The sequence below is a fragment of the Flavobacterium sp. ASW18X genome, assembly GCF_005144745.1.
Lineage (GTDB): Bacteria > Bacteroidota > Bacteroidia > Flavobacteriales > Flavobacteriaceae > Croceivirga.
The window spans coordinates 1-114,896 of record NZ_SWKK01000016.1 but is presented as its reverse complement, the minus strand read 5'-3'; the positions used below and the strand labels follow the sequence as shown (position 1 = coordinate 114,896).

Annotated in this window: 101 protein-coding genes and 1 tRNA gene; 45 read left to right on the top strand and 57 right to left on the bottom strand. The window is 36.6% G+C overall.

Annotated features, from left to right (window positions below; translation table 11 throughout):
• Window positions 1–415: 415 nt before the first annotated feature.
• The 5 genes from FBT53_RS12205 (at window position 416) to FBT53_RS12185 (ending at window position 6,186) form a co-directional block, all read left to right on the top strand.
• Complete coding sequence (locus FBT53_RS12205) at window positions 416–622, top strand: hypothetical protein (protein ID WP_136951467.1); 207 nt, start codon at window positions 416–418, stop codon at window positions 620–622.
• Between the two features lie 91 nt (window positions 623–713).
• Window positions 714–1,523 (top strand): GLPGLI family protein, encoded by an 810-nt coding sequence (locus tag FBT53_RS12200; RefSeq protein ID WP_136951466.1) that lies wholly within the window; start codon window positions 714–716, stop codon window positions 1,521–1,523.
• Between the two features lie 22 nt (window positions 1,524–1,545).
• A complete protein-coding gene (locus FBT53_RS12195) occupies window positions 1,546–4,218 on the top strand; it encodes a carboxypeptidase-like regulatory domain-containing protein (protein ID WP_136951465.1) in 2,673 nt (890 codons plus the stop codon).
• 116 nt (window positions 4,219–4,334) lie between these two features.
• Window positions 4,335–5,177: a pseudouridine synthase gene (locus tag FBT53_RS12190; protein ID WP_136951464.1), complete on the top strand. Its 843-nt coding sequence runs from the start codon at window positions 4,335–4,337 to the stop codon at window positions 5,175–5,177.
• 100 nt (window positions 5,178–5,277) lie between these two features.
• Window positions 5,278–6,186, top strand: a complete 909-nt coding sequence (locus tag FBT53_RS12185) for a YihY/virulence factor BrkB family protein (RefSeq protein WP_240729828.1) — start codon at window positions 5,278–5,280, stop codon at window positions 6,184–6,186.
• On the opposite strand, the gene FBT53_RS12180 is transcribed toward FBT53_RS12185, so the two are convergent.
• The 5 genes from FBT53_RS12180 to FBT53_RS12160 all read right to left on the bottom strand — a co-directional run bounded on the left by FBT53_RS12180 (window position 6,183) and on the right by FBT53_RS12160 (window position 15,035).
• The gene (locus FBT53_RS12180) at window positions 6,183–7,106 is read right to left on the bottom strand and encodes a PorP/SprF family type IX secretion system membrane protein (protein WP_136951463.1); all 924 of its coding nucleotides are present in this window, start codon (window positions 7,104–7,106) and stop codon (window positions 6,183–6,185) included. The two genes, FBT53_RS12185 and FBT53_RS12180, sit on opposite strands and share 4 nt — an antisense overlap.
• A gap of 3 nt (window positions 7,107–7,109) precedes the next feature.
• On the bottom strand, window positions 7,110–12,119 hold the full coding sequence (locus FBT53_RS12175) for a gliding motility-associated C-terminal domain-containing protein (protein WP_136951462.1): 5,010 nt from the start codon (window positions 12,117–12,119) through the stop codon (window positions 7,110–7,112).
• 87 nt (window positions 12,120–12,206) lie between these two features.
• On the bottom strand, window positions 12,207–13,775 hold the full coding sequence (locus tag FBT53_RS12170; protein WP_136951461.1) for a helix-turn-helix domain-containing protein: 1,569 nt from the start codon (window positions 13,773–13,775) through the stop codon (window positions 12,207–12,209).
• Window positions 13,776–13,896: 121 nt separating this feature from the next.
• Complete coding sequence (locus FBT53_RS12165) at window positions 13,897–14,349, bottom strand: hypothetical protein (RefSeq protein WP_136951460.1); 453 nt, start codon at window positions 14,347–14,349, stop codon at window positions 13,897–13,899.
• A gap of 155 nt (window positions 14,350–14,504) precedes the next feature.
• Window positions 14,505–15,035: a hypothetical protein gene (locus tag FBT53_RS12160; RefSeq protein ID WP_136951459.1), complete on the bottom strand. Its 531-nt coding sequence runs from the start codon at window positions 15,033–15,035 to the stop codon at window positions 14,505–14,507.
• Window positions 15,036–15,189: 154 nt separating this feature from the next.
• Between FBT53_RS12160 and FBT53_RS16105 the strand changes: the two genes are divergently transcribed.
• Window positions 15,190–15,339 (top strand): hypothetical protein, encoded by a 150-nt coding sequence (locus tag FBT53_RS16105; RefSeq protein ID WP_010518190.1) that lies wholly within the window; start codon window positions 15,190–15,192, stop codon window positions 15,337–15,339.
• Between the two features lie 5 nt (window positions 15,340–15,344).
• A complete protein-coding gene (locus tag FBT53_RS12155; protein WP_240729827.1) occupies window positions 15,345–16,421 on the top strand; it encodes an endonuclease/exonuclease/phosphatase family protein in 1,077 nt (358 codons plus the stop codon).
• Here FBT53_RS12155 and argH read toward each other — a convergent pair.
• The 18 genes from argH to FBT53_RS12065 all read right to left on the bottom strand — a co-directional run bounded on the left by argH (window position 16,418) and on the right by FBT53_RS12065 (window position 33,901).
• The gene (gene argH / locus FBT53_RS12150) at window positions 16,418–17,698 is read right to left on the bottom strand and encodes an argininosuccinate lyase (RefSeq protein WP_136951458.1); all 1,281 of its coding nucleotides are present in this window, start codon (window positions 17,696–17,698) and stop codon (window positions 16,418–16,420) included. The two genes, FBT53_RS12155 and argH, sit on opposite strands and share 4 nt — an antisense overlap.
• 38 nt (window positions 17,699–17,736) lie before the next feature.
• Complete coding sequence (locus FBT53_RS12145) at window positions 17,737–18,093, bottom strand: four helix bundle protein (RefSeq protein WP_136951457.1); 357 nt, start codon at window positions 18,091–18,093, stop codon at window positions 17,737–17,739.
• A gap of 29 nt (window positions 18,094–18,122) precedes the next feature.
• Window positions 18,123–19,196, bottom strand: coding sequence for a M20 family metallo-hydrolase (locus tag FBT53_RS12140; protein WP_136951456.1), 1,074 nt, complete (start codon window positions 19,194–19,196; stop codon window positions 18,123–18,125).
• Window positions 19,193–19,969 carry an acetylglutamate kinase gene (gene argB, locus FBT53_RS12135; RefSeq protein ID WP_136951455.1) on the bottom strand — a complete coding sequence of 259 codons (777 nt, stop codon included), beginning with the start codon at window positions 19,967–19,969 and terminating at the stop codon, window positions 19,193–19,195. Before argB ends, FBT53_RS12140 begins: the two co-directional genes overlap by 4 nt.
• 19 nt (window positions 19,970–19,988) lie before the next feature.
• Window positions 19,989–20,927: an N-acetylornithine carbamoyltransferase gene (locus FBT53_RS12130; RefSeq protein ID WP_136951454.1), complete on the bottom strand. Its 939-nt coding sequence runs from the start codon at window positions 20,925–20,927 to the stop codon at window positions 19,989–19,991.
• Window positions 20,928–20,929: 2 nt separating this feature from the next.
• Complete coding sequence (gene proB, locus FBT53_RS12125; RefSeq protein ID WP_136951453.1) at window positions 20,930–21,694, bottom strand: glutamate 5-kinase; 765 nt, start codon at window positions 21,692–21,694, stop codon at window positions 20,930–20,932.
• A gap of 1 nt (window position 21,695) precedes the next feature.
• Window positions 21,696–22,820 carry an aspartate aminotransferase family protein gene (locus tag FBT53_RS12120; RefSeq protein ID WP_136951452.1) on the bottom strand — a complete coding sequence of 375 codons (1,125 nt, stop codon included), beginning with the start codon at window positions 22,818–22,820 and terminating at the stop codon, window positions 21,696–21,698.
• A 40-nt stretch (window positions 22,821–22,860) separates the two neighbouring features.
• Window positions 22,861–23,655 (bottom strand): pyrroline-5-carboxylate reductase, encoded by a 795-nt coding sequence (gene proC, locus FBT53_RS12115; protein ID WP_080319221.1) that lies wholly within the window; start codon window positions 23,653–23,655, stop codon window positions 22,861–22,863.
• A gap of 23 nt (window positions 23,656–23,678) precedes the next feature.
• Window positions 23,679–24,653, bottom strand: coding sequence for an N-acetyl-gamma-glutamyl-phosphate reductase (gene argC / locus FBT53_RS12110; RefSeq protein ID WP_136951451.1), 975 nt, complete (start codon window positions 24,651–24,653; stop codon window positions 23,679–23,681).
• Window positions 24,646–24,891 (bottom strand): hypothetical protein, encoded by a 246-nt coding sequence (locus FBT53_RS12105; RefSeq protein ID WP_136951450.1) that lies wholly within the window; start codon window positions 24,889–24,891, stop codon window positions 24,646–24,648. Before FBT53_RS12105 ends, argC begins: the two co-directional genes overlap by 8 nt.
• A 5-nt stretch (window positions 24,892–24,896) precedes the next feature.
• Window positions 24,897–26,078, bottom strand: a complete 1,182-nt coding sequence (argG, locus tag FBT53_RS12100; RefSeq protein ID WP_136951449.1) for an argininosuccinate synthase — start codon at window positions 26,076–26,078, stop codon at window positions 24,897–24,899.
• Window positions 26,075–26,692: a GNAT family N-acetyltransferase gene (locus FBT53_RS12095; protein WP_010518203.1), complete on the bottom strand. Its 618-nt coding sequence runs from the start codon at window positions 26,690–26,692 to the stop codon at window positions 26,075–26,077. The genes argG and FBT53_RS12095 overlap by 4 nt, the downstream gene beginning before the upstream one ends.
• Window positions 26,693–26,925: 233 nt before the next feature.
• Window positions 26,926–28,272, bottom strand: a complete 1,347-nt coding sequence (gene mptB / locus FBT53_RS12090) for a polyprenol phosphomannose-dependent alpha 1,6 mannosyltransferase MptB (RefSeq protein ID WP_240729825.1) — start codon at window positions 28,270–28,272, stop codon at window positions 26,926–26,928.
• 3 nt (window positions 28,273–28,275) lie between these two features.
• The gene (locus tag FBT53_RS12085) at window positions 28,276–29,760 is read right to left on the bottom strand and encodes a cellulose synthase family protein (RefSeq protein WP_010518208.1); all 1,485 of its coding nucleotides are present in this window, start codon (window positions 29,758–29,760) and stop codon (window positions 28,276–28,278) included.
• A 2-nt stretch (window positions 29,761–29,762) separates the two neighbouring features.
• Window positions 29,763–30,452: a glycosyltransferase family 2 protein gene (locus tag FBT53_RS12080; protein WP_136951448.1), complete on the bottom strand. Its 690-nt coding sequence runs from the start codon at window positions 30,450–30,452 to the stop codon at window positions 29,763–29,765.
• Complete coding sequence (locus FBT53_RS12075; protein ID WP_136951447.1) at window positions 30,452–30,925, bottom strand: toxin-antitoxin system YwqK family antitoxin; 474 nt, start codon at window positions 30,923–30,925, stop codon at window positions 30,452–30,454. The genes FBT53_RS12080 and FBT53_RS12075 overlap by 1 nt, the downstream gene beginning before the upstream one ends.
• 4 nt (window positions 30,926–30,929) lie before the next feature.
• Window positions 30,930–32,534, bottom strand: coding sequence for a 4Fe-4S dicluster domain-containing protein (locus tag FBT53_RS12070; protein ID WP_136951446.1), 1,605 nt, complete (start codon window positions 32,532–32,534; stop codon window positions 30,930–30,932).
• 20 nt (window positions 32,535–32,554) lie between these two features.
• On the bottom strand, window positions 32,555–33,901 hold the full coding sequence (locus FBT53_RS12065; RefSeq protein WP_136951445.1) for an NAD(P)/FAD-dependent oxidoreductase: 1,347 nt from the start codon (window positions 33,899–33,901) through the stop codon (window positions 32,555–32,557).
• A 233-nt stretch (window positions 33,902–34,134) separates the two neighbouring features.
• Between FBT53_RS12065 and FBT53_RS12060 the strand changes: the two genes are divergently transcribed.
• From FBT53_RS12060 to FBT53_RS12045, 4 genes are read left to right on the top strand one after another with little or no spacing between them, the layout of a single operon-like run.
• Window positions 34,135–34,854 carry a DUF547 domain-containing protein gene (locus tag FBT53_RS12060; RefSeq protein WP_136951444.1) on the top strand — a complete coding sequence of 240 codons (720 nt, stop codon included), beginning with the start codon at window positions 34,135–34,137 and terminating at the stop codon, window positions 34,852–34,854.
• Between the two features lie 25 nt (window positions 34,855–34,879).
• A complete protein-coding gene (locus FBT53_RS12055; RefSeq protein ID WP_136951443.1) occupies window positions 34,880–35,770 on the top strand; it encodes a hypothetical protein in 891 nt (296 codons plus the stop codon).
• 47 nt (window positions 35,771–35,817) lie between these two features.
• Entirely contained in the window at window positions 35,818–36,840 is a 1,023-nt protein-coding gene (locus FBT53_RS12050; RefSeq protein WP_136951442.1) for a glycoside hydrolase TIM-barrel-like domain-containing protein, read from the top strand.
• Complete coding sequence (locus FBT53_RS12045) at window positions 36,841–38,094, top strand: POTRA domain-containing protein (RefSeq protein WP_136951441.1); 1,254 nt, start codon at window positions 36,841–36,843, stop codon at window positions 38,092–38,094.
• 139 nt (window positions 38,095–38,233) lie between these two features.
• Here the strand turns inward: FBT53_RS12045 and FBT53_RS12040 are convergent, their stop codons facing one another.
• From FBT53_RS12040 to FBT53_RS12015, 6 genes are all read right to left on the bottom strand, one after another.
• Window positions 38,234–38,935: a TIGR04283 family arsenosugar biosynthesis glycosyltransferase gene (locus tag FBT53_RS12040; RefSeq protein WP_136951440.1), complete on the bottom strand. Its 702-nt coding sequence runs from the start codon at window positions 38,933–38,935 to the stop codon at window positions 38,234–38,236.
• Window positions 38,936–38,942: 7 nt separating this feature from the next.
• The gene (gene arsM, locus FBT53_RS12035; protein ID WP_136951439.1) at window positions 38,943–39,908 is read right to left on the bottom strand and encodes an arsenosugar biosynthesis arsenite methyltransferase ArsM; all 966 of its coding nucleotides are present in this window, start codon (window positions 39,906–39,908) and stop codon (window positions 38,943–38,945) included.
• Window positions 39,905–40,720, bottom strand: coding sequence for a purine-nucleoside phosphorylase (locus FBT53_RS12030; protein ID WP_136951438.1), 816 nt, complete (start codon window positions 40,718–40,720; stop codon window positions 39,905–39,907). Before FBT53_RS12030 ends, arsM begins: the two co-directional genes overlap by 4 nt.
• On the bottom strand, window positions 40,720–41,331 hold the full coding sequence (locus FBT53_RS12025; protein WP_136951437.1) for a TIGR04282 family arsenosugar biosynthesis glycosyltransferase: 612 nt from the start codon (window positions 41,329–41,331) through the stop codon (window positions 40,720–40,722). Before FBT53_RS12025 ends, FBT53_RS12030 begins: the two co-directional genes overlap by 1 nt.
• Window positions 41,332–41,349: 18 nt before the next feature.
• Window positions 41,350–41,856, bottom strand: coding sequence for a rhodanese-like domain-containing protein (locus FBT53_RS12020; protein WP_136951436.1), 507 nt, complete (start codon window positions 41,854–41,856; stop codon window positions 41,350–41,352).
• 383 nt (window positions 41,857–42,239) lie between these two features.
• A tRNA-Phe gene (locus FBT53_RS12015) sits at window positions 42,240–42,312 on the bottom strand.
• A gap of 137 nt (window positions 42,313–42,449) precedes the next feature.
• Between FBT53_RS12015 and FBT53_RS12010 the strand changes: the two genes are divergently transcribed.
• The 7 genes from FBT53_RS12010 (at window position 42,450) to FBT53_RS11980 (ending at window position 50,269) form a co-directional block, all read left to right on the top strand.
• Window positions 42,450–43,178, top strand: coding sequence for a type III pantothenate kinase (locus FBT53_RS12010; protein WP_136951435.1), 729 nt, complete (start codon window positions 42,450–42,452; stop codon window positions 43,176–43,178).
• Window positions 43,179–43,193: 15 nt separating this feature from the next.
• Window positions 43,194–44,444 carry a hypothetical protein gene (locus tag FBT53_RS12005; RefSeq protein WP_370323983.1) on the top strand — a complete coding sequence of 417 codons (1,251 nt, stop codon included), beginning with the start codon at window positions 43,194–43,196 and terminating at the stop codon, window positions 44,442–44,444.
• Window positions 44,445–44,543: 99 nt separating this feature from the next.
• The gene (locus FBT53_RS12000) at window positions 44,544–45,917 is read left to right on the top strand and encodes a tetratricopeptide repeat protein (protein WP_169630356.1); all 1,374 of its coding nucleotides are present in this window, start codon (window positions 44,544–44,546) and stop codon (window positions 45,915–45,917) included.
• A 3-nt stretch (window positions 45,918–45,920) separates the two neighbouring features.
• Window positions 45,921–46,529 (top strand): LPS export ABC transporter periplasmic protein LptC, encoded by a 609-nt coding sequence (lptC, locus tag FBT53_RS11995; RefSeq protein WP_317171140.1) that lies wholly within the window; start codon window positions 45,921–45,923, stop codon window positions 46,527–46,529.
• Entirely contained in the window at window positions 46,522–46,722 is a 201-nt protein-coding gene (locus FBT53_RS11990) for a hypothetical protein (protein ID WP_136951433.1), read from the top strand. The genes lptC and FBT53_RS11990 overlap by 8 nt, the downstream gene beginning before the upstream one ends.
• Before the next feature lie 6 nt (window positions 46,723–46,728).
• The gene (locus FBT53_RS11985; protein WP_136951432.1) at window positions 46,729–48,018 is read left to right on the top strand and encodes a hemolysin family protein; all 1,290 of its coding nucleotides are present in this window, start codon (window positions 46,729–46,731) and stop codon (window positions 48,016–48,018) included.
• Between the two features lie 130 nt (window positions 48,019–48,148).
• Window positions 48,149–50,269 carry a SurA N-terminal domain-containing protein gene (locus FBT53_RS11980; protein WP_136951431.1) on the top strand — a complete coding sequence of 707 codons (2,121 nt, stop codon included), beginning with the start codon at window positions 48,149–48,151 and terminating at the stop codon, window positions 50,267–50,269.
• Here the strand turns inward: FBT53_RS11980 and FBT53_RS11975 are convergent.
• Window positions 50,266–51,174 carry a GYDIA family GHMP kinase gene (locus tag FBT53_RS11975; RefSeq protein ID WP_136951430.1) on the bottom strand — a complete coding sequence of 303 codons (909 nt, stop codon included), beginning with the start codon at window positions 51,172–51,174 and terminating at the stop codon, window positions 50,266–50,268. The genes FBT53_RS11980 and FBT53_RS11975 overlap by 4 nt on opposite strands.
• Window position 51,175: 1 nt before the next feature.
• Window positions 51,176–52,483, bottom strand: a complete 1,308-nt coding sequence (locus FBT53_RS11970; RefSeq protein WP_136951429.1) for a hydroxymethylglutaryl-CoA reductase, degradative — start codon at window positions 52,481–52,483, stop codon at window positions 51,176–51,178.
• A 134-nt stretch (window positions 52,484–52,617) separates the two neighbouring features.
• Between FBT53_RS11970 and FBT53_RS11965 the strand changes: the two genes are divergently transcribed.
• Together FBT53_RS11965 and FBT53_RS11960 are read left to right on the top strand one after the other, a co-directional pair.
• Entirely contained in the window at window positions 52,618–54,774 is a 2,157-nt protein-coding gene (locus tag FBT53_RS11965; RefSeq protein ID WP_136951428.1) for a S9 family peptidase, read from the top strand.
• A gap of 25 nt (window positions 54,775–54,799) precedes the next feature.
• Window positions 54,800–56,335 carry a peptide MFS transporter gene (locus FBT53_RS11960; protein ID WP_136951427.1) on the top strand — a complete coding sequence of 512 codons (1,536 nt, stop codon included), beginning with the start codon at window positions 54,800–54,802 and terminating at the stop codon, window positions 56,333–56,335.
• On the opposite strand, the gene FBT53_RS11955 is transcribed toward FBT53_RS11960, so the two are convergent.
• From FBT53_RS11955 to surE, 5 genes are all read right to left on the bottom strand, one after another.
• Window positions 56,332–58,344 (bottom strand): ComEC/Rec2 family competence protein, encoded by a 2,013-nt coding sequence (locus tag FBT53_RS11955; protein ID WP_136951426.1) that lies wholly within the window; start codon window positions 58,342–58,344, stop codon window positions 56,332–56,334. The genes FBT53_RS11960 and FBT53_RS11955 overlap by 4 nt on opposite strands.
• A 3-nt stretch (window positions 58,345–58,347) precedes the next feature.
• Window positions 58,348–58,854, bottom strand: a complete 507-nt coding sequence (locus FBT53_RS11950; RefSeq protein WP_370323977.1) for a C40 family peptidase — start codon at window positions 58,852–58,854, stop codon at window positions 58,348–58,350.
• Between the two features lie 84 nt (window positions 58,855–58,938).
• Entirely contained in the window at window positions 58,939–60,048 is a 1,110-nt protein-coding gene (lpxB, locus tag FBT53_RS11945; protein WP_136951424.1) for a lipid-A-disaccharide synthase, read from the bottom strand.
• A gap of 1 nt (window position 60,049) precedes the next feature.
• Window positions 60,050–60,337 (bottom strand): hypothetical protein, encoded by a 288-nt coding sequence (locus tag FBT53_RS11940; protein ID WP_136951423.1) that lies wholly within the window; start codon window positions 60,335–60,337, stop codon window positions 60,050–60,052.
• Window positions 60,338–61,111, bottom strand: coding sequence for a 5'/3'-nucleotidase SurE (gene surE / locus FBT53_RS11935; protein WP_136951422.1), 774 nt, complete (start codon window positions 61,109–61,111; stop codon window positions 60,338–60,340).
• A 195-nt stretch (window positions 61,112–61,306) separates the two neighbouring features.
• Between surE and FBT53_RS11930 the strand changes: the two genes are divergently transcribed.
• Together FBT53_RS11930 and FBT53_RS11925 are read left to right on the top strand one after the other, a co-directional pair.
• Window positions 61,307–63,511, top strand: coding sequence for a carboxy terminal-processing peptidase (locus FBT53_RS11930; protein ID WP_136951421.1), 2,205 nt, complete (start codon window positions 61,307–61,309; stop codon window positions 63,509–63,511).
• A gap of 78 nt (window positions 63,512–63,589) precedes the next feature.
• A complete protein-coding gene (locus tag FBT53_RS11925; RefSeq protein ID WP_136951420.1) occupies window positions 63,590–64,390 on the top strand; it encodes a DNA/RNA non-specific endonuclease in 801 nt (266 codons plus the stop codon).
• On the opposite strand, the gene rodA is transcribed toward FBT53_RS11925, so the two are convergent.
• The 6 genes from rodA to FBT53_RS11890 all read right to left on the bottom strand — a co-directional run bounded on the left by rodA (window position 64,387) and on the right by FBT53_RS11890 (window position 72,055).
• Entirely contained in the window at window positions 64,387–65,667 is a 1,281-nt protein-coding gene (gene rodA / locus FBT53_RS11920) for a rod shape-determining protein RodA (protein WP_169630355.1), read from the bottom strand. The genes FBT53_RS11925 and rodA overlap by 4 nt on opposite strands.
• Window positions 65,657–67,525, bottom strand: a complete 1,869-nt coding sequence (locus FBT53_RS11915; protein WP_136951418.1) for a penicillin-binding protein 2 — start codon at window positions 67,523–67,525, stop codon at window positions 65,657–65,659. The genes rodA and FBT53_RS11915 overlap by 11 nt, the downstream gene beginning before the upstream one ends.
• A gap of 511 nt (window positions 67,526–68,036) precedes the next feature.
• Window positions 68,037–68,846, bottom strand: coding sequence for a rod shape-determining protein MreC (gene mreC, locus FBT53_RS11905; protein ID WP_136951416.1), 810 nt, complete (start codon window positions 68,844–68,846; stop codon window positions 68,037–68,039).
• Window positions 68,847–68,896: 50 nt separating this feature from the next.
• Window positions 68,897–69,925, bottom strand: coding sequence for a rod shape-determining protein (locus FBT53_RS11900; protein ID WP_136951415.1), 1,029 nt, complete (start codon window positions 69,923–69,925; stop codon window positions 68,897–68,899).
• A gap of 54 nt (window positions 69,926–69,979) precedes the next feature.
• Window positions 69,980–71,512, bottom strand: coding sequence for a bifunctional phosphoribosylaminoimidazolecarboxamide formyltransferase/IMP cyclohydrolase (gene purH / locus FBT53_RS11895; RefSeq protein ID WP_136951414.1), 1,533 nt, complete (start codon window positions 71,510–71,512; stop codon window positions 69,980–69,982).
• Between the two features lie 90 nt (window positions 71,513–71,602).
• The gene (locus tag FBT53_RS11890; RefSeq protein WP_136951413.1) at window positions 71,603–72,055 is read right to left on the bottom strand and encodes a GAF domain-containing protein; all 453 of its coding nucleotides are present in this window, start codon (window positions 72,053–72,055) and stop codon (window positions 71,603–71,605) included.
• A 125-nt stretch (window positions 72,056–72,180) separates the two neighbouring features.
• Here FBT53_RS11890 and FBT53_RS11885 point away from each other — a divergent pair, with 125 nt between their 5' ends.
• The 5 genes from FBT53_RS11885 to FBT53_RS11865 all read left to right on the top strand — a co-directional run bounded on the left by FBT53_RS11885 (window position 72,181) and on the right by FBT53_RS11865 (window position 77,156).
• On the top strand, window positions 72,181–72,594 hold the full coding sequence (locus tag FBT53_RS11885; protein ID WP_010518261.1) for a hypothetical protein: 414 nt from the start codon (window positions 72,181–72,183) through the stop codon (window positions 72,592–72,594).
• Window positions 72,595–72,667: 73 nt separating this feature from the next.
• The gene (locus tag FBT53_RS11880; RefSeq protein WP_136951412.1) at window positions 72,668–74,914 is read left to right on the top strand and encodes a TonB-dependent receptor domain-containing protein; all 2,247 of its coding nucleotides are present in this window, start codon (window positions 72,668–72,670) and stop codon (window positions 74,912–74,914) included.
• Between the two features lie 8 nt (window positions 74,915–74,922).
• Complete coding sequence (locus tag FBT53_RS11875; protein ID WP_136951411.1) at window positions 74,923–75,282, top strand: heavy-metal-associated domain-containing protein; 360 nt, start codon at window positions 74,923–74,925, stop codon at window positions 75,280–75,282.
• The gene (locus tag FBT53_RS11870) at window positions 75,282–75,998 is read left to right on the top strand and encodes a heavy-metal-associated domain-containing protein (protein ID WP_136951410.1); all 717 of its coding nucleotides are present in this window, start codon (window positions 75,282–75,284) and stop codon (window positions 75,996–75,998) included. The genes FBT53_RS11875 and FBT53_RS11870 overlap by 1 nt, the downstream gene beginning before the upstream one ends.
• A gap of 516 nt (window positions 75,999–76,514) precedes the next feature.
• Window positions 76,515–77,156, top strand: a complete 642-nt coding sequence (locus FBT53_RS11865; protein WP_136951409.1) for a hypothetical protein — start codon at window positions 76,515–76,517, stop codon at window positions 77,154–77,156.
• 69 nt (window positions 77,157–77,225) lie between these two features.
• Here the strand turns inward: FBT53_RS11865 and groL are convergent, their stop codons facing one another.
• The 7 genes from groL to miaB all read right to left on the bottom strand — a co-directional run bounded on the left by groL (window position 77,226) and on the right by miaB (window position 84,004).
• Complete coding sequence (gene groL / locus FBT53_RS11860) at window positions 77,226–78,857, bottom strand: chaperonin GroEL (protein WP_136951408.1); 1,632 nt, start codon at window positions 78,855–78,857, stop codon at window positions 77,226–77,228.
• Between the two features lie 100 nt (window positions 78,858–78,957).
• Window positions 78,958–79,236, bottom strand: coding sequence for a co-chaperone GroES (gene groES / locus FBT53_RS11855; RefSeq protein ID WP_136951407.1), 279 nt, complete (start codon window positions 79,234–79,236; stop codon window positions 78,958–78,960).
• Window positions 79,237–79,385: 149 nt separating this feature from the next.
• On the bottom strand, window positions 79,386–79,754 hold the full coding sequence (secG, locus tag FBT53_RS11850) for a preprotein translocase subunit SecG (RefSeq protein WP_136951406.1): 369 nt from the start codon (window positions 79,752–79,754) through the stop codon (window positions 79,386–79,388).
• Window positions 79,755–79,758: 4 nt separating this feature from the next.
• The gene (locus tag FBT53_RS11845; RefSeq protein ID WP_136951405.1) at window positions 79,759–80,736 is read right to left on the bottom strand and encodes a hypothetical protein; all 978 of its coding nucleotides are present in this window, start codon (window positions 80,734–80,736) and stop codon (window positions 79,759–79,761) included.
• A 3-nt stretch (window positions 80,737–80,739) separates the two neighbouring features.
• Window positions 80,740–81,264, bottom strand: coding sequence for an LptE family protein (locus FBT53_RS11840; RefSeq protein WP_136951404.1), 525 nt, complete (start codon window positions 81,262–81,264; stop codon window positions 80,740–80,742).
• Window positions 81,265–82,539 carry a sigma-54-dependent Fis family transcriptional regulator gene (locus FBT53_RS11835; protein ID WP_136951403.1) on the bottom strand — a complete coding sequence of 425 codons (1,275 nt, stop codon included), beginning with the start codon at window positions 82,537–82,539 and terminating at the stop codon, window positions 81,265–81,267.
• A gap of 4 nt (window positions 82,540–82,543) precedes the next feature.
• Window positions 82,544–84,004: a tRNA (N6-isopentenyl adenosine(37)-C2)-methylthiotransferase MiaB gene (gene miaB, locus FBT53_RS11830; RefSeq protein ID WP_136951402.1), complete on the bottom strand. Its 1,461-nt coding sequence runs from the start codon at window positions 84,002–84,004 to the stop codon at window positions 82,544–82,546.
• Between the two features lie 131 nt (window positions 84,005–84,135).
• Between miaB and FBT53_RS11825 the strand changes: the two genes are divergently transcribed.
• From FBT53_RS11825 to FBT53_RS11785, 9 genes are all read left to right on the top strand, one after another.
• Window positions 84,136–84,891 (top strand): hypothetical protein, encoded by a 756-nt coding sequence (locus tag FBT53_RS11825; protein WP_136951401.1) that lies wholly within the window; start codon window positions 84,136–84,138, stop codon window positions 84,889–84,891.
• Between the two features lie 125 nt (window positions 84,892–85,016).
• Window positions 85,017–86,246 carry an LVIVD repeat-containing protein gene (locus FBT53_RS11820; protein WP_136951400.1) on the top strand — a complete coding sequence of 410 codons (1,230 nt, stop codon included), beginning with the start codon at window positions 85,017–85,019 and terminating at the stop codon, window positions 86,244–86,246.
• A gap of 122 nt (window positions 86,247–86,368) precedes the next feature.
• Window positions 86,369–88,852, top strand: a complete 2,484-nt coding sequence (topA, locus tag FBT53_RS11815) for a type I DNA topoisomerase (protein WP_136951399.1) — start codon at window positions 86,369–86,371, stop codon at window positions 88,850–88,852.
• Window positions 88,853–88,885: 33 nt separating this feature from the next.
• A complete protein-coding gene (locus tag FBT53_RS11810; protein WP_136951398.1) occupies window positions 88,886–90,043 on the top strand; it encodes a formimidoylglutamase in 1,158 nt (385 codons plus the stop codon).
• Between the two features lie 122 nt (window positions 90,044–90,165).
• The gene (gldK, locus tag FBT53_RS11805; RefSeq protein WP_136951397.1) at window positions 90,166–91,539 is read left to right on the top strand and encodes a gliding motility lipoprotein GldK; all 1,374 of its coding nucleotides are present in this window, start codon (window positions 90,166–90,168) and stop codon (window positions 91,537–91,539) included.
• Between the two features lie 79 nt (window positions 91,540–91,618).
• Window positions 91,619–92,272 carry a gliding motility protein GldL gene (gldL, locus tag FBT53_RS11800; RefSeq protein WP_136951396.1) on the top strand — a complete coding sequence of 218 codons (654 nt, stop codon included), beginning with the start codon at window positions 91,619–91,621 and terminating at the stop codon, window positions 92,270–92,272.
• Window positions 92,273–92,328: 56 nt separating this feature from the next.
• Window positions 92,329–93,897: a gliding motility protein GldM gene (gene gldM, locus FBT53_RS11795; RefSeq protein ID WP_136951395.1), complete on the top strand. Its 1,569-nt coding sequence runs from the start codon at window positions 92,329–92,331 to the stop codon at window positions 93,895–93,897.
• A 13-nt stretch (window positions 93,898–93,910) separates the two neighbouring features.
• Window positions 93,911–94,816 (top strand): gliding motility protein GldN, encoded by a 906-nt coding sequence (gene gldN / locus FBT53_RS11790; RefSeq protein ID WP_136951394.1) that lies wholly within the window; start codon window positions 93,911–93,913, stop codon window positions 94,814–94,816.
• Window positions 94,817–94,917: 101 nt separating this feature from the next.
• A complete protein-coding gene (locus tag FBT53_RS11785) occupies window positions 94,918–95,976 on the top strand; it encodes an FAD-binding oxidoreductase (protein ID WP_136951393.1) in 1,059 nt (352 codons plus the stop codon).
• Here the strand turns inward: FBT53_RS11785 and FBT53_RS11780 are convergent.
• Complete coding sequence (locus FBT53_RS11780) at window positions 95,973–96,383, bottom strand: DUF983 domain-containing protein (protein ID WP_136951392.1); 411 nt, start codon at window positions 96,381–96,383, stop codon at window positions 95,973–95,975. The genes FBT53_RS11785 and FBT53_RS11780 overlap by 4 nt on opposite strands.
• 65 nt (window positions 96,384–96,448) lie before the next feature.
• Here FBT53_RS11780 and FBT53_RS11775 point away from each other — a divergent pair, with 65 nt between their 5' ends.
• From FBT53_RS11775 to FBT53_RS11750, 6 genes are all read left to right on the top strand, one after another.
• Window positions 96,449–98,353 (top strand): ABC-F family ATP-binding cassette domain-containing protein, encoded by a 1,905-nt coding sequence (locus FBT53_RS11775; RefSeq protein ID WP_136951391.1) that lies wholly within the window; start codon window positions 96,449–96,451, stop codon window positions 98,351–98,353.
• Between the two features lie 137 nt (window positions 98,354–98,490).
• On the top strand, window positions 98,491–99,378 hold the full coding sequence (locus FBT53_RS11770) for a hypothetical protein (RefSeq protein WP_136951390.1): 888 nt from the start codon (window positions 98,491–98,493) through the stop codon (window positions 99,376–99,378).
• 140 nt (window positions 99,379–99,518) lie between these two features.
• Window positions 99,519–100,649, top strand: coding sequence for an efflux RND transporter periplasmic adaptor subunit (locus FBT53_RS11765; protein WP_136951389.1), 1,131 nt, complete (start codon window positions 99,519–99,521; stop codon window positions 100,647–100,649).
• Window positions 100,649–103,849, top strand: a complete 3,201-nt coding sequence (locus FBT53_RS11760; RefSeq protein WP_136951388.1) for an efflux RND transporter permease subunit — start codon at window positions 100,649–100,651, stop codon at window positions 103,847–103,849. Before FBT53_RS11765 ends, FBT53_RS11760 begins: the two co-directional genes overlap by 1 nt.
• A gap of 19 nt (window positions 103,850–103,868) precedes the next feature.
• Window positions 103,869–105,263 carry a TolC family protein gene (locus FBT53_RS11755; protein WP_136951468.1) on the top strand — a complete coding sequence of 465 codons (1,395 nt, stop codon included), beginning with the start codon at window positions 103,869–103,871 and terminating at the stop codon, window positions 105,261–105,263.
• A 1-nt stretch (window position 105,264) separates the two neighbouring features.
• Window positions 105,265–105,447, top strand: coding sequence for a CPXCG motif-containing cysteine-rich protein (locus FBT53_RS11750; protein WP_136951387.1), 183 nt, complete (start codon window positions 105,265–105,267; stop codon window positions 105,445–105,447).
• A gap of 4 nt (window positions 105,448–105,451) precedes the next feature.
• On the opposite strand, the gene FBT53_RS11745 is transcribed toward FBT53_RS11750, so the two are convergent.
• From FBT53_RS11745 to FBT53_RS11735, 3 genes are all read right to left on the bottom strand, one after another.
• A complete protein-coding gene (locus FBT53_RS11745; RefSeq protein ID WP_136951386.1) occupies window positions 105,452–106,363 on the bottom strand; it encodes a sensor histidine kinase KdpD in 912 nt (303 codons plus the stop codon).
• Window positions 106,364–106,706: 343 nt separating this feature from the next.
• Window positions 106,707–107,147: a hemerythrin domain-containing protein gene (locus FBT53_RS11740; protein WP_136951385.1), complete on the bottom strand. Its 441-nt coding sequence runs from the start codon at window positions 107,145–107,147 to the stop codon at window positions 106,707–106,709.
• Window positions 107,148–107,156: 9 nt separating this feature from the next.
• Window positions 107,157–107,657 carry an arsenate reductase family protein gene (locus tag FBT53_RS11735; protein WP_136951384.1) on the bottom strand — a complete coding sequence of 167 codons (501 nt, stop codon included), beginning with the start codon at window positions 107,655–107,657 and terminating at the stop codon, window positions 107,157–107,159.
• A gap of 234 nt (window positions 107,658–107,891) precedes the next feature.
• Here FBT53_RS11735 and FBT53_RS11730 point away from each other — a divergent pair, with 234 nt between their 5' ends.
• Complete coding sequence (locus FBT53_RS11730) at window positions 107,892–109,001, top strand: DNA topoisomerase IB (RefSeq protein ID WP_136951383.1); 1,110 nt, start codon at window positions 107,892–107,894, stop codon at window positions 108,999–109,001.
• Window positions 109,002–109,740: 739 nt separating this feature from the next.
• Window positions 109,741–110,118 carry a hypothetical protein gene (locus FBT53_RS11725; protein ID WP_136951382.1) on the top strand — a complete coding sequence of 126 codons (378 nt, stop codon included), beginning with the start codon at window positions 109,741–109,743 and terminating at the stop codon, window positions 110,116–110,118.
• Here FBT53_RS11725 and FBT53_RS11720 read toward each other — a convergent pair.
• From FBT53_RS11720 to FBT53_RS11705, 4 genes are all read right to left on the bottom strand, one after another.
• On the bottom strand, window positions 110,115–111,098 hold the full coding sequence (locus FBT53_RS11720; protein ID WP_136951381.1) for a hypothetical protein: 984 nt from the start codon (window positions 111,096–111,098) through the stop codon (window positions 110,115–110,117). The two genes, FBT53_RS11725 and FBT53_RS11720, sit on opposite strands and share 4 nt — an antisense overlap.
• A 53-nt stretch (window positions 111,099–111,151) precedes the next feature.
• On the bottom strand, window positions 111,152–112,135 hold the full coding sequence (locus tag FBT53_RS11715; protein WP_136951380.1) for a hypothetical protein: 984 nt from the start codon (window positions 112,133–112,135) through the stop codon (window positions 111,152–111,154).
• 54 nt (window positions 112,136–112,189) lie between these two features.
• Entirely contained in the window at window positions 112,190–112,789 is a 600-nt protein-coding gene (locus FBT53_RS11710; protein ID WP_136951379.1) for a hypothetical protein, read from the bottom strand.
• A gap of 405 nt (window positions 112,790–113,194) precedes the next feature.
• The gene (locus FBT53_RS11705; RefSeq protein ID WP_136951378.1) at window positions 113,195–113,800 is read right to left on the bottom strand and encodes a hypothetical protein; all 606 of its coding nucleotides are present in this window, start codon (window positions 113,798–113,800) and stop codon (window positions 113,195–113,197) included.
• A gap of 202 nt (window positions 113,801–114,002) precedes the next feature.
• On the opposite strand from FBT53_RS11705, the gene FBT53_RS11700 reads away from it, so the two are divergent.
• Window positions 114,003–114,575, top strand: coding sequence for a nuclear transport factor 2 family protein (locus FBT53_RS11700; protein WP_136951377.1), 573 nt, complete (start codon window positions 114,003–114,005; stop codon window positions 114,573–114,575).
• Window positions 114,576–114,896 lie beyond the last annotated feature (321 nt).

Here is a 114,896-nt window from a genome sequence, read left to right as displayed (position 1 = left end):
TTTCGCCCTCCTTTTTACAAGCTTCGGTAGTTTGAAACTAATAAGCCAATTTTATATTAAAATCTGAAGGCGGTTTTGGGACAGACTGCCGTTAAATGATAGTAATATATCTATATGTTATTAATAATGATGGACGTGGTGGCTATAATCATAAATCTGATATTGCAAGAAAAGAATTATTAATAAAAAGTTAATTAATTAATGTTTTCTTAAAACCGTAAAAATCCTACGGTTTTTCTTTAATTTTTTTTGTTTTCATTATTCTAATTTTGCTTCAAGCTTACAGTTTTGCGCAAAATCTCGGAAAGTTTTTTATTTAGTATCAAAAAAATGAACGATTATTTCAGGGTTTTTTGCAAATAATTTTGAAAACAAAGAAAAGATTGATTCCAAAACGGAAATTAATTTAATTGACTTGAACGAACTAAGTGAGAAATCCGTTATCGATGATGGATATTTTGCAATTTGTTCCGTAACTATTAGCAATAGCCTAACTGGCGAAACAAGGGAAGTAAATGGTATTGGTCATGGTGCTACTCGGTCTGATGCCATAAATAATTGTGCCCGAAATGCAAGGGCTGCAGCTAATGCTTTGGTTGATAAATTAAACGGCCAAATGTAAATAGAGTTAAATTTTTAAAATTAAAGTTTTGGAGGCTATAAACCTTATTTAAGTGCATAGTCTCCATAATTCTTTTTTACTCTTAATAATTATGGTTAAAAAATTATATCCTTTATTAGTATTACTGGCTTGTGCATTAAATCTATATGCCCAACAAGACTCTATTAATATTTATCAAATACAATATGAAAGATTGTTAACTTTTGAAGACGATCCTACACCAATAAAAACAATTTATGACTACACAAAATTTATTGAATTGGATAAATCTATATGTAATATAAACAGTAAGAATAAAAATGGTAATTTATTAGAAGAAGATGATGCCGATGATAGTATCTTATATTTTACACCCTCTGGAAGTAAGTTGAGCATGGTTTATAAAGACTATAAAGAAAATGAACTCTATACAAAAGGTGAAGTTGCTTATAAATACTTTGTAATTAAAGACCGCTTAGACATTTTTAACTGGAAGATAGAAGAAGCCACAAAGGATATCCTTGGTTTTATTTGCCAAAAAGCCACCATGGATTTCAGAGGCAGAAAGTATGAAGCTTGGTTCTCATCTAAACTACCCGTAGGTGGTCCATGGAAATATGATGGACTACCAGGAATGATTATGGAGCTTAAATCACTGGACAATTTTATAGCTTTTAAGGCTATCGGTGTAAAGAGTGATGTTAAATTATTAACAAGCCTGGAAAACCCTTTTGATACAAGTAAAATACTTAATTGGGCGGAATACAAGGCACTGTACAAGAAAAAGGCAATAGAGCTTCTCAGCTATAGACCTAACGAAAATATTGGTGGAATAGTTTCATCTAGAGGCGGCATAGAAACCTATATTGAGGATGATGACCTTGAATATAACCAAGCCTTGAAGAACTACTATAAAAATTAGATATCACAATAACTTTTTTATATTGAGCGGAATTAACTTCAAGTTATATACTAGTATTTTTATTTTTTTTTGTTCAAGCTTTACTTTTTCCCAAAAAATTCACGGAACTGTTTTTAATGAAAACGAAAACCCTGTAACTGCAAAAATACTTATTAAAAATCCAAGCAATCTGGCCGTCATAAGTGAGTTTTTTTTGGCTCCTAATGGTAAATTTGAATATAATCTAAAAAAATCATATGCTTCCAATGGCTTTGTTTTAGAGGTGGCAGCAACTGGTTACACCACATTGGAGGCGGTGATTAAACCTTCTGGATTAAAACCTGAACTTAAATTTAAATTTGTTCTGAAAAAAGAAAAACTTCAGAAATTAGATGAAGTAGTGGTGGAGGGAAAAAGACCCTTTAGAATTAAGAAAGACACCTTAGTTTTTAATGTAGAGTCTTATTCTGACGGTACTGAGAAGAAAGTAGAAGACCTATTAAAAAAATTACCAGGGATTGAAATCAACGAAGCTAATGGCTTTATAAAGTTTAGAGGTAAATCTATTGAAACGGTAACTATAGAAGGAGATAATTTATTTAACTACAATTACAGTATTGGTACTAAAAATATCAACATTGATTTGATTACTGAAATTGAAGCCATTGAAAATTATTCAGAAAATAAGCTGCTTAAAGGGATTGAAAGCAGTGAAAAAGTTTCATTGAACTTAAAACTTAAAGAAAATAAAGTTGACATTACTGGGAATTCCGACATAGGTGTAGGAGATTTTCCAGATAACGGGGAAACGCCTTTGAATGTATCTCTTAATCTTTTGGGAATAAATAAATCATATAAATCATTTGCTGTTGGTTCATTCAACAATATTGGGGAAAATGCATCACCATTCGATTACTATGGCAATTCCATTAATCTGGAACAGATGAAGGATCAAAAATACTACAGTCACAAAGCAATATCAGAATTTACATTCCCTCAAGTCACTAGAACCAATTTGACTAATATCAACAACCAGTTTTTTGGGAATTTTAATGCCATTTTTAACATTTCTGATAAAGTAAAAATTAAGACCAACTTATATACTTTGTCAGATAAAATTGATGGTAATCAATTTTTGGAAAGCACCATTTTTTCTAAGAATAATAGATTTACCATATTCGATAACTATTTTATACAAAAAAAGCCACTGCAGCATAGAGGAGATTTAGCGTTGACAATCAATACATCAGCATCTTCTCTTATTGAATATGACGTAAGCTTAAGGGATGAGGTTATTAACACGTCCAATACAATTTTTTCAAATCAAGCCAATGATTTCGAGTCCGTACTAGACTCAAAGAGTCTATTGTTAAAACAAAATCTGCAATACACAAAAAAAATAACTGATAGTACTGCTGTACAGATGACCCTATTGAACGCAACCAACAATCTTGCTCAAGATTATGAGATTTCTCCTTCTACAATGGATAATTCGGAATTTGATAATGATGTTCAAAACAATGATAGTAGAAAATTAGTTACATCTTTTAAAACAGAATATCTAGGCAGAGGTAAACAAAACAATAAATACAATATTGCTTTTGGTTTTAACTTAGACAAGGAATCGTTCAATTCTAATTTGCAAAATCAGGATATTGACCAAGGCTTAAAGGTCAATAACAGCTCAAATAATCTAAGATTTCATAAAAATGAAATCTTTACGCAAGGAGGTTATAATTGGCGCCTAGGAAAATTTATTTTTTCTCCCAATTTTTCATTAAAATATTTGTATCAAAAATTAAATCAGGAAGATGTTCTCATGGATTCTAAAAACTTACTATTTGAGCCTTCCGTTAGCTTAATTTACAAATTAAACACGACATCAATTCTAAACTTTCGTAGCGGTTTTAATCAAAATACTCAGGATAACCTTAACTTATTCTCAAATGAAGTACTTATTAATAACAGGCTTGTAAGAAAAAATATTGCAAATATTTCACTACAAAAAAGTCAAAATTACAGTGTTTCATTTTCAAAAAACGATTTATTCAATCAATTAGAATTATCTTTTGGAGGAAGCTATATCAAGCAAAATGGCAACTATTTTAACGAGACTGAGATTGATGAAAATACAACAAAACTGACCAATTTCTTTTTACCTGAGAATACAGAAAATATTGATTTCTATTTAAATTTTTCCAAATTACTATCCAGAATCAAAACCAATTTTAAGATTACTTCTAGTTATTCCATATATAATTTTAAGAACATAATCAACAATTCTAATCTTACACTTAACAAGAGTAGTTTCTTTAATAACAGCCTTTCTCTGCGTACTGCGTTTAACTCTTCAATAAATTTTGAGAATAACACAACATTTTTATTCCAGCAAAACAAGGGGCAAAGTACGTTTGCCAATAATTCGCTCAACAACCACTTTAAAATAAAAATTAAGCCATCAAAACAGTTTATCGGGACTATTACCTATAACTACTTTATCCCCAACCTTTCGGATAATCGTAATACATACTCTTTTTTAAGTTCTAAAATACTTTTTAAGCCCAAAAATAAAGCATGGCAACTGGATTTTTCTGGGGTTAATTTGTTGAACGAGAACTTTTATAGTGAAGAGAGTATTAGTGAAATTTCAACTGATATTTTTCGTGTTAATCTATTGAATAGATACTATATGTTAAATTTTGCATATTCATTTTAGCATTGTCATTATTAAGGGGGTATTTCATTCTTGAGTAAAAGGAAAATCAAATTTTTTACAATGCAATAAGTTTATACATTACAATATAACTTAGCTTTGCAAAAAATTAAAGACTGATGAGAAAATCAGACAACGAACGCAATCGTAGACCTTCTAATAATAAAGGAGGCAGTTTTAAAAAGAAACCTTTTAATAAAGGAGGTTCAAAGCCATTTAAATCGGCTCCTAAAAAAACAAATAGCAATCCAGATTTAATTCGTTTAAACAAGTACATAGCCAACGCTGGCATTTGCTCGCGTAGAGAAGCAGATACCTTTATTGCAGCTGGTAACGTAACGGTAAACGGGAAACCGGTAACTGAACTTGGATATAAGGTAAAGAAGACAGATGATGTTCGTTTTGACGGTAGGAGATTAAATCCCGAGAAAAAAGAATATGTTCTTTTGAACAAGCCAAAGAATTTTATAACCACTACTAACGATGAGCGAGGTAGAAGAACGGTTATGGAATTAATATCTAGTGCCTCTAACAACAGATTGTATCCCGTTGGGCGTTTAGACCGTAATACTACAGGACTGCTGTTGTTTACTAATGATGGTGAGCTAGCTAAGAAGTTAACCCATCCAAAGCACAACGTACGCAAAATATACCATGTACACTTGGACAAGGCTCTTACTATGAGAGACCTTCAACAAATTATGGAAGGACTAACCTTAGAAGACGGACCTATTACTGTAGATGAGGTTAGTTATGTACAAGGAGCAACAAAAAATGAGGTGGGTATAGAGATACATTCTGGAAAAAATAGAATTGTTCGTCGCATATTTGAACATCTTGGATATACAGTGGTTAAGCTAGACCGTGTGGTATTTGCCGGACTTACCAAAAAAGATTTACCAAGAGGGCATTGGCGTTTTCTAACAGAACAAGAGGTAATTAATCTTGGAATGATACGATAAACATAAAGACCGACTTACACGTCGGTTTTTTTATGAATTGAAGTCGTAATTTGTGGTTTTACGTTCACCTAGATTAGGTTGATGCAGTATCTTTCTTTGAGTGAAAAAATGGTTAGACATACTGTTTAAATCTCCAGAAAAAAATACTCGTTTTAGCTGGAGACACATGCCGTATTTGCTGAAAGAAACCTATCTATCTTGGATAGATAAAGAACCTTTTAAGCTAAGTGCGGTGACTGCCTATTATGCCATTTTGTCCTTACCAGCATTTTTAATTATGGTGCTTAATTTGGTTGGTTCTGTTTGGGAGAAAGATGTTGTCCACGGTAAGCTATTCGGGGAAATTGCAAGTGCCCTGGGGCCAGAAACTGCCATGTCTATACAAGGTATGATAACAAATAAGGGTAGCGAGCCAACCTCTGTCACTACTACAATTCTGGGAGTAGTAGTATTGTTATACGGTTCAACGGGTGTCTTTTATCAATTACAAAATGCCTTAAATGAGATTTGGAATGCAAAAACCAATTTTGCCAATGGTATTGTGGCTATGTTCGTTGGTAGAATCAAAGGATTGGGCTTTATTGTAATCCTTGGATTTTTATTGTTAGTCAGTTTTATTCTCACTTCTTTATTATCATTATTTTCAGAGCAACTATCTAGTTTGTTTAGTATTGTAGATTTAAGGTGGGCTATGGTGGTAGATTTTCTCTTTTCTTTTGTGTTTATCTCAATGCTTTTTTCGGCCATGTTTAAATATCTACCTAGTACTGTAGTTCCATGGAAAGCAGTAAGTAGGGGAGCCACATTAACCGCAATTTTATTTCTGATAGGTAAATACGTGTTAGCATTTTATTTTAGCGAAGCAGAGCCCAGTTCTACCTACGGAACAGCAGGCTCTGTAATATTGGTGATGCTTTGGGTATCTTATTCTAGTTTAATTGTATTTTTTGGAGCCAATTTCACCAAGGTATTTCAAGATAAATACCTAACTGATTCTAGTTTAGATTAATCAAACGCAAAACCCCTGCCACCTCTATAATTTAATACGATACCATGAAAATTTCTTAAGGGTGAATTTGCGTTGGCGCTAGAGTAATTATACAATACCCTAAAGTTTTTAAAGGCATACAGACCGGCGAATAAATTTAAGCTACTGCTACTTCTAAAGCCCGCACCTACTTCTATTACATTTTTATAGCTTAAGGATATGTTCGCATCTACCTGAAAGGGAGCCCCAGCTTCGTGTTTAAGTAAAACACTTGGTTTCATTATGTAAGTTGGGTCGTATTTGTTCGTGATGAAATGATAACCCAAATAACCATAGAAAGGCCGTGTTAGGTTTAAGTTTTGAGAATTGGCAAAAGTATCTCCCAAAATATTTGGTGCGGATATACCTGCAAAAAAGTTTTCATGCCCAAATAGAAAACCTAATCCAGCCATGGGTAAAGTCTCGTTTATGTTTTCGGAGAAATTGGCATCGTTCTGAATTTGTAGGCTCAAAAGGTCTTCATTATAACTAAGTACACCTGCCGTTACCCCAAAAGAGAGCACGGTTCGTTCAAAGACCTGCCAATAAGGTCTGTTCTTCTTCCAATCAAAAAATAGTTTGTATGAAAATGCAGCAAAACCTTGAGTGGCTTCTGTAACGCCTATCTCGTCTGAAATTACGGCCGCACCCAGTCCCATTTTACCTTGTTGTAATGGCGCAGTAAAGCTAAAGCTTAGGTTTTTGGGCGTGTTTTGTATTTCACTTCCAAATCCAGAATTGCTTAAAACTGCCTCCGTTCCATTAAAGGAGCCAGAATACGCGGGGTTAATCAAAAACGGATTTGCATTATATTCTGCATACACGGGTGTTTGTTGGCAATAGGAAAATTGTGTTCCTGCTATTAAAAGACCTAGGTAAAGTAGTTTTTTTATTTGGTTCATAGCTTATCTTTTTAAGACCACAAAGCCTTTGGTTGTTTGTAGGTTATGATTTTCAGGTAAGATTATCGTGAAGAAATAGGTTCCTTCTGGTAGTTGGTCCGCGCCCAATCCCATAAGTTGGTTTACCTGCCCCTTGAATACGTTGTCCGCATTGTTGTAGCCCTCTATTTTAAAGACCAAGTCTCCCCATCTGTTATAGATGTATACGGTGTTTTCCGGATAGGCTTCTATACCGTTAATTTCCCAGAATTCGTTAACTCCGTCGCCATCTGGTGAAAAGCCATATTTAGATGCAACTTTTTCCTGCTCTGGCTCTTCTTCCGTTACGAATGATTCTATGCTGCAATTTTCAGCATCCCCTAAGGCATTATAAGGGGTTATAGTTACAAATAGCTCCTGCCCATATGGTAAGTCTTCCGTAAAGGAATAATTAGTCAAGATACCTAGGTCGGTTCTTGGTACTATTTCATCACCTCCGGCGGTGGTTCCTACGGTCAAATAGTACCCATCGGCATTGGCAACTGCGTTCCAATTTAAATCGGTTGAAATGGAAACGCTTGTAGCAGCATTAAGTGGTGCACTTAAACTAGTACAATTTGGAACAGTAGCCACGGTCTCGGTGGTAAACGATTCTTCTGTGCATCCTGTTGCGTTACCAACACCGTTGTACGGAACAACAGTTACAAAAATTTGCGTGTTTTCCGGTAGATCGGTAGGTAAATCAAATGTAGTACCGGTAACATTCTCGGCATCCAAGATATCGTTACCACCAGTAGTTGTACCTACAGTTAAGTAGTAGCCATCAGCGTTAGCAACTGCGTTCCAACTTAAATCGGTAGAAATAGAAACGCCCACAGAAGCATTAAGCGGTGCACTTAAACTAGTACAATTTGGAACAGTAGCCACGGTCTCGGTGGTAAATGATTCTTCGGTACATCCTGTAGCATCACCTACAGCATTATACGGAACTATTGTCACGAAAATTTGTGTATTCTCCGGTAAATCGGTAGGCAAATCAAAAGTAGTATCGGTAACATCCTCGGCATCCAAGATATCGTTACCACCAGTAGTTGTACCTACAGTTAAGTAGTACCCATTTGCATTGGCAATTGGGTTCCAACTTAAGTCGGTAGAAATGGAGACACCTGTTGCGGCATTTAGCGGTGCACTTAAACTGGTACAACTTGGAAGAGTAGCCACGGTCTCGGTGATAAAGGATTCTTCGGTACAACCTGTTGCGTTACCCACACCGTTGTACGGAACTAGAGTAACGAATATTTGTGTGTTCTCCGGTAAATCGGCAGGCAAATCAAATGTAGTACCGGTAACATCCTCGGCATCCAAGATATCGTTGCCACCAGTAGTTGTACCTACAGTTACGTAGTACCCATCGGCATTAGCAATAGCATTCCAACTTAAATCGGTAGAAATTGAAACATCAGTAGCCCCGTTCAAAGGTATGCTCAAATTGGTACAACTAGGTACAGTAGCCACGGTCTCGGTAGTAAAGGATTCTTCGGTACATCCTGTAGCATCACCTACAGCATTATACGGAATAATAGTTACGAATATTTGTGTGTTCTCCGGTAAATCGGCTGGTAGGTCAAATGTAGTTCCTGCAACATCTTCGGCATTCAATATATCGTTGCCACCAGTAGTTGTACCTACAGTTACGTAGTAGCCATCAGCGTTAGCAACTGCGTTCCAACTTAAATCGGTAGAAATAGAAACGCCCACAGAAGCATTAAGCGGTGCACTTAAACTAGTACAACTTGGAACAGTAGCCACGGTCTCGGTGGTAAACGATTCTTCTGTGCATCCTGTTGCGTTACCAACACCATTGTACGGAACTAGCGTTACGAAAATTTGTGTATTCTCCGGCAGATCGGCAGGTAAATCAAATGTAGTACCGGTAACATCCTCGGCATCCAAGATATCGTTACCACCAATAGTTGTACCTACAGTTAAGTAGTACCCATCTGCATTGGCAATTGGGTTCCAACTTAAGTCGGTAGCGATTGAAACGTCGGTAGCCCCGTTTAAGGGTATGCTCAAATTGGTGCAACTAGGTACAGTTGGTAGGGTCTCGGTAGTAAATGATTCTTCGGTACAGCCTGTTGCGTTACCAACACCGTTGTACGGAACTAGAGTAACGAATATTTGTGTGTTCTCCGGTAAATCGGCAGGCAAATCAAATGTAGTGCCGGTAACATCCTCGGCATCCAAGATATCATTACCACCAGCGGTGGTACCTACAGTTAAGTAGTAGCCATTTGCATTAGCAATAGCATTCCAACTTAAATCGGTAGAATTGGAGACACCTGTTGCCCCATTCAAAGGGGTATTCAAATTGGTGCAGGCAGGAGCAGTTGGTGCTGTGGTGGTAAAAAACGACTCTTCTACACACCCCATAGCCTGTCCTTCGTCATTATAAGGTATAATAATGACAAAAATTTCTGAACTCCCCGGTAAATCTAAGGGAAAATCGTACACCGTAACGTTACCTACGTCATAATTATCCCTAATATCTATACCTCCAGGGGTACTACCAACCGATATTAGATATCCATTGGCTCCACTAACTGCATTCCACGAAATGTCAGCATCAATTTCAACTTCAGTAGCGCCATCTACGGGAATGAGTAAATTAGAACAGTTTGGTAGTGTACCACCAGAAATGGTACTTGCAGTAGTAAAACTTGTTTCTATGCATCCAATTGTTTCTCCAGACTCATTGAAAGATGTTATGTTTACATATATGGTTTGTCCTTCCTCAAAGTCAAAAGGTACATTGTAATCACTGGAAAAAACAGTAACATTATCGATTAAATCATTCCCCCCAGAAGCTGTACCGGCAGAAATACGGTATCCGTCCGCTCTACTAGCATCTGGCCAATTAAAATTAGTACTTACGGCAACATTGTTCTGGCCATTACCAGGAAATGTTAAAGAAGCACAATCAGGTAATGCTGGAGTAGTACAAGTATTGTTTTTGTTGGCCTGCGCTTCATAAGCCCCCATATCTACAACAGATTGATATACCCTAGGACGTGCTCTTAAATCTAAAGTTTCAGTAGTGTATGCATTGTTGCCTGCGTTTACGGTTGGGGAACAACGCTGTTCCCTAAAATCTCCATTTTCTGGGTTAAGGAAGATAGGGGCATTGGTAATTAGATTCCCATTAAGATTTCCTGCTCCTGAAGGATTTTCACTTTTTATTAAAGAATGTCTTACTTGGAGATTGGAGGTGTTGCCGTGAAAACCGCTTTGCGATAGATCGCTACCAGACCAAATAATAGTGTTTCGCACTCTAGAGGGTAAATCAGCGCTAAAACCAACACTAACATTGGTATTATTAAAATCTATGGCAGAAAATGTAGAGTTGATTATATTTAACGATGTATCTCCGCTTGAATTTATTAAGCGGTGATTTCCGTTTTGCATAGCAGAAATCATTGCCAAATTGTTAATGGTCAGGTTGGTTTCGTCCAAAATCATAAAACGACTACCAGAGCTGTTACCTTCTATGAATTCATTGGTCATTGTTGCCATTGGTGTTCTGTCAAACGCCAATAGGACGTTTTCACCATAATAACGATTATTCGAAAGGGATATATTATCTACGCGGTCTACATTTATTTCCCTACCATTATTGTTCATAAATATGTTACCATCAACGATTGCTGGGGAAACTGACATTATTCCAATATCCAAAACAGGTTTGGTACTACTGTTATTGATAAAGGTATTGTTTGTGATAGTTGCACTATCTAGATTCCATAAATCCAAATCACTACTATTGGTACTCCCATTATTTTCAAAAACGCAGTTATTTACGGTTAAATCTGCATCGTACTCAATCTCTAAACATGTAGTTCCCTGAGAAATATTGTTTTTAAAGAGACAGGCATCAAACAAAATATTAGCTCCATTATCACCTCTTAAATCTACTATTGCATTAGACGAACCTGAACTAATATTGTCTAAAAATCTACAATTGGAAGTATTTACATCCGCACTGTCACCATGTAAAACTGAAGCAGTTCCTGAAATATCGTTAGCTATGAAATCCACGTTTTCCAGGAATAGGTCACAACCATTTGTGGTCTGTATACAAGCCCCAGTTCCAAAATTATTATTGAATAAAGAATTTCTGATAGAAGTAATACCGTCACCTTGATAAATAATTCTTGATTGACAACTATTTTCTTCTACAAGAATGTCATCAAATAATACATTTGAACCATTAATTGATAAAACTGCGGAGCTAGTATTTTTTTTGAAAATGGTACTATTTATTATTACGTTTGGACTATCAATAGAAACAATTGTTGAAGTGCTATTATACTCTTTAAATATACAATCAGTCAATAAAAAGTTTTCGGTATTATCATCAACATACAGACTCCTAGCACTTCCATTTTGAAAAATAGAATTTGAAATACTGATAGTATTGACCGTTTCTCCAATCGAATGGATTGCCGAACCTACATGATTAGAAAAAATGCTATTGTTAATAGTGCAGTTAGTAACGTCTCCATCTATTTTAACGCCATAGATAGCGAAGGCTTCAAATTCTACCTGGTCTACAATTAGATTAGATCTAGTGCTTATTGCATACCTGGAATTGTATATCCTAATTCCCTCAAAAGTGGAAGCTGCATTGATACCAATATCAAAAATTCGTAATAGTAAATTGTTAGGATCGAAATCTGCCTGTATTTGGGTTACGTGAGACGTTAAATCTCTTGCTCCTCCTCCTTCTACATATCCACCCCTTATAGTTAAGGGTACGGTGATGTCTATTTCGCTTTGAGGTTTGTATATCCCTTCAGCTATAAAAATGGTGTCACCACTAGCTGCAGAAGCAACAGCTTCTTCAATAGTTTGGAATGCCAATGCCCACGAAGAACCATCGCCGCCAATGGGAGCGGATTGGTCTACAAAAATATCTGCGGCATGGGCAAAATACGCAATAAAAAATAAAAAGTTAAATAGTAGTTTTTTAAACATTTGGTTGGGTGTTTGGGTTGGATATAACGCAATTTAATCCCACCAAATTGTACCAAAAGTCCCATCCGATCGGATGAAACCACTTTTTTAAATTAAACCATTTATTTTATTTTTATAGGCAGTGGGTGTGAGGCCAGTTAAAGCTTTAAAAACCCTGTTAAAAGAAGATTTACTCTTAAAGCCAACATCAAAAGCAACCGCTAAAATCTTTGCATTATTATATTTAGGAGAAACAATCAGCTTTTTTGCTTGCTCTATGCGTAACGCATTGATGTAAGAATTAAAGTTTTGATTTAACTCAAAGTACAATACTTCCGATAAATGATGTTTGCTTATATTTAACTCTTCGGTAACCATTTTTGGTGAAACTTCCGGATTTAGAAATGCTTTTTCTTTTTCCATGAAAAAAACAAGGCGCTGTTTAATTTCTTTTCTTGTAGCGTCATCAAGCGTAGAATTAGCATATTTTATTTTAAGGTTATCTTTTAATTCATTTTGTGTCTTATCAATCGTGATAATAGTGTTATTTTTTCTTTTTGATTTTTGAAAAATGAATACACCTAATACCAATAATAGGATTACAAAAGTGGCAATAATAAGTGTTTGATAATTTTGGGTTTTTAATCTTTTTAGAAGGGCTTGTTGCGTTTTTATAGTAGCTTCTTTTTTACCAATTTCTTTTTGCCCATCTAACAAAGTAGCCTCCTTTTGTCTTTCAAGAATTTTAGACTTTAATAAAAGATACTTCTCTTTATAATTTCTAGAAGAACTTACGTTGCCGAGCGTACTATCTATTTTATAGAGATATTTATAACTATTAATCTCAATTTCAGCAATACCCTTATCTAGACCCAAGGCAAGAGCATCAGAAAAATATTTTTTTGCAGTTTCGGGCTTTTCAGTTTTTGTAGATATAAGCCCTTTTCTAAATAACAACCAAGCTTTTTCTTTACTAGAATTTTCTGCCAATGGTAGGCTAAAAGCACTGTCTAAATATTCTTGGGCATCTTCATAGTTTTTTAGATGATAAGCATTCTCTGCTAAATTACCGTAGGTGGATAATAGCATGTGCTCATTCTTTATTTGTTTTGCCAGATTATTTGATTTTATATAATAAGGTAATGCCTTATTATGTTTATGGATGGCTTGGTAATTATTTGCAATACCTATTAATGCAGCACATTCTATTTTAGGATTCTCTCCGATTTCACGAAGAGTTTTTAAAACTTTCTTATAATAGGATATGGCTTTGTCTCTAGCTTTTATCTTGTTATATGAATTAGCTAAGTTTACAAGCACTACTACCCTTGTTTTTAAATCATCTGGAATACTGTCATTTAGCAATAAGGCTTGATGATACAGTATTATAGATTTATCTTGCCTGTTTTGATTATTGTAGTAGACGGCTTGGTTAACATTAGCCAAAATTTGATATTTATACAATTTATGTTCTCGCGAAAAGAGTAAAAGAGAGTCAGCTAATCTTTTATGATTTCTGTAGTCCCCGTCTTTGTAGGTTTGTTGTATGGACTTTACTAGACTTTCAGCTAGATTAATTTTATTTACTTTCGTATCATTAGATTCTTGGCAAATTAGAAATTGAAATGTTAAAAGAAGTACAAGTAAAGTTTGAAGTTTGAGGGAACTAATTTTCATTATACTAATATATATATTTAATGATTAATTAAAAATCTTAAAAGCGATTCAGCGTAAAACCATTAACCCAAGAATAAGGAGTATTGCTTTTAATTAAATCTTGGTATAACGACTTTATTTATTAACGTTTTTCTTGATCTAAATGAATCATCAAGTCTTGTATGGTAGTGGCACCTTCTCTATTGTCAATGAGCTGGGCAATGGCTATATAATCGTTTTTATAAGTTTCATGGGCAAAATTATAAAGGGCTAAAGAAGCATTGATCATGTCTTTGGTTTCTTCTGTTGGCTTTAAACTTTCAATTCCCATTATATAGCTTTCAATATTTGGGATTAAAAATGTCTCTATATGCTCTTGTATGCTTATGGTCTTAACCTTTCTGTTGTTTTGAATGGCTACCAAATTATTGGCATCTCTAAATTCTATAAAGCTCTTAAGGTCTTTGCTTCCAAACCCCCAAAATATATCTGTAGACTTGGTGGTTTTACTATAATATAAATCTGGCGATTGTGTTTTACAGCTGGCAAACGTAAATAATAATAGTACTAAAGTGGATGTGAAAAATCGTGTCATTGTTGTTGGTTTTTGAGGTTGTAAAATTACCTTGGAGCCAACATGGATCAATCCCTGTTTTCAGGAGTTTATACCTAACGGAATAGCGTGATTTTATCCCAAGATTAAACAAAAAAAACCGACCTTGCGTCGGTTTTTGAACTATTTGTTATTAATTAATGGGTAATTACCTCAATGTTATTGGCTTCTGCATAGGGCAGTGCCAAGGCCCATAATTCTGAATGTAATACATCAAATCTTGGAACTTTTAAACTATCTAGTTTAATAAGTTCCAGATTAATTGCATCTGCAGATTCATTGTTGTCTATCATTTTAGCAATAGCAATGTATTCTTTGGAATACGTGTTCTTGGCATATTCAAAAACCTCTAAACTTTTTACTATCATTTCTTTTGTTTCCTCAGTTGCTTTTAGCGTTCTGATTGTCTCAATGTTTGTTTCAATGTCTGGTATTATATACCCTTTAATGTATTCTTCTACCTTGGTTGTAGGTTCTACTTGATTTCCGTTGACTATAAACAAGTTATTGGTTTCTTTTAATTCTATAAATCGTATTAGATCATTACTTCCAAAGCCCACAAGCTTGTTGCTGTTTAATGCGGCCCGATCAAAATAATTTTCTGCAGATGTAAAATTGCAAGCGGTAACCAATACACCTATACATATTAAGGAAAAGAAGGTTTTCATGATGCGTTTTTGTTTGCCGTAAAATTAAGGCAGACCGGTAATGTTTTAACCCCTGTTTTCCGTTAAAAAAGACTATAGTTGATTAAAAGAGTTAATACTATTTTGATATACAGTAAATTATAAATTTATAGGCTGGTATATTGCAAATAAAAACATGAAAGCAGGCTCGTTATTAAGCATAGCAAAAGTTTTTGCTAAAAGTAAAAAGGTAAAGATTCTATTGGTTGGTGCCCAGTTGGGGTATCTGGGTTATACCTATCTAAAAAATAGAAATCAAAATAAGGCAGAAATTACTCAAGAGTAAATAACATGATGATAAAATGGATTTTACGGGTATTTGCTATTCTGGTTATTTTATTGACCTTATTTCCGTATTTATCTTTTAATCAATGGTACGTTCGTATTTGGGATTTTCCACACCTACAGATTGCACTTTTGACTTTATTTGCCCTAGCGTTTTATTTTATTAAGTTCGATTTAAAAAGTAAATCGGATTATGCGGTAGTCTTGGCCCTCACCGGGTGCTTCTTGTTTCAGAGCGTTAAAATTTATCCCTATACGGCTTTTGCAGATACGGAGATGGGCAATGCAAGCGCCAATGTCACCACCTCTTTGAGCGTTTATGCCGCAAATGTCTTGCAGAAAAACAAAAAAGTAGAAGCGGTAGTAAAAGACGTTTCAAAATACCAGTCTGATGTGGTTTTGCTTACCGAAACCAACGAGAGGTGGAAAAACGCTGTAGTGAATAAATTAGAAGCAGCATATAAGTATTCAATTTTAGTACCAAAAGATAACACCTATGGCATGTTGTTGTTTTCTAAACATCCATTGTATGAAGCTAAGGTAAAGTATCTTGTTGAAGACACCATACCGTCTATACATACCAAGGTAATAATAGATACAAAAGATACTATTCAGTTATTTGCTATTCATCCCGCACCGCCTACGCCACAACACAATCCTTCTTCCGTAGATCGGGATGCAGAGATGATGAAGATTACCAGGTTAACTCGAGAGACAGAATACCCTGTAATTGTTTTAGGAGACTTTAATGATGTAGCATGGTCAGAAACCACAGCATTATTTCAAAGGGTTAGTGGACTGTTGGATATGCGAAAAGGAAGAGGTTTTTTTAATACCTACAATGCCAATAGTTGGTTGATGCGGTGGCCGTTGGATCACGTATTCACTTCAGCAGATTTTAGGGTGATGCAAATAGAACGTGGTGCCGATATTGGCTCTGACCACTATCCATTTTATGCTAAACTTTCCTTGGAACCCAAATTGGCAGAAGAACAAAAGCTTCCGCCACCTTCAAAAGAAGAAGTAGCAAAAGCTTTTGAACAAATCTCTGAGAAAGAAACTAGCCAAACAGCTAGCCATTAGGCAATAGCTTCCATCTTCTTTTTTATTTCTTCTAAACACAGATTTCCCAAACTACCTTCATGAGTGTGCTTTATGTCTCTTTTGGGTTTAAAATTGCCATTTTCTATGGCCTTGCCCATGGTTTTGTAAGCATCCCTAAAGGGCATACCGCTTTTAACCATCTCATTTAACGTATCTACGCTAAACAGGTAATCGTATTTGGTGTCCGTTAGAATGTCCGCATTCACTTTTATTTCTTTTAAACTAAAATGGAGCATTTCCAAACAGGCTTTCATATCCTGAATAGCAGGTACAATTACTTCTTTTACCAACTGCAAATCCCTATGATATCCACTTGGTAAATTATTCATAATTAGGATTAACTGATTGGGCGTAGCTTGTACTTTATTGCATTTGGCACGTATCAGTTCAAATACATCCGGATTCTTCTTGTGTGGCATTATACTACTACCCGTAGTAAGCTCATTTGGAAAAGAGATAAAATTGAAATTTTGGCTCATATACAGCGTAATATCCATGGCCATTTTAGACAAGGTGGCTCCTAAACTAGAGATGCCAAAAGCCGTTGCTTTTTCTACTTTTCCACGTCCCATTTGAGCTGCCACCACGTTGTACTTTTGTGTAGCAAAATCCAATTCTGCCGTTGTAAAACTTCTATCTATAGGAAAAGAGCTTCCATAGCCGGCTGCGCTACCTAACGGATTTTGGTCTGCAATTTTATACGCAGCATCTACAAAGTACAAATCGTCTATTAAACTCTCCGCATAGGCCGAAAACCACAATCCAAAAGAAGATGGCATGGCAATCTGCAAGTGCGTATAACCAGGCAAAAGGGTTTTTTGATGTTTCTCGGCCAGTTTCATCAGTAAATCGAACAGCTGCTTGGTCTGATTTTTAATTTCTGAGAGTTCTGCCTTTAAATACAACTGCATGGCAACTAAAACTTGGTCATTTCTTGACCGTGCGGTATGTATTTTTTTACCTACATCTCCCAATTTTTCGGTAAGAATGTACTCTATCTTTGAGTGCATATCCTCAAAATCGTCTTCAATGGTAAAGTTTCCTTTTTCTATGGATTTACCAATAGCCGTCAATTCTTTTACCAAAAGCTTCGCTTCCTCATCAGATATCAATTCTACTTTGGCCAACATTTTTGCATGCGCTGTGGAGGCGATTACATCATACTTGGCCAATAGTAAATCGAGCTCCCTGTCGTTACCAACAGTGAATGTGTCTATTTTTTTATCGGTACTGAATCCTTTGTCCCAGAGTTTCATTTTCTAGTTATTAGATTTTAGTTAGTAGTTATGAGTGATTAACTAGTACTATATTTTTTTATTAGTGCTACGGTTATTTTTTGAACTTCATCACAGTTGTCAAATAATGTGGTTAGAACCTCATTGTCTAGATATCCTATTCTGTTAGAAATCTCTAATTGAGTTTTAAGTTCGTTTATAGAGCCATTTGTTATCTCTAAAAAACTTCGAAAAGATTTTTTTGAATTTCTACCAGCTCCTTCGGCAATATTACTAGGAATTGATACCGCACTTCTTCTTATTTGGCTTACGATTCCATACTTCTCTTCTGTTGGAAAATCGGATGTAATTCTATACGTTGTTTCAACTAAATTCATTGCTTTTTGCCAAACAATTAAATCCCTATAATTATACATTTCTATTAACTTCTAACTACAAACTAGTATCAATTAGCCAAAAATCCCTCTAAAATATCTATATAAAGTTGTACCCCTTCATACACTTCATCCACATAGATAAACTCATCCGCTGAATGACTTCTAGGGCTATAGCCAGGGCCTAGTTTTAAAGATTGACAGCTAAGTTCCGCTTGGTCTGATAGTGTGGGGCTACCATAAGTTTCCCTACCCAAGGCAATACCAGATTGCACCAATGGATGCTCTATAGGTATAGAACTACTGCTTAAATTCAATGACCGTGGTCTTAACTTACAAGGAGCTTCACGCTGTAGCATTTCATTGATTTCTTCATTGGTGTAACAATCGTTAACACGGGTATCTATAACTAAATCAACTTGAGCGGGTACTACATTATGTTGGCTACCCGCTTTAATTTGGGTAACCGTCATTTTTACCGGGCCTAATACATCAGATACCTTTTCAAACTGGTAGTTTTTAAACCATTCCAACACTTGTATGGTATTGTAAATGGCATTATTATCGTTTGGGTGGGCGGCGTGCGAGGGTGTGCCTTCTACGGTGCCTTCAAAAACTACCAAGCCTTTTTCCGCAATAGCCAATTGCATTTGAGTTGGCTCACCAACAATGGCCACATCAATCTCAGGTAGAATGGGTAATAAGGCCGAAATACTTTTATCGCCAGCATCTTCTTCTTCTGCCGTGGCACTCATGATAATGTTATAGCTCAAATCTTCTCGCTCATAAAAATGCACGAAGGTGGCCAACAAGGAACATAGAGCACCACCAGCATCATTACTCCCTAATCCGTATAATTTGCCGTCTTCTATATGCGGATGAAAAGGGTCTTTGGTATAGGCTTTGTTTGGCTTAACCGTATCGTGATGGGAATTCAACAACAAATTGGGTTTGTTCTCATCATAATACTTGTTAAAAGAATATATATTATTGTACTGTCTTTTGGTTGCCACTCCATGACCTTGTAACCAATTGTCTATTAACGTAGCCGTTTCATCTTCCTCTTCAGAAAAAGAAGGTATAGCGATTAATTGTTTTAGTAATTCTAGGGCTTCTGTGCCCAGGGCTTTTTTATCTAACTTCATAAAACCAATGTTGTGTAGTTGGTGTTTGCTGTTTGAAACATTCCTAAATTTCCAATTTTTACTTGTTTTACCCCATTTTTTAAGGCGTGAAAACAATTATGCATCTTTGGCAACATACCTTCTGCAATAATGCCATTTGAAACCAAGGTATCGTAAGTAGTTGTACTAATATGTTTAATAACAGAATCTTTTCTGTTGATGTCTTCCAAGACCCCATCTAGTTCAAAACAATAATAGATGGTCGTGTTAAAATGGTTGCTTAGACCAATAGCTACTTCGGCGGTAATGGTATCTGCATTTGTGTTCAGCAATTGCCCTTTATTATTATGCGTTAGTGCACAAAATACGGGAGTTAAACCTATGTGTATTAATTTACCAATAGTTTCTCCATCCACTCCTTTAACATCACCAGCAAACCCGTAATCAATTTCTGTAACGGGGCGTTTTTGTGCTTGTATGGTATTTGCATCCGCACCGCTTAGCCCAATGGCATTTATGCCTTTGGCCTGTAATTGTGCCACCACGTTTTTATTTACGAGTCCGCCGTAAACCATGGTAACCACCTCTAGCGTCGCCGCATCGGTAATACGGCGGCCGTTTACCATTTTTGGTTCTATACCTAATTGGGGTAACAACTGCGTTGCCTTTTTGCCACCGCCATGTACCAAAATTTTATGACCGGGCAATTGTGCAAATAGGGTAAGAAACTGGTCTAGCGCATCGCTATCCTCAATTATATTACCACCAATTTTAACTATGCTTAAATCTTCCATTTAAATTTTTTGTGTAGGCTTATAGGTCTTTCAATAGTTGCTTTAGCACTACCTGTGCGGCAAAAGTTCTATTGTTGGCCTGTTCCATACATAGGCTTTGGTCACTATCCATAACAGCATCTTCTACCACTACATTTCTACGTACCGGTAAACAATGCATAAACTTGGCATTACCCAATTTCTCTTTGGTCATCATCCAATGGCTATCGGTGTTTTTTACTTTACCGTAATCTTGGTAATTGCTCCAGTTTTTTACGTATACAAAATTCGCATTTTTAAGCGCTTCTTCTTGGTCGTGCACAATTTTACATCCTTTTGTTACTTCCGGGTTTAATTCATATCCCTCTGGATGGGTAATTACAAAATCGGCACCTTGCAATTTCATCATAGCTACAAAACTATTGGCAACCGCATGCGGCAAAGCGCGTGGATGTGGTGCCCAAGACAGAACTACTTTAGGTTTTTGCTCGGTTTTGTTTTCTTCTAAGGTAATGGCATCTGCCAATGCCTGTAGAGGATGGCCTACAGAACTTTCCATATTTACCACGGGAATGTTCGCATATTTTTTAAAGGCGTTTAAAACCAACTCGGCCTCGTCGGCCTCTTTATCAGTTAAACCAGCAAAAGCGCGTATCGCTACAATATCAGCGTATTGGCTCACCACTTGTGCCGCTTCTTTTACGTGTTCAGCTTTGCCTTGGTCCATTACGGCACCTTCTTCAAACTCTAATTGCCACCCTTCACTGCCAAAATTCATAACAATGGTATCCAATCCTAAATTTATGGCAGCTTTTTGTGTGCTTAAACGGGTACGTAGGCTATTGTTAAAGAACAATAAGCAAATGGTTTTGCCTGCACCTAGCTGTTTAAACTGGGTGGGTTCTTTTTTTAGTTCGATAGCTTCTTGTACCGTTTGTTGTAAACTGTCTAAATCGTTGATATGTAAGTAATGCTTCATTGTTATGTTGCTATTATTTTGGTGAAAGGCTGCGTAGCATTAAAACTATCTAGGATAAAATTATCCAATAAGCCGTTCACTATCCAAGTTTCTATTTGTGCTTCTTGCGCAATTGCAGAAGCTTCTATTTTTGATTGCATGCCGCCTGTTCCGTGAGAGGATCTCGTGGTACTAATTTCCTTTTGCATGGCTTGTAAATCACGTACTTCTAAAATGGTTTCTGGTGTTCCCTTTTCCATGGATGCTTTGCTATACACGCCATTGGTATTGGTAGCAATTATAAGTAAATCTGCCTCTAAAAAAGCCGCGGTATAGGCAGCTAGCTTGTCATTATCACCAAACTTAATCTCCTCTGTGGCTACGGTATCGTTCTCATTGATGATGGGTACTACGTTGTTTTGTAATAACACATCTATGGTATTTTTTATGTTCTGGCGCGATTTATCATCCTGTAAATCCGAATACGAAAACAAGCATTGCGAAGTAAACAAGCCCAATTCTCTAAAATTCTCCTGAAAAATATGCATTAATCGGGGTTGCCCAATGGCTGCTAAAGCTTGTTTAACATTAATGTCTTTACCAGTATGTTCTAATTGTACAAACTGCTTTGCAGTTGCAATGGCCCCAGAGCAGACCAATATAAATTCATATTGGTCTTTTAATGCCGCCAATTGCCTGCCAATATCCTCTATTTTACCACGGGATATCTGGTCTGTTTCTTTGGTCAGCGTATTGGAGCCTATTTTGACAAGAACGCGCTTTTTCATGCTACAATTCAGCTTTAAGGGCGTTAAAGAACAGGTCTATTTCTGGTTTACCGATAGTTAAAGCAGGTAAAAATCGAAGTACATGTTTATTGGCTGCGCCACCAGTAAATACATGCTGATTAAAAATAAGTTTCTTGCGAAGCTCCGCTACCTCAAAATCAAACTCGAGGCCTAACATCAATCCTCTACCTTTTACCCTTTTTACTTGTGGAATTTTGGCTGCCTCAGCTGTGAAGTATGCTCCCATAGCTTCGGCGTTAGCCAATAGGTCTTCTTTTTCAATTACTTCTAGAACCGCTAGGGTAGCGGCACAAGCAAGGTGGTTGCCACCAAAAGTAGTGCCCAACAACCCATAAGAAGCCTTAATATCTTCATGAATTAAGATGCCACCTACGGGAAACCCATTACCCATACCTTTGGCGATAGAGATAATATCTGGCTGTATGTTGTGGTGTTGAAACCCAAAGAATTTACCACTTCTACCAAAACCGGCCTGTACCTCGTCTGCAATAAGCACTACACCATGGTTTTTACATTCATTTTGAATAAGCTGGTAAAATTCGGTAGTAGGTTCGTCCAAACCGCCAACACCTTGTATGGCTTCTAAAATAACCGCACAATAGTCACCAGAAGCTAGTTCTTTTTTCAGGTTTTCAGCATCGTTAAAATCAATAAAAGTTACCTTTTGTTGTTGATTAATAGGCGCGTTGATTTTTGGATTGTCCGTTGTGGCCACTGCGGCTGAGGTACGCCCATGAAAGGCTTTTTTAAAGGCCAAGACCTTGGATTTCCCAGTATGGAAAGATGCCATTTTCAAGGCATTCTCATTGGCTTCTGCTCCAGAATTGCATAAGAATAAGTTGTAATCTTCACAACCAGAGAGCTGGCCTAATTTCTTTGCTAACTCTTCTTGCAATGGATTTTTTATAGAGTTACTATAAAAACCTATCTGTTGCAATTGGTCGGTAAGCATATTAACATAATGTGGGTGGGAATGCCCTATGGAAATCACGGCATGGCCGCCGTAAAAATCGTAATATTTTTGACCCTTATCATCAATCACCTCAATGCCTTTTGCACTTACAGGGGTAACATCATATAACGGGTAAACATCAAATAATTTCATGTTATTGGTTTTTCTAGTTACTTGGTAGTATAGCCTAAGTCTAGTTGTTTTTTATGTCGCTAATTTTCTTGTAAGAGCTTACAATACCTTGGATTAGGGAAGAGCTCAATCCCTGATGTTCCATTTCATTCAAACCTTCTATAGTACAACCTTTGGGTGTGGTTACACGGTCTATTTCTTGCTCCGGATGGTTGCCAGTTTCAATTAATAAAGCTGCGGCACCGTTACAGGTATGCATGGCCAATTCTTGCGCTTCCTTAGATTCGAATCCCAATTGTATGGCACCTTGTGTGGTGGCACGTATTAAACGCATCCAAAAAGCAATACCACTGGCACAAATAACGGTCGCCGCTTGCATTTGCTCTTCTGGAATTTCTAAGGTATGTCCCATTCTATTAAAAATGGCCTTGGCCAAGTCTACTCGTTTTTTACCAACGCCGTTACTACAAATACAAGTCATGGATTTGCCTACAGAAATAGCGGTGTTGGGCATACAACGTAATATGTATTTATCTGCTCCAATGATAGACTCGATTCTAGAAATTGGAAAGCCGGTAATTACACTAATTACCACATGTTTTTCAGTAAGTTGGTCTTTAACGTCATACAAAATGGCTTCAAAATGACCTGGTTGCACGGCAAAAATTAAAATATCCGAATTGTTTACCGCTTCTTCGTTGCTAGCCGTAACGGTTACATTACCGTAATCTTCAAAATGCTTTAATTTTTCAGGATTACGTTTGGTAAGGTACATACTGGTTGCACCATTAGAATTTAGAATGCCATTGGCAATAGATTGACCCAAGTTCCCGGTTCCTATAATTGCAATTTTCATGGTAAAGTTTTACGGTTTGGTTTTTAAAATACGCCTGCCTTTAATTTTAATCCTTTAGATTCTTTAAAGCCTAGCATTAAATTCATGTTTTGTACTGCTTGTCCAGAAGCGCCTTTTAATAGGTTGTCAATAGCTGAGGTAATCAATAAGATATCATCATGTTTGTGTAAGTGAATATGGCAATTATTGGTATTCACCACTTGTTTTAAGTGTATGGGTTCATCTACTACTTGTGTAAATTTGGCCTCCTGGTAAAAATCTGTAAATAGACTTTTTGCTTCTTCCGTACTACCATTGAATTTGGTATAGATTGTAGCCAATATGCCTCTAGTAAAATTACCACGATTGGGTAAAAAATAAATTTTACCTGTAGGGTTGTCAAAAGAATCCAAGCTCTCGCCAATTTCCCCTAAATGTTGATGAGTAAAGGGTTTGTACCAACTTACGTTATTGTTTCGCCAGCTAAAATGGGTGGTGTCCCCTGGTTTTACACCTGCACCCGTACTGCCCGTTACCGCATTTACATGAATATCTTCTTGTAGCACACCGGCTTTTGCCAAGGGCAATAATCCTAATTGAATGGCGGTGGCAAAACAACCTGGATTAGCCAAGGCATCTGTTTTTTTAATCGCTTCTTTGTTCAGCTCAGGTAAGCCATAAACATAGGTTCTACCTTGAAATGTAGCATCTGCTTGAAGCCTAAAATCGTTACTCAAGTCAATAATCACGGTTTCTTCTGAAAACTTATGCTCCTTTAAAAAGTTGCTAGAATTTCCATGCCCTAAGCACAAGAATACCACATCTACTTGAGTATTAACCTCACCCGTAAAAGTAAGGTCTGTAGCGCCAATTAAATCGGCATGGGCACTACTAATTTTTTTGCCAGCTCTGGTAGTGCTGTATACAAAATCTATAGTAACATCACTATGGTTTAATAGCAGGCGAATTAACTCGCCTCCTGTGTAACCAGAACCTCCTATTATTCCAATTTTAGCCATTATAAAATGTATTTTGAGTCATTGGGTCTTTATTATTTCCTAGAATGATATGCTGTAATTTTAGCTGTTCATTTTCTTTGCTTGTCCAAAGCAAACGAACCAAAAGAAAAGACACTTTATACGAGGTATTTTTTTCGAACATCGAAAAAACCAAATTCATCATTCTAAATTTTCTCCAAGGCTTCGAAAATTCTAAACGAATGATTGATTTTATACTGCGTATAAAGATTGTTCTCATGGAATTTAGCCGTTTACGTGATTAGAGATTTTACCTGGATTGGATAGGATTTTAATGAAACCCTTGGCATCATCAGCTGTCCAACCTTTGTTCATTTCGCCATAGCTGCCAAAAGAGGCATTCATTAAATCGTTAGGGGATTTAATTCCGTCTAATCTAAATTGGAAAGGATACAAGCTAACAAATACCTCTCCCGTAACGTTCTTTTGGGTATCAGTTAAAAAAGCCTCTATGTTGCGCATCACTTCGTCTAGGTAGTTGCCTTCGTGCAACAACATACCATAGAAGTTGCCCAACTGTTCTTTTTGAAATTGCTGCCACTTACTCAAGGTGTGTTTCTCTAGCAAATGGTGTGCTTTCAAGATAATTAATGGTGCAGCCGCTTCAAAACCAACCCTACCTTTAATTCCTATGATGGTGTCACCCACGTGAATGTCCCTGCCAATGGCATATTTGTTGGCAATAGCTTCTAACTTTTCAATATTGGCTACGGGCGAATCCTTCTCGCCATTAATCGCTACCAATTCGCCTTTTTCAAAAGAAAGACTTACTTGTGTAGGTTCTTTTTCTTTTAGTTGGCTAGGGTAAGCACTATCTGGTAAAGGTTTTTCGCTGGTCAAGGTTTCTTCACCGCCTACAGATGTACCCCAAAGTCCCCTGTTGATTGAATATTTCGCTTTTTCCCAAGAATAATCTACCCCATTGGCTTGTAAATAAGCAATCTCTTCTTCTCTTGCGAGTTTATTGTCTCTAATAGGAGTTATAATTTCAATTTCAGGAGCAAGCGTTTGAAAAATCATATCAAAACGTACTTGGTCGTTACCCGCTCCGGTACTACCATGAGCAATATATTTAGCCCCTATTTTTTTGGCGTGTTCTACAATCTCTACCGCTTGTACAATACGTTCTGCACTTACAGAAAGTGGATAAGTGTTGTTTCTAAGGACATTGCCAAAAATGAGGTATTTAACCACTTTATCATAAAAATTCTGTACGGCATCTATAGAAGTGTAGGTGCTAGCCCCTAAAGCCAATGCTTTTTCTTCTATGGTTTTAATTTCTTCAGGTGAAAAACCACCTGTGTTAACGCTTACGGCGTGTACTTCAAAACCATGCTCTTTAGATAAATTCATGGCGCAATAAGATGTATCTAAACCGCCACTATAAGCCAATACAAGTTTTTTCATTTTTCTTTCTTCTTTACTAGCATTTTGTCCTTAATACTTTTAAGACGTTCAAATGCTTTGTTATTTAGGTTTTTATGTTTTTGGTTTTCTTTTGCCAGTGGATCATATAACATACCGGTACACAAGCACATCTTACGTTCCGTACGCGTTAGAATGTCAAAATTTTTGCAGGTTTGGCACCCTTTCCAGAATTCTGGATCGTCTGTTAATTCAGAAAAAGTAACCGGCTTATAACCCAAGGCATAATTCATTTTCATTACCGCAAGCCCCGTGGTAATACCAAAAATTTTGGCGTCTGGGAATTTTTCTCGGGATAATTCAAAAATGCGCTGTTTTATCTTGCTGGCAAGGCCTTCGCCTCTATAGTCTGGGTGCACAATAAGACCAGAATTGGCCACAAAGTCTTTGTTGCCCCAAACTTCTATATAGCAGAAGCCAGCAAATTTATCACCATCTAAGGCAATGATAGCGTTGCCATTTCTAAGACGTTGCGCAATGTATTCTGGTGTACGTTTGGCTATGCCCGTACCGCGAACCTTGGCAGAGTCTGTAATAGTCTCGCTAATAATAGTTGCATATTGTAAATGCGATGCGTTGGCTACAACAATTTTCATCGTTGGCGTATGAATTAAATTTAAAAATGAATTTGTTTGCTGTGAAATACGGGATTGGACTCACCTAATCCCAATAATAGAATTGCACCCTTACGGGCGACGGCGGCGTGTAAAGAAAGGACGAACGGGAGACGGGATGCTCGCGTTTCTAGATACTGGTATGTGTCTTTGTTCTTTCATTGTTGATGTAAATGTACAAATAGTGAGAAACTGACCTAACCGATTCTAAATTTTTAACGAAAATGAAACGTTTTGTTTCGGTTTTTTAATATTTCGTAGGTCATGTAGCCAAACACCAAAATATATTCAACAAAGAGCAGTGGCAAATATTCCTTAAAGTCTGGTTGTGAGTAGGTATAGTAACTCAAAAATATGGTGGCAGACCAAAGCAATGGAAATCTATATGTTGTAAATAAACAAAGTCCAATAGGGAATACAAGATACCATGGATGCACTGTGCTTGTTATAAAGTAATAGCCTGTCATAAGTATAAGCATGCCAGTTAGTAGGCCGCCTATACTTTTCATCCGTTTAAAAATTAAAAGCCCAAGTGCAATACCAATAGTAAGTAGCGGTATTATTTTACCATAGGTTTTAATAAACAACCAGGGTTTGGCATCAAAATACGTTGTAGCTACATATTCAGCTGCATTATAGATGCTAGCGTTAAATTCAAAATTAGAAAACCATAGTGCAATGGTTTTGCTATAATTAGCAGCGAATTCTATGGTGTAAAAAGGCAAAAAGAGCAATACGCAGCTAACTGCGATACTTACATAAAACACTGCCGATTTCTTAAGACCTAAAAAGGGTAAAAATAGCGGTATAAATAATAGCGGAACCAGTTTAAGCAGAATGGCCATGGCATAAACTAGGCCCGCAAAAATGGGTTTTTGTTTTTGTAAAAGATAAATACTGGTAATAAACAAAAAGAACATAACACCTTCAAAATGTAGGTTGCCCGTAAGTTCTATTATGATCAAAGGATTAAGAAAATACCAAAAGATTAAATGGGGAGACAAATTGTTTTGTTGCAGAATTTTTTTACCGAACCACAACACACCAACATCTGCCAATAGTATTAGTAAACGTAGTGCAACAATTCCTCCTTTTATACTGCCAAAACCTAAAAAAGCGGCTACAGTAAAGAGCAGTTGATTTAAAGGAGGATAATTGCTGTAATGCTTTGCACTTAAACTGCCCATAGATTGATGCAGTAGTTCTTTATTGGGGAAAGAAGTATCCAATTGGGATAGCAATTCATTTGGGGTAAATAGGTAGGGGTTAATCCCATTTAGAATAAGTTGCCCATCCCATATAAATCGGTAAAAATCTTGAGATAAATTAGGCGAACTAAAAAGAAATATCGCCCTAAAGGCAATTCCAGCAACGAGTAGAAATGTAAAATTCCACCGTTCTAATTGCATCAATTTAAACAAGAAAAAAAACAAAGCGGCTACCAAGGTGATGAGGCGAATAAAATCTTCTCGAACCAACTGGTAGCCGAATATATAGTAGAACGCCATACTGCCCAATACCATAAGAAATGGGAATTTATGGAGTTTCCAATACGTAAGCATGAATTATGCTTTTGCTGTCAAGGATTTAAAGAATACAAAGCCAAAACCTAAGAACAACATTAAATGAAATGGGAACAATCCATAATCATTAAACGGAATTGCAATGTACATGCCATATAAGAAATATAGCATAAGGGCAAACTCCAAAATCATGTTAGGCGATAGCTTTTTTGCAAGGTATTTGTTACCCTTCCAGCTATCAGACAAGCTATTAATGTTGAATTTTGGTGTGCGTACAAACTCACTCTTTTTACCCATGTGGCCTTCTATAACTGCCAAAGCATTGTGTAAAGACAATCCTAACGCTACGGAGAAGAAGGTAAAAAATAGTTTTACATAGTCTACAAACTTATCAAAACCACTGCCTTGAATGCTTTTGTAGGTAAACCAATAGCAAAAGAATAAGATTACGGTACTAGCTATAAAAAAGCTGGTTACCTCGAACACCCAAGCCAAGTGGCCAAAAGTATTTTTAATAATAAGCATAGGTACACTTAAAACCGCTACTATAAATACGCAAAGGAACATAGAGCTGTTTAGCAAGTGCATAACTCCATGAAATTTAGTTTTAAAGTTGATGTTTTTAGCAGAAACAACACTCCAAACTGTTTTTCTGAAGTTTTCTGCACCACCTTTGTTCCAACGGAATTGCTGTGAACGGGCCGCACTCATTACCACAGGTAATTCTGCAGGGGTTTCTACATCTTCTAAATATTTAAACTTCCAGTTCTTTAACTGTGCACGGTAGCTTAAATCCAAATCTTCTGTAAGGGTATCTCCTTCCCAGTTCCCAGCGTCTAGGATACAATCTTTACGCCAGATACCAGCCGTACCATTAAAATTGATAAAGTGCCCTTTTGCGTTTCTACCAACCTGTTCTAGGGTAAAGTGGGCATCTAAAGCAAAGGCCTGTATACGGGTAAGGGTGGAGTAGTCTCTATTAATGTGTCCCCAACGGGTTTGCACCACGCCAATTTCAGGGTCTTTAAAATACGGAACCGTTTTCTTAAGCCAGTCTGTTTCTGGTAAAAAATCCGCATCAAAAATGGCGATAAAATCACCTTTAGCAATTTCTAAGCCTTCTTTTAGTGCACCGGCCTTAAAACCTACTCGGTTTTCCCTTCTTATATGCTGTATATCTAATCCGGTTTCTTTTAATTCCTGCACACGAGCAGCGGTGTCTACTACGGAGTCGTCTGTGGAATCGTCTAAAACCTGAATTTCTAATTTACTCTTTGGATATTCTATTTTGGCAATATTGTCCAATAGACGTTCCATTACATATTCCTCATTGTAAACCGGTAATTGTATGGTTACAAAAGGAATCTCTTTTGGGTCCAAAAGATTGTATTTTGGAGCCTCTTCATTCTGTCTTTTATTGCTTAGGTAGTTGATTAGCAGGTTTAACTGCGCCAAGCTGTAGCAAAAAATTAAAATCAAGGCGATGCTATAGATAGCGATGATGATGTAAGCGATTGTAATTCCCATGATTATTTAATGCTGTATTTAAAAATCCAACCCAATATTTTTATGCCTGCAAATATAGTACCTTTTACGGTTCCTGAAACTTTTGAGACACCTATTCGTTGTTTGTAACGCACAGGTACCTCTTTGTATTTCAATTTTTTACGTAAAGCTTTCAATTGCATTTCTACCGTCCATCCGTAGGTGGTGTCTTGCATTTGTAATTCTTTGAGCTTTTCGTATTTAATAGCCCTAAAAGGTCCTAAATCCGTAAATTTTGCGCCAAAAAATAATCGCATTAAAAATGTGGCCAATGCATTGCCAAAAACCTGTTGCGGTGTCATGGACCCAGGCTCGCGAAGCGATTTTTTTCTCGCTCCAATAACTAAATCCATATCTTCTTCTAAAATGGGAGCTACAATTTTCTCTAATTCTTCTGGATAATCAGAGTAGTCTCCGTCTAGAAATACGATAATGTCTGGGGTATTGGATGTGGATGCCACATAATTTAAGCCACAAAGGCAAGCATAACCGTAACCCTTTCTAGTTTCTGTAAGTACAGTGGCGCCTGCTTGTTTGGCTACTGCTACCGTTTGGTCCGTAGAGTTGTTGTTCACCACAATAACCTCTGCCACAATAGCTGGTATTTCTGCAATGACCTTGCCTATGGAATCCGCCTCGTTATAGGCGGGAATAATAACTTTTAGTACAGGCATTATTTTAAATCGGCTAGGTTATTTTCTCTTTTAAAGCTGGCAAAGCTAAACCATTCTTTGATTTTTTTACCCTTGCTATATTTTTCTGCCGATTTTAAATCGTTGTTCCTATACTTTAAGCAATAGCCATTTTTAATACCTTTTTGCAGTTGGCATTTATGGTTGATGTTGCCTTTGTCATCATAAAACAACCACCAACCGGTCTTTTTATTTTTTTGGTACCTGCCTTCTGCCGTTTTAGCGCCTAATGCATCAAAATGAAACCAGTAGCCATTGCGATGCCCCTCTGTGTACTTGCCTTTTGCGGCAAGCGAGCCGTTTACATGGTACTGGTACCAATAGCCCACTTTTTTATCGTTCTTAATCCAGCCTTGTTCTTTGAGTTCACCATTTTCGTGATATACTTTTACGTATTCCTTGGCGAAGGAGACAAGAGTCATCCAACTAAAAACTAAAAGAACCCAATGCTTCATGGTTTTATTTTTTGTTTACCAATTGCATTAAATCAACATCGTTCCCCAACAACACTTGGTTGCTGTCTATTCTGCCCTCTAACGGCCCGTTCTCCAATTTAAGAACACCTCTTGGGCAAACAGCGGAACAGATACCGCAACCAACACAGCTAGAACGTACAATGTTTTCTCCTTTTTGAGCATATGCGCGTACGTCTATACCCATTTCACAATAGGTAGAGCAATTACCACAAGAAATACATTGCCCACCATTGGTAGTAATTCTAAATTTTGAGAACATACGTTGTTGAAATCCTAGAATAGCAGCCATTGGGCAACCAAAACGGCACCACACCCTATTGCCAAAAATGGGATAAAAACCAGTGCCAATAACACCAGAAAAAATACTGCCAATTAAGAAAGAATAGGTTTTACGTAAGGATTCTGATTTAAATAAAAATACGTTGCCTTCGCCACTAAAAAAATGCATACCTATTAATGCCAATATGATGACAAAATAACCTATAGCCCCATACTGTGCATCTTTTTGCAACTGCTCTCTTTTAAATAGCATGGCCCATCCAAATACTAAAGTTAAGAATACGCCTACGCCAATTAAAAAGCTAGACTTGGTTAGCCAATATTTGCTAGTATCTGTACCTAAATAAGAGTAGATAACCGCCGTGGTCATTAAAGTAACAAAAACCACTACACTGTGTATAACCCAACGTTCTACTTTCCAAGCAAAGGTAGATTTGTCGCTCAATTGCCTAAAGGCATCTCCCGCAGTTTCTGCTAAGCCACCACAGCCACAAACCCAAGAACAATACCAGCGTTTGCCGTATTTGTAGGATAGGATTGGGGTGATAACGAATATAGAAGCGATACCAAAAATGAGTAAGGCAAAGCCAATTTCCCCAGAGCTCAAAAATCCTTTTATGCGGTAACTTTCAAAATTGTAATAATTTAACGGCCAGATGTTTTTTAAATCGTAATACGGTAGGCTACCTCCGTTAAGCACAGAACTTCCATTTAAACGCGCCATTAATTCGGGAATAATGAAAGCAAAAGCGGTTTGGAAAAACATTACACTGGTGGTACGTAAACGTTCGTATCTATTGTGTCTATATTTCCATAAAAATTTGATTCCGAAAGCTAAAATGGCAACGGTGTACAACGTACCATAAACAAACCATTGGCTGGCTGGATTACCACTAAGAGCTTTGCTCAAGGGGTCAAACAAAGCAATAACACCCTTGTTGTCACCATCATTGACCAAGCCAAGGTATTGTGGATAAAAATACAAGACAACGTAAAATCCAGTAAGGGCAATACCTGCTACCCATCCCCAAAGTCCACGACTAGAAACTGATTTAAACCAAACGCCATCGTTTTTAATGCCCGGATGTTTGTCTTTATAGGCTTCCCAAGAAAACCAAGTTATACCTACAAATAAAGCAAGAAGTGATACACTTAGCCATAAGCCTTGCTGGGGGAAATTTAGGTTGAAGGCCGCCAAAAGCATTATGCCTAAGCCAGACATACCCAATACAACTGCCAATTTTTGCGGTAACGATAAGCTTGCCGGTGGTTGCCCAGTAAGCGCCATACTTTTATCTACAGTACTCATGTTCTTAATTTGTATTTAGGTTAGCCTAGTTGAAAAATGCGTTTAAGGCTTTTAGATTTTAGTTTGATATTCTTATTTCTAGTTTGGTTGTAGTCCGCCATAATGAGGCGCTCGTAGGGTTTGTAGAATTCTGGGTCAAAATTGGCATCTTTAAGATGGGCTACCACGTAGTCTATGTTCTTTTCTTCGGTTAACCACCTATCAAACATTTGATGGCGCATGCGCATACCAAAGGTGTTAATACCCAAGAATTTCTCGGTGTTTTTATCATACGCTATGGTAACACAGATTTTTTCTTCAGGGTGGCGCCAATGAAAATGGGCTTCATACTCTGGTTTGCCTTTTCTACCAAAAACCCAACCATAGGTTTGGTATTCAATGTCCAAGAATTTTGCAGAGTTGAACCAGTGTCCTGGTTTGTATTCGGTAGGGTTGCCATAGATGGTCTGCGCAACGGTTTCGCCCATCATCCTGCCGGTGTACCAAACAGCTTCAATGGGTCTTCTATTACCAATACCCGAATGTTGTTCGGCACAATCGCCAATGGCATACACATCTGGGATGTTGGTTTCTAATTTTCTGTTTACGAGCACACCACGGCCGGTTTCTATTGCAGAATCTTCTAGGAAATCAATATTAGGACTTACCCCTGCCGTTAAACCTACTAAATCACATTCAATAGTTTCGCCTTGGTCTGTAGTCACCGCCTTTACCCGGCCAGCCCCATCGTCAAGAATGGTTTCCAGATTAGTGCTCAATCTTAAGTCTATATGGTGTTCCTTAATGTGTTCGTTTATCATGGCCGATTCACCTGCTGGTAAAACGCCATTCCAAAAACTATCTTCTCTTACCAAAAAGGTTACTGGAATTTCTCTTGTACGTAGCATTTCTGCCAACTCAATACCAATTAAACCGCCACCAACAATAACAGCCCGTTTGCAAACTTTGTTGTTTGGAGCATTTTCTTCTAACAGTTCTAAATCCTGTTTAGAATATAAGCCCTGTACACCCTGTAAATCTTGACCTGGCCATCCAAATTTATTGGGTTTGGATCCCGTTGCAATGATGAGTTTATCGTAACTAATGGCATTACCCGTAGCCAAATGCAATATTTTTGCACCAGTATCTACCTTTTCTACAAAAGCCTGCAGCAATCCAATACGATTTTTCTTCCAAAACCCATTTTCATAAGGTTGCGTATGCTCAAATTTCATATGACCCATGTACACATACATGAGCGCTGTACGCGAAAAAAAATAAGGGGTTTCTCCAGAAATAATGGTAATGCGCTTATCCGATAACTTTCGGATATGCCTTGCGGCAGTTACGCCTGCAATGCCATTACCAATGATTACAATATGCTCCATATTGGTTTGTTGATGTTCTTAAATGTGTCGCACTTAAAGTTACGAACTTTACACCCCAGGTATAATTTAGATGCATTATAAATACACAGGGAGGGTGTAAGGAATAGTATCGCTTTTCGAACGGGCAATGCGCTGTAATTCAGTGTGATAAAAAATTAAAAAAAATTGAGGTGGAGTGTAGGGTATTATTTTTTATTGCGACAGAATGAGGGAATGACAATTAAACGATAGCTATGAAATATATAAAAACCATATTACTAGCAGGCCTTTTGTTGGTAGTGCAACAAGGAACTTCACAAGTCACAGACCAATTTTTTGCCAAGGCAGATAGTTTTTTTAAAAGTTATGTTTCAAATGGACGGGTTAACTATAAAGCAGTAAAAGAAAATCCGGAAGCATTACAAGAAGCGCTGCAATTAGCAAAAACTATACGCGTAACCCCAGAAGATGCTAAAACGTACCAAGCATTTTGGATAAACACCTATAATTTATTGGTGATAGAGGGTATTGTAGCTGCATATCCGGTAAAATCGCCTTTAGCCATCAACAGTTTTTTTGATGGTAAAAAGCATGAAGTAGGTGGGGAAAACATCACCCTAAATGCTATTGAAAATGATTTGTTGCGGAAAAACTTTAAGGAAGAGGCACGGTTTCACTTTGTATTGGTATGTGCAGGATTGGGCTGTCCACCCATCATTAATAAAGCATATTTGCCCAGTACTTTGGAATCCCAGTTGCAAGAACAGACTGTTTTAGCGTTGAACAATCCTTCTTTTATTCAACTTAAAGGAAAAAAAGTATTGCTAAGCCAAATCTTTGAATGGTATAAGGAAGATTTTACAAGAAATGGGGATGAAATCGATTTTTTAAATCGCTTTAGAAAAGAACCGTTAGACCCAAAAACCAAGGTGGGGTACTACCCTTACGATTGGACATTGAACGACACCAAATAATTTCAACAAAATAAATAAACCAGTAATGAAAAATTTTAAATTCTGCCTAGCGGCGGCAGCCCTACTAGTGGCTCAATTAAACGTAAATGCACAAGACAACCAAGGTACAGACGCACATGCACAAAGTAACATTCAGCAATACACACCTTCTAAACTTATTGGCAAAGGACAGTGGGACCTTAAATGGTTCAACAATTTATACACCCAAACAGAAAGTACTTTTTCTGAGGGGAAAGAGCCTAGGGAATCCTTTTTTACCTCTACACTAGAGGCTTACACTGGAGTAGGAACAAATAAAAGATGGAATGTTGGTGCTATCGTAGAATTTAGGTCTAATGTAATAAATGACCGTAGCGCGCTAGATGTTTTTAAGTTTGATGGAGAAGAAGGTTCTGCGCGTTCCGGTCTTACTTCTATAGCACCTTCTGTAAAATTTGTTCCAATAGCTTCGGTAAGTAATTTTTCTATTCAAAGCTCTTTCTTTATTCCATTAGTTGACAATGAAACCGAAAACGGCGTGTTTTTAGACCAAAAGGGATACACCTGGCAAAACCGTTTTTTCTATGACTATTCTTTTACAAGTGGTAAATGGCAGTTGTTTTCAGAAATTAATTCGGAACTTAATTTTGGAGATGCTGCAGATAGTTTTGCAAACAATAGTTTGCGTTTAACTCCAGGAGTTTTCTTAAGTTATTTTCCAAGTGCTAAGTTTACCGTGTTGGCTTTAGCGCAACATTCACAACTCTTAGATACTGGGGGTACAGAATTCTCGCAAGATTTTACCGCCTTAGGCGGTGGTGTTAAATACCAATTAACCAAGGCATTGAATATAGAAGCACTCTATACCAATTTTGTAAGAGGTACGGATACGGGCTTAGGAGAAACATTTAACATAGGTCTAAGAGGTATATTCTAGCGGAGATAGCGTTAAATCATTTAAATTAGTCCTAAACCAACGTAAAAATGAGGAGTTTAGGGCTAATTTTTTTGTGTATACTTTTTTCTGGGTGTCAAGGGCAACAAACCGTTCAAGAGAAAATAAATGGGGTAAGTTTTGTTGCTACCCGTGATGCGGTTGGTCCTGAGCATTTAGGCCCCGTAGAAAAATTATATGCTAATTACGCCGCCATAATGCCCTTTGCCTTTATTAGAAGTGTAGACGAACCAACTGTTATTTTTAATAGGGAGCGTCAATGGTTTGGAGAAACAGAAGAAGGTGTAAAGCAATACACTAAAGAATTGCATAGCAAAGGCATTAAAGTAATGCTTAAACCGCAAATCTGGATTAGAAATGGCGAATTTACAGGTGAATTTAAGCCGAACACTGAAGCGCAGTGGCTGGCATTAGAAAAAAGCTATGCTGATTTTATTTTGACTTTTGCCAAAGTAGCTCAAGAAAGTAAGGTAGATATTTTTTGTATTGGCACAGAATTGCACAGGTTTGTAGAGAATCGCCCTGAATATTGGCATAACTTGGTAACCCAAGTAAAACAACTATACAAAGGTAAACTTACCTATGCCGCCAATTGGGACGAGTATACCAAAACCCCTTTTTGGAAAGACCTAGACTATATAGGTATAGATGGTTATTTTCCGCTTTCTGAAGAAAAATCACCAAAAAAAGAAGATTTGGTGAAAGGTTGGCAAAAATGGAAAGACCAAATGCAAAAGTTGCATGTGGCTTTGGATAAACCTATTTTATTTACTGAATTTGGGTACAGAAGTATGGATTATACGGCTAAGAAACCATGGCTGGTAGACCGTAATCAAGAAAATGTAAATCTAGACGCACAAGCATTGGCGTTGCAAGTGGTTTTTGATGAGTTGTGGAAGGAAGAGTGGTTTGCAGGTGGTTTTATCTGGAAATGGTTTCCGCACCATAATGAAGTAAGAGGTAAAGAGAACAACCGTTTTACCCCACAAAACAAACCCGCAGAAGAAACCATACGCCAACACTATAAAAACCAATTAGAAAATCAAGGATAAATGCGATTCCTTCTGTTGTGCTTTTTATTAAGTTCTCTGGCTTTTGGGCAGACAACACACACCATAAAAGAAATTACGATAACAGGTAATACACGCACTAAAACAGCACTCCTAAAGAAGCTTATAGGTCTAGAATTAGGTACGGTGGTAGATAGTACCAAATTAGCAAACACTGCTGCCCGTTTAATACGTTTGCCCGGGATTGCCCATGCCTATTTCACGGTAGAGGAGAAATCCAATGGCGCAAAGATTGTTTTTACTGTAGAGGAACAACATACATTAATTCCTTTTGCCAATGTTTACAGTTCGGACAATGAAGATTTGGCTTTTAGATTGGGCTTGCAGGAATTCAACTTTGCCGGTCAGATGATGACCGTTGGGGGATTTTACCAATACGATGTGTTTCATAGTTACGGGTTGCAATTTCGTGCTCCGTATTTATGTTCTCCACAATGGGGTTTAGAAGTAAACTACCAAGATTTAACTACACAAGAACCGGTGTTTTTGGCCAATGGAACGGCAGATTACAAATACAACAATAGATCTATAGAGGTTTTGGGGCTTTACGCGCCTTCCTATAAACATAACTTTGCATTAGGCCTGTCTAGTTTTCAAGAAGATTACGCCTACCTTTTTGGTAGTACAGATCCTAATGTGCCGCAAGAACTCAAAGTAGATAAATGGCTTGTAAAATTGTTGTATACGTATGATAACATCAACTATTTCTACTACTATTTAGATGGATTTAAAAGCAGTTTAAACTTACAGTATGTACAATCTAACGATGGTAATTTATTGCCGTTTTGGTTGGGTTTTAACGATTTCACCTTTTTTAAACGGATTGGAAAAAGAGGGAACTTTGCGACTAGATTACGCCTTGGGCTGGCTAAAAACATTGCATCACCGTTTGCTCCTTTTGCGGTAGATAACAATTTAAATATAAGGGGTGTGGGTAATACTATTGATCGTGGCACCGGGTCTGTTGTATTGAACACGGAATATAGATTTACCCTGCTAGATAGAAATTGGTTGGTACTGCAAGGAAATGCTTTTATCGATAGCGGAAGTTGGCGTAACCCAGGTGGTACTTTTGACGATTTTATTCAGAGTGAAAACTTACGGGTATATCCTGGGATAGGTATTAGGGTGATGCATAAAAAGATTTTCAATGCCATATTTAGAATAGATTATGGTCATGGCATTACGCCAGACAGTTCCAAAGGTTTTGTATTTGGGATAGGGCAGTATTTTTAGTACTTGTGGGTATGGATTGATGTGGTTGGTGAAATCAATTACAATTTTACCGTTAAGATTAAAACATAAATTTTAATGCACTGGGAGATTCAATAATCTCTTTTAATAGAGATACTCAATGAGTAATTATGAAAAAAACTTAAGCCCCAAACTTGCGCTGATAATATCCATATAGTTCTTGCGGTGGTGCTCCTAAACGATTTTTTAGATGGATAATCCCAAAATAGTATTGAGTTTGTAGCCAACCGGTTTCTTTATACCTACGGCTAGAAGTGGTAACATAGTTAGGCAAAACCTTAAAACGTGCTTGTTGGTATATGCGCTTTATAAATTCTGAATCCTCGTAAATGGTATAGCGTTCATCAAAGCCGTTAAGTTGGTTGAATAATGTTTTGGTGATAAAAAGGGACTGGTCTCCGCCACGACAGATAAGTAGATTAAACCGAGTTAACCAAGCAAAAAACTGTAGTATTGGGTTAGTGGTGTCAAAGCGCATTCTAAAGCAACCTGCCTTACAGTCCTTTGTAATAGCATTGCTTATTATGCTGTCATAGTCTTTTTCTGGAAAAGTATCTGCATGTAAAAAATAAAGGATATTGCCTTTGGCGTGTGCTGCGCCAGCATTCATCTGCTTGGCCCTCCCTTTGTCTGAGTGTACAATGTTTGCTGTATAGTTTTTTGCGATGGGTATAGTACGGTCTGTACTGCCGCCATCTACAAGAATAATCTCCGTAGTAATTAAAGGAGAGGCATTGGTAGTTAACCAATTAAGTAAACTACCAATGCCAACCTCTTCATTTAAGGTGGGGATAATTATGCTTATTTCTGGACCACTATTCATTTAATCTTTAGCAACAGCCACCACCATTGTAGTGATAGGTGCTTTCACTTATGTGTATCTGTGGGTGGGCTTTACCCAAAGCCGCTGCAGTTTTGTCGCAAACGGCCAATGGCTGATTTTGCATTAACACGTGTCCTGCACCATCATCAAAATAAGCTTTATCGCCATAATAAATAGCGGTTTTACCTGTAAAAACACAGGGTCCGTCTGTGGGCATAGGGTCTTTTATAGCCGCTATTTCTATGGATTCAATGTGAATTAATTCGTCCGTAGGGTAATGGTTGGGGCTCAGCACACGGTAAGAGTGCTTTGCTCTAATTTCTATGGTTCCAAAACCAGCATCCGTAAGAACTTTAATGTAGTCTTTCATAGGAATACTTCCGCTTAGGCAAAGAGCCCTTAGACGGTCGTCATTACGTAAGGCGTCGTTCATGGGTTGTTCGCAAATAGGGTCGCTCATTACCAATCTGCCATGTGGTTTTAATACACGGTACATTTCTGCTACCGCTTTTTTTAAATCTTCCATCTTAAAAATATTGAACAAACAGTTTTGTGCTGCTACATCAATACTTTCATCTGCTACAGGTAAAGCCAAGGCATCGCCCTTAACCAGATTTACAAAATCACTTTGGAACCAATCGTTTTCCTCTTCGGCTATTTTAAAATTCTTTTTAGACGCTTCTAGCATTTCATCTACAGAATCTACCCCGGTTACACCACCAAGTTGCCTAGAGAAGTAGGAAAATTGCAAAAGTTCCATACCACCGCCAACACCTACGTAAAGAATTTTTGGATCGTTTACCAAATCTTGCGCAGATACGGTGCTCCCGCAACCATAGTTCATTTCTTGCATTATTTTAGGGATAGAAAGCCCTGGAAATTGCCAGATGGGGTTGGTGGTGCAGCAAAGGCCTACATCTGGTGTAAGCGCCGCTGCTTTGTAAAGGTCTTGGGTAGCATCTAAATAACTCATATTCTTTTTATTAATTCCTTAAATAACGTTATCATTTTTGGTTCTGCTTTGCCAGCAATTTCTATGATTTCTTGTACGTTGATAGGTTTTAGGTTGTCTGGGTCGCACTCGTCTGTCAACACAGAAACGGCCACTACGGGTAATTTTAAGTGATTGGCCACGATTACCTCTGGCACAGTACTCATGCCCACGGCATCTGCTCCTAAGATTTTTAACATACGGTATTCTGCTTTGGTCTCTAGTTGCGGCCCTACAACAGATGCATAAACCCCTTGTCTAAGCGTAATGTTATGGGTTGAAGCTATATCTTTTAAAATATTGCGCATTTCTACATCATAAGGTTCGCTCATATCTACAAAACGCTCTCCAAAATCGCCAACATTTTTAAAGGCTAAAGGAGAACCACCTTGCAAGTTAATGTGGTCTTCTATGAGCATAATATCTCCCTTTTTAAAATCTAGGTTAACGGCACCTGCTGCATTGGATACAAACAATTTTTGAATGCCCAGTTGTTGCATTATGCGGATAGGATAGGTGATGTCTAAAAAATCATATCCCTCGTATAAATGGAAACGCCCTTGCATAACTACAACTTTTTTGCCCGCAATGGAACCATAGATTAATTTACCGGTATGGAATTCTACGGTAGCAAGGGGAAAAAACGGAATGTGGTTATAATGGGCAACTATTGGGTCTTCTATTTGGTCTATTAATTGCCCAAGCCCGGTACCTAATACGATACCTATTTCTGGGTTTTCAAATCCTTTACTTTGTAAGTAAGCAACCGATTCTTGCAATTGTTTTTTTGTCATTATTTTACGTGTTTTATAAAAGGATCAAAGGCAGGTATGTCTTTGACGTCCTCAAAGTAATCAACATCATTTTTTTCTTCCAACAAAAAGTAGGTCTCTTTTTGTAAATCTTGTAATGTGTTTTGTAAAACACTATCTGTGCCCCATTCTTTGTTGCTAAATAGCGATGGTAATAATTTGTTCATTCCTAATAAATAATAGCCGCCATCTTCTGCAGGGCCAACTACAAAATCATGTTCTCCTAGTTGTTCAAAAGCATGGTTTAAATCTTTTGGTTGTATATCATACAAATCACTTCCAATAACAATAATGTTTTTGTAGCCCGCGGCAAACCCTTCTTTAAACGCGTTTATCATTTTTTCGCCTAAATCTGAGCCTTCTTGTAATTTTTTCTCATACGTGTTGGCATCCCAAACATCGTTTTGCCAAATTTCTTCGGAATAATACACTGCTTTATCACAAGATAATTGGCTGGTAACCTTGGCGGTATGTTGTAATAAAAAGTTGTAAATGTCTAACGCGGCTTGGTCACCTACGGTTGCTGCTAATCGTGTTTTACATTTCCCTAATTCTGGATTTCTGGTAAAAATGAGCAGAAGATTCTTTTGCATAAGGTTAAAGCTGAAATTTTAGTGATACACTTTTGTGCCATTGGTCAGTAACTTGCCCCAATGCTTACTGTAAGGATGTATTTTTTCTGTGAGATTACCGTGTTGGTCGTATATAGGGCGGTCTTCATTAAGCCATTTAAAAATACCTCCGTATAAATTTTGCACATCGGTATAGCCAGCTTTTAATAGCTTAGTTGCAATATTTTCTGAACGTACACCAATAGAGCAATAAACAATTATAGGAGTGGTCTTATTAGAGTATTTTTGTTTAAAGGCATCTAAATTAAAGTTTTTGTAACCAATATATTCAGCATTGGCTAGATGACTTACTTTATACTCTTCTAGTTCTCTGGCGTCTAAATACAATGCTTGGGTTTGGGTAGATGCTTGAGCTGTACTTATGTAAGGTGCGCTGTTCCGATTGTAACGTTCTAAGGCTTTGTTAATACTTTTTTGAGCGCCTAAGGTGATAGGAGCCAAGCTCAAAAATAGTAAGTAAACTAATTTGTTAAGATTCCAATACATAGCACTCCAAAGATACGGTTAATACCTTTTCTAAAGAAGCTATAGAATGCTACTTCAATAACAGTTCTGGCCTATTCTTGGTTTTTTAGTAAATGTAAAAATATAAGTTGGTTAGTAATAGAGCGAAAGAGAGGCCCAAAACCATATACCAGCAAAAGTATCCTAATTTATCTCCTATAGTATTCATCATTTGGTGGTTTTAATATTTGATGATGAAATTATAAGATGAAGCCTAGCTGACCATCTCAATTTTTATAATTGGTACAGATTTGCGTGTATTTGGTAATTTTAAATGGTGCGTTTTTAGAAGAACTGAATACACCCTGTAAAAAGACATAAAATAAAAAAGCCCTGTAAAAACAGGGCATTAAGAGTTTGAATTGTGGTACCTCCAGGAATCGAACCAGGGACACACGGATTTTCAGTCCGTTGCTCTACCAACTGAGCTAAGGTACCAGGATTTCAAATTTTGTAGTTAAACTACATGCCTGTGATTTCTCAAAGGCGGGTGCAAATATAATTTCAATTTTAAGATTTACAAACTAAATCATAAAAAAGACGAATCTTTTTTTTCAATTTATGACCTTTGTTACATGAATCTAGTTGTGGATAAGGGGAATACCCAAATTAAATACGGAATTTTCAATAAAAATAAATTGATAGATTTAAGAATAAGTCCTGCAGACCAGTTCTTGAAAACTATAAAATCTGTCTTTGAGGACTACCCTTCTATAGCAAGGGCAATGTTATCTTCTGTTGGGGGGTTAGAAAATAATGAATACAAGACACTTACGTTATTCTGTAAAACGCATTTGCTCACCTCGGATACTAACGTTCCTTTTAAAAACAGTTACGCTACACCAAATTCTTTGGGGGTTGACCGTCTAGCACTAGCCACTGCTGCCTATTACCATAACCCAAAAGGGAATACTTTAGTGATAGATATGGGTACGTGCATTACGTATGATGTGGTAAATGACTATGGAGAGTACTTGGGCGGTGCAATTTCGCCAGGCTTACAAATGCGCTATAAGGCCATGCATCATCAAACTAAAAAATTACCCCTTTTAGCCGTTGAACCCTTGCTAGATTTTATTGGCAACTCTACAGAAACAAGCATGCACAGTGGCGTGGTTAATGGAATTACCCAAGAACTAGACGGAGTTATAAATCAATACCGTGCTCGCTTTCAAGATTTAACAGTTATTTTAACAGGGGGTGATGGGCAATTTTTTGCTAAACGAGTAAAAAATTCCATATTTGCGCATTCTAAATTCCTGCTAGAGGGGTTGAATTACTTGCTGGAATACAATAAACTTTAAATGGTTAAACAATTTTTGATAGCATTTACATGCCTAATTTCCGTTGGGATGTATGCACAAAACAGTACAATATCTCCGTACTCTTATTTTGGTATAGGTGATTCTAGAGAAAAAGGGACGGTAGACAACCAAATGATGGGTGGTTTGCAATTGTACGCAGATAGCATTCACTTGAATCTTAAAAACCCAGCTTCCTTAGCCAAGCTTAGATTAACGGCATACACGGCTGGTATTTCTAGAAAAGAATACCGCCTTAAGGATAATTTGGAAGAGCAGCGAACCTCTGTAAGCAATTTAGATTATCTAGCTATTGCTTTTCCTGTAGCAAAAAATATGGGTGCATCTTTTGGCTTGCAGCCGTACTCATCTGTGGGTTACAATTTAACACAAGTAAGGCGTAATAGCGAGCAAGATTCTATTGTAAATATATTTAATGGTGAAGGAGGATTAAACCGTGTGTTTGTTTCTTTTGGATATATGCCACTGAAAGACGTGGCTATTGGAGCAACTATAAATTACAACTTTGGAACAATAGAGTATGCGCGTTTGCAAAGTGTGGAAGGGGTGCAATTTGGTACGTTTGATAACAGAGAATCTCGGGTAGACGGTTGGGATTTTAATTACAGTATTAATTATACGCCCCAAATAGGTGATAAGCATAGATTACATACCTACTTTGGCGCAAACACGCAAGTGAACCTGGTTTCTAAAAACACACAGCGTATTGGTTCTTTAAATCTAACAAATGGAGCCGAGGTAGAGGCTTTGGATGTTAACCTTGATGCTAATGGTTTAGCTAATGGAGAGATTAAAATACCAACAGTCTTTACCTATGGTCTTGGTTATGGAGAAGAGCGTAAGTGGTTTGTAGGGGCAGAATATGCTACCCAGGCTATGAGCGAGTTCGAGAATAGATTTATAGCACAACAGAATGTAGGTTACCAAGATGCTACTAAGATAAAGGTTGGCGGATTCTTTATTCCTAACTACAGAGCATTGTCTAATGTTTTCAATAGAATAACCTATAGAGCAGGTTTGCGTTATGAAGAAACTGGCTTAATGATTGAAAATAAAGAGATTAATGATTTTGGCATAAATTTTGGTTTGGGTGTACCACTAGGCGGAAACTTCTCTAATTTAAATTTAGGTTTTGAGCTTGGCAGAAGAGGAACTAGGGCGGCAGGTCTTGTGGAAGAAAGTTACTTAAATATAAATGTTGGACTCTCTTTAAATGACCGCTGGTTTATCAAAAGAAAAATAAACTAGGGTATATTTTATAAATATGCTAATTAAGCCTGTAAACCCTTGCTAGTAAAGGGTTGGTTCTATAAAAATTTGTACATTAACCACTTTAAAATTAACAAAATGAAGAAGAAATTCTACTTAACGATGTTTGTTGGTGTCATGTCGATAGGATTAAGTATGGCTCAGGCGCAAAATCCTGAGTGCATGACCAATTTATCCATATTTGCAGAGCACGGCAAGGTAAAAAATTACGACGCAGCTTACGAACCATGGAAAATGGTTTATGAAAATTGTCCAGGTTTAAACAAGGCAACATTTTCTTACGGGGAAAAAATTCTTCAGCATAAAATAGAAAGTTCTACTGGTGCCGATAAGGATAAATACATCAATGATTTGTTAGCATTACACGATGCCAGTATGAAGTATTTTCCAGATAAATACACTGAGGCTCCTGTAACTGTAGATAAAGTATTGTTAAAGCGTGATCATGATATGATTTCTGATGACGAAGTGTATAATCAACTTGGTTCTGCCTTTAAGAATGATGCTAAGAATTTCAAAAACCCAAAAGCATTGTATCTGTATTTTTCTAGTTTAGTAGATTTACATAATGCGGGTAAAAAAGATTTGCAAGAAGTTTTTGATGTTTATGATGAGGTTACAGAAAAGATTGAAGTAGAGAATAAAAAACTTACTACTGCCTTAGCAAAATATAATGCAAAAGAAGATGCGGGTACAGCGCTAACCTCTAAAGAAAAAAGATACGTAAAAGCGTATACGGTTAACTCCAAGGCATTTGGTCAGGTTGCTAGTAGTGTAGATGGTAAATTAGGGGCATTAGCAGATTGCGGTAACTTAATTCCTTTATACCAAAAGAATTTTGAGGCTAAAAAGAATGATGTTGCTTGGGTGAAAAGAGCAGTAGGTAGAATGTTTGCTAAAGAATGTACGGACGACCCATTATTCGCTAAGTTGGTAGGGGTGCAAGCAGAGTTAGACCCTTCTGCAGATGTATATGTATACTTAGGTACCTTGAAATCTAAATCTGGAGATAACAAAGGTGCTATTGAAGATTTTAATAAAGCAGTAGAATTAGAGGCAGATGCTTATAAAAAATCTAACATTCTTTATAAAGTAGCTACTATAGTTAGAAGATCTAGCAAGTCTCAAGCAAGAAACTACTTAAACAAATCATTAGAAGCTAATGGTTCTAATGGTAGAGCGTATATTTTGTTAGCTAGTTTATACGCAAGTAGTGCTAATGATTGTGGTAACACTCCTTTTGAGAAAAGAGCTATTTATTGGAAAGCTGCTGCAACAGCAAGACAAGCCGGTCGTGTAGATCCATCTTTGGCCTCTAAGGCAAGTGCAGCTGCATCTAGCTATGATCAAAGAGCTCCTTCTAAATCAGATATTTTTAACTCTGGTATGGCAGGTAAAACAATTACCTTTCCGTGTTGGGTAGGTGGTAGTGTAACGGTGCCAAACCTATAAGAATTGACACAACATAAAACATATATGTATGGAAGATTTGCCACAGCGTTCGCTGTGGCAATCCTTTTTTGGGCCTGCAAGGACAACTATGAACGTGTAGGGGAGGAGGCTGCAGCAAACGTTTTTCCGCAAGGTGTCGCAGAAAATTTTGAGTTGATTTATACGCAAGCTAGAAAAGAATTGTCTACGCAAGATTCATCTACCACCCGAGCCGTAGCTATTTTAAAAAGTCCGTTGAACGAGGATTATGATAATATGGCTTTTAAGCATAGGGTTTTTCCGAAAGGGTTGTATGTAGAGTTTTATGATGATAAAGAGCAAAAAAGTACAATAACCGCAGATTTTGGTATGGTGTATACCCAAACAAATGTTATAGATTTGCGTGGTAATGTGGTTATAAAAAGTCATGATGGTAAAAAGCTAGAAACCCCACAGCTGTACTGGGATAGGTCTCAAAATTGGATTTTTACAGAAGAAAAATTCACTTATACTAATGAGGAAGAAGGTACAGTAATGGATGGAGAAGGCATGGATTTTAATAAGGAATTTACTTTCTTTAGAGCTAACAAGACTTTTGGGGTTATGACTATTAAAGACGAAGCAGATGACTAGGATTTTAAAGTATACAGAGTACCTATATTTAGCTGTGGCAGTAGCTTCTTTATACAAGATTATTACGTTATGGCCCACAGCCCCATCGGAAACCTATATCTTTATTTTCTTTTTGGTGGTTTCTATTGCCATGTTTTTGTTTAGAAGAAAATATAGAAAACGCTTCGAGAATAGAAGTAACGATTCTAAATAATATAATTTGGAATTTTCAATACTGGTAATCGTACTTTCATTGGTGTTCTCAGCTTTTTTTTCTGGGATGGAGATTGCATTTATCAGCGCCAATAGAATCCATATAGAGCTAGAAAAAAAGCAAGACGGATTTTTAGCTAAAGTTCTAGGTTGGATTACAGAAAAACCTTCCAAGTTTATCGCAACTATGCTTATTGGCAATAACATTGCCTTGGTAGTTTATGGTATGTATATGGGAGATTTGCTTATGGATTGGTTTCAATCTATGGTGCCTACAGCTTACAATTTCTTAAATGTGCTTTTGGTAGAGTTTAGTCTTCTTACTCAAACTATAATTTCTACCTTGGTTATATTAATAACTGCAGAATTCTTACCCAAAGTGCTATTCCAAATCTATTCTAACACCCTTTTAAAAGTATTGGCACTACCTGCTTATATCTTTTACATTCTCTTTTCTGGAATCTCTTGGTTTGTTATTAAGATATCAGATTTTATTTTAAAATACCTATTTAAGACAGATGGTGATGAGGTGCAATTGGCGTTCACAAAATTAGAGTTAGGCGATTATATTACAGAGCAAATGGAAGCTGTTGAAGAACAAGACCAGGTAGATTCAGAAATACAAATTTTTCAGAATGCGCTGGAGTTCTCAGAAGTAAAAGCCAGAGATGTTATGGTGCCAAGAACAGAAATCATGGCGGTAGAACTAAAGGAGACAACTAAGAATCTAAAAAATTTATTTGTAGAGACAGGCTACTCCAAGATTTTGGTTTATAAAGAATCAATCGAAGAAATAATTGGTTATGTACATTCTTATGAAATGTTCAAAAAACCAAGAACTATAAAGCATATTCTTAGACCGGTAGAATTTGTGCCAGAAACTATGTTAATACATGATATATTGAATGTATTAATTAAAAAGCGAAAAAGTATGGCTGTTGTGTTGGATGAATATGGTGGTACTTCTGGTATTATGACGGTAGAAGATATTGTGGAAGAGCTTTTTGGTGAGATAGAGGATGAACACGATACTACAGATTTAATTGAGGAGGCATTGGCAGAACAGAAATTTCGGTTTTCAGCACGCTTAGAAGTAGATTACCTAAACGAAAACTACAAATTAGAATTGCCAGAGAGTGAAGAGTATGGTACCCTTGGGGGGCTGATAACGAATTATACAGAAGATATTCCACAATTGAATGATGAAATTAAAATAGAAGGTTTCTTGTTCAAAATCATAGAAGTATCTAATAATAAAATAGATTTAGTGGAGCTGCAGTTGTTAGAAGAAGACTAGCGGACTCTTATTTTTTTATCGGTTTTTGGTAACCCAATACCACCCTAAGCTTCCCTTTGTTTTTTTGCTTTCTATTTTAAAAAGAAAATGGTATTTTCGCCCACTAAATTCAGCATAAAGCAGTACGCAAATGGCAATATTGGAGAATATTAGAAAGCGAACCACTGTACTAATTTTAATTATTGGTCTGGCATTGTTCGCATTTGTTATTTCTGGAGTAATCACAGGAAGCGACTTTTCTGGTGGTAAAATAAGTTCTACCCTGGCAGAAGTTAATGGAGAGGCAATATCTAGAGAGGATTTCACTCGTAAATTAGAACAAGCGCAACAACAGTTTGGGTCCAACTTTTCTTCTACACAATTGGTTAATCGAGTATATGACCAAGAGGTGAGAAGCACCTTATTGAATCAAGAATTTGACAGATTAGGAATAGATGTAGAAAGTGACCAAATTGTAGATTTTATTAAAAGTACTGGTTACGCACAAGACCCATCTTTTCAAAATGAAAATGGCGTTTTTGATGCTGAAGTATTTAAATCTACGATAGCAGATTGGAAAGAAACCAATCCATTATTGTATGATAATTGGTTGCAAATAGAAAAATCTATCATCCAGTCTGCAAAAGAGCAAATCTATTTTAATCTAATCAAGTCTGGTGTAGGTGCTACCCTGTCAGAAGGTGAGTTTGATTACGCCCTGGCTAACGATAAAGTAGATATGCAATACGTACGTGTACCGTATTCTTCTATAGCAGATAGTACAATACAGGTGTCTAAGAGCGAAATAGAAAGCTATATAAATTCGCACAAGGACGAATTTAAACAAGACAAATCTAGAGATATTCGTTTTGTATACTTTGAAGAGAAACCTTCGGCTGCAGATGAGCAAGCTAAGAAAGATGAGATTGCTAAGTTGATGGAAGGTTCTGTGGAGTTTAATGCGGCTACTAAAACTACGGATACTATCAAAGGTTTCAGAAATACAGATGACATGATGGCTTTCTTAGATAGAAACTCGGATTCTAAGTTCGATACTATTTATAAGGCAAAAAGAGATTTGCCAGCCGTAGCAGCAGAGCAAATTATGGCATTAGGTGTGGGCGAAGTATTTGGGCCGTACCGTGATGGAGATACATTTAAGGTGAGTCGAGTAATGGATAGAAAGGCGAATGGTGCCGTTAAGGCAAGCCATATCCTAATTGCTTATGAAGGCGCAGAAAGAGCTAATCCTAATGTAACAAGAACAAAGGAAGAAGCTGAGGCAGAAGCAAAACGTTTATTGGCAGAAGCTAAAAAAGCTGATGTAGATTTTACTGCCTTAGCTAGAGATAATTCTGATGGCCCTTCTGCACCAAGAGGTGGAGATTTAGGTTATTTTCAAGAAGGTGTTATGGCGGATGAGTTTAACGACTTCTGTTTTGGTAATCCAACTGGTGCTATCGGATTAGTAGAAACTCAATTTGGATTCCACGTGATAAAAGTGGATGATAAACAAGATGTGGTTCAGGTAGCTACCATGACTAGAGAAATTGAGCCATCTGAAGAGACCATCAACACATTGTTTACAAATGCAACTCAATTTGAAATGGAAACTACGGATGCAGATGCTAATGCATTTGCAGATATCGCCAAGAAAAAGGAGTATTCAGTAAGGCCAGTGAACAAAATTAAAGCGATGGACGAGAACTTGCCTGGGTTGTCTTCGCAAAGAAATATAGTACAATGGGCTTTTAATGAAGAGACTAAGGTAGGTGCTATCAAAAGATTTGACTTAGCAAATGGATACGCTGTTGTACAGTTAACTAAAAAATATAAGGAAGGCGTTATGTCTGCGGAAGATGCTTCTGCTACTGTATTACCTAAACTAAGAAAAGAGAAAAAGGCGGAACAAATTATGGCAGCTAACAAAGGCAAATCTTTAGAAGCTTTGGCCAAGGATAATAATGTTACTGTTGCTACAGCTTCTGCAGTGTCTAGAAAAACACCTACAATACCAGGTGCGGGGAGAGAAGCTTATGTGGTAGGTAAGGCTTTTGCTTTAGAAGAAGGCACTTCTTCTGAATTACTAGAGGGTGAGACCGGTGTATTTATGGTAAAAGTTACTAAGAAAACACCAGGAGCCACTTTACCTAACTTTAGCACGTTTGCACAAACATTAACTACGCAAAACAGAAACGCTGTAAATAGTGCAGTATACAATGCCCTAAAAGAAGGCGCAGATATAGAGGATAATAGAGCTACTTTTTACTAGAGCACCATTTCCTCATAAGAAAGAACAGTAGTAAAACCCTTGGCTTTAAAATAGTCAGGGGTTTTTTCATTTCCTGTAGCCAGAATGAAATCGCCACCCCAAGCACCTAGGCTTTTGAGTGCGCCAAAATAATCTGGAAATTTACGTTTTAAGGGAGCTATTTCTAAGATTTCGGAAAGTGCCATTTCGTGCTCAATTAAAAGCGATTCAAACAACTCTAAAGAGGATGCCTCTAGCATTTGTTGAGTGATATGATTTATTTGCTCTAATAAGGCTTGTTTATTGAATACCTTACTTCTGTAGGTGGCAATAGCTTCTCTGCTATTTTGTTTTTGATTTAGGTGTATAAAATAAAGTCGGTCTGCAAATTCTGGTTTAAAAGCTGTAGGGAAAACCTGTGGATTTCCTAAATCTAAATGATATAAAATAGGGGTCATGTGCTGTGCACAAGCTAAATCATAACCGCTGCCACCTAAGGTCTGTCCTAATAAGTTAAAGGCATCTATATTAGCCCATTGCGCAATATTATTGATTAAGGTAGAAGAGCTGCCTAATCCCCAATCTGTAGGGAAACTCAATTTGGTTTCTACTGTATACCCCGTCTTTAAGTCGTTTAAAAAACTTGACTTTTGTAAACGAACGGCTTTTAATATTTTTTGTAAAGTAGTTGCCTTAGCCTCGTCGTTGCTTTCAGTTATTTGGAGTTCTGGCAGTGAATATTTTGCAGTAAACCAAGGCTTGTCATTATGGTCTAAACTGGTCCATTGCAGTTGGTTATTGTTAGCTACATTTACGTGGAGCCACTGCCCAAATTTAGTGGGGACCGCTAAACCTGTGGCGCCATCTAGTATGGCATATTCTCCGGTAAGCAATAATTTGCCATTACTGTAGTAAGATGTATTCATGTTATGCTCTTAGGGCGTTAATTGCTGCCTCAACGGCTGCATTGCTTACCGTTTTGTCCTTAAAGTCTTTTACTAATTGTTCTTTTTCTGCAGTGGTAGCACCAAAGCTATTGAGAATATTCAATAGATGCATTTTCATATGACCTTTTTGTATTCCTGTAGTTACCAAAGAACGTAACGCAGCAAAATTTTGCGCCAATCCAGCAACAGCAATTATTTGCATTAATTCTTTTGCAGATGGTTTTTTAAGTATTTCTAACGCCAATTGCACCATAGGATGTAAAGATGTTAATCCACCAACCGTTCCAAGCGCCAAAGGCACATCAATCCAAAAAGAAAACATATCGTTTTTTATGCTAGCATGGGTAAGGCTACTATAGTGGCCATCCTTAGCAGCATAGGCATGGACTCCGGCTTCTACAGCTCTAAAATCGTTGCCTGTGGCTAGCACTACCGCATCAATACCATTCATAATCCCTTTATTGTGTGTTACGGCACGGTAGGGCTCTACTTCTGCAATTTTAACCGCTTGTAGCATGCGCTCTGCAAACTTTCTACTAACACTAGCATTGCTTTTATCATCACTAATCGGGCAACTAACCTTAGCACGGACTACACAATTAGGAACATAGTTACTTAAAATACTCATGATTACTTCAAAAGGAGCTGCTTTCAACTCCTCATCTTGACTAATTTCTCTTTCTAGAGTTTGGGCAAATTGTTCTAGACAAGAGTTAATAAAATTAGCCCCCATTGCATCTAAGGTTTCAAAAGTGCAGTGCAATTGATAATAACCAGGTATAGTATCTGTTTTATCGCGTAAGCTAATAGCTGTAATTCCTCCACCCCGTTTCTCCATATTTTTGGTGATGTCAGCACTATCTTTGCGGAAAATGGGTTGTAATTTTTCAATAAAGGATACTAATAGTTTACCATCGCCCTGAAACATAAAATGGACTTGTCCTATCTTTTCAGTACCCAAAATTTCAGTTTTGAAACCACCACGGGACAACCAAAATTTTGCGGCTTTACTTGCAGCGGCAACAACTGAGCTTTCTTCTATAGTCATGGGTATAGCCAGCAACCTATCGTTTATTAAAAAATTAGGTGCAATGGCAAATGGCATATAAAAGTTAGATAAGGTGTTTTCTATAAACTCATCGTGCTTTTGTTGTAATTGGCTATCCGTGTTCCAATACTTGGCTAATAATGCCTTAGTAGCATCTGGATCAGTGGTACATTGATTAGCCACCCATGCTATTTTTTCTTCTTTACTCAGTTTGGAAAATCCCTCTACTGGTTGTTGCATACATTTATCTTAAGACTCAAAGATAATTCTTTAACAGTTTTGGCTTGTTATTTGTGTTTCAAATATAACCTCTGGTGTGATTTTTACGTAAATTATTAGTAAACTTGAAAGTTTTTAATCAATTAATACCATACATGAACAGACTAATTTTATTTGTTGTTTGCGGATTGACCGTCATAAGCCAAGCTGTAGGGCAAAAAAAACAGCTAACCTTAGAAGAAATATGGGGCGGAGCCTTTAGAACGGAGTATATGGATGCCCTGCGTTCCATGAAAAATGGCAAACAATATACTGTGCTTAATTTTACTGGACCTGGCCAGAGTAGTTTAGATAAGTACGATTACAAAACGCAACAAAAGGTAGAAACTATTGTTGCTTCTTCTGATGCTGTTCCTTTTTTTACCTCTTACGAGTTTTCTGCAGACGAATCTAAATTGATTTTAGCAACAGAAATAGAACCTATTTTTAGACATTCTAGATTAGGTATTTATTATGTGTATGATGTAAAAAGCAAAGAGTTAACTAAAATTTCTGAAGATAAAATTCAAGAACCAGAACTTTCTGCAGATGGCACCAAAGTGGCCTACGCAAAAGAAAATAATCTTTTTGTTTTTGATTTAAAAAGTGCTAAAACCCAGCAATTGACCACTGATGGGAAATTTGGTAGTATAATTAACGGAATTACAGACTGGGTTTACGAAGAGGAATTTGCTTTTGTACAAGCTTTTGAATGGAATAGCAATGGGACCAAGATTGCTTTTTTAAAGTTTGATGAGTCAGAAGTGCCACATTTTTCTATGGATGTATACGGACAAAATTTATATCCTTATCAACATGAGTTTAAATATCCTAAAGCAGGTGAGGCTAATGCTAAAGTAAGCTTGCATATGATAGATGTTGCCTCTGCAGAGGTAAGCAAAGTAGATTTGGGAGCACCTTATTACATTCCACGTATTAAATGGATGAATAATCCTAACTACTTAAGCGTACGTACATTGAACAGACATCAAAATCATTTAAAATTAATTGCAGTAAATGCTAAGGATAATTCTTCTACAATCTTGCTAGAAGAAAAAGATGATGCCTACGTAGACATTACTGACGATTTAACTTTTTTAGCAGATGATAGCTTCATTTGGACAAGTGAAAGAGACGGATATAACCATTTGTATTTGTACGACCAAGATGGTAATTTACTAAATCAAATTACCAAAGGCAATTGGGAAGTTACCAGTTATTACGGATATGATCAGGCAGAAGACCGTATTTTTTATCAATCTGTAGAAGAGGGTAGTATTAATAGAGATGTGTATCATATCAGTACTTCTGGTCAAGAAAAAACCAAGTTAACTCAGAAGGTAGGTACTAATGGAGCGGATTTTAGTGCAGATTATAGTTATTTTATCAACACTTTTTCTAGTGCAACTACTCCATATGAATTTACATTACATAAAGCAGCTAATGGCAAAAAAGTTGCCGATATAAAAGATAATAAAGCATTATCTAAACAATTAGAAGATTATGCTCTAAGTAAAAAAGAGTTTAGCACCCTTACCGTAAACGGGAACGAGTTAAACATGTATATGATTAAGCCATTGGATTTTGATCCAAATAAAGCGTATCCTCTATTTATGTTCCAATACAGTGGCCCTGGTTCTCAGCAAGTAGCCAACAAATGGTGGGGAGCAAATGATTATTGGCATCAGTTGTTAGCACAACAAGGTTATATTATTGCGTGTGTAGACGGTCGTGGAACTGGTCTAAAGGGTCGTGATTTTAAAAAAGTGACGCAGTTAGAGCTAGGGAAGTTAGAAGTAGAAGACCAAATTGCGGCGGCTAAAAAATTAAGTGAATTGCCATATGTAGATGAAGAAAGAACGGGTATCTGGGGATGGAGTTATGGCGGTTTTATGTCTACCAATGCTTTATTAAAGGGTAACGATACTTTTGAAATGGCGATAGCTGTCGCCCCTGTAACTAGTTGGAGGTTTTACGATACAATCTACACAGAAAGATACATGAAAACGCCACAGGAAAATGCTAGTGGTTATGATGATAATTCCCCATTTAATTATCCAGAACTGTTAAAAGGAAAGTACCTTTTGGTTCATGGAACGGGAGATGATAATGTACATGTTCAAAACTCTATGCGTATGGTAGAAGCGCTAGTACAGGCTAATAAACAGTTTGACTGGGCCATTTATCCAGATAGAAATCACGGTATATATGGAGGTAACACTCGTTTACATTTATACACCAAGATGACTGACTTTATTAAGGAAAACTTATAATTAAGTAACTAAACTCAACTCAAATATGTCAGAAATGATGAAACCTGCAAGTGAGAGACAGCTGTTGGGGCACCCTCAAGGCTTATTCTACTTATTTTTTGCAGAGCTATGGGAGCGTTTCAGCTTTTATGGAATGCGCGCCTTACTTACCTTATACATGGTAGATGTAATCTTTGAGGCCTTGGCTAAAAAAGATTTTGCTACCGCTGCTGTGTATTCTTCTTATGGTTCTCTAGTATATGCCTCCACAGTTATTGGTGGGCGTGTATCTGATAGTATTCTTGGAATGCGTAACTCTATTTTTCTAGGGGGTATATTAATGTCATTAGGCCATTTTGTTTTAGCAATAGAAAACAATGTGGCTTTCTTTTTGGCCCTTTCTTTAATCATTGCAGGAAATGGTTTTTTTAAACCTAATATTTCCACCTTTGTAGGCTCATTATATAAAGACGGTGACCCAAAGAAAGATTCTGGTTTTACTATTTTCTACATGGGCATTAATATTGGTGGCTGGGTAGCCCCTCTATTGTGCGGTTGGCTAGCGGCCGCCTATGGATGGCACTATGGTTTTGGACTGGCGGGGATTGGCATGCTTACGGGTTTAATAGTCTTCTGGAGTGGCATCAAAAAAGGAGTATTTGGAGACAAAGGATTACCACCAGACAATGGAAACATAGATAAAAAAGTTGTTGGTATTAAGCAGGGTATTCTTGTGCCTGTTCTAGCTTTTGTTTCTGTGCCTGTTATCGCTTATTTACTTTCCTCTTATCAGGCATTAGGAGAAGAAGGTACTTGGTTGGGTGAGCAAAATATTGTGAACATTATTTTTAAGGTCATAGGCATTTCTATTTTAGGGTACTTAACCTATATCATGGTACAAGCAACAGCGGAAGAACGTAAAAAGCTCTTTGTTGCTGTTTTAATTACCTTTTTTATGACCATATTTTGGGGTTTTCATGAACTGTCTGGTAGTGTAATTACATTGTTTGCTGCTAGGAATGTAGACTTAGAAGGTATTATGTCCGCATCGCAAACAAACAGTTTAAATTCTATGTGGATAATTATATTAGCCATTCCAATTTCTATGTTATGGCAATGGTTGTCTAAAAAGAACCTAAATCCCAGAACCCCTTATAAATTTGGCATGGGGCTGTTATTTGCAGGTATTAGTTTTTATGCTTTGGCAATAAGTGGGGCAAGTGCAAATGCTGATGGATATGTGCCTTTTATGTATTTATTATTAATGTACTTTTTATTGTCTGTGGGAGAACTGTTCATGTCTCCTGTTGGATTGTCTAAAATAACCGATTTATCTCCTAAACGTATTGTTGCATTTATGATGGGAGTTTGGTTCTTGTCATCAGCCTTTGCTTTCCAAGTTGTTGGTTTTATAGGTAAACAATTGTCTGTGGAAGATACTGGTGGTGCCATCAATGGTTTTGCTACCTTATCTGTATATACTGATGGGTTTTTGTTAATTGCAAAATACGCGCTAGGGGCTGGATTACTAGTAATCTTAGCTTCACCTTTAATAAAAAGATTAATGGGTAACGTTCATTAATCCGTTAGCCATTTAAAATAGAAGGCTCCCTTTTCACCAGTATGGTGAAAAGGGATTTCTTTTTTTGTACAACTTGCTTTCCAAAGCTGAACTAAATGGGGAAAATTGCTGCCATCTGATATTATGTATTTAGGTCTGTAGGTATCTATGACTTTCTCTAAATGAATTTTCGGGGAATGGCTTAACCATAATACATCTATTGCTTTAGTTTCTGGTAAGAGTGCAAGACTATCTATACGCACAATTGCTAGTGATTCATAGGAAAATGCATTTGGTAACGTTGAATGCTTAATTGATTTTATATCTTCTCCTAAAACAAATGTATGGAGCATGGAAGTTGCTTCGGGCAATCCATAAACAGTTAAGCTGTCTTTGTTTTGGGCTATAAGTGCGCTGGTTTTATACTGATGCGGCAGAATTACCTGATTATTAGAGAAAAAAGAAGGCTTGAACAGCGTATAGCTTACAAGCAATAGTGCAAGTGGTATGAATATTTTAAAGGCAATTTCTTTTCTAGTGGTGAGCCAATAGAGTAGACTAATTAGGGTAGCGTAGGTTAGTAGCATTTGCCAGGCATCGAATGCTATGCTATCAAAGAAGAACGCCTCTTGTTGAGCGACCCAAGTAATTAGGGTATTCATGATTTTAATAACATCATTATAGAAAACTACTAACCACATCGGGAGCAATTTTAAAGTGCTTAAAAATAAAACTAAGAAGCCTAAACCGAGGACCAATCCTAAGAAGGGAATTATTAGAATATTTGCTATAAAAAATAGAGACGGAAATTGGTGAAAATAAAATAGGCTTAGTGGTAGAACCCCTATTTGAGCAGCAATACTTACAGAAATGAGCTGCCATAGTTTTAAAAGTATTTTATTGTCTGGGTACCAAAACCGCTGTAAGGAAGGATATAACCATGCAATAGCAAATACTGCGGCGTAACTTAGTTGAAAGCCTACCTGAAACAAAAAATTGGGCTGCCAGAGTAACATAAAAAAATAGGAAAGTGCTAAGATGTTAAAGGTGTTGGTAGGTCTATTTAGCCACAGTGCATAGCTGATAAAAGAAAACATAGTGGTAGCCCGTACTATTGAAGGTGATAAACCAGTAAATAAAGCATAGCACCATAACCCTAAGATGGATAAAAGTAAACCTAAATTTCTTCCTTTACTCCAATATTTTAAAGGACTTAAAAGAAACTGTAGCAATAATAAAACCACACCAACATGCAAGCCAGATACTGCTAATAAGTGTATGGCACCAGCTTTTTTATAGGCATTGTAGGTATTTTCAGTTAAGTCATTGCGCTGACCTAGAACTAATGCTTGGACAACAGCCAATTCCTGAGGTCCAAACGCTTCGGTTTTTAATTGAGCAATAATTTTTTGGCGACGTTGGGCTACCCATGTTAATATGGAGGATTTTACCTTGCCTGTAGGTAATATATCGTAGGAGGCAACACTTAATTGATGATGTACTCCTATGGTTTGTAAATAGCGTTTATAATTAAATTGATGTGGGTTAAAAGGCGGTTTTACAGATTCCGGTCTATATGGTGTAACTAATAATTCACCAATAGTAAACTCGATTTTGTTATCATTTTTAATTTGAAGTAAAATGTTACCTGTGGTTGGTGTATCATCTACTGCGTAAACTTTGGCAATAAATCGTTTTCCAAAAGTAGTTGGTTTTAACTCTTCTAGTATTTGTAATTGATAATTACTTTGTGTGTTCGCTTTTGCTTTGCTAAAATGGTGTTCTTGGTACTGGGGCAATTGCAAGGAATATGAGAGAATACCAAGCATAACAACGCCTGCAAATGCACCAAATTCTGTCACAGGCAATCCATTTCTTGTTTGATATTTTAAACCGAGCCCAATAGTGATGAGGCAAAGTAATACGCCTATCTGGCCATAATTGGGTGGCACAGAGTAGTAATGCCCAAATAGTATACCTACGGTAATGCTAAGCGCTAATTTAACCGAGATATATCGCCATAACTTCATGGTTTATAAAATATGTGTAGCTTTTACAAAAGCACCATTCCAATAACCTTCTTTAATAGAAGATACAATTACGCCTCTAGAGGTGGTAGAATGTATAAATTTAATGTCCTTTCCGTCTACTTCTACTACTAGGCCTACATGATTTATACGTTTACTGCGTTTACTCGTTTTAAAAAATAATAAATCGCCTTTTTGTACCTGGTTAAGTTTTATGCGCTCCCCTTCATTAGCCATCTGATAAGAAACTCTAGGAAAAGAAATATTGTTTTCTAGTAAAGAAACGTATACCAGACCACTGCAGTCCATTCCTTTTCTGGTGGTTCCTCCATAACGGTACCGTGTACCTGCAAAACCTAATGCTACGCCAACTATGGCATCTGCCTTAGTAACCCTAACGTCTTCCTTGCGCTTAGGTTTTCTACGAGGCTTCTCTTTTTCTAGTTCAATTGGGTCTGCATTTACGGTAATACTGCGTTCTTGATCCTTCGCATAAGTAGTTTTCTTTTTCACCCCGCAATTAGCCAGGCAAAACAGTAAAGATAAAAGGGATAATTTTTTGAACATACAAGGTGAGTTGTCTCTTGTAGGTTAAAATTAAGCATTTTCTATAATCAATTGGGCCGTTTTTTCGCTAGCACCAGCACCACCAAGTTTGTGGATTAAAGCATCATACTGCTGTACGACAGAATTTCTGTGAGACGGTTCTAAAATTTTGGCTAATTCTTGTTTTAAATTTTTAAGGTTTAAATCGTCTTGTATTAACTCTTTTACCACCTCTTGATTCATTATTAAATTGACTAAAGAGATGTATTCCAAAGTTATAATCCGCTTTGCGATTTGGTAAGATACCCAATTACCGCGGTAACAAACCACTTGTGGTACTCTAAACAAGGCCGTTTCTAAAGTAGCGGTACCACTAGTGACCAAGGCAGCATGTGCATTAGATAGTAGCGAATACGTTTGATTTTTTACAAATGCCACATGATCTTTTTTTAGAAATTTTTGATAAAATTCATTATCTAGGCTTGGAGCACCTGCAATAACAAATTGATATTCTGGAAAGTTGTTTGCAGTTTGCAGCATTAATGCCAACATTTTTTCTACCTCTTGTTTTCTGCTGCCTGGCAATAACGCAATAATCTTTTTGTCTTTAGATAAATTGTTTTCAGCACAAAATATGGATAAAGACTGGGTTGGTGTGTTGGCAATAGCATCTAACAAAGGATGCCCAACAAAATCTACCTTGTAATCGTATTTGGCATAAAAAGCTTTTTCAAACGGTAGGATTACATACATTTGGTCAATGTATTGTTTTATCTTTTCTACTCTGCTAGCTCTAGAGGCCCAAACTTGCGGACTTATATAGTAATTGGTGTTGTAATTTTTGGTTTTTGCCCATTTTGCAATCCTGAGGTTAAATCCAGAAAAATCTATAAAAATCAATGCGTCGGGAGAAAAAGCAGCAATGTCTTCCTTACAAAAGGCCATGTTTTTAAATATTTGCCTTATGTTTTTTACTACCTCTAAAAAGCCCATGAAAGCCATTGCCTTATAATGTAAGGCTAGTGTTGCGCCTGCCTGTTGCATAAGATCACCGCCAAAAGCACGTATTTCTGCTTCTGGGTCTTTTGCTTTTAGAGCTTTAATAAGATTAGAGCCGTGTAAATCGCCAGAAGCTTCGCCTGCAATGATATAGTATTTCATTCTAGAAAATCTTAAAATACAGAATGGTCAGTGCAGTAATGACCGTGGCAATCATTACCCCTCTAGCTCGATAATCCCTTTTTAATCGCAAGAAACCAAAGAATGCTAATAAATTCAGGATAGCACCTAAGGCTAATATGCTCCCTAAATGATCTTGTTGGCGTGCTACTTTTAAGGTTTCTAAAATGCCCAATTTAGAAAATAGGACAATGTATAGTAAAGAGCCAAAAGTATTAGCAATTAAGCCTACCACCAACCCAATCAGAACGTCTTTTTTACTTGTATTCATTTAAATATTCCAACTATTTATTGTTTGTATGGCATGGTGTGCTGTTAAGTCAAATTGGGTGGGGACTACAGAAATATAACCGTTGTTTAACGCGTAGATATCTGTGTCTTCACCTTTGTCTAAAAGCTCAAATTCCCCAGTTAACCAATAATATTCTCTGCCACTAGGGCTAAAACGTTTATCAAATTTTTCTTTCCAATTGGCCTTTGCCTGCCTACATACTTTTATGCCTTTTGGCAACTTGCCATCTGTCTTGGGTATGTTTACGTTTAATACCGTTCCTTGTGGTATCCCATTAGTTAGCGCTTCTTGTACTATTGTTTTAATAGCCTCAGTGGCGCCATCAAAATTAGCATCCCAAGTATAATCACATAACGAAAAACCTATAGCAGGGAGCCCTTCTATTCCTGCTTCTATGGCAGCACTCATGGTTCCAGAATAAATAACATTTATAGAGGCATTAGACCCGTGATTAATGCCACTTACCACCAAATCTGGCTTTTTATCTAGTAATTCTTGTAGTGCCAATTTAACGCAATCTGCCGGAGTACCACTACAAGAATACTCTAAGGGAGCACCGTGCTCATGGTCTATTGTCATTTGCTTGGAATGTAGCGTATTATCTATAGTTATGGCATGCCCCATACCAGATTGGGGACTGTCTGGCGCTACTACTACTACATCACCTATCTCCTTCATAATAGCAACTAATTTACGTAGTCCTGGTGCTGTAATGCCATCATCATTGGTTACTAAAATCAAAGGTTTTTCCATTGGGTATAATTAATAGTGTAAAAATACGTTTTTCATAAGGATGAGACGGGTTTTCCGTTTAACAAAAAATTAAAAGGGATATAGCAAACTGGCATGGTTTTTTCTGTATCTTAGTTAATTAAGAGTGGTTTTTACGGTGGTAGGAAGCCAAGGAAATCGTGAGTTTAAACCTAAAAACACTTCTAGCAATATATTATGAAGAAGAATTTAATCTTAGTCCTTTTGGTCAGTATGGTGGCAGTTGCTTCTTGCAGCTTTACCAACAAATCTTTTGAGAATGATGATAAAGATAAACTCTTATTAGACTTAATTACCTACGTTTTAGAGCGTGGGCATTATGAGCCTAAACAAATAAATGATAAATTTTCTGCTAATGTTTTTGAAGATTTTCTAGATATCCTAGATCCAACAAAACGTTACTTTTTAGAGGATGATATTAAAGAGTTTGAAAAGTACAAGTACCAGATAGATGACCAAATTAAGAATACAGATATTACATTCTTCAACTTGGTTTACCAACGCCTCATGACTCGTATGGACGAAGCTCAGGCGGTTTACACAGAAATCTTATCGGAGCCTTTTGATTATACCAAGAAAGAGGAAATAAAAGTGGACTACAAAGACGAGCCTTACGCCTCTAATAAAAGAGAATTAAAGGAACGTTGGAGAAAGCAATTAAAATATAACACCCTGGGTACCTACGATAATAAAATTAAAATCAGAACTAAATCCATAGCTTCTGGTGGTACCGGTGAAAGTGCTGTTGGAGAAGACTTAGCAGCAGTAGAATTTGAACGTGCTAAGAGTGATGGCAAAAAGCCACTTAGAGACATGACCTTAGCGGAGGTGGAAGCTTCTTCTAGAGAAAGCACCAAAAATACTTTAGATGAATTTTTTGATTTTGTTGCTGGTTTAGAGCGTAAAGATTGGTTTGTACAGTATATAAATACTATTGTGGACGAGTTTGACCCTCATACATTCTACTTTGCTCCAGAAGAAAAAGATAAGTTTGATATTAGCATGTCTGGTAAATTTGAGGGGATTGGTGCCCGTTTGCAGAAAAAGCCAGAAGGAGCAAAAATTGTTGAAATTATTAGTGGCGGTCCAGTTTGGAGGGAAAAAAGCCTAGAGGTAGGGGATGAGATTTTAAAAGTAGGTCAGAACGGAGAAGAACCTATAGATATTGTAGGTATGCGTTTAGATGACGCTATAAAATTAATAAAGGGTCCAAAAGGTACTATTGTAGATTTAACAGTGCGTAAGGTAGATGGTACCGTTGAGGTTGTGTCTATTACCAGAGATGTAGTCGAATTAGAAGAGTCCTACGCTAAATCTGCTACGGTAATCCAAGACGATAGAAAATATGGGCTTATACATTTACCTAAATTCTATGTGGATTTTGAGGATTATACGGAGCGCAACGCGGCTACAGACGTGGCTAAAGAAGTGGAACGCTTAAAAGAAGCTGGTGCAGAAGGTCTTATCTTAGATTTAAGAGATAATGGTGGTGGGTCTCTAAAAACTGTGGTAGAAATGGCTGGTTTATTTATTAAAGATGGCCCTATTGTACAGGTTAAATCTTCTGGTCAACGCAAAGAGATTCATGAAGATAATGATGAGCGAATTCAGTGGGATGGTCCTTTGGTTATTTTGGTAAATGAATTATCCGCTTCTGCTTCTGAGATTTTAGCAGCCGCAATGCAAGATTATAAGCGAGCTATCGTAATTGGTAGTAAGCAGACTTTTGGTAAGGGAACCGTACAAAATGTAATTCCATTAGAAAATATAGTGCGTAGTAATGAGCATGGAGATTTAGGAGCCATCAAACTAACTACACAAAAATTTTATAGAATTAATGGAGGTTCTACCCAGTTAGAAGGGGTTAAGAGTGACATTGTAGTTCCAGACCGTTATAGTTATATAGATTTAGGAGAACGTGATCAAGACAATCCTCTGGGTTGGGATAAAATTTCTCCTGCGGATTATAATACATGGGATGGCTACATTGATTACGAAGGTACCGTCTCTAGAAGTAAAAATCGACTAGAGAATAATCCGCAAATAAAGCTATTAGAAGAAAACGCAAGATGGGTAAAAGAGCAACAAGATGAAAATGTGGTTTCTTTGAATTATGAAGCGTATAAGAAAGATCAAGAGGCGAATAAAGAAAAGTCTAATTACTTTAAAAAATTAAGAGATTACGATTCTAAATTAACATTTCAATCCTTAGAATATGAGCGAGAATTATTTGCTCAAGATGAGGTCTTGAGAGAAAAGCGTGATCGTTGGCATAAAGATTTAGCTAAAGATATTTATGTAGAAGAGGCAATAAACGTGTTGCAAGATTTAAAGTTAAATGCAATTAAACATGAAAAGCATAAACTAGCCGTTAAAGGCTAGTCAATACTAAACAGCAAAGTAAAGCCCTAATGGATTTTCCGTTGGGGCTTTTTCTTTGCAAAAAAGTATTTTTGTAGCATGAAAAAAAAGACGATTTACTCCCTTATTTTAATTACGCTCACTGTTGGCTTTTGGTTATTCCAGAATTTTTACACACCCGCTGCCTATTCTAATCCAGCGCAGCAATCTCAGCACAGTCCTTTTTTAGAACAATTACAGCCTAGTTCCACATATGGAGCAATCGTGGAGCATGACTATTACATGTTGTCTTATAGTGAGGCGCACGAACAGGCAGAATGGGTAGCTTACGAGTTAAAGCGAGAGCATTTAACGTACGACGATAGAAAACGTCCTTATTTTATAGAAGACCCTAAGGTAAAGAGTAAATCTGCAGATTGGCGTAATTATAGAGGTTCTGGTTATGATAGGGGGCATTTAGTCCCGGCTGGTGACCGTAAGTTTACAGAATATGCGTATAACGAAACATTTTATACCAGTAACATATCTCCTCAGAATAGAGCTTTTAATGCAGGTGTTTGGAACGAATTAGAAAAACAAGTAAGGCGTTGGTGTAAAAAGTACGGAGACGTATATATAATTACGGCTGGAGTGTTAGAGGATGGATTAAAAGAAATAGGGGATGAAGATGTAGATGTGCCCAATAGTTATTATAAAATTGTAATACGCCCTAAAGGCGATGATTATACGGTTTTAGCTATTTTAATACCAAACAGACCTACAACCACATCTTTTATGGACTTTGTTGTGCCAGTAGATGTAGTAGAAAAAGCTACAGGAATCGATTTTTTTCCAAAGTTACAAGACAATTTAGAAAACCAGCTAGAGTCAAAAACGTATCAATCAGATTGGGAGTTCTAAAGTTCGCTCAATCGCTCCGCATCAAACTTTAAAAAGATAAAAAGCATACCAGTAAAAAAGAGTAACCCAGAACCGCCGTAACTAAAAAAGGGTAAGGGAATGCCTATGGTTGGTAGTAAACCTATTACCATACCAATATTTACAAAATAGTGGGTTAAAAGTATAGATATAATGCCATAGCCATACATGCGTCCAAAATCTTTTTTCTGTCGCTCTGCAAGCATAATAAGACGTAAAAAGAATAAAGAAAAAACAAGTACAACAGCGGAGGTTCCTAAAAAACCCCACTCTTCACCTACCGAACTAAAAATGTAGTCTGTGTCCTGTTCAGGAACAAAATCTCCTTTAGTTCTGGTGCCTTCTAAAAATCCTTTCCCTTTAAGACCTCCAGATTCAATAGCCTTTTCGGCTTGGTATGTATTGTAGCCAATCGTTTTTTTAATTTGTTCTAATCGCACTGGGTCCTTCTCTAAATCCAACCATAAGCTAAAGCGATCTCTGTGGCGTTGCTCAAAAACATTATTGTACACAAAGTCTACGGATAAAGAAACAACAAGGCTTGCTACTAAAAATAAAATTAGAGGTAGGGTCGGTATTTTTAATTGAGGTTTTTTGAACAAGAAAAATAAAGAGGTTAGAATACCCATACCAATAACTACCCAGATTACTCCATATTTTAATGTACAGACAAAGAGTAGAATTAGCATTAAGGCAAAACCTAAATACTTTAAGGGCATACCTTCTCTAAAGAGCACAAAGAACAAGGAAAAATAGACCAGTGCACTTCCTGGGTCTGGCTGCGGTAAAATTAAGATGATAGGTATTAAAAGGATAAGTACAGCGTACCATTGGTGTTTTCCTTTTCTTAAATCTGTTTGTATGTCACTCAAATATTTTGCTAACGCGAGAGCGGTGGTTAATTTGCCTAATTCTGAAGGTTGAAAATTGAAAAATCCTAAATCATACCAGCTAATAGCGCCGCCAATCTTTTTACCAAAAAGGAAAAGACCTAATAGAAGAACAATAGAAATGATGTAAAATAAGCTGGCAAACCGCTCAAAAAACGAGTTTTCTATGGCTAATATGATGATAATAAAAACCAAGGAGGCGCCAACGAAAAACAGTTGTTTACCATAGCGGGTAGACATGTCAAATACAGAAACATCAGCGTCTACAAAAGTGGTACTGTATATGTTGACCCAGCCAAAAAACACTAAAATTAAATAAAGTAAAATGGTAACCCAATCTAATTTTTTAAGCATGCTACTACCAGACATACTCATTTATTTTAAACGGTTCTCCGCTAAACGGTTTGGCATATTCATGCTCCAAAGTCTTTTCTAGCATACGCTTTTCCAAATCTGTACGTGTAATTTCACCATTTACATATTTTTCTATCATTAATGATGCAATATGGCCAGCATAACGTGCTCCGTAGTATCCATTTTCTATGTAAACAGCAATAGCAATTTTAGGGCGTTTTAAAGGTGCAAAGGCAGTGAAAACAGAATGATCAGTAAGTTGTACACGTTCTCCATCTATTTTTGTGAAATTCTCTACGGTGCCTGTTTTACCAGCAATTTCTATCCCAGGAATGTTTAGATAGCGTGCAGTCCCCACTCTATACACATTAGCCATACCTTCTATTACAGGTTCAAAATGTTCTGGCGAAATAGTAGTATATTTCTTTTCTGTAAAATTCTCGTCAATAGTAAGACCGTTGCCTATTTCTTTGATGATGTGGGGTGTATAGTAAAACCCTCTATTAGAAATTGCAGCCATTACATTAGCTAATTGTATAGGTGTTATAGCAACCTCTCCTTGCCCAATAGAATTAGATATTATTGTAGAAGAGCCCCAGCGATTGTCTCCGTACCATTTATCATAGAATTCTTTATTAGGGATTCTCCCAGGTCTTCCTGTAGGTAAATCTACACCTAGGTAATTCCCAAGCCCAAAACTTTTCATATGTTTTTCCCAAGCATCCATACCTTCATCGGTAGTAGCATATTTGCCATATATTTTTCTAAAAGTACCTGCAAAATAAGCGTTACAAGATTTATAAATACCAGAATTCATGTCTCTAACACCACCACCGCAATGACATCCTTTCTTTTGTCTGCCAACGTAGAACCCGTTGTAGCAAGTGAATTTTGTGTGTTCGTCAATCACACCTTCTTCTAGTCCTACAAGGGCATTTAATGTTTTAAAAGGTGAACCTGGAGAGGGTTCTGCTAAAATGGAACGGTCCCAAGTAGGCCTGGCAACACTGTCATAATGTAGTTTACTATAGTTTTTAGAGCGTTCGCGGCCCACCAATAATGAAGGGTCGTACGTAGGTCCAGAAATTAAAGCTAATATTTCTCCAGTAGAAGGTTCAATCGCCACAATACCACCTCTTTTTCCATGCATTAAAAGTTCTCCGTATTCTTGCAGGTCTTTATCAATAGTAATGTGTACTTCTTTGCCCAGTTTTGGTAGCGTATCTAATTTACCTTCTTTATAGGGTCCAATGTCTCTATTAAATCGGTCTTTTTGAATGTACTTAACTCCTTTTCTGCCTCGTAGTAATTCTTCGTACTGCTTTTCTATACCAGTACGGCCTTTTAATTCGCCTGCACGGTAGTACGGATTGGCTCTTAAATCAGCCTCATTCACTTCACTAATATAACCAAGTACATTGGCAGCGCTATTTGTTTTGTAATCCCGCAAAGAACGTTTTTGAATGTAGAATCCTTGGTATTTACGCATTTTTTCTTGTAGTCCGGCATAATCTTCTTTAGATAATTGTGGTACTACAACAGAGGGTAATCTAGGAGAGTAGATACGTGCCTTTTTAAGCTGTTCTATAAATTTTTCTTTTGTAATGCCTAAGAGTTGACAAAATTCTAGTGTGTCTAAAGGTTTGGTCTCCCTAGGTATTACCATAACGTCATACGCAGGCTGGTTACCTACCATTAATTTACCATTTCTATCATAAATATAGCCTCGTTCAGGATAATCGTAAACGGCTTTAATGGCAGGGTCTTCTAATATCTGATTGGGAGAAAAGCGCAGTAGTTGTAGATAAGATAATCTACTAATAAAGGTTATCCCAATAATGATAATTATGGATGATAAAAGTAATCGCCTCATGGAAATTAACTATAGGTCTTGTTCTCTAGCAAAGAGAGAACTAAGTAATACACAAAATAGAAACGTAGTTAAACTAGTAAATAGTATTTTTTTCAAAATTAACAGGATATGCGAGAAACTTAAAATTTCTAGCGAAAAGAATACCACGTGTTGCACTATAATTAACAGCAATAAGAAAGTCGCGCGTTGTACTTTAGTTGTGTTTTTAAAGGTAAACCCTTGAAATTCAAAATTCGCGCCAAAGCAAAAGCGCATTAGAAGGGGTCTGGCGTAGGCAACTGTAATTGCAGCTATGGAATGTAACGCCATGGTGTCAGAAAATAAATCGATTGCAAAACCTAACAAAAAACTGACCAATAAAAAAACTGATTTGTTTTCCCTAAGCGGGTACCAGTAGAAGAACAATACATAAACTAGTGGGTTAATGTAACCCCAAAAGTTTAGATGGTTAAACAATAGCACTTGCGCAAGTACTAAAAGTACAAAACGAATAATGGTTAATGGTATTGGATTATTTTGCATCTTCTACCAATTTTTGCAATTCTAGCACTTCTTTTCTATTCTTATTTTTAATGATATAGACATTTTTAATGTTTGCCATATCATTAAACAAATCTACGTTGATGGTAAACGTACTTTGGTTTTGGTTCAAATCATACGCTTTAATCACACCAATTGGGATGTCTTCCGGAAAAATGCTGGACATAGCCCCTGTGGTGATAGTGTCCCCTACTGTTAAAGGAACCGACCTTGGAATGTCTATCAATTGTACCGTTCTATAATCTCGGGCATTCCATACTAATGAACCAAAGTAATTGGTATTTTTTATTTTGGCGTTTATATTGGATTTTGTGTTTAAGATGCTTTGCACCACACTAAAGTTGTTAGATGTATTTTCTATGATGCCAAGAACGCCTAGGGGTGTAATTACACCCATGTCTTGTTTTATGCCATCCTTTTCTCCTTTGTCTAAAGTGATGTAATTTCTAGGTGAGGAATACATGTTTTTAAGAGCCTTGGCGGGTGTAACAGTAAAATTATATATACTATCAGATAAATAGGTGACAGGGGCATTGAGTAGTTGCTCCCGCAATTGTTCGTTTTCTAAAACGAGTCTTTGGTTTTCTTCTCTGAGATTAAAATAATCTTTTATGTTGTAAGATACGCCATATATACTACCTGTAATCCATTTAGAAGAGTTGAAGAATTTAGATTGATGATAGGAATGAGTGTTTACCGTAATTATAAGGCCAAACAATACCAATACCGCATAGAGAAATGCATTTCTGTTGTTGATTATAAAATTGATAATTCTTTGCATTCCACCTGATGTATTTTACCTTGGAATAAACCAGTAAGGCTACTAGAGCCTTACTTAATTAAAATACTCTTGTATCTATCCAAATTTTTAAGCGCTATTCCCGTACCGCGTACTACTGCCCTTAAAGGATCTTCGGCAATATAAACGGGTAAATCTGTTTTTTGAGATAAACGTTTATCCAGACCACGAAGCATTGAGCCTCCACCAGCAAGGTAAATACCTGTATTGTAAATATCTGCAGCAAGTTCTGGTGGAGTCTGTGATAGGGTCTCCATTACCGCATCTTCTACGCGTAAAATACTTTTATCTAAGGCTTTTGCAATTTCACGGTAAGTTACTTGTACCTGTTTTGGTTTTCCGGTTAACAAATCCCTACCTTGAATCTGTTTGTCATCTGGCGGGGACTGCAAATCTTCCGTAGCAGCTCCAATTTCAATTTTTATAGCTTCTGCAGTACTTTCTCCCACATATAAATTGTGTTGTGTACGCATGTAATAGATAATATCATTGGTAAAGACATCACCAGCAATCTTTACAGATTTATCACACACAATACCACCAAGGGCTATAACCGCAATTTCTGTAGTACCACCACCTATATCTACAATCATGTTGCCTTTGGGTTGCATAATATCTAAGCCAATACCTATTGCTGCTGCCATAGGTTCATGAATTAGGTAAACTTCTTTGCCATTAACACGTTCTGCAGATTCACGAACGGCACGCATTTCTACTTCTGTAATACCAGAAGGAATACAAATTACCATGCGCAATGCAGGTGGGAACCATTTCTTTTTAAGCGCAGGTATGTTCTTAATGAACATATTAATCATCTTTTCAGAAGCATCAAAATCTGCGATTACACCATCTTTAAGTGGGCGTATGGTTTTAATGTTTTCATGGGTTTTCCCCTGCATCATACTCGCCTCCTTACCTACGGCAATTATCTTCCCAGACACACGGTCACGGGCCACAATGGAAGGGCTATCTACCACAACCTTGTCCAAATGTATTATTAAGGTGTTTGCCGTACCAAGGTCAATGGCAATCTCCTCGGTCATGAAATCAAAGAATCCCATAGAAAGGTCCTAATTTTAGATTAAAGGTAAAATTTATCGGTAAAAGTAAGCAATTTAATGCTTAAAATGTCTTGTGCCTGTCATTACCATAGAAAGTCCGTTTTCGTTACAATAATCTATACTCAATTGGTCTTTGATAGAACCCCCAGGTTGTATTACGGAACTAATGCCTGCCTTGTGAGCAATTTCCACACAATCAGGAAACGGAAAAAAAGCATCACTGGCCATAACAGCACCATTCAAATCAAAATTAAAAGAACCTGCCTTGTGTATAGCTTGGTTTAAAGCATCTACTCTAGAAGTTTGCCCAGTACCGCTAGCACATAATTGTTTGTTTTTGGCCAATACAATGGTGTTACTTTTAGTATGCTTGCAGATTTTAGAAGCAAAAAGTAAATCTTCTATTTCCTCAGCAGTGGCTGCCTTATCGGTAACATTGTTTAAATCTTCTTTTGCATCGCTCTTGTTGTCTTTGTCTTGTAACAAAAAACCGTTTAAACAAGTACGTACTTGGTTGGCGGGTAATACTACTTCTTTTTGTATTAGGATTATTCTATTCTTTTTGCCTTTCAAAACCTCTAGAGCGTCATCAGAATAAGAAGGTGCGATTACTACTTCACAAAACAGTTGGTGAATTTCTTCAGCAGTTGCCTTGTCAATTTCCGTGTTGCTGATTAAAATACCGCCAAAAGCAGAAACAGGGTCGCCAGCAAGTGCATCCACATATGCTTCTTTTATGGTATTTCTAGTAGCAAGACCACAAGCGTTATTGTGCTTTAAAATAGCAAAGGTAGGAGCATCATTTTGAAATTCTCCCATTAAATTAACGGCTGCGTCCACATCTAAAAGGTTGTTGTAAGATAATTCTTTGCCGTGTAGTTTATCAAACATGGCGTCAAAATCTCCAAAGAAATACCCTTTTTGGTGTGGGTTTTCTCCATAACGCAATATCTGTCCTTGCGTTTCGCTGATTTTTAAACTAGTAACTGCTTGTTTTTGATTGAAGTAGTTGAAAATAGCGGAATCATAATGTGATGAAACATTAAACGCTTTAGCAGCGAACAATTTTCTTTCTTCTAAGGTAGTCTCGCCATTACCATTGGTTATAATATCCAAAAATTGGCCATAATCTTCCATAGAGGAAACGCATAGCACATCCTTGAAATTTTTTGCGGCCGCTCTAATCAAAGAAATACCACCTATGTCAATTTTTTCAATAATATCTTGTTCAGCAGCACCGCTTGCTACCGTTTTTTCAAATGGATACAAGTCTACAATAACGATATCTAACTGTGGAATTTCAAATTCTTGCATCTGAGCCACATCGCCTTCATGTTCTTGTCTGTTTAATATGCCACCAAAAATTTTAGGATGTAAGGTTTTAACGCGGCCACCCAAAATAGAGGGGTAGCTAGTTACATCTTCTACGGCAACTACATCTATGCCTAGGTCTTTAATAAACTTCTCCGTGCCTCCGGTAGAATATAGGGTAACCCCAAGTTCGTCTAGTTTTTTAACAATAGGTTCTAGTCCGTCTTTATGAAATACGGAAATTAATGCCGATGTTGCTTTTTTGGTAGTACTCATTAGAATTTTGAAGTGGAAAAAATTAAGCTTCAAAAGTACTTTATTTCACCAGAAAAACCTTAATGGGTTATTAACAAAAAACCTTAAGTTTTAAAGAATTTGAGAAACACCTTCGTTTACCCATTCCAGAAAACGTTCGTCTTCTGTTGTAAAAGGGTCTGGTGTGTTAGAGTCTATGTCTATCTGGCCAATATTTTCACCATTTTTAAACAATGGAATTACAATTTCTGACTTTACGGTAATGCTACAAGCAATGTAATTATCTTGGGCTTGTACATCTGGTACTACAAAGTTTTGGTTGCTTTCTGCCACTTGTCCACAAATGCCCTTGCCAAAAGGAATAATGGTATGGTCTGTAGGTGCACCGGCATAGGACCCTAATTTTAGTTCGCGCTTATCACCATTTTTAAAGTAAAAGCCAACCCAATCATAGTGTGGAATATTCGCCTTCAATAGCTCGCAAATAGCTTGCATGCGTTGCTCTGCGGTTTGGGTTGTGTTATTTAGTAGGGTTGCTATCTGTGGTTTTAAAGCGTCGAACATTACTATCAAAATTTATAGAGTGCAAAAGTCGGTAGTATTCCTATTCCTTACAATAGAAGCTGTTAAAAATATATCAAACAAAAACGCGTTTAAGTATCCAGCTTAAAATTTTGTATTTTTGCAGGGTGAAAAAAGCGGTAACACATAGTTTTTCTATAGCATTAGCTTGCCTAGTATTGCTTTCTACATTCTCTTGGACGGTAGACAAGCATTTGTGCATGGGCAGGGTTATGGATGTTGCTTTTTTTCATGGTGCGGAAGATTGTGGTATGAAAGCTGCCTTGGCAGCCCTAGAAATGGAACAGGAAAATCCAGGTTGTTGTGATGATGATTCCTTTACCCTAACGGGTCAAGATGATTTAATTAAAGTTTCTTGGGACGATTTAGATTTTGAGCAACAAGTTTTTCTACAAACCTATACGGTTGCTTATCTTCATTTACTATCCGTAGCATTGGAAGAGGTTGCAACACCATTAATTGAAGCACCGCCCTTACCTGAACGGAAACTACATCAGCTTTACGAAGTATATCTAATTTGATTTTAAGGTTTTACAAAAAATTGGTCTATGACGACCTGAATAATTGTATGTAACCTTATCATATCAAATTACAATGAAAAATACTTATTGGCTTTTCGCCATTATACTACAAATTTTAAACTTAGGTCATGCCCAGGATAAAGTAGAAGGCATGATTATGGAGGGCAATGCAGCAGGAAAGCATTTGGCACTTCCTGGAGCTAATGTATATTGGCTCAACTCACCTATTGGAACCATTACTAATGAAGAGGGTCTTTTTGCTATACCCTATACTGGTGAATACGATAAATTGGTTGTCAGTTATATTGGTTTTAAAACTGATACTCTAACCATTACCGAACCAAAAATGGTGCATCACACCCTACAGCCTTCCAATCAATTAGATGAGGTTGTGGTGGAACAAAAAAGAGATGCGGTACAAAAGGCATTTTTATCTTCAGAGAATATTGTTACCATTAATAGTGCCGAATTATTAAAGGCCGCTTGCTGTAATCTATCAGAAAGCTTTGAAACCAATCCGGCTATAGACGTAAACTTTAACGATGCGCTTACAGGCACAAAGCAAATAGAGATGTTGGGGTTAACAAGTCCGTATATCTTAATTACACAAGAGAATATACCCATGGTGCGTGGCGCTTCTCAAACCTTTGGCTTAACATTTACCCCGGGTACATGGGTAGAAAGTATACAGATAACCAAAGGTGCTGGTTCTGTAGTAAATGGTTACGAAAGTATATCTGGCCAAATAAATACAGAGTTGTTAAAACCCTTTACGGATAATAAGCTTTTTGTTAATGGATACGCAAATCAGAATGGCAGGTACGAGGTAAATACGCACTTAAATGCAAAGGTTGCTGAAAAATGGTCTACCGGTCTATATGTGCATGGTAACAAAAGGAGCCAAAAAGAGGATAATAATGAAGACGGGTTTTTAGATGCGCCATTGGCGGAACAGTTAAATGTTTTTAATAGATGGCAATACCAAGATGCAGCTAAAGGTTGGGTAGGTTTTTTGGGAGCCCGCTTTTTAGTTGATGATAAACAAGTTGGGCAAGTAAACTTTAATCCGGAAACGGATAAATTTACCACCAATGCTTGGGGTAGTGAAATCAATACAAAGCGATATGACCTTTCTGGTAAAATGGGTTACGTGTTTCCAGATATGCCTTTCCAGAGCATGGGCCTGCAAATAGCTTATAGTAAGCACGAACAGGATTCGTATTACGGATTTAATCAATATGACATTTCTCATGCTAGTTTGTATTCCAATTTGGTGTTTAATTCTATTCTGGGCGATACTAGAAACACCTTTAAAACAGGTATTACGTTTGCTTATGATCAGTATGACGAACTGGTGAATACGGTAGATTTTAACCGGGTAGACCGTTCCGTGGGTGTATTCTTTGAGTATGCCTATACCAATCTGGAGAAATTGAGCCTTACCGCTGGTGCCCGGGTAGATAGCCATAATAGACTTGGAACGTTTTTTACGCCAAGATTGCATGTAAGGTATACGCCTTGGGAGAACGCAAGTTTACGAGGGTCTTTTGGTATTGGGCGTAGGGCTGCAAACATTTTTGCAGAGAATCAGAGATTGTTCGCATCTAACAGGCAATTACTTCTTAATAGCTCTACAGGTCCCATTTATGGTTTTGAACCCGAAAAGGCAACGAATTTTGGATTGAGTTTTTTACAAGGATTCACATGGGAAGGTCGTAAGGGTAATGTTGGTCTGGATTTTTACCGTACCCAGTTCAATAATCAGGTAGTGGTTGATTGGGAGAATCCCAGTCAGGTAATTTTTTCCAATTTAGAGGGAGATAGTTATGCCAACAGTTTTCAGGTAGAATTAAATTATGAGGTTTTACCACGACTAGATTTTAGAACCGCCTACAAGTTCTATAGTGTTAAGACCAATTACCAAAACGGATTATTGCAAAAACCGTTAACCGCTAAAAACAGGTACTTTTTAAATATAGGATACACCACTAACCCTAAGGAGAATGGTGCACAATGGCGAATGGATTATACTTTACATACGGTGGGGCAACAACGTTTGCCTAGCTCTGTGGTTTTTGAGCACAACTATCAATTAGGAGATGCTTCCCCTTCTTATGCCTTGATGAATGCGCAGGTAACCAAAGTGTTTTCTAATGCTTTTGAAGTGTATTTGGGTGGTGAAAACTTAACTAATTTTACACAGGATAATCCTGTTCTTGGGGCAAATGACCCTTTTGGTCCAAACTTTGATACAAGCATAGTATATGCGCCCATAATGGGTAGAATGTTCTATGCTGGATTTAGATATAAACTTAATTAAACAATACGATGAAAAAACTTATTTTATTTTTAGGAGTAGCGTTAATGGCGCTTACCACAACAGCGCAAGACAAGAACAAAAAATTGAACTTTGAGGTCAACGGTAAATGTGGCATGTGTAAAGCTCGTATAGAAAAGGCTTGTTTAAACGTAAAAGGTGTAAAATATGCCTCTTGGGACATTCCTACGCACGAATTGTCTTTGATAATAGATGAGCGCAAAACCAATAGCATGGAAATAAAGTCTGCCATCGCGGCGGTTGGCCATGATAGTAAAGAGTTGAAGGCAACAGAAGAGGCTTATGCTAAAATTCATCCATGTTGTAAGTACCGCGAGGACAATACAGATGATTCTAAGCATCACGACTAATGGAGCAACAATTTAAGGTGGCAGGGATGACGTGTAATGGTTGTGTAGCGTCCGTGACCAAAAAAATAGCTACTATTTCTGGGGTAATCCAGGTTGATGTAAATTTGGAAACTTCTTTGGCCAAGATTACCTCTAATCGGGTAATACCTGCCACAGAATTACAATCGGTTTTGCCTGAAAAATATACAGTAACTAGTACAACCGAAACTTATCCTGAAGCAACCTCTGAGGAAGAATTATCTAAATGGAAGCAGCTTAAGCCTTTGTTTCTCATATTTGCCTATTTGTTTGTTGCAGCTTTTTTACTCAACTACAAAAGTTGGGACTGGAGTAGTGCTATGTTAGATTTCATGGGGCTATTTTATATCGTTTTTAGTTTTTTTAAACTACTCGATTTAAAAGGGTTTCCAGAAAGTTTTGGCATGTACGATCCCTTGGCAAAGCGGGTTCCCGTTTATGGTAAAATTTACCCTTTTATAGAAGTGGTTTTAGGGCTGATGTTCTTAATGAGAATTCAAGTACTATTAGCTTTGTTTGTTACCTTAATTGTATTGGGTATAACAACTGTTGGTGTAACTAAGTCTATCTTGGATAAGAAGGCAATAAAATGTGCTTGTTTGGGTACAACTTTAAATTTGCCAATGACAGAGGCTACCTTTATAGAAAACGTTATAATGCTGGTAATGGCGGTGTCCATGCTTTTAGTTAATCTTTAGCCAAAATTGACCAACGGATTCATCCATCATCTACATTTACATCGGTTTTTAAATTAACAATTATGGCAAAAGCTAAATCCTCTGGAAAGTCTCAGTCAGCTAAAGCAGCTCCTGCTGCTAGAGCTCAAAAGACTACCCAAGCTACTGGCAAGAAGAAGTAATTTGGTGGTTGGATTCCAAGATGGAATCTGGTTTTAAAATAACAGGAAGAGTCGTTTTAAACGACTCTTTTTTTTAATTAGGGTGATAAAAGACTCCGTAAATACGGGGTCTTTTTTTATTTGATTTATACGTGAATTATGGATGATAACACAGTTTTAATTGTCAGTGATACAATTAAGAATAGTTTAGCCATGCAGGCACTTTAGTTTTGTATTGATTCTGTGGCTGTTTAGTTTCCTCTTTCCCCATATGGCTTTAGTGGAATCATATCTAAAAAATGTAAACATTTAATATTTATATGATATGAAAACCATTGCTTCGATTAAATTGTGCGTCTTTTTTTGCTTTTGTTTTATGATGACTTCTTGTGGGCCTCTCATTTTTAGCGCAAATTTCAATGCTGATAACGTAGGCTCAGCACCAAACCCTAATCCGCCAGGAGAACCTTCTGGGGATGAAATAAAAGGTAATTGTGGTATAACGGTTGTAGACAACGCTACTATTGGGTCTAAATCCATGCGCTTCTACAATGAACCTAACTGTTCTTTTAAATTGATGTGGTTTGAGTCTGATAATGTGCCATCTTCTAATAAGTTTTTGAACTATAGCTTCTTGGGTACACCTGAAAGTACGAATCACAAAACATTCCATATAAGTTTTTCTGGAGGGCACTTTGAGTCTGCCTTTGATATAAAATTCAAAGATGGCGACCTGCTATTAACGGATGGTGCTTATAACGAACATGTTATTGGGACTTATACCGCTAATGAAAAGCAAACATTTTTAGTTGGTATAAACCGCGAAACAAATGAGTATGCTTTGAATATTTATAAAGAGAGTGGCAATATAAACCTGCAGAATAGACCGGTAAAATCGGACACATTTTGGGGTAAGTCTGCTTATTTGTTATATGTTTATTATGACGTGGACGATACCAGTAATGCTGCGGCGGGTTACGTTTTTGACGATGTAAAAATTAATAAAGAGAAGGAGTAGGGGTAAAAATGAAAAAGCCATGTTGAATACAACATGGCTTTTTGTTATTTGTAGTTCTTAAAACTAGAATTACATCATACCTGGCATACCACCACCTGGCATTGGAGGTCCTGCAGGGGTATCTTCCTTAATGTCTGTTAATGCACACTCGGTAGTTAAAATCATACCTGCAACAGAAGCTGCATTTTCCAAAGCAACACGAGTTACTTTCTTAGGGTCAATAATACCAGCCTTCATCATTTCTACATACTGGTCAGATTTTGCATCATAACCAAAATCACCTTTACCTTCTAAGATTTTAGCAACCACTACAGATCCCTCGCCACCAGCATTAGAAACAATAGTTCTGATAGGCGCCTCAATAGCTCTTGCTACAATTTGTAAACCGGTAGCTTCATCAGCATTTTCGGTCTTAACTTTGTCTAGAACAGATTTTGCTCTAACCAAAGCAACACCACCACCAGCAACAATACCTTCTTCTACAGCTGCTCTAGTTGCGTGTAAGGCATCATCTACGCGGTCTTTCTTCTCTTTCATTTCAACTTCAGAAGCAGCACCAACATAAAGTACGGCTACACCACCAGCTAATTTAGCAAGACGTTCTTGAAGTTTTTCTTTATCGTAATCAGAAGTAGTAGTCTCTATTTGAGATTTAATCTGGTTTACACGAGTTTTAATGTTATCAGCAGCACCAGAACCATTTACAATTGTTGTATTGTCTTTGTCTATAGACACACGCTCTGTAGTACCTAACATATCAATAGTAGCAGTCTCCAAGGAGAATCCTCTTTCTTCAGAAATAACGGTACCGTTAGTTAAGATTGCAATATCTTCCAACATTGCTTTTCTTCTATCTCCAAAACCAGGAGCTTTAACAGCAGCAATTTTTAAAGAACCACGTAATTTGTTTACCACTAAAGTAGCTAGTGCTTCACCATCTACGTCTTCTGCAATAATCAATAAAGGCTTGCCAGATTGTGCCACAGGCTCAAGTACTGGTAATAAATCCTTCATAGAAGAGATTTTCTTGTCAAATAACAAGATGTAAGGGTTGTCTAACTCAGCAACCATCTTTTCAGAATCGGTTACAAAGTATGGAGAAAGGTATCCTCTGTCAAACTGCATACCTTCTACTACATCTACGTAAGTATCTGTACCTTTAGCTTCTTCTACCGTGATTACACCTTCTTTACCTACTTTTTCAAAAGCTTGTGCAATTAAGTCGCCAATAGTTTCGTCGTTATTAGCAGAAATAGAGGCTACTTGCTTAATTTTATCTGTAGAATCTCCTACTTTTTTAGATTGCTTAGCTAAATCCTCAACAATAGCTTCTACAGCCTTGTCAATACCTCTTTTAAGGTCCATAGGGTTAGCGCCTGCCGCAACATTTTTTAAGCCTTCTTTTACAATAGCCTGTGCTAATACGGTGGCCGTAGTAGTACCATCACCTGCAAGGTCGTTAGTTTTAGAAGCTACTTCTTTTACCATTTGTGCTCCCATATTCTCTAGAGCATCTGCCAATTCTATTTCTTTAGCAACAGTTACACCATCTTTAGTGACTTGTGGAGCACCAAAAGATTTGCTGATGATAACGTTTCTACCTTTAGGGCCTAGGGTTACTTTAACCGCGTTAGCCAATGCATCTACACCTTTTTTTAGGCCGTCACGTGCATCAATGTCAAATGTTATGTCTTTTGCCATTATTATAATGTTTTAAAAAATTAAAATTTCAAGATTTACTGTTGACGTAAATTTTTGAAACTTTAGAATTTGAGATTTGTTTTAATTTGGAATTTGCGGATTATACAATTGCAAGTATATCGCTCTCTCTCATAATTAGGTAGTCTACACCTTCTAGTTTTAAGTCGGTTCCGGCATATTTTCCATAAAGCACGGAATCACCTACTTTAACTGTCATTGCTTCGTCTTTGGTTCCAGGACCAACTGCAACAACTTTACCTTTTTGTGGTTTTTCTTTGGCAGTGTCTGGAATAATGATACCAGAGGCCGTTTTGGTCTCGGCCGCCATAGGCTCAATAAGAACCCTGTCTGCTAATGGTTTAATATTAACTTTCGCCATTTTATAAAATTTTAGGTATTAGTTTTAAATATTCTGCATTGCAGTGGGCAGAAATTGTGCCAATTGCCAAAAACTGACAATATGTAAAACTAAAAATGCCAGCTTGTCATCCAAGCTGGCATTTTTAAATTTTTTAGCATCCGTTTTGTTTATTGGATGGTGTCTGCAGTGCCATCACTTGGGGCTGCAGGGGTGGTTTCTGGGACTGTTTCCGGAACAGTTTCTGGAACTGTCGTTTCAATATCCTCACCTTGTAATACTTTAGATTCTGGAGCGCCAAAGCTACCTTTTAGAGATAAATTACTTAAAAGGATTAGCACAATTAACAATACTGCTAATGTCCATGTACTTTTATCCAAAAAGTCTCCAGTTTTCTTAACGCCACCTACAACTTGGTTGCCACCACCACCAAAAGAAGAAGACAATCCGCCTCCTTTTGGATTCTGCACCATAATAACCAAGACTAATAGTAGGCATACAACAATAATTAGGCCTAGAAAAATAGTAAACGTACTCATGTTATCAATTCTTTTCTTTCTGAAGCTGTTTTACAGCTCGAATTTGATCCGCAAAGAAACCACTTTTTTCCGGATATTTCAAACTCAATATTTTATATGCCTGTATAGCCTTTTTGTACTTCTTTTGTTCTAAATATACTTTGGCTAAGGTTTCTGTCATTAACTGAGATGCATCTACCTTTTGTGTGTCGCTGATATCTACTTTTTTCATAAGCTCAGCATTAGGTACAATTTTGGGATTAGTGCTTATGAATTTGTCTAACAACTCAAATTTCTTCTTCTTATTTAAACCTTTTTGAGTATTAGTTTTGACTGTTTCTGCCTTAGATGCTAGCGGATAATCTTTTACCTTGCTCACCTTGGAGATAGGGGTTTCTTTTATATCCTCGTTGTCTCTAGCAATAGGTTGATGTGTGCTAGTAAGCTGCAGCCACTCTGTAAACGAATGTTTTTCTGATTTTGTAAATTGAAAAGGTTTTCCAATTCCCAATTCTCTTTCTACAACGGTTTTTTCTTCTAACGCATCTTCTTTAAGTGTTAATTCCGTAGCAGCTTTTACATTAAATAGTGCGGGGTCCAGTATTTGCTCAGCGTCGGTAATATTTTGCGGTAAAGGCGCTTCTTCAGTTTCCTCTAGCATCGATTTAGCATCGGGATTTGGAGTAATTACTTCAGAAATGGTTTCCTGTTCCGCTAATGGCGCTGTTCTACCCAGTATGGTGTTAGCAATTTGGTGGTTGCTAAAATCTTCTGACGTAATGTAGTCAAACAATACCTCTCTGTCTGTGGTGTGCGCAGCCGTTACTTTTAGTGCATTATTATATTTATAAGATTCCAAAGACTTAAGACCTTTTAGATGTAAGGCTCTGGCGGCTTGAAAGTACGGATATTCTTCTAGCATACCTTCTAACTCCTTAGTTTGTTGTGGAGTTAGCGTGGCTTTTGGTTCTTGTAAAAGTTGTATGAATTCCGTTACATTCATGGCTTACCAGTCCGCTAAAGAAGCATTGAAAATATCTTGTGTTATTCGCTCAAAAATTACTTCATGCGCTTCTGTTTTTACGTTTTGTAAAAGCGAAGCTTGTGGATAATCATAAAAGAAAGAAAAACGCCTTTCAAAATCGGCATCTTCTTTAGTTTTATTATAAAAACGGACGTTTACGCTAATTGTTAATCTATTTTGAGAAGCTTGTTGATTGGCTGTAGCAGACATGGGGGATACGCGGTATTCAACAATTTCTCCTTCATACAATAAATGGCCTCCGTTGCTGGTAAGATTAAGACTGGTAAGGTTGGTAATTAAATCTTGAAGCGCGTTGGTAAAATCTCTATCTAATCCTGGTTCAATCGTAGATCCTGGAGTTTGGTCTGCGTAATTCTGAAAAAAGTTTACCTGAACTGTTTCTGCGGTCCCTGTACTAGCACCAGAGAAATTATAAAATCCACAGGCTTGTATGGTGAGTAAGCCTACAAAGGAAAGAATTCTAAAGAATGATTTTATCAATTTCATTTACAAGTCATATTGTTTTATTTTACGGTACAAAGTGCGTTCAGAGATGCCTAATTCTGCTGCTGCAGCTTTACGTTTACCTTTATTCCGTTCTAATGATTTTTTTATAAGCTCTATCTCTTTTTCTTGTAGAGACAGGGTTTCTTCTTCTTGTATTTCTTCTGCAAAGTGGTAGCGGTCTTCTAAGGGAGCGGGTCTCTGTGGTTTTACTGTTGATTCTGCAGTTGGTTCTGGCAAATGCAAAATTTCAGTAATTGGCTGCTCCTCTTCATAAGATTCTTCTTTATCGCCGTAAATTTTACGAATTAAAGTTTCGTTTTCTTCCTGTACCTTTTCAGAATCATTCTCTTTCATCAATTCCAAAGTCAACTTTTTTAAATCATTTAAGTCGCTCTTCATATCAAAAAGAACCTTATAAAGAATTTCGCGTTCGGTACTAAAGTCGCTCTCTTTCTTTTGTTGATTTACCAAGGCTGGTAAATTACCTCCAGTCATATCTGGTAAATAGCTGCCCAGTGTAGCGGCTGATACCTCTCTGTTTTCTTCTAAAACAGATACTTGTTCGGCTATATTACGTAGTTGACGAATGTTTCCGGGCCATCGGTAACGTTGTAAAATAGCCACGGCCTCTTCTTGCAGTCTGATGGTGGGCATTTTATATTTTTGTCCAAAGTCTGAGGCAAACTTTCGGAACAACAAATGAATGTCTCCTTGTCTTTCTCGTAAAGGAGGTATGTTGATTTCTACCGTACTTAAACGGTAGTATAAATCCTCTCTAAATTTCTCTTTTTTAATCGCCTCGAACATATTTACATTGGTCGCGGCCACAATACGCACGTTTGTTTTTTGTACTTGAGAAGAACCTACTTTTAAAAATTCGCCATTTTCTAATACTCGTAATAAACGTACTTGTGTAGTTAAGGGTAATTCTCCTACTTCATCTAAAAAAATAGTACCTCCATCGACCACTTCAAAATAACCACTACGGGTTTGTGTGGCGCCGGTGAAGGCTCCTTTTTCGTGTCCAAAAAGTTCAGAGTCTATGGTGCCTTCTGGTATTGCTCCACAGTTCACAGCAATATATTTGGCGTGTTTTCTATGTGATAAGGAATGAATAATTTTTGGAATAGATTCTTTACCTACACCACTTTCCCCAGTAACTAATACGGAGATATCCGTAGGTGCTACTTGCATAGCTTTTTCCAAAGCTCTATTAAACTTTGGGTCGTTGCCTATAAGTTCAAAGCGCTGTTTTATGGATTGTACGGATTCCAATAGCTTAATTGTTTTTAGAAAGTGAAACTGCTTCTCCTATTAATGTAGCAGAAGTACAGTCGTTAATTTTTACATTTACAAATTGCCCAACTTTGTAGTCCTCTTTAGGGAATACAACAACGGTGTTTTGAGAGTTTCTACCCATCCAATGCGCATCAGATTTTTTAGAGGTTCCTTCTATTAAAACCTCTTCTGTCTTGCCAACATGTTGTTGCGTACGGTATAAAGCATGCTCTTGTTGTAAGTTGATAATTTCTGTAAGTCTGCGTTTTTTTATAGCTTCTGGAACATCATCTTCTAATTTACGAGCAGCTAAGGTTCCCGGCCTTTCGGAGTAGGCGAACATAAATCCAAAATCGTACTTTACATACTCCATTAAAGATAAAGTATCTTGGTGGTCTTCTTCGGTTTCTGTTGGGAAACCAGTAATCATATCTTGACTAATGGCGCAATCCGGAATACGGGCTTTTATATTATCTATAAGGGTAAAATATTCTTGTCTGGTATGCAGGCGATTCATTTCTTTTAGTATTCTATCGCTACCACTTTGTACAGGCAAGTGTATGTATTTGCAGATGTTGTCAAATTTAGCCATGGTGTCTATAACATCCAAGGTCATGTCTTGCGGATTAGATGTAGAAAAACGAATGCGCATTTTAGGTTGTGCAAGTGCCACCAATTCTAATAATTTCGCAAAGTTTACAGAAGTTGCTTTTTGCATATCCGTAGCCTTGTCAAAATCTTTTTTTAATCCGCCACCATACCATAGGTAACTATCTACATTTTGTCCTAGTAATGTAATTTCTTTAAAACCTCTGTCCCATAAATCATTGACTTCATCTATGATAGATTGTGGGTCACGACTACGTTCCCTACCTCTAGTAAAGGGCACAACACAAAAGGTACACATATTATCACAGCCACGGGTAATGGAGACAAAAGCGCTAACCCCGTTAGAATTTAGACGTACGGGGGCAACATCACCATACGTTTCGTCTTTAGATAGAATGACGTTAACTGCGTTTCTACCTTCGTCTATTTCTTTAATTAGGTTTGGTAAATCTTTGTAGGCATCTGGGCCTACAACCATATCTACCATTTTTTCCTCTTCTAAGAATTTACTTTTAAGACGTTCTGCCATACAACCCAATACGCCAACTTTCATCCCAGGGTTGGTGCGTTTTACAGCATTGTATTTTTCTAAACGTTTTCTAACAGTTTGTTCTGCCTTTTCTCTAATAGAACAGGTATTTACCAAAACCAAATCGGCCTCCTCTAACTTTTGGGTGGTGTTAAAGCCTTCTTTAGCCAATATGGACGCAACAATTTCACTATCCGAAAAATTCATTTGACAGCCGTAGCTTTCAATGTATAATTTACGGGTGTTTTTGCTGTTGTTTTCTAGTGATAGGGCAGTGCCCTGTACTTTTTCGTCTATAATTTTTTCCGTGTCGTTTTGCATCATCCTTACCTTTCTGCGGGGGGCAAAGATACTATTTTTAGTAAACGATAATGACAAATTGGCAGTTAAATTAAGACGATTTTAAATAATTGCACGTTATATCCTAAATTTAGAACAACCAAAATCAATATTTTATGAAAATAGACCAACTAAAGTCTAGAATTGAATCCAGTGTTAATCTGGATTTCGGTGGAATTTTTAGTGAATCCATCGAGCTATTTAAAAAAGTGTGGGTGCAAGGATTAGTGACCTTTCTAATTATGATGGCTTGCATTATGCCTTTTTATCTTATTATTTACATACCAATGTTTGCTGCAGGCTTTAATGACCCTCAGTCTTTTGAATCTGACCAGCCACCAGTGTGGTTTGCTGTGTTGATGATTGTATTCATGCCTATTTTTTTATTGGCAGTAATGACCATTAGTAATGGCCTAATGGCTGCTTTTTATCGAATCTGTAAGCTAAAAGATAAGGAGGAGATGGGCAAGGATGATTATTTTAGGTTTTTAAAAGGAGAAAATTTAAAAAAGTCTTTTGTTCTTGGGTTATACGCAACAGGCCTTACTTTTTTAGGTATGCTTGCTTGTGGTATAGGGGTAATCTACGTTATGGTCCCTGTTTCTTTGTTTCCTGTGTTTTTAGCATTTAGACAAGATTTGACTGCTGCAGAGATAGTGAAAGCGAGCTTCGCTTTAGGAAATAAAAATTGGCTAGTGATATTTGGGTTGCTGTTAGTCTGTGGTTTTTTAGCTAATCTAGGTGTTATTGCCTGTTACATAGGATTGTTTTTTACTGCTATGTTTGGCAAAATACCATTGTATTTTGTGTATAAAAATAGCCTTGGTTTTGATGCGGATGAGCAACATGAACAACCAATTTTAGAAGCATAAATTAGTAATTTATTTACAGTAAAGTTGCGTAATAACAACATGTTAAAGTGTTAGTTGTTACGCAACTTTTTATTTGGGCTTCATCTATAAATTGTATTCAACTAACAATCAATAAAACAACAATCATGAAAAAGAACCTTTTTATAGTAGTCCTTTCTATTTTAGTGTGTACGCTAAGCTGTACGGATGATAATGATGCTTCTTATGCAGAAGTTGTAGTGGCAAAACCTTTGGTAATTAGCAAAACAGAATTTGTAAATAGTATAGCTGTTCTTCCGCCGCAGGCGATTGATGAGTCTGGTAAAATGTATGCTTATAAGGAATACATTTTTGTGAATGATAAATACAAAGGCATACATGTTATAGATAACAGTAATCCATCTAACCCAAATAAAATAGGCTTTATAAAAATTGCAGGCAATGTGGATATATCTATTAAGGATGATGTATTGTACGCAGATAGTTTAATGGATTTATTGGTTTTTGATATTACAGATATACATAACATTAAACAGTTGAAACGATTAGAAAACGTATTGCAAGATAATGTAGTTTGGCCTGCTGCAGATGTATTTGAATTTGATGGCGTAGATTATGAAAACGAGATTTTGGTAGGTTGGGAAACTGTGGTGGAACGCCGGAAAATAGCAGAGGTGAATACGGTAGATTTTGCTTTGGAAAATGCTAGCGACGGCGCAAGAAGTACAGGTCAAGGTGGCTCTCTGGCTCGGTTTAAAATTGTGTCAGATTATCTGTATGCAGTAGACAATCATAATATCAATATTTTTGATATTTCCAATTTAGACGCTCCAGAAGTTTTAGATAAAGTATACGCTGGTTTTGATATTGAGACCATTTTTAATAAAGGGGAGTACTTGTTTTTAGGAAGTATGCGCGGTATGTACATCTATAATATTGGCAATCCAGAACAGCCTACCTTGGTGAGTGAATTTGAGCATGGAAAGGCTTGTGATCCTGTGGTTGTAGATGATAATTATGCCTATGTAACGCTGCGGGGAGGTAATACCTGTGGTGCTACAGAGAGTGGTTTGTTTATTATTGATATCAGTAATATGGAGCAACCAGAATTAAAAGTGATGTATCCCATGGATGAGCCTTACGGACTCGGAATTAAAGATGATAAGCTTTTTGTGTGCGATGGCGCTTCTGGATTAAAAGTGTACGATAAGCGTAATGTTCCGGACTTGCCGCAGCTAAACCATTTTAAGGATGTTGTTACGTTTGATGTTATTCCGTTAGAAGACCATTTATTAATGGTAGGAGATGGTGTGCTATATCAATATAAATATTTAGATGCTTCCATAGCGTTGCTTAGCACGTTTCAACTTAACTAATTACAAGGTGAATTTGGTGTGTAAATATCCCGCAATTAGCGGGATATTTATGTATTGGTATGCTTTTGAGTTAAGTCAAATAAAAAAATTCATATACTTTTGTTTTCAACAAACCGCAGCTAATGCCAAAGAATCTAGTTATCGTGGAGTCGCCTGCTAAGGCAAAGACCATAGAAAAGTTTTTAGGAAAAGATTATCAAGTAGAGTCCAGCTTTGGACACATTGCCGATTTACCGTCAAAAGAATTGGGGGTAGACGTGGATAAAGACTTTACGCCTAAGTATGTGGTGGATAAGGATAAAAAAGCCCTGGTTAAGAAATTAAAAGATTTAGCTAAAAAAGCAGAGATAATCTGGCTTGCGAGTGATGAAGACCGTGAGGGAGAGGCTATATCTTGGCATTTGGCAGAAGAATTAGGTTTGGAGCAGAAAAAGACAAAAAGAATTGTTTTTAATTCCATTACTAAAGCTGCAATACAACGAGCTATCAAAAACCCAAGAGAAATTAATTACAACTTGGTAAACGCACAGCAAGCGCGTAGGGTTTTAGATCGTTTGGTGGGATACCAGTTGTCTCCGGTACTTTGGAAAAAAATTAAACCGGGACTTTCTGCGGGTAGAGTACAATCTGTATCTGTGCGTTTAATTGTAGAAAGAGAAAGGGAAATAGAGGCTTTTACTCCAGAAGCATCTTTTAAAATAAAGGCAGAATTCAAAACGCTAGGCGGTGTTGCTTTTGAAGCTAAATTGAATAAAAGTTTTGCATCAGAAAAAGAAGCTCAAGCATTTTTAGATAGCAATATAGGTGCAGATTTTAAGGTGGCTAAATTAGATACTAAACCTGCTAAAAAATCACCGGCTGCTCCATTTACCACATCTACCCTTCAACAGGAAGCCTCGCGAAAGCTATACTTTTCTGTGGGTAAAACCATGCAAGTAGCGCAACGTTTATATGAGGCGGGTCTTATCACCTACATGAGAACGGACAGCGTAAATCTTTCTAAAGAAGCACTGGATGCTGCAAAAGATGCTATTGTATCTAACTATGGTGAAAAATATAGTGAAGTTCGTAATTACACAGGTAAGTCTAAAGGGGCGCAAGAAGCACATGAGGCGATAAGACCTACAGATATGAAATTGCAAGCTCCTTCTTTAGAAAGAGACCAAGCTAGATTATATGAGTTAATCTGGAAACGTACCTTGGCTTCTCAAATGAGTGATGCGCAATTAGAGCGTACTAATGTTAAAATCAGCGCAAGTACTCACCAAGAAGAATTTACAGCCAATGGTGAGGTAGTTAAATTTGATGGTTTTTTAAAAGTCTATTTAGAAGGGGTAGATGAAGAAGATTTAGCAGAAGAACAAGAAGGGATGCTACCAGCTATGAAGGTGGGTGATGCTCTAAATAATAATTACATCTCTGCTACAGAAAGATTTACTAGACCACCATATAGGTATACAGAGGCTTCTTTGGTAAAGAAATTGGAACAATTGGGTATCGGTAGGCCTTCTACATATGCTCCTACAATTTCTACCATACAAAACAGGGGTTATGTAGAAAAAGGAGCTATAGAAGGTATGGAGCGTAATTACACCCAATTGGTTTTAGAAGGTGGTAAGATAGACGCTAAAACACTGACAGAAACTGTAGGGTCTGATAAAGGAAAAATGGTGCCAACAGATATTGGTATGATTGTAAATGATTTCCTAGTTACCAATTTTTCTAAAATTTTAGATTACAATTTTACGGCACAATTAGAAGAGGACTTTGATGAAATAGCGGCAGGAGAGGAAGATTGGAAAAAAGTAATGAAAGATTTTTATGCTGATTTTCATCCAACTGTAGAAGATGTAGAAGAAAATGCAGAACGTGCTAGTGGGGAACGCATATTAGGTACCGACCCAGAATCTGGCAGGCAAGTATCTGTAAGGTTGGGTAGGTTTGGGCCAATGGTCCAGATTGGTACATCAGAAGAAGAAGAAAAGCCACAATTTGCAAGTCTACTGCCAGAACAATCTTTGACAACAATAACTTTTGAAGAAGCCATGGAGCTGTTTCAATTGCCTAAAAAATTGGGTGTTTATGAGGGGGAAGAAGTAGAAGCCAATGTTGGGAGGTACGGTCCGTATGTAAAATTTGGGAAAAAATTCATCTCTTTAGATAAAGGGGAAAGCGCTTTTGATGTAGATATGGATAGGGCGGTAGAATTAATTAAGGCAAAGCAAAAGGCAGATGCCCCTATTGCTACGTATAAGGGTACTGATGTAACCAAGGGCGTAGGTAGATTTGGACCATTTATAAAATGGGACGGCATGTTTATTAACGTGAATAAGAAATACGACTTTGATAATCTTAGCCAAGCAGATATAGAAGAATTGATTGAGGCTAAAATCCAAAAGGAAAAAGATAAGTTAATCCAAGAGTGGCCAGAAGAGGGTATACGTATAGAAAAGGCACGCTGGGGCAGGCACAATATTATAAAAGGTAAAATTAAGGTAGAGCTGAGTAAAGATGTAGATGCTACTAAAATTGCCTTAGATGAAGCCAAAGCCTTAATAGAGCAAAAAACACCTAAGAAGAAAACAAGAGCAAAAAGCAAAAAATAGCAAACCAAAATCCTTTAAAACTAGAAGAAATATATGGCGTTCGACTTTTTAGTGCCCGTAAGTGAAAAAGTGTTGGCCTTTTCAGAATTCTTACCTCCCCAAGCACTAGGAATGAATATTCACAAGCATACCGAAAAAAAAGGTATGCCAGTATTTGCAAACGCTACGGTGGCTCTATTTGGTGTTCTAGAATCTAGAAATGCATTTGAGAAAAAGACAGCCAAGTTAGATACAGACGGCCTACGTTTAGAGCTATACAGGTTAATGATGGGGAATTGGAATGGTACTATAATAGATATAGGAGACATTCATGAAGGAGCTTCTGTAGAAGACACTTATTTTGTAGTTAAAGAAATAACAGCAGGTCTGTTAGAAGAAAACATTATACCCATAGTTTTAGGGGCTACACAAGATTTAACCTTTCCTATTTATCGTTCTTTTGATGGTATAAAGGATATGGTCAATATTGTTAATGTAGATGCTAAGTTTGATTTTGGTATGGATGATGAATTAATCTCTTCAGAGTCTTACATGAGTCGTATCATTACAGATAAACCAAATAATTTATTCAATTTTAGCAATCTAGGATACCAATCGTATTTTAATGCACAAGAAGAGATGGACCTTATGGACCGCCTGTTTTTTGATGCATACAGGTTAGGAGAACTTATTGGGGATATCAAGTTAGTAGAGCCAGTAATGCGTAATGCACATTTGGTGAGTATAGATATGAGGGCGGTTATGGCATCTACAATGGGGGTAACCACTAATTTTTCTCCAAACGGATTTGATGGTAGAGAAATCTGTGCCATAGCAAGGTATGCGGGGATGAGCGATAAAATATGTGCTTTTGGTATTTATGAAATGGAGAATGCCGTACTCTCTCATAAATTAATTGCACAAATAATATGGTACTTTATAGAGGGTTTAAATTACCGCATTTTAGAAGAGCCAACTTCTGATAGTGAAGATTTTACAAAATTTACCGTACCCACAGATGCGGATGAAATGGTATTCTTTAAAAGCCATGTAACAGAAAGATGGTGGGTAGAGGTGCCATCTGTTATGATTCCACATAATAAATCAAAATCCGTTGCGTTATTACCTTGCACTCAACAGGACTATTTAGATGCTTGCAATCAAAATATCCCAGAGAGATGGCTAAAAGCCTATAAGAAAGGTTTAAACTGAACATTAAAATTTTTTGACACTTAAATTGTATTTGTACAATAAAATATTCAAAATCAAGTTTTGAGAGTATGAAATTGTGTTATGCAGTTTATAAATCTTAAATCGAAAATTTAACCTAAAGTATGAGAAAGCTATTGTTATCATCTCTAGCATTTGTGTTTTTACTCGGAAGTTGCGGGTCAAAATCAAATTCAAAAGGTGAATTAGTTGGAGTTAAAGGGAAGAAATGGTATCCCGAGAAGCCTTACGGTATGGAATTGATACCACGAGGTTCCTTTATCATGGGTAAGGCAGATGAGGATCAAGCTAAAGTTCTCAATGCACCAACCAGAACGGTTACCGTTAGGTCCTTCTATATGGATGATACAGAGATTACGAATAGTGAATATCGTCAGTTCGTAGAGTGGGTAAAGGATTCTGTTGCTAGAACCAAAATGGCCATCTTAGCAGATGAGTTAGGTTTGGGACCAGATGATGATGGTACTATTGGGGAGTATGCTTTTAAAAGTGCCGATACTTCAAAGCTTTCTGTATGGGAAAAATATAAAATAGACAACTTTATTGGGGGTGATGGTTATGAAGGCTATGCGCTTAATAAAGATGTTGATCTTATTTGGGATACTAATGATTATCCAGATGAGTACTATGCAGAAATTATGGATACCTTGTATTTAGATGATGAGGAAACCTATAATGGACAGCGTACTATTGATGTAAAACAATTAAAGTACAAGTATAACTGGATGGATATTGAAGCAGCTGCTAGAGCAAAAACTGGTAAGCGTAGTGATTTCATTAAAAAGGAAGAACTAGAGATATATCCGGATACAACGGTTTGGATTAGAGATTTTGAGTACTCTTACAACGAACCAATGCATAACGACTATTTTTGGCATGATGCGTATAGCGACTACCCTGTAGTTGGTGTAAATTGGCAACAAGCCAAAGCGTTCTGTCACTGGAGAACCAAGTTCAAGAACGATGATCAGAAAAGCAGAGGAAAGCAATTTGTAAATCAATTTAGATTGCCTACAGAAGCAGAATGGGAATATGCTGCTAGAGGAGGCATTGAAGGAGGTACTTATCCTTGGGGTGGTCCTTATGTAATTAGTGATACAGGATGCTTTATGGCAAACTTTAAACCACAGCGTGGAGATTATGCAGCGGATGCCGCGTTATACACAGTAGAAGCGCAGTCTTACGAACCTAACGATTATAATCTTTACAATATGGCTGGTAACGTGTCTGAATGGACCAACTCTAGCTACGACCCAGGAGCATACGAGTATGTTTCTACAATGAACCCAAATGCAGGTTCTGGCCAAAACAAGCGTAAAGTTATCCGTGGTGGTTCATGGAAAGATGTTGCATACTTCTTACAAGTAAGCACTAGAGATTACGAATATCAAGATTCTGCTCGTAGCTATATCGGCTTTAGAACGGTACAAGACTACATGGGAGAAGAAGATTCAACAAAAGGTAATAACGGACTATAAACAAGAAATAGCTTACGAGAACACTGAATTAAACTTGTAACCAAATTCTTTATTTATATAACTTAATTTAATTATCATTATGGCACAGTCAAAATCAACAAAAAAACTGTTTAACATGGCCTACGGGCTTGGAGCATCAGTAGTAATTATTGGTGCACTTTTTAAGATACTTCACTGGGAGTTCGGTCCTTTAACAGGGGGTTTACTTTTAGCTATTGGTCTTATTACAGAAGCATTAATTTTTGCAATTGCAGCTTTTGAACCTGTAGAAGAAGAAGTAGATTGGTCTTTAGTGTACCCAGAATTAGCTGGTGGTGAGCCTAAAAAAGCACAAAAGAAAGAAGCTGCTGAGGTTAAAGAAGCAGAAGGCATCCTTTCTAAGAAATTAGATGAAATGCTTAAAGAAGCTAACATTGATTCTCAATTGTTTAGTAGCTTAGGAGAAAGCATCAAAAGTTTTGAAGGTGCAGCTAAAAATATTGCTCCTACTACAGATGCTATTCAACACACTAAAAAATACTCAGAAGAGTTATCTCAGGCAGCCACTCAAATGGAGTCTTTAAATAGTCTTTACAAAGTACAGTTAGAAAGTGCAAGTCGTCAAGCTTCTATCAACGAAGAAGTAGTACAAAATGCTGGTGCTTTAAAAGAGCAAATGCAATCTTTGGCCACTAACCTTTCTTCTTTGAATGGTGTTTATGGTGGAATGTTGTCTGCAATGTCTAAGAACTAATTAGTTTCTATTACAATAACCCCAAATTATTAATTTTTAAAACTAATTAGAAAAACATGGCAGGAGGTAAAGCAAGTCCACGTCAGAAGATGATCAACTTAATGTATTTGATCTTCATCGCGATGTTGGCACTAAACATAGGAAAAGAAGTTCTAGCAGCATTCGGTGTAATGAATGAAAAGTTTGAAGCTTCTAATATAAAAGCCAGCGATAACAATATGGCCTACTTAGAAGGTTTGGAAACCAAAGCTTCTGAAAACGAAGAGGAGTATGCTCCTTTGTATGCTAAAGCTAAGCAAGTAACAGAAATGTCTAACGAGTTCTATAGCTATATAGAAGGTCTTAAGACAGAAATGCTTGCAGGTTACGAAGACAAAAAAGATTACGAAAAAATGGATAAATCAGATTTTCTTGATCAAAAATTCTTCGGTGGTGATAAAGTAACAGAAGAAGGACAAAAGTTCTTAAACTGGGTAAACAAGTACCGTACAGATGTTAGTAAGGTGCTACCAGAAAACATGAAAGATATTAAGGAATCTGTAAATGCTCGTTTTGCTACTGGTGATGCCAATGGTAAAGTAGAAAAGAGTGACGGTACCAAAGAAGATTGGTTAAACTATCACTATGAAAGAGTACCTATGGTAGTTTCTTTAACTAAGTTAACTGCGTTGCAGTCAGACATCAAAGCTACTGAGCAAGATGTATTAAAAGGCTTGTTAGAAGGTAACCTTACAGAAGCAGTATCTTTAAAGAACTTTGCTACTTCTTTATCAGCATCTAAATCTGCTTTCTACAGTGGTGAAAAATATGATGGTAAAATCATCATCTCTAAAACAGATAAGACATCTACACCTGTACGTGCAGAGTTAACTTTAGATGGTAGAAAATTAACTGCAGATAAAGATTACAAATTAGAAGCTGGTGGTGTAAAAATGTTAATCAACGCTGGTGGCGCTGGTGATCACACTGTAGCGGGTAACCTTTACTTTATGCAAGATGGTAAAGAAATAGAAGTTCCTGTAAACAATTCGTTCGCAACTATTTCTAAGCCTAACGCTGCTGTGATTGCTGCAGATAAAATGAATGTAGTTTATCGCGGGGTTGCAAACCCAATGACAATCTCTATTCCTGGTATTCCAGATAACAAAGTAAGTGCTTCTGCACCAGGATTAAGAAAAGTTAATGGTAGTAGATACGTAATGAACCCGGGTACGGGTAGAGAAGTAACAATCAGTGCTTCTGGTGTATTGCCAGATGGTCAAAGAATTAGTACTCCAGCAACTTTCCGTATCAAAGATATTCCAAGACCTAGCGGTACCATCCGTGGAGAGGCAGGTAGCGTTAAGATGCCAAGAAGAAACTTGGAAATCTCTACTGTTAGTGCAATGTTAGAAGACTTTGATTTTGATTTAAATTTAGGCGTAAGCGGATTTAAGTTTAAAGTTCCTGGTCAACCAACGGTAGTAGTTAGCGGTAACAAATTAAATGCAAAAGCAAAATCTGCATTACAAAGAGCTAAAAGAGGTGATGCAGTACAAATTTTTGATATCAACGCTTATATTTCAAACAACAAAGGATATAAATTGAAGAAAGTTTCTCCTGTTGTTGTAGAATTGACAAACTAAAGATTTAGGTAAAATGAATTGGAAAAATGTTTTAGTAATTGCTGCGGTAGGTCTATTGCCATTATCCATGGTGGCACAAGCAAACATCCTTAATGCAAAATTGCCAGAGGAGATTGGTAAAAAGACCGATGCACAAATAGCTCAAGATAATGACAAACCTTTAGATTACGGCTATGTGGACGATAGGGATATTCTTTGGTCTAAAACCGTATGGGAGGTAATAGATTTAGATGAGCGCGTTAACTTTCCGTTGTACTATCCTACTGATACTATTGGGATAGGTTCTGATAGAAGGTCTTTATACCACGTATTGATTAAAAATATCAAGAATGGGAAACTAACAGACATCTATACGGATTCTTACTTTACAGAAAAGCTTCAAGGTCTTGGAGATTTAGAAGCAACTCTTAAAAAAGTAGATACAACAGACCTTGGTTATGAGCAATTGAACGCAGGAGAACAAATCTCAGAAGAGTTTATTAACAGAAGAGATTTAGATGCTGCAGATATTGAAGAGTACCACGTAAAAGGTATTTGGTATTTTGATAAGAGACAGGGAGAATTAAAGTACCGTTTATTAGGTATAGCTCCAGTAGCTCCAGATGTAAACTTTATAGATGATGAGTCTGTAGATCCAAACGAAAACAAGGTAGAATTGTTCTGGGTATGGTACCCAAGCGCAAGACAAATCTTGCACGAAGCTAAGGTCTTTAACAACAGAAACTCGGCGCAACCTATCACTTTTGATATGTTGCTAAACGCTAGAAGGTTTAATGGTACCATTTATAAGGAAGATAACGTACATGGAGACCGTAAAATTGACGATTACGTTTTTGATAATGCCTTGTTCCAATTACTAGAAGCGAACAGAATAAAAGAAACTATTCGCGATAGGGAGCAAGATATGTGGGCATATTAATTAGTACCCAAAAATAATTTCCAATTCAACAAGATGAGACGCCTTGGCAATTTGCCAAGGCGTTTTTTATTTTCTATAGCCTAGCGATGTATTTTTGTAATATGAAAGACGTGCTTATCATAGGCTTAGGTTTAGCGGGGATATCGCTTTGCGAAAGATTAGAAGCTAAGGGGAAAACATTTGATGTGTACACAGATACCTCTCAAAAATCTTCTTTAGTTGCTGGTGGGCTATACAATCCGGTTATTTTAAAACGATTTACCATGGCATGGCGAGCAGATGCCCAAATGGATGTAGCCATACCGTTTTATCAGCAATTACAAACTAAACTTGGCGCGCAGTTAGATTATAAGGTTAAAGTATTAAGAAGATTTACTTCTATAGAAGAACAAAACACGTGGTTTGAGGCTGCTGATAAACCCCGTTTAGCCCGTTTTTTAAATACATACTTGCACAAAAACACAAATGACGGCATAGATGCTCCCTTTGGGTATGGAGAAGTCTTAGAAACGGGTCGTGTTGCTACGGAAAAATTAGTACAGTTGTATGCAAAATACCTTGAAGGCATAAGCGCTTTGCACAAAACGACATTTCTCTATCAAGATTTACAAATGCTTAAGGATGGCGTAGCCTATCAAGGAAAAAAATATGAGAAAGTAGTTTTTGCAGAAGGTTTTGGACTTAAAAGCAATCCTTATTTTAATTATCTGCCCTTAAATGGTACAAAAGGAGAATTACTCACTGTAAAGATTCCGGGTTTAAGAGAAACGAGTGTAATTAAATCTTCTGTTTTTATTATTCCTTTAGAAGAAGATGTATACAGAATTGGAGCTACTTACAAATGGAAGGACAAAACGAATACACCAACTGATGCGGCTAAAGAGGAGTTATTAGAAAAATTGGAAAAATTTTTAAAGCTTCCTTATACAGTGGAAAAGCATGTAGCAGGGATTAGACCCACAGTAACAGATAGGAGGCCATTAGTTGGGAGACACCCTATTTATGAACAATTATATGTGTTGAATGGTTTTGGCTCAAGAGGTGTTTTAATTGCTCCAGAGGCATCAAACCAATTAGTAGACGCCATGTATGGTACTGCACAATTGCATCCAGAAATAGATATTCAAAGATTTCAAAATAAATATGTGGCTAGTACTTAATGTGCTTTTGCCGTAGTATTAGCTTCTTTTTTATCCAAACTAGGGTCGTAAGACATAAAAAAGTTAATCCAAATATTTCTAGATAAGCGCATAATCACCGGCATAAAAACTATTAGAGTACCAATAATGCTTATAAAAGTAGCTACAAGGTCTGCTCCTAAAATTAGATTGCTAATAACAAATGCAGCTACGGCAAAGGCAATTCCCACAGCATAACTAACATACATTGCCCCATAAAAAAAGGATGGTTCTATTTTATACTTAGTATTGCAGTGAGAACAACGGTCGTGCATTTTTAAAACTTGGCTTAACGCATACGGGTTTGAGTTAACATACATGCTTTGGTTTTGACATTTAGGGCAACTTCCTGTTAAAATACTGTTGATTTTAGAGCCTTTTTTTAACATTTGCATCAGTTTTAAACAAAAATACAGAATATCCAATTCTGGGTTTGTAACCTATATCACAAATTATGCTTAACATTCACAACCTTTCTGTATCCTTTGGAGGGGAATATTTATTCAATCAAATTTCATTTCGCCTAAACCCAGGAGACAAAGTTGGTTTAATTGGTAAAAATGGAGCTGGTAAATCTACCATGCTTAAACTTTTATCTAAAGAAATGCCCTTAGATGAAGGTACCATAGCATCAGACAAAGATGTTAAGATTGGTTTTCTTAAGCAAGATTTGGATTTTGAAGAAGGTCGTACGGTATTAGAAGAATCTTATCAAGCCTTTAAAGATATTAAAGACTTAGAGCTAAAGTTAGATTACATCAATAATCAACTAGCAGAACGTACGGATTATGAGAGCGAAGGATACAACCAGTTAATGATAGATCTAAATGATGTTACGCATCGTTATGAAATATTAGGAGGATATAATTACCAAGGCGATACAGAAAAAGTACTACTTGGACTTGGGTTTAAGCGCGAAGATTTTGACAAGCAAACAACAACTTTTTCTGGTGGTTGGCGTATGCGTATAGAGTTAGCTAAGCTTTTATTACAGTCTAATGATGTGTTGCTATTAGATGAGCCTACGAACCACTTGGATATTGAGTCTATTCTGTGGTTAGAGCAATTTTTAAAGGGCTATGTAGGTGCTGTGGTAATTGTCTCTCACGATAAAATGTTTTTAGACAATGTTACTAACAGAACTATAGAAATATCCTTAGGACGTATTTACGATTATAACAAGCCTTATTCTGCATACCTAGAATTACGTTCAGAAATAAAGGAACAGCAACGTGCTGCACAGAAAAACCAAGAAAGAGAAATACAACAAGCAGAACGCTTAATAGAGAAATTTAGGGCAAAGTCTAGTAAAGCATCTATGGCGCAATCGCTTATCAAAAAATTAGATAAGTTGGAGCGTATAGAGGTAGACCAAGATGATAATAGCGTGATGAACGTCCGTTTTCCTATTTCTGTGAATCCAGGAAAGGTAATTGTGGAACTGGATGAACTAGGTAAAAATTACGGGAGCAAAAAAGTACTAGAAGATGTTTCTATGTTAGTAGAGCGTGGAAGCAAAATAGCATTTGTGGGGCAAAACGGTCAAGGTAAAACTACGCTAGCTAAAATTATAGTAGGAGAGCTAGCGTATTCTGGAAATCTTAAACTGGGACATAATGTGCAGATAGGATACTTTGCTCAAAACCAAGCAGAGTATCTAGACGGCAATAAAACCATCCTAGATACCATGATAGATGCGGCTAATGAAACCAACCGTAGTAAGGTAAGAGATATTCTGGGTTCCTTTTTGTTTGGTGGTGATGATGTAGAAAAGCAGGTAAAAGTGCTTTCTGGTGGTGAACGTAACCGTTTAGCACTGGCAAAACTCTTGTTACAACCTTTTAATGTGTTGGTAATGGATGAGCCTACCAACCACTTAGATATTAAATCTAAAAACGTATTAAAACAAGCCTTAAAGCATTTTGAAGGAACCTTACTTCTAGTTTCTCATGATAGAGATTTTCTGCAAGGATTAACAGATAAGGTGTACGAATTTAAAGATGGGAATATCAAGGAATATTTAGGGGATATTGATTTTTACCTAGAACAGCGTAATGTAGAAGATTTTAGGAGTATAGAAAAAAGAAGTAAGGAAAACGTAGCAGCAACTGCACCCAAGGCACAGAACGATTACAAAGAACAAAAGCGCATAAAATCCTTAAAAAATAAATTAAGTACGCTAGAAAAGAATATTGCAAAACTAGAAAAGCAAATTGCAGACTATGACCATAACCTTTTAATGGATTATGAGGGTACCATTGCAAAGCCAGATTTTTTTGATACTTACAATGGTTGTAAGAAAAAATTAGAGGATTATATGGCAGACTGGGAAGAGGTTTCTATGCAATTAGATGGCTAACCACAGTTTTTAGCATTTTCACAACAATATGGTTTAGTTTCACAACAATCCGGGGTGCGTTTAACGATTTAATTTTTTTGTAAAGAATTCTTCCTTTTATTTTGTAGGTAAATTCTTATGAAGTAAATTTGAATTGTATGAAAACGACCAAATCAACCATCCTTTTTTTAGTAGCAGTGCTACAAACAGCTGTTAGCCTTGCTGAAATTGGCAAAGCAGAGAAAGCAGCTTTGGTAGAACTATACCAAAACACAAGAGGGGCGGAGTGGACAAATTCATGGAATTTAGATGCGCCAGTATCAGAATGGCAAGGTGTTGTTGTAAGAAATGATAAGGTTGTAGGCTTAAATCTTTTTAATAATAATCTTACTGGGGTTTTACCAGAGAGTTTAGGGAATTTAGAGTATTTAGAGCATCTAAATTTGGCATTTAATAGTATAACAGGTGAGTTACCAAAGAATATAGTAGAACTTAAACGCTTAAAAACGTTCAAGTTAGAGATGAATAGGCTTAAAGGGGGTATCCCTACAGAAATTGGTAACCTAACAGCCTTGAAAGAATTCTCTGTTTTTAATAATTTTTTGAGTGGGCCAATACCCGAAAGTTTTGGGGCTATTACGGGACTAAAAATATTGAATTTATCTAGCAACAACTTTAGAGGTACTATACCACAAAGTATAGGGAGCTTAACCCAGTTAAAGAAGTTAGGATTGTTTGAGAATGCGTTAGAAGGAGAAATACCTTCTAGCATAGGGCAATTGGTTGCTTTAGAAGAATTAGTGTTGGCAAATAATGACTTAGGTGGCGGTATACCGCAAGAATTTGCGCAACTTTCAAAATTAAAAGTACTTCAAATACAAAATAATAAGTTCAATTCTTACAGGGGTATTGAGGCCATGGACACTAAACAGTTTTTGGTATTAGATACAGATAGCGAAAAGCTATCGCCTTACAAGGTATTAGACTTACAAGCTGTACCTAGTAGGATGGCTGATACAAAATTTGAAGACAATGATAATAAGTAGTTAGTTATACTTTAGTTTGTTTGGTTCGGGGGTGCAGAGGTGTGCCCCCTTTTTTTGTGTCTATTTTTCTTTTTATGAAATATTTAACCCAGAACAGCCGTAGCTTGCGATAAGTTTGTATTTTAACAAATACCAAACTAATGCAAAGAAAAACCATCTCCGTTATCCTGGGGGTATTGCTAATTATTGCGGCTTTTTTTGGAGCCAAAGCAATTATCAATAGTAAAAAGGATAGAAAACCAACTCCCCAAAAGGTTGTAAAAACCGTTTTTGCAGAAGAAATTAAGAATAAGACGATACCTATTGTGGTTCCTGCCAACGGTAATTTGGTAGCTAAAGACCGCGTAGAACTATATGCAGAGGTACAAGGCGTTTTTAAAAAAGGAGCTAAGCCATTTAAAGCAGGTCAAGAATATCAAGCTGGGCAAACATTAATTCGTATAGATGCCTCCGAATATTACGCTAGTGTGCAAGCTGCTAAAAGTAATTTTTACAATCAACTTACCGCAATAATGCCAGATTTGCAATTAGATTATCCAGAACATTTTGATAAATGGCAGGCGTATTTGGTAAATTTTGATTTGAACAAAACTACCCCGGAGTTACCAGAGGTAACTTCTAACAAAGAGAAATTTTTTATTACGGGCAGAGGCATTTTTAGTAGTTATTACAATGTTAAAAATTTAGAACAGCGGCTTTCTAAGTATTCGTTGTCTGCACCATTTTCTGGTATATTAACAGAAGCCTTGGTTACAGAAGGCTCTTTGGTTCGGTCTGGCCAAAAGTTAGGTGAGTATATAAAAACGGGTGTATACGAGTTAGAAGTGGCAGTGAGTAAAACCTTTGCAGATTTTTTATCAGTAGGTAAAACAGTACAACTTCAAAATTTAGAAAAAACTAAAAAATTTACAGGTAAAGTGGTACGGGTAAATGGTAGGGTAGACCAAACATCGCAAACCATTACTGCCTTTATAGAAGTAGAAGGGAATCAATTAAAAGAAGGACAGTATTTAGAGGCGCAGTTAGACGCTAATGAAGTTGAAAATGCCATAGAGGTAGACCGTTCGCTTTTAACGGAAAACAATCAGATTTTTGTGGTTAAGGACTCTATTTTAGATGTAATAGACGTTAAGCCCGTATATTTTTCAGAAAAGAAAGTTGTACTCCAAGATGTGCCAGAAGGGACTACAATTGTATCTAAGCCAGTAACGGGTGCGTACGCGGGTATGTTGGTTAAGGTGTTTAAGGATAAAGCAGAAAGTACAGAATAATGAAGAAGATAATAGAATACTTCATTAAATACCACGTAGCTGTTAACGTGGTAATCATATCCTTCTTCATCTTTGGTATTGTGGGGATGCTTTCTTTAAAATCATCCTTCTTTCCTTTAACAGATTCCAAAAATGTACTCATTACCATAGTTTATCCTGGTGCTTCTCCGCAAGAAATTGAAGAAGGGGTCGTCCTTAAAATAGAGGATAATTTAAAAGGATTACAAGGAGTGGATAGAGTCACTTCTACGTCTAGAGAAAATTCGGGTACCATTAATGTAGAGATAGAAAAGGGGTATGATATTGATTTTATGCTTCTGGAGGTTAAAAATGCGGTGGATAGGGTACCAACCTTCCCCACAGGTATGGAGCCTCTAATTGTTGCCAAACAAGAAGCCATAAGGCAGACGATTAGCTTTGCAATTAGCGGGGAGCATGTTTCTCTTGCCGTTTTAAAACAAATTGGCCGTCAAGTAGAAAATGATTTACGGGCCATGGAGGGTATTAGTCAAATTAGCATTGGTGGTTACCCAGATGAAGAGATAGAAATTGCGGTTAATGAAGATAATTTGCTCGCCTACAACGTCTCTTTTTCAGAAGTAGCAGCAGCAGTTTCTAATGCCAATATTTTAGTTACAGGGGGTAATATTAAAACGGATGCAGAAGAATACCTAATTAGAGCTAATAATAGGTCGTATTATGGTGATGAATTGAGCAATATAATTGTTAGGGCAGATGCTAGTGGTAGAACGGTTCGTTTAAAAGATGTTGCGACCATAAGAGATAGGTTTTCAGAAACCCCAAATGCTTCCTATTTTAATGGTAATCTTAGTGTTTCTGTTACCATAACTAGTACAAATACGGAAGATTTAATTGGTTCTGCAGACAAGGTAAAGGCTTATATAGAAGAATACAATCAAAAATACAATAACGTACAGTTAAGTGTGGTGAGTGATTTGTCTAAAACGCTTAATCAACGTACCCAATTACTAACGGAAAATGCTATAGTAGGGATGTTGTTGGTTTTGGTGTTTCTATCCCTTTTCTTAAACACTCGTTTGGCATTCTGGGTGGCTTTTGGTTTACCCGTGGCTTTCTTAGGAATGTTCATATTCGCTCCTATGTTAGATGTAACCATTAACGTCCTGTCTTTATTTGGGATGATAATTGTAATTGGTATTCTAGTAGATGATGGTATTGTAATAGCAGAGAACATTTACCAGCATTACGAAGATGGTAAAAGCCCTGTTAAAGCAGCTTTAGATGGTACTTTAGAAGTAATACCCCCTATTGTTTCTGCTATCATAACCACTATTTTGGCGTTTTCTATTTTCTTGTTTTTAGAAGGTAGAATTGGTGAATTCTTTGGAGAGGTATCTGTGATTGTGATTTTGACTCTAGTAGTTTCTTTGGTAGAAGCGTTAATTATTTTACCCGCTCACTTAGCACATTCCACGGCCTTAACCAAACAAACTTCACAACCCAAAACAACATTGGGCAAAATGTTTGCCAAGCTTAGAGAAGTTAACAAATATGGGGATAGGTCTATGGCATGGATGCGTGATAAATTATATGCTCCGGCTTTATCTTTTGCTTTGCAACATCGTTTTTTGACCTTCGCTATTTTTATTACGGCCCTTTTTCTCACTATAGGTTCTATTGGTGGCGGTATTGTAAAAACAGCCTTTTTTCCGCGAGTAGCTAGTGATAGGGTAAGTGTGCAATTAGAAATGCCTAATGGAACCAATGAAAAGATAACAGACTCTATCATCAGTCTAATTCAAGAGAAAGCTCATATTGTAAATCAAGAATTAACAGACCAATATTTAGATGGTTCTGGTAAGGAATTGTTTGAAAATATGATTAAAAAACTGGGACCTGGAACAGCTACAGCTTCATTAGAAATTAATTTATTGCCAGGAGAAGAAAGACCAGACGCTATTGTCTCCGATATGGTTACTAGCCGTTTGAGAGAGTTAATGGGACCAGTGATAGGCGTAGAAAGTTTAATTTATGGTTCTGGTGGTAATTTTGGAGGAGACCCTATATCGGTTTCGTTATTGGGCAATAATATAACCGAATTGAAAGCTGCTAAAAAAGAACTTAAGACGGCTTTAGAGGAAAATTCGCTTTTAAAAGATGTCAAGGATAACGACCCTGCTGGAATAAAAGAAATACAGTTACAGTTAAAAGAAAATGCCTATCTCTTAGGGTTAGATTTACGTACGGTGATGAATCAAGTGCGCTCTGGGTTTTTTGGAGTACAAGCACAACGTTTTCAGCGGGGACAAGACGAAATACGGGTCTGGGTACGCTATGACCGCACTAATAGAGAATCTATAAATCAACTAGATGAAATGCGCATTGTAACGCCTACGGGTTCTCGCGTGCCTCTAAAAGAAATAGCAAGTTATACCATTGCTCGTGGAGATGTAGCAATAAATCACTTAGACGGTCAAAGAGAAATACAGGTTGGTGCTGATTTAAAAGATGCTAAGACCACAAGTGCTCCAGATATTATGTCATGGATTAAAACAGATATTATGTCAGAGATACAATCCAAGTACCCAACTGTTTCTGCATCTTATGAAGGTCAAAGTAGAGAGCGTAACAAACTTACAGACAGTTTAAATTATGTTGGGCCTGTGGTGCTATTTCTTATTTATATCACTATTGCGTTTACGTTCAGAAGTTTCAGTCAGCCATTGCTACTTATATTATTAATTCCGTTTAGTTTAACTGCGGTAGCATGGGGACATTATATTCATGATTTTCCAGTGAACTTGTTGTCTATGTTAGGTATTATAGCGCTGATAGGTATTATGGTGAATGATGGTTTGGTGCTCATTGGTAAATTCAACGGAAATTTAAAATCTGGGATGAAATTTGATGATGCTCTATATGAAGCAGGAAAATCTAGATTTAGAGCTATTTTCTTAACCTCTATTACTACTATAGCTGGTTTAGCGCCTTTACTACTAGAAAAGAGTAGACAAGCACAATTTCTAAAACCTATGGCAATCTCTATTGCCTATGGTATTGGTTTTGCTACAATACTTACTTTGCTAATGTTACCTATTTTTCTGTCTTTTAGCAACCAAATTAAGGTAGGGGCTAAATGGTTAAAAACAGGAGAAGATGTGAGTAAGGAAGAGGTAGAGCGGGCTATAAAAGAACAACAAGAACATCACGATGCATAATTTAAAGAAGAGTAACATTATGCCTTTACATATTAGTAAGTCAGTTACATTAATCTTATTATTTACAGGATTCTTAGGTATTAGTCAGACTGCTTTTTTAAGTAAAGAAGAGGCTGTAAAACAGACTTTAGAAAACAACTTGGGAATTAAGGTGGCCAACAATAATGTAGCCATTGCAGACAATAATCAAGGAATATTAAATTCTGGTTACTTGCCCACTATAACGGCACAAGCAGGCGCCAATTATAATAGGGACGATAGTACTATAGAATTCCCAGGACAATTTTTAACAGATGGTGAGGGCGCTATTTTGGTAGATGAAAGTACGGGTAACCCAATTGCACGCCCAGATGTAGAAATTAATAAGGCCGAAGCACAACGTTATAATGCCTCTGTGAATGTAAATTATACACTGTTTGATGGTTTTGGGCGCTATTACAATTATAAGCGCTTACAAGAAGAGTACAATCTTTCTAGTTTGCAAGCAAGAGAAACTATAGAGAATACCATTATACAGTTATTCTCTGTGTATTATGAAGTTGCTCGTATAAGTGAGAATGTAGGTGTTTTAGAAGAAACTTTCGCTAACACAAAAAACAGACTTACCCGTGCAGAATATGGTTTTGAGTATGGTCAAGTAAATAAATTAGATGTGCTTAATGCTCAAGTAGATTTGGTAAATGATAGTATTAACCTAATGACGGAAAGACAGCTGTTAGAAAATACGCAGCGCGATTTAAACATCATCCTAAACCAAGAAATAGAAAGCCAGTTCAATGTAGACACCACAGCAGTTTTTGTATCGCCTATAGAATTAGAAAATTTTGTGGGAGATGCGCCAAACAATAATGTGCGTTTGTTACAAGCCAAAAGCAATATGACCATTAATGATTATACGGTGAAAAATGCAAAATCTGTGTTTTTACCTACTGTTGGATTAACGGGTTCTTATGGGTGGAACCTAAATCAATCTGCGGCTTCTGCCTTTTTTCCTGGAACCAATAATACTACTTTTAGTTTTGGTTTGGGTGCTAATTTAACCTGGAATTTATTTGATGGTGGTTCTGGTATAACCCAGGTTAAAAACGCTAGATTGTTACTAGATTCTCAAGACCAATTACAGCAACAACTGGCATTGGAGGTTACAAGAGATATAGCGAATGCTAAGGGTAATTATGAAAACCGTTTAAAAGTGTTCCGTTTGCAAGAACAGAATGTGCTCACTGCCACTAACAATTTTGATAGGTCTAATGAGCGTTATAAGTTAGGACAGATTACCTCTGTAGAATTAAGGCAAGCGCAAATTAACCTGCTTAATGCTCAAACCAGTAAAAATTTAGCTAAGTACAATGCCAAACTAGCAGAATTGCAATTGTTGCAATTAACAGGCCAGTTGTTAAATGTAAGCTATTAAGATGTTAGAACACTTTTTTCAATGTCCATACTGTTGGGAAGAAATATCCATGCTTTTAGATACTTCTGTGAGCCAACAAACGTATGTGGAAGATTGTGAAGTCTGTTGTAATCCGATAGAAATACAAGCCAATTTTCAGAATAACGAAATAATTTCCTTTGTTGCAGTGGAGTTGGGGCAATAAACAATTACGCCCTGCCTTGTGGTAGCTCAAAAGTCATAGTGGTGCCTTGCCCTGGAGTACTATTGATGTTTAGGGTGCCTTTATTTTTCTTTAAGTAAAATAAGCATGTTCTAATACCAAAGCCCGTACCTTTTTCATTAGAAGTACCCTTGGTGGTGAACCAATTTTCACCTTCCATAATTTTTTCTATTTCTTTTTCAGAAATCCCTACACCAGTATCCGTAATTTCGGTATAGACCTTACCGTACATTTGATAGGTGCGCAGGTAAATTTTACCATTTTCTGGAGTAAATTTTATGGCATTGTGTAAAACATTTCTAAAGATAAAAGCGTAACTGTTTTCATCTGCATAGATATCATGCGCGCTTATATTAGCAAGTATTTTAATATTTTTTTCTTCGGCCAAAGGTTCTAAAAGTTTGCAAACAGGTTTAATTGCTGTAGCACAAGAAAACACCTGTTTTTCTAAGGGTTTATCTAAGGTTTGCCTTTTGGACCAGTCTAGCAAACCATCTAAAAAAACAGTAACGCCGTCTAGCTTATCCGCTACTTGGCCCAAGTATTCTTTAGATTCCTTAATGTCTGCATCCTCATTTAAAAAAATATCTAACAGGCCTTTTAAGTTGATTAAAGGAGAACGGACGTCATGAGAAATTAGCGCGAATAATTTTTTATTGACGTTGTCTAATTGCTCCAATCTAACTTTTTGTTGTTTTAATTTTTTAAGGGTATTGTACGTAAATAAAGCTATGGGTATTGCAATTAATAGTGGAATTACAGAAGCCAAAATTAACCCTTCCCAAAAGTGAATCCATCCTACTAGTTTATGCCCTAGAAGGTAGAACAGCACAGATAGTATCGTTGAAACGATAACTATAAAAGCTGGGTGGTGTCTTGTGATTTTAGGTAATTTCATGATTTTGGGACTTAAAACATTCTACATCATTTAATCATTTACGAAACAATATTTTTGAATTTAGTTTCTACAAAGATATTTTAGCTTTGTAGGAATTTATCTACTTTTTTGATTAATGGGTAGCTAAAAGGGTTAAAATCCAATTTGCTATCGATGGGTGGTTTTGGTTTTGTAGGAATTTTTAAGTTTTGTCTTACTTTTTATCGTTTTTCCTACAAAAAAATAAGGTCTGTTTTTGTATGCTAGTAGTAAGGTACAAAAAAAAGAAAGGGTTCCTATATGGAACCCCTCTGGGATAATTGCTAACCAACAATCAAGAGCAAAGTATGTGTAATAGTATTCTTTATTCGCTTCGTTGCTTGCTTATGTAATCTGTGTATGTAGTGGCTAATTCTTTAATTGCTACCTCTGGTAGTACTTTACCCGCTAATTGAAAAAAGCTATGTTCCTCATCTTCTAGGTGATGGGTAACTTTTTCCTGAAGGTCTTTAGCATACTTTAGCCAAGCAGAGCTAGAAAATTCGGTTTCTTCTAATTTCTCTACTAACTCATCTATTTCGTGATGTTCTGCAACCCCATGTCTAGCATGGTCCTGCGTTTTATCTATTTTCATTAAAGGAATGTAGAAGTGACGTTCCTCACCATCAGCATGTATAGCCAATTCTCTCTTAAGCGTATTGAAAGCATCTCTTCTAGTTTTACTATCCCCACTAGTGTCTACCAATACATCTAGTAATTTGCGTTGTACATCGTGGTCGTTACGGATGGCTTCAAAAATGGTCATAGTCTTCTGTTAAAATCGTTCATTTTTAGTAGTGTCTTTATGGTTTGCTTTTTTTATTGCTTCCGGAGATTTATCAAAATTGCTACCGTCAGCTTCAAAAAAGGAACTTAAGTCGTGCTGGTTAGCTACAAGTTTTGCATGTTCCCCTTTTATAATTATGGGAGTAGCTAATACTTCTGGGTTGTTCTGTATCACTTTAAGCCAATCATGCGTATCCATCTGCTCATCGCCATTAATATCTTTAGAAAGATTATGAGAATCTCCAAATAAATCCTTGGCAGAGATGTTTAGCAGCTCTAAAATTTCGGTCCAAACGGTATCAGAAATTTTTTCATTATCTATATTTATGGTCCTCACTGGGCCATCTATACTTTGAGCATACGCTAAAAGGCGTTTGCCCGATTCTGATTTATTAGAATAAATATAAATGTACTGCTTCTTATCTGTGGCTAAAACTCCCATATCTTGTGGCATCACTGTAGTATTGTTATTCTTTACAAAGATGACCACCTTTTATTCTTATAAGGACTCCATTAAAATAAAATATGAACTGTATTGCTTTGATAAAGAAATAAATAGGTAAAACTGTCGGCAATTGGATTGCGTTACTAAAAGTTTGGTATGAGTTAAATTGTAAACTTTGGTGAGAGCATCTTTGCAATATAAGTTTACGGCTAGGTATACTTATAGTGGTGGTATTAAAAGGTTGTCTCTGTAGACAACCTTTTTTAATTTTTTTAAACTATGCTGAAGACGGAAATCAGAAAAGTGCTCAAAGGAATAGAGCGGTTTTACGAAGCGCCACAGGAAGATTTAGCGTATTTTAATTTGGTCTACGCTACGCCAGACGTGTTGTGCATATCAAGGAAAAAAGACGAAGAAAAATATGCATATATCCTTGCCACCGGAGAGCGCTTGCAAAAAGAAAAAGAAATAAAACGAATAAATGCATTGGCCATACCGCCAGCCTGGCAAAAAGTAAAAATAGCTTCCTTAGCCAATGCACATTTACAGGCAACGGGTAGAGATGGAAAAAACAGAAAACAATATCGCTATCATCCTAAATGGACTACAATTAGAAACCAAACTAAATTCTATAGAATGTTGCCATTTGCTGGTGTTTTACCCAAAATTAGAAAAAGAGTAGAGGCAGACTTAACGGCCAAGGGTTGGCAAAAAGAAAAAGTATTGGCACTGATAGTACGTTTGTTAGAAGAGTCTCATATAAGAATTGGAAATAGCTATTATGCAGAGCGAAATAAAACATATGGTCTGTCTACCTTAAGAAATAAGCATGTATCTATATTCAATGATAAAATAAAGTTTCAGTTTATTGGTAAAAAGGGAAAAGAGCATAAGGTTACCATAAGAAATAAAAAGTTGGCGCGTTTGGTAAATCGTTGTGAAGAATTGCCGGGATGGGAACTTTTTCAATATTTTGATGAAAACGGAAATAAGCAAAAAGTAGATAGTGGTTTGGTAAACCAGTATTTACAAGAATGTAGTGGAGCCCATTTTACGGCAAAGGATTTTAGAACATGGGCAGCAAGTCTAATAGTTTTTGATACACTTAACACAATGCCAACAGTAAATAGTGATAAAGAAAAGCATAAGCAATGGGTACTAGCCTTAGATGCTGCGGCAAAAGAATTAAATAATACCAGAAAGGTATGTCAAAAATATTATGTACATCCGCTTTTAGAAGAACTGCATAAATCTGAAGAATTAACGCCCTATTTTAAAATAGCAAATTCAAGAAGCAAAACCAATAATACTAGCTTGCAACCTAATGAAATAGCATTACATCAATTGTTAGAAAACTATAAGCCAGAAATACTACAAAAGTTAAAATAACCAAATAAGCCAAGAATATTCTTACCTGTTTAGAAATAGAAATAATAATAAATAGTTTTTGTTTAATCTTTTTGTGAATTAATTGACAATTTCTACGACTGTGTTAGACTAAATATGGAAAAGTTGCGTTATTTTTGAACACGCTTTTGAATAAGAAAACCCCTACCTAAAAAAGTTAGGACAATTGGGGGATTGCTACTGACAATCGCGGTAGGGGTTCTTTAAAAGTATTGAAAAAATTGGTAACGGTAATTATTTCTTGTTTTTTGTACGCAAGACAGCATAAAGTTTAATTTGGTCCGTTACTATGTTAGTTACAATTAGACTCTGTAACTACTTAAACCATTTAGGGTGGGATTACTATCTAGAGCACGATTGGTCTTGGGGGAGACAAGTTGGCAAAAGAGGTTTTCCCTCCTGGGATGGTACTTTTTCTTCTATTAATAATACATATTTTATAACAGTATATAGGATTGTAGAATGTATTTACGCTGCAACCTTAAAGCATAAAAAAAGGTAAGCGGGGAAGCTTACCTTTTTGTTTTAGTGATAGATTGTGATGACGTCCTTTTTATATTTTAAAAGTGCTTCACAGGTTTAAATATAGAAAAAAATCTATATAATAGCATTTTGATAGAAAATAAAATTTTAGTTTTTCGATTAACTGCACAACTTGGTCTAGTATACACTGTAGAAAATAGTATCTTTGGGTCTAGCTTAAACAATTAGAAATAGTAGCGTGATAAAGACCATTGATAGATTGATGCAGTTTATTGAACATGCAGGTTTGAGTGCCCGCCAGTTTGATATTAGTATTGGAGCCAGTAATGGCTATACCTTACGCATGCGTAAGAACCATGCATCTATAGGTAGTGATGTTATAGAAAACATTATTAAAACCTATCCACAGTTAAATTTAATATGGTTAATTACGGGAGAGGGTGAGATGCTTAACCCGGAAAAACAATTCTTATCTGCGAACAAACTTCCAAAAGAAAAGGAGCTAGAAATAGAGCGAATTATTGCCGCTAAAATTAGAGAGCGACAAGAAAAAGAATTGCAAGAACTTTTACGAGAAGTAAATAAGGAATTAGACAAACGAGAAGATAAGGATTAAGTAAGCTTTTCAAGTTCTTCTTCTAGTTCTTTTTTCAATGCCGCTAATTCTGCTTTACTCAGGTCTTTTTTAGTAGCCAAGCGCTGCTTTTTCTCTTCAATATTTTGTTGCTGCTTGCCAAAACGTTGCTCTACGGCATGTTCTATGTTTTGGTACTGTAATTTTAGAAATGCTCTAATCTGTTCTTGGTGGTCTGCAGCTTGAGCTAGTAGTAGTAAAACAATTAAGATTGCAAGTAAGAATGGACCAGATTGGTAGAGTTCAAACTCGTCTACAATATCCTCTTCACTGTCAGAGATTATACAATTATAAAATTGGTTTACTAGCAGAAGAATAGGAGAAAGAATAGCGTAACGCCACCATTTTTTCTCAGAAAAAAACCAAGTTAAAAAAGCAATAAATCCATAAATTTTGATAATAACAGCTAAATGGAATGTGCTAAAATCATAAAACCCATAGGAGCCAATTGTTATAAAACCTAGGTTTAATTCTTTTGATTTATACGGTATAACGGAAAAGGTAGAGGAAATATAAAGCAAACCAATGACAATGAATAAAAGATTTGCAGGATTTAGTTGGTTATTTTTTCTGATTCTATAATAGTAGTCCTTATTAAAGTATAAATAGGCTAGGCTACAAAGATGAAAAAGTAGATAAACAGATTTTGTATAGCCTTTAAAAATAGGAATCGGATAGGTGAAAAAATTAGCTAGTAGAGAAATAACTATAAAATAAACCCCATATAAATGTTTGTTCTTTGCATTTTTAAACCAAATTATGAACAGGCAGATTAAATACAAATAGGTTAATTCCATATAAATTAAACCACTAAAAGGAGTATCAAAAATCTGCTTCTGGTAATTTCTCCAAAGTTCATGGTCTAAATCAAATGGAGAATAGGTGTTTAGGTACAACAAAAACGGCAACAAAAATATCGCTAGAGCCTTAATACCATCTTTTACTACGGGGTTTTTAAACATTGGGCAAAAATAGAAAACTATGTTTGTCTAAAACCTAATAGGTTTTGTTAGCTTTAAGATAGTTTTTTAAGTTCTTGTTCTAGTTCTTTTTTCAATGCCGCTAATTCTGCTTTACTCAGGTCTTTTTTAGTAGCCAAGCGCTGCTTTTTCTCTTCAATATTTTGTTGTTGTTTGCCAAAACGTTGCTCTACGGCATGTTCTATGTGTTGGTACTGCAATAGTAAAAATGCTTTTATCCGTTCTTGGTGGTCTGCAGCTTGTGCTAATAACAATAAAGCAATTAAGAGGGTTAACAAAAATGGACCAGATTGGTAGAGTTCAAACTCGTCTATTATATCATCTTCACCATTAGAAATTATGCAATTATAGAATTGGTTTACCAGCAGAAGAATAGGAGAGAGAATAGCGTAACGCCACCATTTTTTTTCAGTAAAAAACCAGATTAAAAAAGCAATAATACCATAAATTTTAATGAAAGCAACTAAATTGAAGGTATTAAAATTTTGAAATCCGTAGGAGCTAATTGTTACAAAACCTAGGTTTAATTCTTTAGATGTATATGAAAAAAGGTTTAAATGACAGCAAATGTAAAGCAAACCAACGACAACCAATAAGAGGTTTAAAGGATTTAGTTGGTTGTTATTTCTGATTCTATAATGGTAGTCCTTTTTAAATAATAAATAGGTTAGGCTACAAAGATGAAAAATTAGATAGGTCAGTTCAAGATAGCCATCAAATATTGGAAATACATAGTTAAAAGAATTTGCTATTAATGAAGTAATAATAAAATAAACTCCGTATAAATGTTTGTCTTTTATATTATTAAACCAAATTAGGAACAGGCATGTTAAATAGAAATAGTTCAATTCTACGTAAACTAATCCACTAAAAAAAGTATTGTAAATCTGCGTTTTATAATATCTCCAAAGTTCATAGTCTAAATCATCAGGAGCATACATGTGTATATAAGATAAAAACGGCAACAAAAATATCGCTAGAGCCTTTATACCATCTTTTACTACAGGGTTTTTAAACATTGGGCAAAAATAGAAAACTATGTTTGTCTAATACCTAATAGGTTTTGTTAGGTATTACGTAAGCTTTTTAAGTTCTTGTTCTAGTTCTTTTTTCAAGGCTGCTAATTCTGCTTTGCTGAGGTCTTTTTTAGTAGCCAAGCGTCGTTTTTTCTCTTCAATATTTTGTTGTTGCCTGCCAAAACGTTGCTCTACGGCATGTTCTATGTTTTGGTACTGCAATCGTAAAAATGCTTTTATCCGTTCTTGGTGGTCTGCAGCTTGTGCTAGTAGCAGTAAGACAATCAGGATTACGAGTAAGAATGGACCAGATTGGTAGAGTTCTATTTCGTCTATTTCTCCGGAACTACTATTTGTTTGAAAAATATTGAAAATTTGATTTGTCAATAATAGAAGGGGAGATAAAATGGCATATCGCCACCAACGGTTTTCTAAAATAAACCACACCAAAAAATAAATCACTAAGGAAACTTTATTACTCGTTATATACACTAATTGTGCAGCATCAACAAATCCGTAAGATTCGATTCTGAAAAGAATTAAATTATACGTATCTATTCCTTTGGGGAGGTAAATTGTGATTTCCCTAAATAAAAGGGTAATCAAAATTAGAAGAGCACTTGATGAAAATTTTATATTACGAACTCTTGTTTTCATATTCTTTTTCAAAAAAGAACCAACTATGAATATTATTATTAAGAACAATAAGGTTAGTTTGTTGAAAATAAGAGGTTTGTGGCAAAATATCGTATATGATAGAAATTGATGAATTGACCAAGTAAGAATGATTCCGACGGCTAACTTTATAGTAGAGGTACAAGATTTAAACCAAATTAAGAATAACAAGACGTACTGAAATGTGCTAATAGCGAAGTACATTAAAGAGAGAAGATTTTCGTGTTCGTTACCAATGTTTAAAAATGATTTTAAATTTTGATTTGTTAGTTCGTAATCAATAAAAAAAAGGTGCAGATAGGATAAAAACGGCAACAAAAATATCGCCAAAGCTTTTACAAAATCTTTTGTAGTAGTGGATAAAATCAATCAGTAAAAATTAAAAGATTATTTCTTTTTACGTTTTTTAGGTTTGCATTCCTTGCAATAATCCGAGTATTCTTTTAATTCTTCTCTAACTTTTTGATGCGCTTTTTGTAAAAGCTCTTCTTTTGCTCCAAAATTCGAGGCATCGTAAAGTTGAGCGCTAATCGTATTGCGTTCAGCAATCATTTTACTATAATAGGGCTGAAAAAAATTAGCATTGGAAAACGCTTTTTTATTTTCAAACAATTCTTTACGTATTTTCCGTGCATACAACTCGGACAAATCAAAATCATAAGATGCTAAATGTAATAGTCTGGTTAGTTGTTTTTGATTTTGAGCTTTAAGAACCGCCGTGTTCTTATCTAGAATGCAAATTACTTTGTCATTAAAGTTTTTCGTAAACATAAATTCTATGTTCGTCATTTGAAAACCAAGCTCAATAGTAATACCTGTTTGCAGGTAAAGATTACTTACTTCTTGGTCTACTTTAGTAGTAGCTGCTTTAAAATCAGCTAAAGAAAATTCGTAGTTATTTATCCATTCTTGTCTAGATTCTTGTGCTTTTACAAAAGAAAAGAAGGTAAATACTAATAGTGTGGCAAAAAGCCATTGGGGGCACTTGAACATACTATAGTCAATTGGTTAGGTGCTAAAAATAACAAATTGTTGTAATAATACTTTATTTTCCATCTGTTAAGATTACGATGGTCATCTGCTCCTTAAATAAAAAGCGTATCAGAAAAAATAAAGGAATACAGCTGAGATTTCAGCTAAAGGCCATATATTTCTTAGCTAGAATGTTCTATTTTTTAAACTAACCTTTTTAGATATGACCAAAAAATTATCTATAGTTATTGTGGCTATTTTATGTATCGCTTGTTCAAACAAGAATGCCGATAACAAAGCAATGGTTAAAGCTTACTATGATGGTTTTCTTAAAGGTGATTATGATTTAGTTAAACAAGTACTGGCAGACGAGTTTATATCGGTAGAAGGAGATTTTACTACAAGGTACACCCGGGAAACCTATCATGAATTATTTAAGTGGGATTCAGTTTTTAAACCAACCTACCATATTAAAGAGATAAAAACAATGCAAAACGAAGTGGTAGCAACAGTATCGGTATCTAGTGATAAATTTCAATTTCTAAAAAATAATCCATTAGTGTTTAAGCATAAGTTTTCTTTTAAAAATGGAAAAATTGCTAAATCTGAAAACATTGAATTTATTGGTACAGATTGGGACGCTTGGGAAGCTCAGAAACAAGCTTTGATAATTTGGATTGCTAAAGAGCATCCGGAGCTAGATGGTTTCATGTACGATTTAACCGAAAAAGGAGCAATCAATTATAATCGTGCTATGGATTTGTATAAAAACCGTGTCCTTAAAGACAGTCTTTAGTACACCTTTCTTCTCTTTGTCAACCAAATAGGCAAGTAATAACATCGGTTTTTTAATACGCTGCTATTTTCTTCCAAATATTCTTCTTGACCTTTAAAGCAGGGGAAAACCACCTTTTCTATCCTAAATTACCAAAAAACTGTGTAAAATTACCGTTTACATTAAATTAACATTGAGTGCAGGGTAATATAGCATAGATATTGGCAAAAATTGGTGTAGAATGGCATAGCACAACGGGCGTATGTTTGCAGTGTAAGTTTTTACTAACATATTAAACGATTGAGTTATGAAAGCAATCTTAAGAAACTTAACAGTAGTAGC

What these genes read in the sequence shown, in the direction of transcription:
- FBT53_RS11780 (WP_136951392.1), bottom strand. Translation starts at nt 96,383, where the DNA reads ATGTTAAAAAAAGGCTCTAAAATCAACAGTATTTTAACAGGAAGTTGC.
- FBT53_RS12175 (WP_136951462.1), bottom strand. Translation starts at nt 12,119, where the DNA reads ATGTTTAAAAAACTACTATTTAACTTTTTATTTTTTATTGCGTATTTT.
- FBT53_RS11870 (WP_136951410.1), top strand. Translation starts at nt 75,282, where the DNA reads ATGGAGCAACAATTTAAGGTGGCAGGGATGACGTGTAATGGTTGTGTA.
- FBT53_RS11965 (WP_136951428.1), top strand. Translation starts at nt 52,618, where the DNA reads ATGAACAGACTAATTTTATTTGTTGTTTGCGGATTGACCGTCATAAGC.
- FBT53_RS11955 (WP_136951426.1), bottom strand. Translation starts at nt 58,344, where the DNA reads ATGAAGTTATGGCGATATATCTCGGTTAAATTAGCGCTTAGCATTACC.
- FBT53_RS12080 (WP_136951448.1), bottom strand. Translation starts at nt 30,452, where the DNA reads ATGCCTGTACTAAAAGTTATTATTCCCGCCTATAACGAGGCGGATTCC.
- FBT53_RS12030 (WP_136951438.1), bottom strand. Translation starts at nt 40,720, where the DNA reads ATGACAAAAAAACAATTGCAAGAATCGGTTGCTTACTTACAAAGTAAA.
- FBT53_RS11730 (WP_136951383.1), top strand. Translation starts at nt 107,892, where the DNA reads ATGCTGAAGACGGAAATCAGAAAAGTGCTCAAAGGAATAGAGCGGTTT.
- FBT53_RS11755 (WP_136951468.1), top strand. Translation starts at nt 103,869, where the DNA reads ATGCCTTTACATATTAGTAAGTCAGTTACATTAATCTTATTATTTACA.
- FBT53_RS11880 (WP_136951412.1), top strand. Translation starts at nt 72,668, where the DNA reads ATGAAAAATACTTATTGGCTTTTCGCCATTATACTACAAATTTTAAAC.
- argB (WP_136951455.1), bottom strand. Translation starts at nt 19,969, where the DNA reads ATGGAAGATTTAAGCATAGTTAAAATTGGTGGTAATATAATTGAGGAT.
- FBT53_RS12025 (WP_136951437.1), bottom strand. Translation starts at nt 41,331, where the DNA reads ATGCAAAAGAATCTTCTGCTCATTTTTACCAGAAATCCAGAATTAGGG.
- FBT53_RS12145 (WP_136951457.1), bottom strand. Translation starts at nt 18,093, where the DNA reads ATGTATAATTATAGGGATTTAATTGTTTGGCAAAAAGCAATGAATTTA.
- FBT53_RS11840 (WP_136951404.1), bottom strand. Translation starts at nt 81,264, where the DNA reads ATGAAATTGATAAAATCATTCTTTAGAATTCTTTCCTTTGTAGGCTTA.
- FBT53_RS11915 (WP_136951418.1), bottom strand. Translation starts at nt 67,525, where the DNA reads ATGAGGCGATTACTTTTATCATCCATAATTATCATTATTGGGATAACC.
- FBT53_RS12095 (WP_010518203.1), bottom strand. Translation starts at nt 26,692, where the DNA reads ATGAAAATTGTTGTAGCCAACGCATCGCATTTACAATATGCAACTATT.
- FBT53_RS11810 (WP_136951398.1), top strand. Translation starts at nt 88,886, where the DNA reads ATGGCGTTCGACTTTTTAGTGCCCGTAAGTGAAAAAGTGTTGGCCTTT.
- FBT53_RS11750 (WP_136951387.1), top strand. Translation starts at nt 105,265, where the DNA reads ATGTTAGAACACTTTTTTCAATGTCCATACTGTTGGGAAGAAATATCC.
- FBT53_RS11970 (WP_136951429.1), bottom strand. Translation starts at nt 52,483, where the DNA reads ATGCAACAACCAGTAGAGGGATTTTCCAAACTGAGTAAAGAAGAAAAA.
- FBT53_RS11865 (WP_136951409.1), top strand. Translation starts at nt 76,515, where the DNA reads ATGATGACTTCTTGTGGGCCTCTCATTTTTAGCGCAAATTTCAATGCT.
- groES (WP_136951407.1), bottom strand. Translation starts at nt 79,236, where the DNA reads ATGGCGAAAGTTAATATTAAACCATTAGCAGACAGGGTTCTTATTGAG.
- argG (WP_136951449.1), bottom strand. Translation starts at nt 26,078, where the DNA reads ATGAAAAAACTTGTATTGGCTTATAGTGGCGGTTTAGATACATCTTAT.
- FBT53_RS11975 (WP_136951430.1), bottom strand. Translation starts at nt 51,174, where the DNA reads ATGAATACATCTTACTACAGTAATGGCAAATTATTGCTTACCGGAGAA.
- FBT53_RS12200 (WP_136951466.1), top strand. Translation starts at nt 714, where the DNA reads ATGGTTAAAAAATTATATCCTTTATTAGTATTACTGGCTTGTGCATTA.
- FBT53_RS11785 (WP_136951393.1), top strand. Translation starts at nt 94,918, where the DNA reads ATGAAAGACGTGCTTATCATAGGCTTAGGTTTAGCGGGGATATCGCTT.
- FBT53_RS12085 (WP_010518208.1), bottom strand. Translation starts at nt 29,760, where the DNA reads ATGGGAATTACAATCGCTTACATCATCATCGCTATCTATAGCATCGCC.
- FBT53_RS12040 (WP_136951440.1), bottom strand. Translation starts at nt 38,935, where the DNA reads ATGAATAGTGGTCCAGAAATAAGCATAATTATCCCCACCTTAAATGAA.
- FBT53_RS12130 (WP_136951454.1), bottom strand. Translation starts at nt 20,927, where the DNA reads ATGAAGCATTACTTACATATCAACGATTTAGACAGTTTACAACAAACG.
- lpxB (WP_136951424.1), bottom strand. Translation starts at nt 60,048, where the DNA reads ATGAAATACTATATCATTGCAGGCGAAGCTTCTGGCGATTTACACGGC.
- FBT53_RS12065 (WP_136951445.1), bottom strand. Translation starts at nt 33,901, where the DNA reads ATGGAGCATATTGTAATCATTGGTAATGGCATTGCAGGCGTAACTGCC.
- FBT53_RS11890 (WP_136951413.1), bottom strand. Translation starts at nt 72,055, where the DNA reads ATGTTCGACGCTTTAAAACCACAGATAGCAACCCTACTAAATAACACA.
- gldN (WP_136951394.1), top strand. Translation starts at nt 93,911, where the DNA reads ATGAATTGGAAAAATGTTTTAGTAATTGCTGCGGTAGGTCTATTGCCA.
- groL (WP_136951408.1), bottom strand. Translation starts at nt 78,857, where the DNA reads ATGGCAAAAGACATAACATTTGACATTGATGCACGTGACGGCCTAAAA.
- topA (WP_136951399.1), top strand. Translation starts at nt 86,369, where the DNA reads ATGCCAAAGAATCTAGTTATCGTGGAGTCGCCTGCTAAGGCAAAGACC.
- surE (WP_136951422.1), bottom strand. Translation starts at nt 61,111, where the DNA reads ATGGAAAAACCTTTGATTTTAGTAACCAATGATGATGGCATTACAGCA.
- FBT53_RS11990 (WP_136951433.1), top strand. Translation starts at nt 46,522, where the DNA reads ATGACTAGGATTTTAAAGTATACAGAGTACCTATATTTAGCTGTGGCA.
- FBT53_RS11710 (WP_136951379.1), bottom strand. Translation starts at nt 112,789, where the DNA reads ATGAAAACAAGAGTTCGTAATATAAAATTTTCATCAAGTGCTCTTCTA.
- FBT53_RS11900 (WP_136951415.1), bottom strand. Translation starts at nt 69,925, where the DNA reads ATGGGATTCTTTGATTTCATGACCGAGGAGATTGCCATTGACCTTGGT.
- FBT53_RS11875 (WP_136951411.1), top strand. Translation starts at nt 74,923, where the DNA reads ATGAAAAAACTTATTTTATTTTTAGGAGTAGCGTTAATGGCGCTTACC.
- arsM (WP_136951439.1), bottom strand. Translation starts at nt 39,908, where the DNA reads ATGAGTTATTTAGATGCTACCCAAGACCTTTACAAAGCAGCGGCGCTT.
- FBT53_RS12120 (WP_136951452.1), bottom strand. Translation starts at nt 22,820, where the DNA reads ATGAAATTATTTGATGTTTACCCGTTATATGATGTTACCCCTGTAAGT.
- FBT53_RS11740 (WP_136951385.1), bottom strand. Translation starts at nt 107,147, where the DNA reads ATGACCATTTTTGAAGCCATCCGTAACGACCACGATGTACAACGCAAA.
- FBT53_RS11845 (WP_136951405.1), bottom strand. Translation starts at nt 80,736, where the DNA reads ATGAATGTAACGGAATTCATACAACTTTTACAAGAACCAAAAGCCACG.
- proB (WP_136951453.1), bottom strand. Translation starts at nt 21,694, where the DNA reads ATGAAAAAGCGCGTTCTTGTCAAAATAGGCTCCAATACGCTGACCAAA.
- purH (WP_136951414.1), bottom strand. Translation starts at nt 71,512, where the DNA reads ATGAGTACTACCAAAAAAGCAACATCGGCATTAATTTCCGTATTTCAT.
- FBT53_RS12060 (WP_136951444.1), top strand. Translation starts at nt 34,135, where the DNA reads ATGAAATATATAAAAACCATATTACTAGCAGGCCTTTTGTTGGTAGTG.
- FBT53_RS11825 (WP_136951401.1), top strand. Translation starts at nt 84,136, where the DNA reads ATGAAAATAGACCAACTAAAGTCTAGAATTGAATCCAGTGTTAATCTG.
- secG (WP_136951406.1), bottom strand. Translation starts at nt 79,754, where the DNA reads ATGAGTACGTTTACTATTTTTCTAGGCCTAATTATTGTTGTATGCCTA.
- FBT53_RS11700 (WP_136951377.1), top strand. Translation starts at nt 114,003, where the DNA reads ATGACCAAAAAATTATCTATAGTTATTGTGGCTATTTTATGTATCGCT.
- FBT53_RS11930 (WP_136951421.1), top strand. Translation starts at nt 61,307, where the DNA reads ATGAAGAAGAATTTAATCTTAGTCCTTTTGGTCAGTATGGTGGCAGTT.
- FBT53_RS11940 (WP_136951423.1), bottom strand. Translation starts at nt 60,337, where the DNA reads ATGAATACAAGTAAAAAAGACGTTCTGATTGGGTTGGTGGTAGGCTTA.
- FBT53_RS11770 (WP_136951390.1), top strand. Translation starts at nt 98,491, where the DNA reads ATGAAAACGACCAAATCAACCATCCTTTTTTTAGTAGCAGTGCTACAA.
- FBT53_RS11760 (WP_136951388.1), top strand. Translation starts at nt 100,649, where the DNA reads ATGAAGAAGATAATAGAATACTTCATTAAATACCACGTAGCTGTTAAC.
- FBT53_RS12140 (WP_136951456.1), bottom strand. Translation starts at nt 19,196, where the DNA reads ATGAAGTTAGATAAAAAAGCCCTGGGCACAGAAGCCCTAGAATTACTA.
- gldL (WP_136951396.1), top strand. Translation starts at nt 91,619, where the DNA reads ATGGCACAGTCAAAATCAACAAAAAAACTGTTTAACATGGCCTACGGG.
- FBT53_RS11705 (WP_136951378.1), bottom strand. Translation starts at nt 113,800, where the DNA reads ATGTTCAAGTGCCCCCAATGGCTTTTTGCCACACTATTAGTATTTACC.
- FBT53_RS11960 (WP_136951427.1), top strand. Translation starts at nt 54,800, where the DNA reads ATGTCAGAAATGATGAAACCTGCAAGTGAGAGACAGCTGTTGGGGCAC.
- FBT53_RS12055 (WP_136951443.1), top strand. Translation starts at nt 34,880, where the DNA reads ATGAAAAATTTTAAATTCTGCCTAGCGGCGGCAGCCCTACTAGTGGCT.
- argH (WP_136951458.1), bottom strand. Translation starts at nt 17,698, where the DNA reads ATGAAACTCTGGGACAAAGGATTCAGTACCGATAAAAAAATAGACACA.
- FBT53_RS12070 (WP_136951446.1), bottom strand. Translation starts at nt 32,534, where the DNA reads ATGAGTACTGTAGATAAAAGTATGGCGCTTACTGGGCAACCACCGGCA.
- FBT53_RS12075 (WP_136951447.1), bottom strand. Translation starts at nt 30,925, where the DNA reads ATGAAGCATTGGGTTCTTTTAGTTTTTAGTTGGATGACTCTTGTCTCC.
- FBT53_RS12190 (WP_136951464.1), top strand. Translation starts at nt 4,335, where the DNA reads ATGAGAAAATCAGACAACGAACGCAATCGTAGACCTTCTAATAATAAA.
- argC (WP_136951451.1), bottom strand. Translation starts at nt 24,653, where the DNA reads ATGGCTAAAATTGGAATAATAGGAGGTTCTGGTTACACAGGAGGCGAG.
- mreC (WP_136951416.1), bottom strand. Translation starts at nt 68,846, where the DNA reads ATGCAAAGAATTATCAATTTTATAATCAACAACAGAAATGCATTTCTC.
- mptB (WP_240729825.1), bottom strand. Translation starts at nt 28,272, where the DNA reads ATGCTTACGTATTGGAAACTCCATAAATTCCCATTTCTTATGGTATTG.
- FBT53_RS11765 (WP_136951389.1), top strand. Translation starts at nt 99,519, where the DNA reads ATGCAAAGAAAAACCATCTCCGTTATCCTGGGGGTATTGCTAATTATT.
- gldK (WP_136951397.1), top strand. Translation starts at nt 90,166, where the DNA reads ATGAGAAAGCTATTGTTATCATCTCTAGCATTTGTGTTTTTACTCGGA.
- FBT53_RS12010 (WP_136951435.1), top strand. Translation starts at nt 42,450, where the DNA reads ATGAATCTAGTTGTGGATAAGGGGAATACCCAAATTAAATACGGAATT.
- FBT53_RS12155 (WP_240729827.1), top strand. Translation starts at nt 15,345, where the DNA reads ATGATGATAAAATGGATTTTACGGGTATTTGCTATTCTGGTTATTTTA.
- FBT53_RS12165 (WP_136951460.1), bottom strand. Translation starts at nt 14,349, where the DNA reads ATGACACGATTTTTCACATCCACTTTAGTACTATTATTATTTACGTTT.
- FBT53_RS11980 (WP_136951431.1), top strand. Translation starts at nt 48,149, where the DNA reads ATGGCAATATTGGAGAATATTAGAAAGCGAACCACTGTACTAATTTTA.
- FBT53_RS12160 (WP_136951459.1), bottom strand. Translation starts at nt 15,035, where the DNA reads ATGAAAACCTTCTTTTCCTTAATATGTATAGGTGTATTGGTTACCGCT.
- FBT53_RS12105 (WP_136951450.1), bottom strand. Translation starts at nt 24,891, where the DNA reads ATGAGAACAATCTTTATACGCAGTATAAAATCAATCATTCGTTTAGAA.
- FBT53_RS12170 (WP_136951461.1), bottom strand. Translation starts at nt 13,775, where the DNA reads ATGAAAATTAGTTCCCTCAAACTTCAAACTTTACTTGTACTTCTTTTA.
- FBT53_RS12020 (WP_136951436.1), bottom strand. Translation starts at nt 41,856, where the DNA reads ATGTATTGGAATCTTAACAAATTAGTTTACTTACTATTTTTGAGCTTG.
- FBT53_RS16105 (WP_010518190.1), top strand. Translation starts at nt 15,190, where the DNA reads ATGAAAGCAGGCTCGTTATTAAGCATAGCAAAAGTTTTTGCTAAAAGT.
- gldM (WP_136951395.1), top strand. Translation starts at nt 92,329, where the DNA reads ATGGCAGGAGGTAAAGCAAGTCCACGTCAGAAGATGATCAACTTAATG.
- FBT53_RS12180 (WP_136951463.1), bottom strand. Translation starts at nt 7,106, where the DNA reads ATGAACCAAATAAAAAAACTACTTTACCTAGGTCTTTTAATAGCAGGA.
- proC (WP_080319221.1), bottom strand. Translation starts at nt 23,655, where the DNA reads ATGAAAATTGCAATTATAGGAACCGGGAACTTGGGTCAATCTATTGCC.
- miaB (WP_136951402.1), bottom strand. Translation starts at nt 84,004, where the DNA reads ATGATGCAAAACGACACGGAAAAAATTATAGACGAAAAAGTACAGGGC.
- FBT53_RS11820 (WP_136951400.1), top strand. Translation starts at nt 85,017, where the DNA reads ATGAAAAAGAACCTTTTTATAGTAGTCCTTTCTATTTTAGTGTGTACG.
- FBT53_RS11745 (WP_136951386.1), bottom strand. Translation starts at nt 106,363, where the DNA reads ATGAAATTACCTAAAATCACAAGACACCACCCAGCTTTTATAGTTATC.
- FBT53_RS11925 (WP_136951420.1), top strand. Translation starts at nt 63,590, where the DNA reads ATGAAAAAAAAGACGATTTACTCCCTTATTTTAATTACGCTCACTGTT.
- FBT53_RS12045 (WP_136951441.1), top strand. Translation starts at nt 36,841, where the DNA reads ATGCGATTCCTTCTGTTGTGCTTTTTATTAAGTTCTCTGGCTTTTGGG.
- FBT53_RS11775 (WP_136951391.1), top strand. Translation starts at nt 96,449, where the DNA reads ATGCTTAACATTCACAACCTTTCTGTATCCTTTGGAGGGGAATATTTA.
- FBT53_RS12000 (WP_169630356.1), top strand. Translation starts at nt 44,544, where the DNA reads ATGAAGAAGAAATTCTACTTAACGATGTTTGTTGGTGTCATGTCGATA.
- FBT53_RS11720 (WP_136951381.1), bottom strand. Translation starts at nt 111,098, where the DNA reads ATGTTTAAAAACCCCGTAGTAAAAGATGGTATTAAGGCTCTAGCGATA.
- FBT53_RS11715 (WP_136951380.1), bottom strand. Translation starts at nt 112,135, where the DNA reads ATGTTTAAAAACCCTGTAGTAAAAGATGGTATAAAGGCTCTAGCGATA.
- rodA (WP_169630355.1), bottom strand. Translation starts at nt 65,667, where the DNA reads ATGTCTGGTAGTAGCATGCTTAAAAAATTAGATTGGGTTACCATTTTA.
- FBT53_RS12050 (WP_136951442.1), top strand. Translation starts at nt 35,818, where the DNA reads ATGAGGAGTTTAGGGCTAATTTTTTTGTGTATACTTTTTTCTGGGTGT.